Source organism: Pseudomonas sp. FYR_7 (assembly GCF_043106155.1).
Lineage (GTDB): Bacteria > Pseudomonadota > Gammaproteobacteria > Pseudomonadales > Pseudomonadaceae > Aquipseudomonas > Aquipseudomonas parafulva_B.
On record NZ_JBICMI010000053.1, the window covers coordinates 1 to 114,471 of the forward strand.

Annotated in this window: 102 protein-coding genes, 1 pseudogene and 1 riboswitch (1 of these 104 only partly in view); of the genes and pseudogenes, 59 read left to right on the forward strand and 44 right to left on the reverse strand. The window is 62.8% G+C overall.

Annotated elements, in window-relative coordinates:
- From ACF8R3_RS13360 to ACF8R3_RS13385, 6 genes are all read right to left on the reverse strand, one after another.
- A partial coding sequence (locus tag ACF8R3_RS13360; protein ID WP_392515711.1) for a hypothetical protein occupies positions 1–228 on the reverse strand: 228 nt, incomplete at its 3' end.
- Between the two features lie 685 nt (positions 229–913).
- A complete protein-coding gene (locus ACF8R3_RS13365; RefSeq protein ID WP_392515712.1) occupies positions 914–2,068 on the reverse strand; it encodes an HlyD family secretion protein in 1,155 nt (384 codons plus the stop codon).
- Positions 2,065–3,714, reverse strand: coding sequence for an MFS transporter (locus tag ACF8R3_RS13370; RefSeq protein ID WP_182140035.1), 1,650 nt, complete (start codon positions 3,712–3,714; stop codon positions 2,065–2,067). The genes ACF8R3_RS13365 and ACF8R3_RS13370 overlap by 4 nt, the downstream gene beginning before the upstream one ends.
- A gap of 75 nt (positions 3,715–3,789) precedes the next feature.
- Positions 3,790–6,303: an excinuclease ABC subunit UvrA gene (uvrA, locus tag ACF8R3_RS13375; RefSeq protein WP_392515713.1), complete on the reverse strand. Its 2,514-nt coding sequence runs from the start codon at positions 6,301–6,303 to the stop codon at positions 3,790–3,792.
- A 118-nt stretch (positions 6,304–6,421) separates the two neighbouring features.
- The gene (locus tag ACF8R3_RS13380) at positions 6,422–7,000 is read right to left on the reverse strand and encodes a hypothetical protein (protein WP_196127799.1); all 579 of its coding nucleotides are present in this window, start codon (positions 6,998–7,000) and stop codon (positions 6,422–6,424) included.
- Positions 6,984–7,670, reverse strand: coding sequence for an HAD family hydrolase (locus tag ACF8R3_RS13385; RefSeq protein WP_392515714.1), 687 nt, complete (start codon positions 7,668–7,670; stop codon positions 6,984–6,986). The genes ACF8R3_RS13380 and ACF8R3_RS13385 overlap by 17 nt, the downstream gene beginning before the upstream one ends.
- Before the next feature lie 93 nt (positions 7,671–7,763).
- Here ACF8R3_RS13385 and lexA point away from each other — a divergent pair, with 93 nt between their 5' ends.
- From lexA to ACF8R3_RS13405, 4 genes are read left to right on the forward strand one after another with little or no spacing between them, the layout of a single operon-like run.
- Positions 7,764–8,381: a transcriptional repressor LexA gene (gene lexA, locus ACF8R3_RS13390; protein WP_230379345.1), complete on the forward strand. Its 618-nt coding sequence runs from the start codon at positions 7,764–7,766 to the stop codon at positions 8,379–8,381.
- Entirely contained in the window at positions 8,381–9,001 is a 621-nt protein-coding gene (gene imuA, locus ACF8R3_RS13395; protein ID WP_058604651.1) for a translesion DNA synthesis-associated protein ImuA, read from the forward strand. Before lexA ends, imuA begins: the two co-directional genes overlap by 1 nt.
- Before the next feature lie 6 nt (positions 9,002–9,007).
- Positions 9,008–10,423 (forward strand): DNA polymerase Y family protein, encoded by a 1,416-nt coding sequence (locus ACF8R3_RS13400; protein WP_078478668.1) that lies wholly within the window; start codon positions 9,008–9,010, stop codon positions 10,421–10,423.
- Positions 10,423–13,503: an error-prone DNA polymerase gene (locus ACF8R3_RS13405; RefSeq protein ID WP_392515715.1), complete on the forward strand. Its 3,081-nt coding sequence runs from the start codon at positions 10,423–10,425 to the stop codon at positions 13,501–13,503. The genes ACF8R3_RS13400 and ACF8R3_RS13405 overlap by 1 nt, the downstream gene beginning before the upstream one ends.
- 21 nt (positions 13,504–13,524) lie before the next feature.
- Here ACF8R3_RS13405 and ACF8R3_RS13410 read toward each other — a convergent pair whose 3' ends face one another.
- On the reverse strand, positions 13,525–14,346 hold the full coding sequence (locus tag ACF8R3_RS13410) for an aldo/keto reductase (RefSeq protein WP_392515716.1): 822 nt from the start codon (positions 14,344–14,346) through the stop codon (positions 13,525–13,527).
- Positions 14,334–15,239, reverse strand: a complete 906-nt coding sequence (locus ACF8R3_RS13415; RefSeq protein WP_058604648.1) for a LysR family transcriptional regulator — start codon at positions 15,237–15,239, stop codon at positions 14,334–14,336. Before ACF8R3_RS13415 ends, ACF8R3_RS13410 begins: the two co-directional genes overlap by 13 nt.
- Positions 15,240–15,380: 141 nt before the next feature.
- On the opposite strand from ACF8R3_RS13415, the gene ACF8R3_RS13420 reads away from it, so the two are divergent.
- The 8 genes from ACF8R3_RS13420 (at position 15,381) to ACF8R3_RS13455 (ending at position 23,164) form a co-directional block, all read left to right on the forward strand.
- Complete coding sequence (locus tag ACF8R3_RS13420) at positions 15,381–16,079, forward strand: CoA transferase subunit A (protein ID WP_058604647.1); 699 nt, start codon at positions 15,381–15,383, stop codon at positions 16,077–16,079.
- 33 nt (positions 16,080–16,112) lie between these two features.
- The gene (locus tag ACF8R3_RS13425) at positions 16,113–16,769 is read left to right on the forward strand and encodes a CoA transferase subunit B (RefSeq protein ID WP_023535443.1); all 657 of its coding nucleotides are present in this window, start codon (positions 16,113–16,115) and stop codon (positions 16,767–16,769) included.
- 152 nt (positions 16,770–16,921) lie between these two features.
- Positions 16,922–18,340: a short-chain fatty acid transporter gene (locus ACF8R3_RS13430; RefSeq protein WP_058639215.1), complete on the forward strand. Its 1,419-nt coding sequence runs from the start codon at positions 16,922–16,924 to the stop codon at positions 18,338–18,340.
- 321 nt (positions 18,341–18,661) lie between these two features.
- Positions 18,662–18,838 (forward strand): EPS-associated small membrane protein EppA, encoded by a 177-nt coding sequence (gene eppA / locus ACF8R3_RS13435; protein ID WP_193755012.1) that lies wholly within the window; start codon positions 18,662–18,664, stop codon positions 18,836–18,838.
- A 228-nt stretch (positions 18,839–19,066) separates the two neighbouring features.
- The gene (locus ACF8R3_RS13440) at positions 19,067–19,624 is read left to right on the forward strand and encodes a polysaccharide biosynthesis/export family protein (RefSeq protein WP_058604644.1); all 558 of its coding nucleotides are present in this window, start codon (positions 19,067–19,069) and stop codon (positions 19,622–19,624) included.
- A gap of 25 nt (positions 19,625–19,649) precedes the next feature.
- The gene (locus ACF8R3_RS13445; protein ID WP_392515717.1) at positions 19,650–20,765 is read left to right on the forward strand and encodes a hypothetical protein; all 1,116 of its coding nucleotides are present in this window, start codon (positions 19,650–19,652) and stop codon (positions 20,763–20,765) included.
- Between the two features lie 19 nt (positions 20,766–20,784).
- Entirely contained in the window at positions 20,785–22,347 is a 1,563-nt protein-coding gene (locus ACF8R3_RS13450; RefSeq protein ID WP_058639217.1) for a Wzz/FepE/Etk N-terminal domain-containing protein, read from the forward strand.
- A 10-nt stretch (positions 22,348–22,357) separates the two neighbouring features.
- Positions 22,358–23,164, forward strand: a complete 807-nt coding sequence (locus ACF8R3_RS13455; protein ID WP_058604641.1) for a CpsD/CapB family tyrosine-protein kinase — start codon at positions 22,358–22,360, stop codon at positions 23,162–23,164.
- Between the two features lie 40 nt (positions 23,165–23,204).
- Here the strand turns inward: ACF8R3_RS13455 and galE are convergent, their stop codons facing one another.
- The 3 genes from galE to ACF8R3_RS13470 all read right to left on the reverse strand — a co-directional run bounded on the left by galE (position 23,205) and on the right by ACF8R3_RS13470 (position 28,418).
- Complete coding sequence (gene galE / locus ACF8R3_RS13460) at positions 23,205–24,182, reverse strand: UDP-glucose 4-epimerase GalE (protein WP_196127128.1); 978 nt, start codon at positions 24,180–24,182, stop codon at positions 23,205–23,207.
- A gap of 106 nt (positions 24,183–24,288) precedes the next feature.
- Positions 24,289–26,886: a cellulase family glycosylhydrolase gene (locus ACF8R3_RS13465; RefSeq protein ID WP_326383419.1), complete on the reverse strand. Its 2,598-nt coding sequence runs from the start codon at positions 26,884–26,886 to the stop codon at positions 24,289–24,291.
- Complete coding sequence (locus ACF8R3_RS13470) at positions 26,883–28,418, reverse strand: O-antigen ligase (protein WP_058639220.1); 1,536 nt, start codon at positions 28,416–28,418, stop codon at positions 26,883–26,885. The genes ACF8R3_RS13465 and ACF8R3_RS13470 overlap by 4 nt, the downstream gene beginning before the upstream one ends.
- Before the next feature lie 95 nt (positions 28,419–28,513).
- On the opposite strand from ACF8R3_RS13470, the gene ACF8R3_RS13475 reads away from it, so the two are divergent.
- The 12 genes from ACF8R3_RS13475 (at position 28,514) to ACF8R3_RS13530 (ending at position 40,592) form a co-directional block, all read left to right on the forward strand.
- Entirely contained in the window at positions 28,514–29,890 is a 1,377-nt protein-coding gene (locus ACF8R3_RS13475) for an oligosaccharide flippase family protein (RefSeq protein WP_196127108.1), read from the forward strand.
- 40 nt (positions 29,891–29,930) lie between these two features.
- On the forward strand, positions 29,931–30,143 hold the full coding sequence (locus tag ACF8R3_RS13480; RefSeq protein ID WP_145254511.1) for a twin-arginine translocation signal domain-containing protein: 213 nt from the start codon (positions 29,931–29,933) through the stop codon (positions 30,141–30,143).
- Positions 30,140–31,606 (forward strand): FAD-dependent oxidoreductase, encoded by a 1,467-nt coding sequence (locus ACF8R3_RS13485; protein ID WP_196186531.1) that lies wholly within the window; start codon positions 30,140–30,142, stop codon positions 31,604–31,606. The genes ACF8R3_RS13480 and ACF8R3_RS13485 overlap by 4 nt, the downstream gene beginning before the upstream one ends.
- Positions 31,607–31,710: 104 nt before the next feature.
- Entirely contained in the window at positions 31,711–32,328 is a 618-nt protein-coding gene (locus tag ACF8R3_RS13490; protein WP_197844762.1) for an acyltransferase, read from the forward strand.
- Positions 32,321–33,274: a glycosyltransferase family 2 protein gene (locus tag ACF8R3_RS13495; RefSeq protein ID WP_392515718.1), complete on the forward strand. Its 954-nt coding sequence runs from the start codon at positions 32,321–32,323 to the stop codon at positions 33,272–33,274. Before ACF8R3_RS13490 ends, ACF8R3_RS13495 begins: the two co-directional genes overlap by 8 nt.
- 6 nt (positions 33,275–33,280) lie before the next feature.
- Complete coding sequence (locus tag ACF8R3_RS13500; RefSeq protein WP_058639225.1) at positions 33,281–33,805, forward strand: serine O-acetyltransferase; 525 nt, start codon at positions 33,281–33,283, stop codon at positions 33,803–33,805.
- Entirely contained in the window at positions 33,802–34,788 is a 987-nt protein-coding gene (locus ACF8R3_RS13505) for a glycosyltransferase family 2 protein (RefSeq protein ID WP_392515719.1), read from the forward strand. Before ACF8R3_RS13500 ends, ACF8R3_RS13505 begins: the two co-directional genes overlap by 4 nt.
- Before the next feature lie 9 nt (positions 34,789–34,797).
- Entirely contained in the window at positions 34,798–35,802 is a 1,005-nt protein-coding gene (locus ACF8R3_RS13510) for a DUF535 family protein (RefSeq protein WP_392515720.1), read from the forward strand.
- A 49-nt stretch (positions 35,803–35,851) separates the two neighbouring features.
- Positions 35,852–37,054, forward strand: coding sequence for a glycosyltransferase (locus ACF8R3_RS13515; protein WP_058639227.1), 1,203 nt, complete (start codon positions 35,852–35,854; stop codon positions 37,052–37,054).
- Positions 37,051–38,238: a glycosyltransferase family 2 protein gene (locus tag ACF8R3_RS13520; protein WP_392515721.1), complete on the forward strand. Its 1,188-nt coding sequence runs from the start codon at positions 37,051–37,053 to the stop codon at positions 38,236–38,238. The genes ACF8R3_RS13515 and ACF8R3_RS13520 overlap by 4 nt, the downstream gene beginning before the upstream one ends.
- Positions 38,238–38,996, forward strand: a complete 759-nt coding sequence (locus ACF8R3_RS13525; protein ID WP_197844766.1) for a WecB/TagA/CpsF family glycosyltransferase — start codon at positions 38,238–38,240, stop codon at positions 38,994–38,996. Before ACF8R3_RS13520 ends, ACF8R3_RS13525 begins: the two co-directional genes overlap by 1 nt.
- A gap of 174 nt (positions 38,997–39,170) precedes the next feature.
- Positions 39,171–40,592 carry an undecaprenyl-phosphate glucose phosphotransferase gene (locus tag ACF8R3_RS13530; protein ID WP_196186525.1) on the forward strand — a complete coding sequence of 474 codons (1,422 nt, stop codon included), beginning with the start codon at positions 39,171–39,173 and terminating at the stop codon, positions 40,590–40,592.
- A gap of 32 nt (positions 40,593–40,624) precedes the next feature.
- Here the strand turns inward: ACF8R3_RS13530 and ACF8R3_RS13535 are convergent, their stop codons facing one another.
- Entirely contained in the window at positions 40,625–41,578 is a 954-nt protein-coding gene (locus ACF8R3_RS13535; protein ID WP_058639231.1) for a LysR substrate-binding domain-containing protein, read from the reverse strand.
- A 146-nt stretch (positions 41,579–41,724) separates the two neighbouring features.
- Between ACF8R3_RS13535 and ACF8R3_RS13540 the strand changes: the two genes are divergently transcribed.
- Positions 41,725–43,101, forward strand: coding sequence for an L-serine ammonia-lyase (locus ACF8R3_RS13540; RefSeq protein ID WP_196142754.1), 1,377 nt, complete (start codon positions 41,725–41,727; stop codon positions 43,099–43,101).
- Positions 43,102–43,113: 12 nt separating this feature from the next.
- On the opposite strand, the gene ACF8R3_RS13545 is transcribed toward ACF8R3_RS13540, so the two are convergent.
- The 4 genes from ACF8R3_RS13545 to ACF8R3_RS13560 all read right to left on the reverse strand — a co-directional run bounded on the left by ACF8R3_RS13545 (position 43,114) and on the right by ACF8R3_RS13560 (position 48,977).
- Positions 43,114–45,033: an acyltransferase family protein gene (locus tag ACF8R3_RS13545; protein ID WP_392515722.1), complete on the reverse strand. Its 1,920-nt coding sequence runs from the start codon at positions 45,031–45,033 to the stop codon at positions 43,114–43,116.
- Between the two features lie 120 nt (positions 45,034–45,153).
- Entirely contained in the window at positions 45,154–46,449 is a 1,296-nt protein-coding gene (locus ACF8R3_RS13550) for an NAD(P)/FAD-dependent oxidoreductase (protein WP_392515723.1), read from the reverse strand.
- A gap of 13 nt (positions 46,450–46,462) precedes the next feature.
- Positions 46,463–47,551: a polyamine ABC transporter substrate-binding protein gene (locus ACF8R3_RS13555; RefSeq protein ID WP_196121889.1), complete on the reverse strand. Its 1,089-nt coding sequence runs from the start codon at positions 47,549–47,551 to the stop codon at positions 46,463–46,465.
- A 67-nt stretch (positions 47,552–47,618) separates the two neighbouring features.
- A complete protein-coding gene (locus ACF8R3_RS13560) occupies positions 47,619–48,977 on the reverse strand; it encodes a glutamine synthetase family protein (RefSeq protein ID WP_392515724.1) in 1,359 nt (452 codons plus the stop codon).
- A gap of 161 nt (positions 48,978–49,138) precedes the next feature.
- On the opposite strand from ACF8R3_RS13560, the gene ACF8R3_RS13565 reads away from it, so the two are divergent.
- Both ACF8R3_RS13565 and ACF8R3_RS13570 read left to right on the forward strand, forming a co-directional pair.
- Entirely contained in the window at positions 49,139–50,038 is a 900-nt protein-coding gene (locus ACF8R3_RS13565) for a helix-turn-helix domain-containing protein (RefSeq protein ID WP_392515725.1), read from the forward strand.
- Between the two features lie 101 nt (positions 50,039–50,139).
- Entirely contained in the window at positions 50,140–52,050 is a 1,911-nt protein-coding gene (locus tag ACF8R3_RS13570; RefSeq protein WP_392515726.1) for a hypothetical protein, read from the forward strand.
- 313 nt (positions 52,051–52,363) lie between these two features.
- On the opposite strand, the gene ACF8R3_RS13575 is transcribed toward ACF8R3_RS13570, so the two are convergent.
- Positions 52,364–53,749, reverse strand: coding sequence for an aldehyde dehydrogenase family protein (locus ACF8R3_RS13575; RefSeq protein WP_197844450.1), 1,386 nt, complete (start codon positions 53,747–53,749; stop codon positions 52,364–52,366).
- Positions 53,750–53,855: 106 nt separating this feature from the next.
- Between ACF8R3_RS13575 and ACF8R3_RS13580 the strand changes: the two genes are divergently transcribed.
- A complete protein-coding gene (locus ACF8R3_RS13580) occupies positions 53,856–54,725 on the forward strand; it encodes a LysR family transcriptional regulator (protein WP_058639239.1) in 870 nt (289 codons plus the stop codon).
- Between the two features lie 366 nt (positions 54,726–55,091).
- The gene (locus ACF8R3_RS13585) at positions 55,092–55,613 is read left to right on the forward strand and encodes an acyloxyacyl hydrolase (RefSeq protein WP_058604547.1); all 522 of its coding nucleotides are present in this window, start codon (positions 55,092–55,094) and stop codon (positions 55,611–55,613) included.
- Positions 55,614–55,664: 51 nt separating this feature from the next.
- Here the strand turns inward: ACF8R3_RS13585 and ACF8R3_RS13590 are convergent, their stop codons facing one another.
- Positions 55,665–57,800: a TonB-dependent siderophore receptor gene (locus ACF8R3_RS13590; RefSeq protein WP_196121802.1), complete on the reverse strand. Its 2,136-nt coding sequence runs from the start codon at positions 57,798–57,800 to the stop codon at positions 55,665–55,667.
- A gap of 124 nt (positions 57,801–57,924) precedes the next feature.
- On the opposite strand from ACF8R3_RS13590, the gene ACF8R3_RS13595 reads away from it, so the two are divergent.
- Positions 57,925–58,155: an AMP-binding protein gene (locus ACF8R3_RS13595; RefSeq protein WP_230379094.1), complete on the forward strand. Its 231-nt coding sequence runs from the start codon at positions 57,925–57,927 to the stop codon at positions 58,153–58,155.
- Positions 58,156–58,195: 40 nt separating this feature from the next.
- Here the strand turns inward: ACF8R3_RS13595 and ACF8R3_RS13600 are convergent, their stop codons facing one another.
- Positions 58,196–58,369 (reverse strand): hypothetical protein, encoded by a 174-nt coding sequence (locus tag ACF8R3_RS13600; RefSeq protein WP_230375251.1) that lies wholly within the window; start codon positions 58,367–58,369, stop codon positions 58,196–58,198.
- A 214-nt stretch (positions 58,370–58,583) separates the two neighbouring features.
- Here ACF8R3_RS13600 and hisN point away from each other — a divergent pair, with 214 nt between their 5' ends.
- Positions 58,584–59,375: a histidinol-phosphatase gene (hisN, locus tag ACF8R3_RS13605; RefSeq protein ID WP_058604555.1), complete on the forward strand. Its 792-nt coding sequence runs from the start codon at positions 58,584–58,586 to the stop codon at positions 59,373–59,375.
- Between the two features lie 113 nt (positions 59,376–59,488).
- Positions 59,489–60,220, forward strand: coding sequence for a hypothetical protein (locus ACF8R3_RS13610; protein ID WP_058639248.1), 732 nt, complete (start codon positions 59,489–59,491; stop codon positions 60,218–60,220).
- Here ACF8R3_RS13610 and ACF8R3_RS13615 read toward each other — a convergent pair.
- On the reverse strand, positions 60,171–61,115 hold the full coding sequence (locus ACF8R3_RS13615; protein WP_058604556.1) for an alpha/beta hydrolase: 945 nt from the start codon (positions 61,113–61,115) through the stop codon (positions 60,171–60,173). The genes ACF8R3_RS13610 and ACF8R3_RS13615 overlap by 50 nt on opposite strands.
- Positions 61,116–61,338: 223 nt before the next feature.
- On the opposite strand from ACF8R3_RS13615, the gene ACF8R3_RS13620 reads away from it, so the two are divergent.
- The 4 genes from ACF8R3_RS13620 to aldA all read left to right on the forward strand — a co-directional run bounded on the left by ACF8R3_RS13620 (position 61,339) and on the right by aldA (position 66,928).
- Entirely contained in the window at positions 61,339–62,412 is a 1,074-nt protein-coding gene (locus ACF8R3_RS13620) for a metal-dependent hydrolase (protein ID WP_392515771.1), read from the forward strand.
- 6 nt (positions 62,413–62,418) lie between these two features.
- Positions 62,419–63,123, forward strand: a complete 705-nt coding sequence (locus tag ACF8R3_RS13625; protein ID WP_392474794.1) for a TraX family protein — start codon at positions 62,419–62,421, stop codon at positions 63,121–63,123.
- 240 nt (positions 63,124–63,363) lie between these two features.
- Entirely contained in the window at positions 63,364–65,487 is a 2,124-nt protein-coding gene (locus ACF8R3_RS13630; protein WP_230375255.1) for a PQQ-dependent dehydrogenase, methanol/ethanol family, read from the forward strand.
- A gap of 7 nt (positions 65,488–65,494) precedes the next feature.
- Complete coding sequence (aldA, locus tag ACF8R3_RS13635) at positions 65,495–66,928, forward strand: aldehyde dehydrogenase (RefSeq protein WP_058639297.1); 1,434 nt, start codon at positions 65,495–65,497, stop codon at positions 66,926–66,928.
- A gap of 46 nt (positions 66,929–66,974) precedes the next feature.
- Here the strand turns inward: aldA and ACF8R3_RS13640 are convergent, their stop codons facing one another.
- The 3 genes from ACF8R3_RS13640 to ACF8R3_RS13650 all read right to left on the reverse strand — a co-directional run bounded on the left by ACF8R3_RS13640 (position 66,975) and on the right by ACF8R3_RS13650 (position 71,989).
- Positions 66,975–68,891 carry a sigma-54-dependent Fis family transcriptional regulator gene (locus ACF8R3_RS13640; RefSeq protein WP_197844453.1) on the reverse strand — a complete coding sequence of 639 codons (1,917 nt, stop codon included), beginning with the start codon at positions 68,889–68,891 and terminating at the stop codon, positions 66,975–66,977.
- 84 nt (positions 68,892–68,975) lie between these two features.
- Entirely contained in the window at positions 68,976–70,496 is a 1,521-nt protein-coding gene (locus ACF8R3_RS13645) for an FAD-dependent oxidoreductase (RefSeq protein ID WP_392515727.1), read from the reverse strand.
- 164 nt (positions 70,497–70,660) lie between these two features.
- Complete coding sequence (locus ACF8R3_RS13650) at positions 70,661–71,989, reverse strand: MFS transporter (protein WP_326383449.1); 1,329 nt, start codon at positions 71,987–71,989, stop codon at positions 70,661–70,663.
- 161 nt (positions 71,990–72,150) lie between these two features.
- Between ACF8R3_RS13650 and ACF8R3_RS13655 the strand changes: the two genes are divergently transcribed.
- Both ACF8R3_RS13655 and ACF8R3_RS13660 read left to right on the forward strand, forming a co-directional pair.
- A complete protein-coding gene (locus ACF8R3_RS13655; RefSeq protein ID WP_078478641.1) occupies positions 72,151–73,248 on the forward strand; it encodes a sugar diacid recognition domain-containing protein in 1,098 nt (365 codons plus the stop codon).
- Positions 73,249–73,380: 132 nt separating this feature from the next.
- Positions 73,381–74,520 carry a glycerate kinase gene (locus ACF8R3_RS13660; protein WP_078478640.1) on the forward strand — a complete coding sequence of 380 codons (1,140 nt, stop codon included), beginning with the start codon at positions 73,381–73,383 and terminating at the stop codon, positions 74,518–74,520.
- An 18-nt stretch (positions 74,521–74,538) separates the two neighbouring features.
- On the opposite strand, the gene ACF8R3_RS13665 is transcribed toward ACF8R3_RS13660, so the two are convergent.
- Positions 74,539–75,525, reverse strand: a complete 987-nt coding sequence (locus tag ACF8R3_RS13665) for a site-specific integrase (RefSeq protein ID WP_153302505.1) — start codon at positions 75,523–75,525, stop codon at positions 74,539–74,541.
- A 61-nt stretch (positions 75,526–75,586) separates the two neighbouring features.
- Positions 75,587–77,674 carry a bifunctional diguanylate cyclase/phosphodiesterase gene (locus ACF8R3_RS13670; RefSeq protein WP_196185914.1) on the reverse strand — a complete coding sequence of 696 codons (2,088 nt, stop codon included), beginning with the start codon at positions 77,672–77,674 and terminating at the stop codon, positions 75,587–75,589.
- A 134-nt stretch (positions 77,675–77,808) separates the two neighbouring features.
- A riboswitch (TPP riboswitch) is annotated at positions 77,809–77,925 on the forward strand.
- A gap of 82 nt (positions 77,926–78,007) precedes the next feature.
- On the opposite strand from ACF8R3_RS13670, the gene ACF8R3_RS13675 reads away from it, so the two are divergent.
- From ACF8R3_RS13675 to codA, 3 genes are all read left to right on the forward strand, one after another.
- Entirely contained in the window at positions 78,008–78,655 is a 648-nt protein-coding gene (locus ACF8R3_RS13675; RefSeq protein ID WP_196185913.1) for a TenA family protein, read from the forward strand.
- Complete coding sequence (gene tenA, locus ACF8R3_RS13680) at positions 78,652–79,314, forward strand: thiaminase II (protein ID WP_392515728.1); 663 nt, start codon at positions 78,652–78,654, stop codon at positions 79,312–79,314. Before ACF8R3_RS13675 ends, tenA begins: the two co-directional genes overlap by 4 nt.
- Positions 79,315–79,452: 138 nt before the next feature.
- Complete coding sequence (gene codA / locus ACF8R3_RS13685) at positions 79,453–80,694, forward strand: cytosine deaminase (protein WP_100851460.1); 1,242 nt, start codon at positions 79,453–79,455, stop codon at positions 80,692–80,694.
- 11 nt (positions 80,695–80,705) lie between these two features.
- On the opposite strand, the gene ACF8R3_RS13690 is transcribed toward codA, so the two are convergent.
- The 3 genes from ACF8R3_RS13690 to ACF8R3_RS13700 form a co-directional block, all read right to left on the reverse strand.
- Positions 80,706–81,653: an ornithine cyclodeaminase family protein gene (locus ACF8R3_RS13690; protein WP_392515729.1), complete on the reverse strand. Its 948-nt coding sequence runs from the start codon at positions 81,651–81,653 to the stop codon at positions 80,706–80,708.
- Positions 81,650–82,642 carry a threonine/serine dehydratase gene (locus ACF8R3_RS13695; protein ID WP_392515730.1) on the reverse strand — a complete coding sequence of 331 codons (993 nt, stop codon included), beginning with the start codon at positions 82,640–82,642 and terminating at the stop codon, positions 81,650–81,652. The genes ACF8R3_RS13690 and ACF8R3_RS13695 overlap by 4 nt, the downstream gene beginning before the upstream one ends.
- A 103-nt stretch (positions 82,643–82,745) precedes the next feature.
- Positions 82,746–83,351: a transcriptional regulator gene (locus tag ACF8R3_RS13700; RefSeq protein ID WP_058604570.1), complete on the reverse strand. Its 606-nt coding sequence runs from the start codon at positions 83,349–83,351 to the stop codon at positions 82,746–82,748.
- A gap of 258 nt (positions 83,352–83,609) precedes the next feature.
- Between ACF8R3_RS13700 and ACF8R3_RS13705 the strand changes: the two genes are divergently transcribed.
- Positions 83,610–84,599, forward strand: a complete 990-nt coding sequence (locus ACF8R3_RS13705) for a DNA-binding protein (RefSeq protein WP_058639261.1) — start codon at positions 83,610–83,612, stop codon at positions 84,597–84,599.
- 53 nt (positions 84,600–84,652) lie between these two features.
- Complete coding sequence (locus ACF8R3_RS13710; RefSeq protein ID WP_392515731.1) at positions 84,653–84,823, forward strand: DUF6021 family protein; 171 nt, start codon at positions 84,653–84,655, stop codon at positions 84,821–84,823.
- A 100-nt stretch (positions 84,824–84,923) separates the two neighbouring features.
- Here the strand turns inward: ACF8R3_RS13710 and ACF8R3_RS13715 are convergent, their stop codons facing one another.
- Entirely contained in the window at positions 84,924–85,193 is a 270-nt protein-coding gene (locus ACF8R3_RS13715; protein WP_058604664.1) for a hypothetical protein, read from the reverse strand.
- 7 nt (positions 85,194–85,200) lie between these two features.
- A complete protein-coding gene (locus tag ACF8R3_RS13720) occupies positions 85,201–85,701 on the reverse strand; it encodes a DUF4142 domain-containing protein (protein WP_058639262.1) in 501 nt (166 codons plus the stop codon).
- 140 nt (positions 85,702–85,841) lie between these two features.
- Between ACF8R3_RS13720 and ACF8R3_RS13725 the strand changes: the two genes are divergently transcribed.
- Positions 85,842–87,389, forward strand: a complete 1,548-nt coding sequence (locus tag ACF8R3_RS13725; RefSeq protein WP_196185909.1) for a sensor domain-containing diguanylate cyclase — start codon at positions 85,842–85,844, stop codon at positions 87,387–87,389.
- A 50-nt stretch (positions 87,390–87,439) separates the two neighbouring features.
- On the opposite strand, the gene ACF8R3_RS13730 is transcribed toward ACF8R3_RS13725, so the two are convergent.
- Entirely contained in the window at positions 87,440–88,135 is a 696-nt protein-coding gene (locus tag ACF8R3_RS13730; protein ID WP_058604574.1) for an MgtC/SapB family protein, read from the reverse strand.
- A gap of 398 nt (positions 88,136–88,533) precedes the next feature.
- Between ACF8R3_RS13730 and ACF8R3_RS13735 the strand changes: the two genes are divergently transcribed.
- From ACF8R3_RS13735 to ACF8R3_RS13780, 10 genes are all read left to right on the forward strand, one after another.
- Positions 88,534–89,004: a sterol desaturase family protein gene (locus ACF8R3_RS13735; RefSeq protein WP_392474797.1), complete on the forward strand. Its 471-nt coding sequence runs from the start codon at positions 88,534–88,536 to the stop codon at positions 89,002–89,004.
- A gap of 125 nt (positions 89,005–89,129) precedes the next feature.
- Positions 89,130–90,017 (forward strand): Dyp-type peroxidase, encoded by an 888-nt coding sequence (locus tag ACF8R3_RS13740; RefSeq protein ID WP_392474798.1) that lies wholly within the window; start codon positions 89,130–89,132, stop codon positions 90,015–90,017.
- A gap of 81 nt (positions 90,018–90,098) precedes the next feature.
- Complete coding sequence (locus ACF8R3_RS13745; protein WP_392474800.1) at positions 90,099–91,007, forward strand: aldo/keto reductase; 909 nt, start codon at positions 90,099–90,101, stop codon at positions 91,005–91,007.
- Positions 91,008–91,011: 4 nt separating this feature from the next.
- A complete protein-coding gene (locus tag ACF8R3_RS13750) occupies positions 91,012–92,295 on the forward strand; it encodes an NTP/NDP exchange transporter (protein ID WP_392515732.1) in 1,284 nt (427 codons plus the stop codon).
- 147 nt (positions 92,296–92,442) lie between these two features.
- On the forward strand, positions 92,443–92,610 hold the full coding sequence (locus ACF8R3_RS13755) for a general stress protein (protein WP_058604579.1): 168 nt from the start codon (positions 92,443–92,445) through the stop codon (positions 92,608–92,610).
- A 60-nt stretch (positions 92,611–92,670) separates the two neighbouring features.
- Positions 92,671–92,868, forward strand: coding sequence for a hypothetical protein (locus ACF8R3_RS13760; RefSeq protein ID WP_058639267.1), 198 nt, complete (start codon positions 92,671–92,673; stop codon positions 92,866–92,868).
- A gap of 21 nt (positions 92,869–92,889) precedes the next feature.
- Complete coding sequence (locus ACF8R3_RS13765) at positions 92,890–94,236, forward strand: iron-containing redox enzyme family protein (protein WP_392515733.1); 1,347 nt, start codon at positions 92,890–92,892, stop codon at positions 94,234–94,236.
- Positions 94,236–95,189 (forward strand): methyltransferase, encoded by a 954-nt coding sequence (locus ACF8R3_RS13770; protein WP_392515734.1) that lies wholly within the window; start codon positions 94,236–94,238, stop codon positions 95,187–95,189. The genes ACF8R3_RS13765 and ACF8R3_RS13770 overlap by 1 nt, the downstream gene beginning before the upstream one ends.
- A 145-nt stretch (positions 95,190–95,334) precedes the next feature.
- Complete coding sequence (locus ACF8R3_RS13775) at positions 95,335–95,922, forward strand: nucleosidase (protein WP_392515735.1); 588 nt, start codon at positions 95,335–95,337, stop codon at positions 95,920–95,922.
- A gap of 103 nt (positions 95,923–96,025) precedes the next feature.
- Positions 96,026–96,886: a Ku protein gene (locus ACF8R3_RS13780; RefSeq protein ID WP_326383460.1), complete on the forward strand. Its 861-nt coding sequence runs from the start codon at positions 96,026–96,028 to the stop codon at positions 96,884–96,886.
- Between the two features lie 15 nt (positions 96,887–96,901).
- On the opposite strand, the gene ACF8R3_RS13785 is transcribed toward ACF8R3_RS13780, so the two are convergent.
- From ACF8R3_RS13785 to ligD, 5 genes are read right to left on the reverse strand one after another with little or no spacing between them, the layout of a single operon-like run.
- On the reverse strand, positions 96,902–97,567 hold the full coding sequence (locus ACF8R3_RS13785) for a glycosyltransferase (RefSeq protein ID WP_078478625.1): 666 nt from the start codon (positions 97,565–97,567) through the stop codon (positions 96,902–96,904).
- Positions 97,564–98,163, reverse strand: coding sequence for a bifunctional 2-polyprenyl-6-hydroxyphenol methylase/3-demethylubiquinol 3-O-methyltransferase UbiG (locus tag ACF8R3_RS13790; RefSeq protein ID WP_144965838.1), 600 nt, complete (start codon positions 98,161–98,163; stop codon positions 97,564–97,566). Before ACF8R3_RS13790 ends, ACF8R3_RS13785 begins: the two co-directional genes overlap by 4 nt.
- An 11-nt stretch (positions 98,164–98,174) precedes the next feature.
- Positions 98,175–98,930, reverse strand: a complete 756-nt coding sequence (locus ACF8R3_RS13795) for a PIG-L deacetylase family protein (protein WP_145254441.1) — start codon at positions 98,928–98,930, stop codon at positions 98,175–98,177.
- On the reverse strand, positions 98,927–99,970 hold the full coding sequence (locus ACF8R3_RS13800) for an acyl-CoA dehydrogenase family protein (protein ID WP_058639274.1): 1,044 nt from the start codon (positions 99,968–99,970) through the stop codon (positions 98,927–98,929). Before ACF8R3_RS13800 ends, ACF8R3_RS13795 begins: the two co-directional genes overlap by 4 nt.
- 34 nt (positions 99,971–100,004) lie before the next feature.
- A complete protein-coding gene (ligD, locus tag ACF8R3_RS13805; RefSeq protein ID WP_392515736.1) occupies positions 100,005–102,506 on the reverse strand; it encodes a DNA ligase D in 2,502 nt (833 codons plus the stop codon).
- A gap of 148 nt (positions 102,507–102,654) precedes the next feature.
- Here ligD and ACF8R3_RS13810 point away from each other — a divergent pair, with 148 nt between their 5' ends.
- Both ACF8R3_RS13810 and ACF8R3_RS13815 read left to right on the forward strand, forming a co-directional pair.
- The gene (locus tag ACF8R3_RS13810) at positions 102,655–103,113 is read left to right on the forward strand and encodes a phosphotransferase system, HPr-related protein (RefSeq protein WP_392515737.1); all 459 of its coding nucleotides are present in this window, start codon (positions 102,655–102,657) and stop codon (positions 103,111–103,113) included.
- A gap of 2 nt (positions 103,114–103,115) precedes the next feature.
- Positions 103,116–103,340, forward strand: a complete 225-nt coding sequence (locus ACF8R3_RS13815; protein ID WP_027915593.1) for a metallothionein — start codon at positions 103,116–103,118, stop codon at positions 103,338–103,340.
- A gap of 172 nt (positions 103,341–103,512) precedes the next feature.
- On the opposite strand, the gene ACF8R3_RS13820 is transcribed toward ACF8R3_RS13815, so the two are convergent.
- From ACF8R3_RS13820 to ACF8R3_RS13835, 4 genes are read right to left on the reverse strand one after another with little or no spacing between them, the layout of a single operon-like run.
- Positions 103,513–104,466 carry a lysylphosphatidylglycerol synthase domain-containing protein gene (locus ACF8R3_RS13820; protein WP_078478622.1) on the reverse strand — a complete coding sequence of 318 codons (954 nt, stop codon included), beginning with the start codon at positions 104,464–104,466 and terminating at the stop codon, positions 103,513–103,515.
- Entirely contained in the window at positions 104,466–105,668 is a 1,203-nt protein-coding gene (gene clsB / locus ACF8R3_RS13825) for a cardiolipin synthase ClsB (RefSeq protein ID WP_196121814.1), read from the reverse strand. Before clsB ends, ACF8R3_RS13820 begins: the two co-directional genes overlap by 1 nt.
- Positions 105,665–106,450, reverse strand: a complete 786-nt coding sequence (locus ACF8R3_RS13830) for an endonuclease/exonuclease/phosphatase family protein (RefSeq protein ID WP_196127759.1) — start codon at positions 106,448–106,450, stop codon at positions 105,665–105,667. Before ACF8R3_RS13830 ends, clsB begins: the two co-directional genes overlap by 4 nt.
- Positions 106,447–107,364: a DUF72 domain-containing protein gene (locus tag ACF8R3_RS13835; protein WP_392515738.1), complete on the reverse strand. Its 918-nt coding sequence runs from the start codon at positions 107,362–107,364 to the stop codon at positions 106,447–106,449. The genes ACF8R3_RS13830 and ACF8R3_RS13835 overlap by 4 nt, the downstream gene beginning before the upstream one ends.
- A 186-nt stretch (positions 107,365–107,550) precedes the next feature.
- Between ACF8R3_RS13835 and ACF8R3_RS13840 the strand changes: the two genes are divergently transcribed.
- Entirely contained in the window at positions 107,551–108,102 is a 552-nt protein-coding gene (locus ACF8R3_RS13840; protein WP_058604595.1) for an ATP-dependent Clp protease proteolytic subunit, read from the forward strand.
- A gap of 44 nt (positions 108,103–108,146) precedes the next feature.
- On the opposite strand, the gene ACF8R3_RS13845 is transcribed toward ACF8R3_RS13840, so the two are convergent.
- Both ACF8R3_RS13845 and ACF8R3_RS13850 read right to left on the reverse strand, forming a co-directional pair.
- Positions 108,147–108,545: an NUDIX hydrolase gene (locus ACF8R3_RS13845; RefSeq protein WP_078478620.1), complete on the reverse strand. Its 399-nt coding sequence runs from the start codon at positions 108,543–108,545 to the stop codon at positions 108,147–108,149.
- Between the two features lie 90 nt (positions 108,546–108,635).
- Entirely contained in the window at positions 108,636–112,775 is a 4,140-nt protein-coding gene (locus tag ACF8R3_RS13850; RefSeq protein ID WP_392515739.1) for a CheR family methyltransferase, read from the reverse strand.
- A gap of 319 nt (positions 112,776–113,094) precedes the next feature.
- On the opposite strand from ACF8R3_RS13850, the pseudogene ACF8R3_RS13855 reads away from it, so the two are divergent.
- Positions 113,095–113,268: pseudogene (locus ACF8R3_RS13855) on the forward strand (general stress protein); the annotation flags it as partial.
- A gap of 131 nt (positions 113,269–113,399) precedes the next feature.
- Positions 113,400–113,669, forward strand: a complete 270-nt coding sequence (locus ACF8R3_RS13860; RefSeq protein WP_027915584.1) for a DUF6555 family protein — start codon at positions 113,400–113,402, stop codon at positions 113,667–113,669.
- Positions 113,670–113,694: 25 nt separating this feature from the next.
- On the opposite strand, the gene ACF8R3_RS13865 is transcribed toward ACF8R3_RS13860, so the two are convergent.
- Together ACF8R3_RS13865 and ACF8R3_RS13870 are read right to left on the reverse strand one after the other, a co-directional pair.
- Positions 113,695–113,865 (reverse strand): hypothetical protein, encoded by a 171-nt coding sequence (locus tag ACF8R3_RS13865; protein WP_153302504.1) that lies wholly within the window; start codon positions 113,863–113,865, stop codon positions 113,695–113,697.
- A 155-nt stretch (positions 113,866–114,020) separates the two neighbouring features.
- Positions 114,021–114,471: the 3' portion of a response regulator transcription factor gene (locus ACF8R3_RS13870; protein ID WP_058639286.1), read on the reverse strand. It continues 164 nt past the right edge of the window; the window shows 451 of its 615 coding nt (coding positions 165–615); the start codon falls outside the window, past its right edge; the stop codon is at positions 114,021–114,023.

Consider the following 114,471-nt stretch of genomic DNA (forward strand, 5'->3'; position numbering starts at 1 on the left):
GGACCCCGGAGCGCAGCGCAGGGGCCGGGTGATAGGAGCAGGCGGTTTTTGCTCACTTTTTGACAAGACAAAAAGTGAGCCGCCGTAAGGGCGCAAAGGTGACTGTGCGCCACCCGCGCCAATGAATACCAACTTGCCGTATGCGCCCACACTCTGAAGTTTGAAGTTTGAAGTTTGAAGTTTGAAGTTTGAAGTTTGAAGTTTGAAGTTTGAAGTTTCAGGCTTCAAGTTTGATTGCGTTGGCGTGGGTATTGAAAGAGAGCACATTCCATTTGCGATGGCGACGCTTAGTCACCTTTTCGCCATTACGGCGAGTCACTTTTTGTCAAACGCGACAAAAAGTAACCAAAAAACGCTGTGCTCCACTCATACGGCCCCTACGCTACGCTTCGGGGTTCCCTCACTCCGGTCTTGCTCCCGGGAGGACCGCGCTGTAGGCCCCATCCTGGGGCCCAGCGCTTGACAGGCATCCATGCCTGTCACCTCCCTCCGCAAGACCTGCGTTCGGCCTCCTGAAGTCGCGAAGATCAAAAGCAAGATCAAAAGCCAAAGCAAGATCAAGATCAAGATCAAGATCAAGATCGAGTATGAGTTTTATTGCTGGCTGTTGTTTGCCATTTCGTTTATGTACATATCCGGTGTAGGAGCGGCCTAGTGCCGCGATGGGCCGCGCAGCGGCCCCAGTATTTAAATCACAACAAACAAACTCCAAACTCGGGCCACAGCGCGCCCCATCGCGGCCGGTCCGGCGCTCCGGCCAGGCCGCTCTTACAAGAAATGGTAGGTAGTTTAAAGTTTTTTGAACGCAGCTACACCACTATGAAAGAGACTGATCTATAAGGTGCAACGTGATACCCAATTTCCATTCTCGCCAATAGGTGACCCACTTGAAAGACGTCCCTCCATCAATCCGCTAGCACCCAGATCCAACACAGGACCGCTGCTCCCCCGTATCGATGCTGACCACCACCGACATACCCGGCCGCAGCCGCGCAGCTTCTGGCTGCCCCGCATCCACCGTGATACGCACCGGTATCCGCTGGGCGATCTTGACGAAGTTGCCGGTCGCGTTGTCCGCCTGAAGCAACGCAAACTCCGAACCCGTAGCAGGGGAGATCTGTTCGATGTGCCCGTACAGCTTCAAATGGTTCAAGGCATCCACCGTGAAACTGGCCGGCTGACCGATGCGCACGTCGGCCATCTGCGTTTCTTTCATGTTGGCGATGATCCACAACGTATCGGGCACCAGCGCCATCAGCTGGGCACCTGAGTTGACATAGGCGCCCAGGCGCGTGCCGATCTGCCCCAGCTGCCCGTCCCTGGGCGCAGTGACGCGGGTGTTGTCCAAGTCGATACGGGCCAGGGCCACGGCTGCCTTGGCATTCTCGACCGCAGCCAGCAGCGCCGCGCGGTTGACGATCACCGACTCACGATCCTGCCGAGCGATCTCAAGCGCGGCCTTGGCCTGCGCAAGGCTCGCCGCCGCTGCCGCTTCGCTGGCGCGGGTAACATCCAGTTCGCGTCGTGACACTGACCCATCGCTGACCAGCGCCTGGTTACGCGACAGATCGGCCTTGGCTTTGGTCAACTGCGCGGCGGCGTCATTGATGGCAGCCTGGCGCTGGGCGATGGTCGCTTCGGCGCTCTTGCGCTGCTGGGCATTGTTGACCAGCGCCGCTTCCTGTTGCTGCTGCTGGGCAATCGCCTGGGCCAGACGCTGGGTGTAGATGCGATCATCGAGCCTGACCAGCAACTGGCCTGCCTTGACGTACTGAAAATCCTGTACGGGCACCTCGACGATATAGCCGCTCAACTGCGGACCTATGATCGTGACCTGCCCGCGCACCATGGCGTTTTCGGTACTTTCGATGGCGCTGCTGAAAGGGGGCAGGCGCCAGGCATAAAGCACCACCAGCACGCCGACCAAGGCAACACAGCCGAATGTGATGGCAGACAGTATGCGCACCTTGCGGGTGCGTCCAGGTGAGGTCGGCTCGCTGGGTGGCGGTGTGCCTTCCGGCGCTTCGGCGATGGCGGTCGTGGTGGTGGTGCGGGATTCTTCGGTCATCGTGTCGGTGCGCCAAGGGAGGGGTCGGTCAGGCGGGCCTGACGTTTGCTGTACCAGAGCCAGGTGCCGCGTATGCAGATCCAGATCATGGTGAGAATAGCGATAGCGCCAATGAGCATGAAGACATCGTTGTAGGCCAGCACATTGGCTTCTCGGGTGGCCGCGCTGGCCAGTTGGCGCATGCCCACTTCAGTACGCAGGGCAGGGTCGGCGATCAGGCGCCCGACGCTTGCACTACCACTTTGAACCCGGGCGGTGACCAGCGGTTCCACGCTGCCCAAGTGGTCCATGAGGTGGCTTGAGTGAAATTTTTCCCGCCAGATCTGGAACGTGCCCAGCAGCGCTGCGCCGATCAGGCCACCGAGGTTGTTGCAGATGCCGAACAGCACCGAGAAGCTCACCAGGTTCTGCGGATTGGCCCGCACATGGCCGATGCCCAGGGCCATGGAGGGGCCCAGGAAGAACGTACTGCCGAACGCCAATAGAAACTGGCTCAAGTACATCTGCGCAGGGCGGGTCAGGTTGCTCGACCTGCTGTCCATGAAGGCCCCTATCGCCATGGCCAGCAGGGAGATCAGCAACGGTAGGATCAGGTGGTTGGGATTGATGGTCAGGGCGCTGGTCGCCAGCCCGGCGACCGCGCCGAGCAGCATGATCCAGTACAGCGAACGCATCTGTTCGCTGGACATGTTGAGCATCTGCAGAAAGCCGACTGCGCCGGTGGATTGTTCGGAGGTGACCATACGGATGAGGATCACGCACAGCCCCAGGCGGATGATGGCGCCGCTGCCCAGCCACCGCGTCATCAGCAAGGGGTTCTCGCGGTTGTGCTCGATCGCCAGTCCACTGAGGATCAGGACGATCGAGCCTGCCAGCGCCATGCCGATCCATGGCGCATCCAGCCACCAGTCGATGCGACCAAGCGACAAGGCAGCGCAAAGCAGCGCCGTGCCGCTGGCCATCAGGGCGAAGGTAAGAAAATCCAAGGGCTCGAAGGTCTTGAAGCGGTCACCAGGTGGCAGTTTGAGCAGAAGTACGCAGCCCAGGGCTGTCAGCGCCAGCCCCAGTTCGAACAAGTAAAGCCCCCGCCATTCGGCGATCAGTAGCAGGTCTTCTGAAAATATCCGTGCCAGCGGCAAGGCCAGCTGGGAAGCACCAAGGCCCAGGACCATGGCCTTGAGCCGCCACTGCGCAGGAAAGGCCTGGATCATGTAGTACAGGCCGAGCGAGGTCAGCGCGGCGCCCACCATGCCGTGGGCGGCCCGCACGGCAATGGCCGAGTTGAGGTCGTTGACCAGCAGGTGAGCGAAGGTCACCAGGGCATAGAGCACCAGGAACACTTCGGTGAAGGCACGCAAGCCAAATTGCTGGCGAAACTTGACCAGCAACAGGTTCATGGACACGTTGGTCATCACATAGGCCGCTGGCAGCCAGGCCATTTCCGCCGTGGTCGCGCCCAGTGCACCTTGCAGAAACACAAGGTTTGCGGTCACCAGCGCGTTGCCAAGCCCGCCGGTGATGGCGACCAGCAAACCGACCAGGCCATAGGCCAGGCGCTTGGCTGGGCTGTGCAGGGGCGTAGACGGCGAACCTGGCAGGGTCGGTTTCTCGTGGGGCAACCACTGGCGGGGTGCGTACTTGTCCATGAACCAGCCTATCTAAGGTGTTGAAAGCGGCCGTTGCTTGGCCGCATGCGCTCGCGTCGATGTCATCCAGCGCTGCTACAAGGCCCGTGCCAGGAAGGGGGCTGTACGGCTGTGCTCAGTCGTGGCTACCTGTTCGGGCGTGCCGCTGGCGACCACCTTGCCGCCGGCATCGCCCGCACCAGGGCCGATGTCGATCACCCAATCGCACTGGGCGACCACGCGCATGTCATGTTCGACCACCACCACGCTGTGGCCGTTGTCCACCAGGCGATTGAGCTGCACCAGCAAGCGGTCGACATCTTGTGGATGCAGGCCGTTGGTGGGCTCATCGAGCACATACAAGGTGGCGCCGCGCGCCTGGCGTTGCAGCTCGGTGGCCAGCTTGATCCGCTGCGCTTCGCCCCCTGACAACTCCGTTGCCGGCTGGCCCAGGCGCAGATAGCCCAAGCCTATGTCTTGCAGCACCTGAAGCGAACGCCGCGCCGAGGGTTGATCCTCAAACACGCTCAACGCCTGTTCCACGGTCAGGTGCAGCACCTCGGCGATATTCATGCCACGCCAGACAACCGCGAGGGTCTCTGGATTGTAGCGGGCCCCGTGGCAGGTCGGGCAAGGAGCGAACACGCTTGGCATGAACAGCAACTCGACACTGACAAACCCTTCGCCTTCGCACGTAGGGCATCGGCCCTTGGCCACGTTGAAGGAGAAACGCCCGGCATCGAAACCCTGGGCCTTGGCCTGTTCGGTACTGGCGAACAATTTGCGTACATGATCGAACAGACCGGTGTAGGTGGCCAAGTTGGAGCGAGGCGTGCGGCCGATTGGTTTCTGGTCTACCTGCACCAGCCGCTTGATGTGCTCAAGGCCTGCGCTGACGCGGCCCGTGCTCACCTGCTCTGGCTCATCTTCCAGGTCCGCCTCCTGAGTATCCTGTGAAGCCTCGACGTGGCCCAGGTGTGCGCCCACCAACTCCAGCAGGGCCTGGCTGACCAGGCTCGATTTGCCGGAGCCCGAGATGCCGGTCACCGCCGTGAAGCAGCCCAGCGGGAACGCTGCGCTGAGGTTGTCGAGGTTGTTACGGGTTATGCCTTCCAGGTGTAGCCATGCCTGGGGCTCGCGTAATGGGCGCGGTGTCTTGTCCTGTACCTGGAACAGATAGCGGGCCGTACACGATTGCTCGACCTGGGCCAGGTCAGCCGGCGGTCCGCTGTAGAGAACCTCACCTCCGTGCTCCCCGGCGGCCGGTCCCACGTCCACCAGCCAGTCCGCACGGCGCATGGTGTCCAGGTCGTGTTCGACCACGTACACCGAATTGCCCGCCTGCTTGAGGCGCTGCAGGGCTTCGAACAAGGCTTCACTGTCGGCGGGGTGCAGGCCGGCGGAGGGCTCGTCCAGCACATAGACCACGCCAAAGAGCTGCGAATTGAGCTGCGTGGCCAGGCGCAGGCGTTGCAGCTCGCCCGATGACAGGGTAGGGGTGCTGCGCTCGAGCGCCAGGTAACCCAGGCCGAGCTCGAGCAGCGTGTCGATGCGCACCAGCAGCTCACTGGCGATGCGTTGCGCGGCCAGGCGTTTTTCAACGGTCAGGTCATCGTCCTGGGTCAGGTACTCGGCTGCCGCCACCTTGCGCAGTACCTCGGCCAGGGCCTGCAGGGGCAGTTGCGACAGCGCTGCGATGTCCAAACCTGCAAAGGTCACACTCAATGCCTCGGGCTTGAGCCGTTTGCCCTGACACGTGGGGCAAGGACTTGGGCGCATGTAGCGGGACACGCGCTTGCGCATCTGCGCGCTTTGCGAGTGCATGAACGTATTCAGCACATAGCGCCGGGCGCCGGTAAACGTGCCTTGGTAGCTGGGCTCTGCCTTGCGCTTGAGGGCAGCGCGTGCCTGGGCGGGCGTAAGGCCCGCGTAGACCGGCACGGTGGGAGTTTCTTCGGTGTAGAGAATCCAGTCACGCTGCTTCTGGGGCAGATCGCGCCAGGGTACATCCACGTCATAGCCCAGGGTGACCAGAATGTCCCGCAGGTTCTGCCCTTGCCAGGCCATGGGCCAGGCAGCCACTGCCCGTTCCCGGATGCTCAGCGAGGGGTCGGGGACCATGGTCGCCTCGGTGACCTCATAGACCCGGCCGAGCCCATGGCACGCGGGGCAGGCGCCTTGAGGCGTGTTGGCCGAGAAATCCTCGGCATACAGCATCGGCTGGTTGGCAGGGTACTGGCCTGCGCGCGAGTACAGCATGCGGATGGAGCTCGATAGCATGGTGACACTGCCCACCGAAGACCGCGCACTCGGGCTGCCACGCTGTTGCTGCAGCGCCACCGCTGGCGGCAAGCCTTCGATGGCGTCCACGTCGGGCACACCCACTTGATCGATCAGGCGCCGAGCGTAAGGCGCCACCGATTCGAAATAGCGGCGCTGGGCCTCGGCATACAGTGTTGAGAAAGCCAAGGACGACTTGCCGGAACCCGACACGCCGGTAAACACCACCAATGCGTCGCGCGGTACATCGACATCGACGTTCTTCAGGTTGTGCTCGCGCGCACCCCGTACACGAATGAAACCGCTGAAGGCGGGTGTGTCGCTTGGCATGTGGCTGTCCTTGCTTGGCAGTTGGGTCGGGAAGACATAGCAGGCAATCGATCACGTGTGTGGCCTGCGGTCGAATGGGGATCGCACGCTGTAGGACGCTTCAAGCGGCCAGGGAGTTCTACCGGGCAGCCTGCGAGCTGAGCGGAGCGTGGCCATCGACCTGGACGCACACCTGTCGGTCGCCCACTGTTTTGCAGGGCCAATGATCATTGATGTAAGCATCCGGGGTGAAACACACCCGGTCATCGTTGACCCAGAACATGTGGCCGCTCGATCCGGAGAGACGCAATTGGGCGCACGGCCGATAGTCCTTGATCATCAGCGTTGCCGTGCTCACTGCAATCATCACCGGGGCCGCGATGCATATCGCCATGAGCGTGACCTGGAAGGAGCGGAGCTGGAAACGGTCAAGCCGGGACGCCCGCGGCGGGTCGAACTTGCGGCCGGTAAAAAGGCCGATAATGGCGGCGAGGACCACGATGGGCGTCAACGGAATCACACCGATCATGAAGAACGCCTTGAACGAAGTCTCGACTACCGGGGCGTTGCGGTACAGGCGGCCAAAGACCGGCAGCACATCCATCCAGATGGCATACATCGCCAGGCTGCACACTGCGACCATGCCCAATCCCAGCCCCAGGGCTACGCAGCGAAACAAAAGCGGGCTGCGCAGGTGAAGTTCAGCCTGCTGTTTCATTGCTTCCCGCCGGCGCCCTGTCCGTGCCCAATAACGCCCATAGGCGCGCATCTTCGAAGTTATCGATGACCAGGCGCGCACCTGCCTCGATCAAACGTTGTGGCGTCTGGGTGGTGGCAAGGCCGACTGTGAAGATCCCGGCAGCGCTGGCTGCCCGAACACCCGGCAGCGAGTCTTCGAACGCCAACGCCTGGTCGGCATGGGCCTGCAGCCGCTGCAGGCCGGTCAGGTAGGGAAGCGGGTCGGGTTTGGGCTTGGCCAGTTCATCGGCAATTACCACGTGGTCGAACCTGTCGCTCAACTTCAGGCCTGCGAGCATGTGTTCGGCATTGAGCCGTGGGGCGTTGGTTACCACGCACATGCCTACGCCGTGGGTGCTGGCGTGATCGAGCAGACGAATCAGCCCAGGCAGCGGCTCGAGCTTTGGCGACATTTCACGGAAAAGCGCTTCCTTGCGCTCAGCCAGTGCCTGGCACTGCGAGGCACTGGCGCCTTCGAACAACTCGGCGAACAGTTCGCCATTGGCCCGGCCACTGATTTGGGCATCGAACTGGTCCTGGCTCAATTCGCGGCCATCGTACTCATGCAGTAGCTGGCGAAAAGCCTGTAAATGGAGGGTATCGGTGTCTGTGAGGGTGCCATCAAGGTCGAACAGCAAAGCATTGAGCATCAGGATTTCCCAGTCAGGTACGGGGTGGCCAGACGATGATAACCAATGGCGACGACGAAGGGGGCTGGTCAGCGTGCTCCGGAAAGAGTACAAATGTGCTCCATGGACACTCTAACCCCCAAGCGCCGCGCCATTTTCGATTTCATTCGCGAGCGCATCACCGAACAAGGCCAACCGCCTAGCCTGGCCGATATCGCCACGCGCTTTGGTTTTGCCTCACGCAGCGTGGCCCGCAAGCACATCACCGCGCTGTGCCAGGCAGGCTACATCGACGTCACCCCCAATCAGGCCCGCAGTATTCGCCTGGCAAGGCCGTTACGCCGGCCTGAAATGCTGGAACTGCCGGTCCTCGGGCAGGTCGCGGCCGGTGCGCCAATCGGGCCGGACCTGGACATTCACGAGCAATTGCTGCTCGACCCCAGCCTGTTTCGCCGCACCCCCGATTACCTGCTCAAGGTGCGTGGGGACTCGATGATAGGTGACGGCATCCTCGACGGTGACCTGGTCGGCATCCGCCAGCAGGTCGATGTGCGGGAAGGGCAGATCGTGGTCGCTCGGCTGGACGGCGAGGTGACCATCAAGCGCCTCCAGCGCCTGGGCGAGGGCTATCGGCTGCTGCCGCGCAACCCGGCTTACGCGCCGATTGACGTAGGGCCGGGCCAGGATCTCTTCATCGAAGGCATCTTCTGTGGCCTGGTGCGGCGCGACTGATGGGCGCGGTCGTCGATCTGGACAGGCTGCTCGACCAGCGTCGGGTGTGGCGCGGCCGTCAAGCCCAGGCCCGTCCACTGGGCCTGCAACCGACCGGGCATGCCAGCCTGGACGAACGCCTGCCCGAAGGCGGCTGGCCGGCAGCGGCCCTCAGCGAATTGTTGCTCGCCCGCCCTGGCAGCGGCGAACTGCAACTGCTCTGGCCCACGCTGGCGCGCCTGAGCGGCGAGGGCGGACGCGTGGTGTTGGTATCACCTCCCTTCATCCCTTTTGCACCAGCCTGGCAGGCGGCGGGCATCGACTTGCGCTGGCTGTTCCAGGTCGACGCGGGCACCACCGACACCCTGTGGGCCGCCGAGCAGTGCCTGCGTTCGGGCAGTTGTGCCGCTGTGGTGTGCTGGCCGGAACGCGCCGACGACCGCGCCTTGCGCCGCTTGCAGGTCGCGGCGGAAACCGGGCAGGCCCTGGCGTTCGCCTGCCGCGGGCAAGCGGCCCTGCACAATCCGTCGCCTGCGGCATTGCGCCTGGCCATCGACGTACGCCCACCCCAGTGGCGGGTGCTCAAATGCCGTGGCGGCATGCCGCCAGCCCAACCGATCGCGTGTTCAAGGCAGGGATGATGGATCATGTTGTGGGCCTGCATTCTATTTCCGCAGTTGGCGCTGGACAGCCTGCTGCGCGAGCGCGACGACCGTGACGCACCCCTGGTGCTGCTGGGTGGTCCCAGTCAGCGCCGGGTCCTGCAGTCGGTCAACCCAGCGGCCGCCGCCCTGGGGCTTCGCGCCGGTCAAACCCTGACGGCAGCCCGTGCCCTGGCTGACGGCTTCACCTGCCTTGAAGTCGACCCCAGGCGCATCGATGCGTTGCAGCAGTTGCTGGCCGCCTGGGCCTACCGTTTCAGTGCCCAGGTCAGCTTGCACTACCCGCGAACTTTGTTGCTGGAGGTAGGGTCCAGCCTGCAGTTGTTCGGGCCGTGGCCAGTATTGCAGGCGCGCCTGCGCCAGGAACTGTCTGCGCTGGGCCTGCGTCAGCGCATCGTCCTGGCCAGCAACCCGGTGGCTGCGCGCATGCTGGCCAATGCTCACGACGGGTTGGCGTTGGAAGATGCCGCTTCGACCCGTGCAGCGTTGGCCGAAATGCCCATCGACCGGATCGGTCTGCGACCGGAGGATGCCCAGGCCTTTAGCCGCATGGGATTGCGCCAGCTCAATCATGTGCTGGCGCTGCCGCGTGATGCACTGGCCAGGCGCTTTGCTCCCCAGGTGCAGTTGCACCTGGATCAGTTGCTGGGCATGCGCAACCTGGGCCTTGCGTTCTTCGAACCGCCCGATCGTTTCGACGCGCGGTTGGAGCTGAACTTCGATGTGGAGTCGCATCAGGCGCTGTTGTTCCCATTACGTCGCCTGCTGACCGACCTGGCCGCGTTCCTGGCGGGGCGCGACTGTGGTGTCCAGCGTTTCAAGGTGTACATGGAGCACGCGCAGGGCTCTGACACCCAGCTCGACGTTGGATTGTTGGCTGCAGAACGCGACCCGGCCATGTTGCTGGAACTGGCCCGTGGCAGGCTGGAATCGGTGCGCCTGAAGGCGCCGGTGCGTAACCTGCGCCTGGTGGCCGAGGATTTGCCACCGTTCGTACCTCAACACAAAGCGTTGTTCGACCCGCGTGCCCAGCAGGCCCAACCGTGGGAACAACTGCGCGAACGCTTGCGTGCACGCCTGGGTGACCAGGCCGTGACGGGGCTCAGTGCCTTGGCGGACCATCGTCCTGAACAAGCATGGCAGGCCAATGAAATCGGCCAGTGGTCCAGCCTGTGCGTTGCACCCGGAAGCCGTCCTGGCTGGCTGCTGGCAACCCCCACGGTGCTCGAAGAGCAGGCGTACCAGGTTCAGGGGCAGGCCGAGCGCATCGAGTCCGGTTGGTGGGACGGCGGGGACGTGCGCCGTGATTACTATCGCATCGAAACCCGTGAGGGCCTGCGTGGGTGGGCCTACCGCGACCTCGGCCAAGGCGGCCCGCTGTGGCTGCAGGGCTGGTTCTGATGAGCGGCGTTGGCTACGCCGAGTTGCATTGCCTGAGCAACTTCAGTTTCCAGCGCGGGGCTTCAAGCGCCGATGAGTTGTTCCGCCGGGCTCGCGAGCAAGGCTACCAAGCCCTGGCCATTACCGACGAATGCACGTTGGCTGGCATCGTGCGCGCATGGCAAGCGGCGAAAGAGCAGGGTGTACGGCTGATCGTCGGCAGCGAAGTGCAACTGCAGGACGGGCCCAAGCTGGTGCTGCTGGTGCAAGACCTGCAGGGCTACCAGAACCTTTGCGCCTTGATCACCCGTGCGCGGCGTCGGGCGTCCAAGGGGAACTACCAGCTATTTCGCGAGGACCTGCCTGCGCACAGCTCGGGCCTGTTGGCATTATGGGTGCCTGACGATATTGCCGATCAGGCGGTGGGCGAGTGGTTGAGGGAAGTCTTCGAGCACCGCCTATGGCTGACCGTGCATCTTCACCGCGGTGTCGATGACGACCAGCGCCTGGCGCGTCTGCGCGCATTGGCGACGGCCTTGGGTGTGCAGGCGGTGGCGTGCGGGGACGTTCACATGCATGTGCGCGGTCGGCGCGCCCTGCAAGACTGCATGACGGCCATTGGCCGACGGTGTCAAGTGGCTGAGGCAGGGCGCTTTCTGTACGCCAACGGCGAACGTCATTTGCGTACCCCTGCCCAATTGGCCGAGTTGTATCCTGCCGACTTGCTGGCCCAGACCTTGGTGATAGCCGAGCATTGCCGTTTCGACCTCGCCGAGCTGCGCTACCGCTATCCCGAAGAACTGGTGCCCGCTGGGCATACCCCTGCCAGTTGGTTGCGTCAGCTGTGCGAACAAGGGTTGCCGCTGCGCTGGCCCCAGGGCCCGAGCACCCAAGTCCGCCAAGCCCTCGATCGAGAGCTGGCCTTGATCAGCGAGCTGGGCTACGAGAGTTATTTCCTCACCGTCCACGACATCGTGGCCTTTGCCCGTGAGCAGCACATCCTGTGCCAGGGGCGCGGCTCTGCAGCCAACTCGGTGGTGTGCTTCGTGCTGGGGATCACCGAGCTGGACCCCATGAAGCATCGCTTGCTGTTCGAGCGCTTTTTGTCACGCGAGCGCAACGAGCCGCCGGATATCGATGTGGACTTCGAGCACGATCGGCGCGAGGAAGTCATCCAGTATGTATTCAGGCGCTATGGTCGACACCGCGCGGCGTTGACAGCGGTGGTCAATACCTACCACGCCAGTGGGGCGGTACGCGATGTGGCTCGCGCATTGGGGCTGCCAGCCGACCAGGTGGACGCCCTGGCCAAGTGCTGCGGCCGCTGGAGCGACCGCATCCCCGATGAGCAGCGTCTGAACGAGGCGGGGTTCGATGCAGGCAGCCCGGTTCTGCGGCGCATCCTGGTGCTGGCCGGTGATCTGATCGGTTTTCCCCGGCACTTGTCGCAACACCCAGGTGGCTTCGTTATTTCGCAACAACCCCTCGATCAGCTGGTGCCCGTGGAAAACGCGGCCATGGCCGAGCGTACCGTGATCCAGTGGGACAAGGATGACCTGGACATGGTCGGCCTGCTCAAGGTCGATGTGCTGGCACTGGGCATGCTCAGTGCACTGCGTCGCTGCTTTGCGCTGGTACAGCAGCACCGTGGGCGACACTTGACCCTGGCCACCGTCCCTGCCGAAGACCCGGCCACGTACGCCATGATCAGCCGCGCCGAGACCATGGGCGTGTTCCAGATCGAATCCAGGGCGCAAATGGCCATGTTGCCGCGCCTGCAGCCCAGAACCTTCTACGACCTGGTCATCGAGGTCGCCATCGTGCGTCCCGGTCCCATCCAGGGCGACATGGTCCATCCCTACTTGCGCAGGCGCCTGAAGCAGGAACCGGTGACGTACCCATCGCCCAAGCTCAAGGCGGTGTTCGAGCGCACCCTTGGCGTGCCGCTGTTTCAGGAGCAGGTGATGGAGTTGGCCATGGTCGCGGCGGACTACAGCCCCGGTGAGGCCGACCAACTACGCCGCAGCATGGCCGCGTGGAAACGCCACGGCGGGCTGGAGCCGCACCGCGAGCGGTTGCTCGACGGCATGCAGCGCAATGGCTACGAACTGGCGTTCGCCGAACGCATCTTCGAACAGATCAAAGGCTTTGGCAGCTACGGATTCCCCGAATCCCACGCCGCCAGTTTTGCACTGCTGTGTTATGCCAGCAGTTGGTTGAAGTGCCACGAGCCGGCCATCTTCACCTGCGCGCTGGTCAACAGCTGGCCGATGGGGTTCTACAGCCCCGACCAACTGCTCCAGGAGGCTCGCCGCCAGGGCATTGAGGTAAGGCCGGTGGACGTGTGTCACAGCCAGTGGGACTGCACGCTCGAGCCAGGGCCTGGGGGTGAACTGGCAATCCGCATGGGCTTGCGCTTGGTCCGCGGCCTGGCCGAAGCCGATGTGCGCCGGCTCGAACAGGCAAGGGCCATGCAGCCTTGGCGAGACGTCGAGGACCTGTGCCTGCGCTCGGCCCTGGATGAGCGCGCCCGGGCTCGTCTGGCGGATGCAGGCGCCCTGGTCGCGCTGGCCAGGCACCGGCACCAGGCACGCTGGGAAGTGGCGGCGGTACAGGCGCAACTGCCTTTGTTCGCCGACGTGCAGGCGGCCCCCGAGCAGCCGGTCGAGCTGCCGGCGCCTACCGTCGGCGAGGATTTGGTAGCCGACTATCACGCCATGGGCACGACCTTGGGGCCGCACCCATTGACCTTGCTGCGGTCCCGTCTGCGGGCACTGGGGTGTCGCAGTTCCGGCGAGCTGCAAGGTGTCGAACACGGCGACGCCATCGCCATGGCCGGGCTGGTGGTGGGCAGGCAGCGGCCACAGACCGCCAGTGGTGTGACCTTCGTCACGCTTGAGGATGAGTTCGGCATGGTCAACGTGGTGGTGTGGCGAGACCTGGCCGAACGGCAGCGGCGTACGCTGGTCGGCGCCCGGCTGATGAAGGTCAGTGGCCGCCTGGAACAGGAAAATGGCGTGCGCCACTTGGTGGCCCGACGTCTGGAGGATGTCAGCGTGCTGCTGCAGGGGCTGGACGTACGCAGCCGGGATTTCCACTGACCCTCTGCAGCACAGCCTCGCTTACACCATCGCCAGGCGCTGCTTGCGGGTAGGGGCCTCGAATGCCTGGTCGATGGTGTTCAGGTCATCGGCGGTCAAGTTCAAACGCGTTGCCTGGGCATTGAGCCTGACATGCTCGGGCGTCACGGCTTTTGGAATGGCGATGACGCCGTTGTGGCGCGTGACCCAGGCCAGGCAGACCTGGGCCGGGGTAGCACCATGGTCGTTGGCGATTTGCTTGAGCACGGGGTGTTGCAGCAAACGCCCTGCCTGGGCCAGGGGGCAATAGGCCATGATGGGCAATCCATGCTGCACCGACCAGGGCAACAAGTCGAATTCGATCCCTCGCTGCGCAGGGTTGTAGAGCACTTGGTTGGCGGCACAATCGGCGTTGTCCAATTCGCGAAGGTCATCCACGTCGAAGTTGGACACGCCCCAACGCTTGATCTTGCCAGCCTCGCGCAGCCGCTCGAAAGCGTCCACGGTTTCGTGCAACGGGTACTGGCCGCGCCAGTGCAGCAGGTACAGATCGATGCAGTCGGTACCCAGGCGCTTGAGGCTGCGCTCGCAGGCGGCCTGCGTGCCGTGCTGGCTGGCGTTGTGCGGGTACACCTTGCTCACCAGAAATACCTCGTCCCGACGCCCGGCGATGGCCTGGCCCACCACTTGTTCCGCGCCACCCTCGGCATACATCTCGGCGGTGTCGATCAGGCGCATGCCCAGGTCGATGCCTTGTTGCAAGGCGGCGACTTCGGCCGCCCGACGGCTCGGGTCTTCGCCCATGTACCACGTACCTTGGCCGATGCTCGGCACGTTGGCGCCTGCCAATTTCACGTCACGCATGTTACCTCCGGTGGGTGGGTATTGTTCAGTAGAACATCCAGCAGCGCCTGGGCTGCCGTGGACAATGTGTGCTCGCGCAGGGCTATCACGCCAATGCGCCGTTCGACGGCAGGCTCGACCAGGGGGATACAGCGGGCCCCCAGCTCCTGCATCTGGGTAATGCACAGCGCCGGTACCGCGCTGACGCCTAGACCGCTCGCGACCATGCGGCCAACGGTTGCAAGCTGATGGCTTTCGAAAGCCACAGCCAGTTTGCCGTGCTGCACCGCCACGTTCTGCTCAAGCAACAGGCGCACGGCAGAAGGACGCTGCAGCGCCACGAAATCCTCGGCAAGAAGCTGCGCCCAACTGATTTGCGCAAGCCGGGCCAAGGGCGAGTCAGCCGGCACGACTGCAACGAACCGGTCGAGGTACAGCGGGTGAAAGTGCAAGCCCTCGACATTGTCTGGCTCAAAGCCGATGCCCAGTTCGACGCGCCGATGCCTGACCAGTTCCTGTACCTGTTCATTGATGACGTCGTGCACGGTCACGTTGACCTTGGGGTAGCACTGACGAAAAAGCTTGAGGGCCCCTGGTAACAGGTTGCCGGCAAAGGAGGGCATTGCCGCAATGGCCACCCGGCCCAGTTGCAGGGTGAAGCGCTGGCGCAGCATTTCCTCGGTGTCGTCCCAGTCAGCCAGCAGGCGACGGGCCAGCGGCAGCAGTACCTCGCCTTCTGCCGTCAGGCTGACGCTACGTGTGGTGCGGCTGAGCAGGGCACCGCCCAGGTTCTCCTCCAGCGCCTTGATGGTCAGACTCAGTGCGGGCTGTGAGATGTGCAGGTGCTCGCCGGCCTGGGCAAAGCTCTGGAACTTGGCCACGGCGACGAAGGCGCGCAGTTGCTTCACATTCATGGGAATCGCCTATGCTTTGATTTGAAGTGCTTATCAATCGATCATAAAAACAAAATTAACAAATCAGTGAACAGGGGAGAAGATACCCCCACACGCTTACCGACGCCCCGTCGGCTCAACAACTACAAAAGGCGAACCAGCATGGCCGGATTGGACAAACGCGTAGCTACGTACGAACAGGCCCTGGAAGGGCTGACCGACGGCATGACGGTATTGGCCGGGGGGTTCGGCCTGTGCGGCATACCTGAAAACCTGATCGCCGAGATCAAGCGTCGCGGCGTCAAGGGCCTGACCGTGGTCTCCAACAACTGCGGCGTCGATGGCTTCGGGCTTGGCGTGCTGCTCGAAGACCACCAGATTCGCAAGATGGTCGCTTCCTACGTGGGGGAAAACGCCGAATTCGAGCGCCAGCTGCTTAGCGGGGAGCTTGAGGTCGAGCTCACGCCCCAGGGCACCCTGGCCGAAAAAATGCGCGCTGGCGGAGCGGGCATTCCTGCATTCTTCACTGCCACCGGTTATGGCACCCCGGTCGCCGAGGGTAAGGAAGTGCGGGAATTCAATGGTCGCAAGTACATCCTAGAAGAAGCCATCACCGGGGACTTTGCCATCGTCAAAGGCTGGAAGGCTGACCATTACGGCAACGTGATCTATCGCAACACTGCCCAGAATTTCAACCCTCTGGCCGCCACAGCCGGCAAGATCACCGTGGTCGAAGTCGAGGAAATCGTCGAGCCTGGCGTGCTGCTGCCCAGTGAAATCCATACCCCAGGCATCTTCGTGGACCGCGTCATCGTCGGCACCTTCGAGAAGCGCATCGAAAAACGCACCGTCAAGGCCTGAGCGCCCCTACAGAACAACAAAGAGATCCTGACCATGGCACTGACCCGCGAACAGATGGCCCAACGCGTTGCACGTGAACTCAAGGACGGCTACTACGTCAACTTGGGTATCGGTATTCCCACCTTGGTCGCCAATTATGTGCCGGCCGACATGGACGTGATGCTCCAGTCCGAAAACGGCCTGTTGGGCATGGGGGAATTCCCCACCGAAGCGACCCTTGATGCTGACATGATCAACGCGGGCAAACAGACTGTCACCGCCCGCATTGGCGCCTCGATCTTCGACTCGGCGCAGTCGTTCGCCATGATCCGCGGCGGTCACGTCGACCTGACCGTGCTCGGTGCCTTCGAAGTGGACGTGCAGGGCAACATCGCTTCCTGGATGATCCCGGGCAAGCTGGTCAAGGGCATGGGGGGCGCCATGGACCTTGTGGCCGGTGCGGAAAACATCATCGTCACCATGACCCACGCCTCCAAGGACGGAGAGTCCAAGCTGCTGCCCCAGTGCAGCCTGCCGTTGACCGGCGCGGGTTGCATCCGCAAGGTGCTCACCGACCTGGCTTACCTTGAGATTGAGGACGGTGCATTCATCCTGCGCGAAACCGCGCCCGGTGTGAGCGTCGAAGAAATCGTCGCCAAGACGGCCGGCAAGCTCATCGTGGCCGATGATGTGAAGGAAATGACCTTCTAACCCCACATGCAATCTCACCCTGCTGCGACGAACCCGCTCGTCCAGGTTGCCGCCTTCACCACGGTACCTGGCGGGCGGGTTGGTTGGCGCAGGGTTCGCGCGTTTATGCGCGGCCTTTCATCTACCTATAAAACCAATAAAAGGACGCTTCCGTGGCCGCTGAACTACAAGACAGCCGCTCTGCACGCTTTGCCCTGCGCTGTTCCAACTGGGCCGAGCGCTGGTTCCCCGACTCCTGGGTATTCGCCGCCTTGGCAGTGCTGCTGGTGTGCCTGGGCGCGTTGGCCATGGGCGCCAAGCCCCTGGACACCGCCAAGGCCTTCGGGGATGGATTCTGGAGCCTGATTCCGTTCACCATGCAAATGGCATTCGTGGTCATCGGCGGCTATGTGGTCGCCAGTTCGCCGCCTGCCGCGCGGTTGATCGATCGTTTGGCCCGCATTCCGCGCAACGGTCGCTCGGCCGTTGCGTGGGTAGCCCTGATCTCGATGCTGGCGTCACTGCTCAACTGGGGCTTGTCCCTGGTCTTCGGTGGTCTGCTGGTGCGCGCGTTGGCGCGTCGTACCGACCTCAAGATGGACTACAGGGCTGCCGGTGCGGCGGCCTACCTGGGATTGGGTGCCGTTTGGGCGCTGGGGCTGTCCTCTTCGGCGGCTCAGTTGCAGGCCAATCCGGCCAGCCTTCCGCCCTCGATCCTGTCGATCACCGGCGTCATTCCATTCACCGAAACCATCTTCCTGTGGCAGTCAGGCGTGATGTTGGCGGCATTGGTCGTGGTATCGCTGGTCATCGCCTATGCCACGGCGCCGGGTCCCAACAGTGCGCGCAGCGCCGAGGCCTGTGGCGTGGACCCAAGCTTCAGCGCCCCGCCGGCACCGGCGCGTACACGCCCCGGCGAGTGGCTGGAGCACAGCCCAGTGCTGATTTTGTTGCTCGTTGCACTCGCCGCAGGCTGGCTGTATCAGGAGTTCGCGAGTAAACCCGCCATTACGGCCATCTCCGGCCTGAACACCTACAACCTGCTGTTCATCATGCTCGGCGCACTGCTGCACTGGCGGCCGCGCAGCTTCCTCGACGCGGTGGCCCGTGCCGTGCCCACCACCACCGGCGTGCTGATCCAGTTCCCGTTGTACGGCTCCATTGCCGCGATCCTCACCCAGGTCAAAGGGGTCGACGAACAGACGCTTGCCCATCACATCTCGCTGTTCTTCACCCAAATTGCCACCCACGATACCTATGCCCTGTTGATGGGTGTTTATTCGGCAGTACTGGGCTTCTTCATCCCGTCAGGCGGCGGCAAGTGGATCATCGAGGCGCCCTACGTGATGCTGGTGGCCAACGACCTGCAGTACCACCTCGGCTGGGCCGTGCAGATCTACAACGCAGCCGAAGCGTTGCCCAACCTGATCAACCCGTTCTACATGTTGCCGTTGTTAGGGGTGCTTGGCCTGAAGGCGCGCGACCTGATCGGGTTTTCCTTCGTGCAGCTGCTCGTGCACGTCCCCCTGGTGCTGTTCCTGCTGTGGGCCTTGGGCACCACGCTGCAATACACGCCACCGGTCATGCCGTAGCGGCTGCTGATGACCACAGCACTGCGTCTTGCTTTAGGGTGAGGTGCAGGGCTGTGGTCAAGGTGCTTTCTCTAAGCCGCCCCTTGGCGCGCGAATAGCAACAGGCTCCCACCCCCTTGAATTCACCAAGCCACATTCCCACCACCTGCACAACTCAAGCGACGTTTTTTTGACTTGTTTGGACTAAGCCCATTGAGATTTATTATGGTGTCGGTTCATTGACGTAATGTCAGAGTGCCCATAAGCTCAAGTCAATACCGCAACACACCCCGCATCATCGCGCCACTTACTCATTGATTATCCTGGTTAAAAGGACGGCGTATGCGCACGACTCTGATTGTGAAATCGTTCTTTTTGTTGGTGCTGCTAAGCGGTGCCGCCCGCGCGGCTGATTCGTATATCAACCAGAGCAGTATCATTCCTGTTGCAACCGCGGGTTGGTTCTTCGCATTTGCAGTCGTGGGTTTTGTCGCCGTGGCCAATCGAAGAAAGATTTGAAAGACCGCTGTTATAGTCACTCAGGTAAGACCGCTTGAGTTGGCTTGTGAATTCGTCAAGCGTTGCTATATTGCCATTACCCTCTCGAAGTCTGGTCAACAGGGTTCGACGTGCCGCCTAGCGGCCGGCAGAGCGTGGCGCTTGCGGTGGTAACTGCGAAGTGGAGCGAGAGTTGGTGTGTTGTTCTCTTCAGTGCTCTAGTCGGGCCATTTGGCCGGAGGGACCCTCATGGTGCGTTCATTGTTCGCCGTCGTTGGCCTTGTTGCAATGTGGTCGGGTCAGTGCGCTGCCGCGCCCTCGGAATCGGCCTATCGCCTCAATCCCGGCGATGTGGTGATGGTCTCGGTCTGGCAGGAGGACAGCCTCAAGCAGGAGGCAACCGTGCTCCCCGATGGCAGCATCACGTTCCCACTGGCGGGCCGCATAGATGTTGCAGGGCTGGATGTGGCCTCGGTTGAAAAACAAGTGGCCAGCAAACTTGAAAAGTTCCTGCCCGACCCGAACGTCAGCGTGGTGGTCAAGAGTAACGCGGGCAACTTGGTGTATGTCCAAGGCAAGGTCATAAAGCCCGGCCCTGTGCAAATGTCAGGCCCCACGGCCGTGCTGCAGGCGTTGAGCATGTCGGGTGGGTTGGACAAGTTTGCCGATGAAAGCGAAATAATGGTCGTGCGTGGCACCGGCACGTCCCAACGAATCTTGCCCGTGCGATACAAGGACCTGGTGACGGGCCGCGACATGTCTACAAATTTCCAACTTCAGGCCGGTGACACACTGGTCGTTCCTTGATCATGCCTTTTAATAAGTAGACTTGATGCCTCTTCCAAGAACAACACGCATTGCCGCGGCAATTGTGGTCTTGCCGCTTGCGCACTCAACCCAGGCCGCTACCTGGCAGTCGACGATGGTGGTACCGACTTCGGTCGAACACGACAGCAACCCGCTGTTGCTATCGTCGGGCGAGAAAGGGGTGACACGTACCCTGATCGCACCTGACTACACCCTGATCGGCAGTTTCGGCCCAGATGAACTCCGGTTGGGTCTGGGCCTGGACATTCTGCGCTCATCCGACACCAACGTCGTCGATGACCGCGAAGACCCGGACATCAGCCTGGGCTGGCAACGCACCACCGAACGAGGGCAGTTCGGGCTCCTAGCACGCTACAACGAAACCTCGACGCTGTCGGGGACCGTACTCGATACGGGCGTAGTCACCACCGATGGCACGCAGAAGCTGTACACCTTGACGGGTAACTGGCGCCAGGCGATCACCGAACGCAGTACCCTGAGCAACGAAACGACCTATAACCGCGCCCGTTACGATATCAACAGCCTCACTGGCTACGACGAGCTGGCCAATACCCTGACCTGGACTTATGCCTGGAGCGAGCGCGCCGACGTTTATACCCGCTTCGGTGCTCGGCGTTATGAACCCGATGACGACCTGACCGCCACGGCCTCCAACAGCTCCAGCCCGGCGGTGGGCATCAAGTACCAGTTCTCCGAGTCACTGAGCGCCGATGCACACCTGGGCGTCAACAAGGTGTCGGGCAGCCAAGGGGGCCGGCGCGGGGAGGGCGGCGTGGCGCTGCTGTACACCGGGGCACGCAGCGATGCCAGCCTGACGGTCGAGCGCAGCACCGTGGCCAGTGCCCAAGGCGGCTTCGCCCAGCTCGATCAGGTGCGTGGGGTCTGGAGCTATGCCCTCGACCCGTTGACCCGGGTAGGCGCCGACGCCGCCTGGCAGGACAGTAAGGGCCAGATACCCAATACCTTGCAGATCTACAGCCTCTGGGCCAGCCGCCAATTGTCCCCCTATTGGGACGTGCGCCTGGCGCTGACCTACAAGGAGCGCAAGCAGGACCTTGACGGCGATGCGACCGCCACGATCGTTGGCTTGACCCTGACATACCGCTATCCCGACATCTGAACCGCTTGCAGGTGGCCCCATGAAGTCCGATTACGAGCTCTCCCTCAGAGATTACATCGCCATTATCAAGGACCGGGCCGTGGTGTTGGGGGTCAGCGCAGCCGTCATCCTGGCCGCCACCGTCGCCGTGGCGTTGATGGTGCCACCGATCTACCAGTCCACCGGCACGATCCTGGTGGAGTCCCAGCAGATCTCACCCGAACTGGTGTCAACCAACACCACCAGCTTTGCCGACGAGCGCATCGAGGTTATTCGCCAGCGGGTGATGACGCGGGAAAACCTACTGCGCATCATCGACAAGTACGGACTGTTTGCTGACAAGCGCTTGAGCGAAAGCGACAAGATCGACCAGATGCGCAACGCCATCGCGGTCCAGACGTTGACCACGTTCGTGCGTGGACGCGGCGAGGCGACGGTGGCCTTCAACGTGTCCTTCGAACATCGTCAACCAGAGCTGACCAAAGAAGTCGCCGATGAACTGGTGACACTGTTTCTCAATGAGAACCTCAAGCAGCGCACGGAGCGGGCCAACGAGACCACCGAGTTTCTGACCCAGGAGGCGAACAAGCTGGGGGCAGAGCTGGCCAGCTTGGAGAACCAGTTGGCCGACTTCAAGCAGGCCCATGCCAACGCGTTGCCTGAGCACCAGACGCTGCGCATGAACATGCTTTCGCGGGCAGAACTCGAGTTCCGCGAGGTAGACCGCGACTACAAGGCGGCCCAGGAGGAACTGCGCTACCTGGAGCTTGAGCTGTCCGCCGCCAATGCCGGCCTTGGTACCAAAACCGGGGAGGGCGCGCGTCCAGCCGGCGCGGATCAGCCTCAGGACCTGGCCAGCCTGAAGGCCGAATACGCCCGCTTGTTGACCCGCTACAAGGAAGCGCACCCCGACGTGGCCGCGGTCAAACGCAAGATTCAAGCGCTGGAGGCCAGTGGCCAGACCGGTAGCGTGGCCTCGACGGTGAGCCTGGATGCGGCACGCGTAAGGGCCAAGATGAGCGCCGCACAGGTGCGTATTGCCTCGTTGGCCGAGCAGAAGCGCGAGTTGACCCGCAAGATGGAAGGGTACGAAGCCGAGATTCTCGAAGCGCCGCAGGTTGAGCGCGGCCTGGTGACGCTGATGCGCGACCATGACAACGCGCGCAAGAAATACGAGGAGATCCGGGCCAAGGAAATGGGCGCCAAAATCACCGAGAGCCTTGAGCAGGAAAACAAGGCCGAGCGTTTCGTACTGCTCGAACCGCCCTTGATGCCCGAAAAGCCTATCAAGCCCAACCGCAAGAAAATCGCGGCACTGGGGCTGGTGCTGGCGCCGGCAGGTGGTGGGGCGCTGGTCATGTTGCTGGAGATGCTCAACCAACGGGTGCGGGGCGTGGGCGCCCTTGAGAACCTGCTGGGCAGGCGCGTACTGGTGGCGCTGCCTTACATCGACACCCGCGCCGACGTGGCCAGGCGCAAGCGCTGGCGCAACGGCCTGATTCTGGCAGCGTTGTGTCTGGTGGCTATCCTGGTAGGGCTGGTACACCTCTTCTACATGCCGCTGGATGTGCTGTTGCTCAAGCTCACTTCCAGGTTTGCATAGGAAAGCAGTGATGGACAGGAATACACCGGCTTATGGCAATACCCTTCACCCGGTCACTCCAGGTACGCCCCAGGCCGTGACCCCGGCACCGGGCACCGCGCTTGCCGAAGTCCCGGGGCAGTTCGACTACGTCAATACCAAGGTGGTGGCGCTCAAGGCCGATCACTTGGAACGTCATCGCATCGTTGCCTACAACAAGAACTCCAGCATGAACGGGCCCATTGACCTGCTGCGTACCCAGGTGCTCAGGACCATGGAGGAAAATGGCTGGCGTACCCTGGCCATTACGTCCCCCACCCCCGAAGCGGGCAAGACAGTACTGGCTATCAACCTGGCCATGAGCATTGCCCACTACACCACCCGCACGGCCTTGCTGGTGGATTTCGACCTGCGGCGCCCCCGCGTCGGCAGAAGCCTGGGGCTACCCATGGACTGCTCGTTGAACGAGTTTCTCGATGACCAGGCGCCATTGCAGGATTGCCTGGTGAACCCGACATTGCCTCGCTTCGTCGTACTGCCGACGCGGGTGCCGGTCCCCATGTCGACCGAAGTATTGTGCTCACCCAAGGTCACCCATTTGGTTAGCGACCTGCGCAATCGCTATGCCTCGCGTATCTGCATCTTCGACTTGCCACCGCTGCTGAGCTCCGACGATGCGATCACCGTGCTGCCCACGTTCGACTGCGTGCTGTTGGTGGTGGCCAACGGCATGAACACCAAAAAAGAGATCGAGGACTGCCTGCACCATCTGGGCACGGCGAACCTGATTGGCACCGTCCTGAACAAGGCCGACGAAAAACCGCAGCCCTACTACTGAGCGTGTTCAGGAGCGTCACCACGCAGCCCCTGTCAGCCGCTCAACGCCACGACATCGCAGGCCACGGGTACTGTCGCTCCCATTGCCAGGCGTGGGCCACGATCACTTCCAGCTCCGCGTGCACAGGCCGCCAACCCAGCACCTGCATGGCCTTGCTGGCATCGGCCACCAGTCGAGGCGGGTCGCCTGCGCGGCGCGGTGCATCTAGCGCGGTGATGGGGCGGCCCGTCACGGTCCTGGCCGCATCAATGACCTCCTGCACCGAGAACCCTTGGCCATTGCCCAGGTTGAACACTGCACGCTCACCGCCTCCTAGCAGGTAGTCCACGGCCAGTGCATGGGCGCAGGCCAGATCAGTCACATGGACGTAATCGCGGATGCACGTGCCGTCGGGGGTGGGGTAGTCCCGGCCGAACACCGTGACTGCCTCGCGCCGGCCCGAGGCGGCCTGGAGGATGAGCGGGATCAGGTGTGTCTCCGGCTCATGGCGCTCGCCGAGCAACCCGGCCGGGTCGGCGCCTGCGGCATTGAAATAGCGCAGGCACACCGACTTGAGCCCATAGGCCCGATCGAAGTCCTCAAGAATCTGTTCCACCATCCACTTGCTCAGCCCATACGGGTTGATCGGCGACTTGGGATGGGCCTCGTCGATGGGCACGTACTGCGGATCCCCGTACACAGCCGCCGTGGAGGAGAAAATCAGGCACTTGATACCTGCGTTGACCATCGCCTGCAGCAGCGACAGGGTAGCGGCGACGTTGTTCTGGTAATACTTGCCCGGTGCGCTGACCGATTCGCCCACCTGGATGAATGAGGCAAAATGAAACACCGCGTCGAACGTGCACATGCCGAACAGCACGTTGAGCGCAGCTTCATCGGCGATATCCAATCGGGCCCACTGAATGCCCGGCCCTGGCGATACCAGGTCCGCTACAACCACTGAATGCCCGGCAGCCAACAGATAGCCGACCATGTGCGAGCCAATGTAGCCCGAGCCCCCTACCACCAGGTACCTCATCCACACCTCCACGAAGCCGCTGTCGACAGACACCGTGAACCGTCCCTGGAACATGCAGGCGGGATGCTCGGCTAACAGGTGACCTGAGCGTAGATGGCCATCTGCCCTATTTCAAGAACAGCCAATTGGACATGTAGGTGCCGTCCAGGATGATGTGATAACGCCCATCTCGGTAGCTGGCGGGCAGGGGTTTGAGCTGCGCCTGGGCATCGCGGGCGAACAGTTTCAACCCAGCAGGCGCCTTGATGCTCAGCTCGGCCTTGAGCGGCTCGACATGAAAGCGCGTGTTTTGCTCAGGCTGGGGCACCGCTCGCGTGCCCAGGGACACCAGCATGCTGCGCGACTGGCCTAGCACGACCCCGTCGAGGCTTTGCACGGCGACACTGGCGTAGGGCGTGCTTGCCTGCACCTGGACATCAGCCAACGTGATCGTGCGCCCGCCCAGCCAGCCCGTCACCGCTTGGGTGAGCGGCGTGTCGATGGTGTAGAGGCCCGACTGCCAGTTGCGCTTGAGCTCGCCGGTATCGCTCACCGACTCAGTCGCGTCTGCCGGCAGCAACGCCTGGGCAGGGTCGTGCAACACGGTAGCTCCGTCAGCGATGGCAGCAGGTTTGAGCCAGGGCAACTCGGGCGTGGCAGGCAAGGCGATCTGCAGCTGGCCCAGACCTACCGCCGTGCGCAGCAGCGCCGAAGTACGCGGGGTGATCTCCTGATTGAACAAGGTATCGGGGCTGGGCGCGAATACGTACTGGGTACTGGCGGGTTGAACGTCCCCGCGCCGATACATCAGCGCCGCAGCCGGCAGGGTGGCAAGCAATGCCGGATCATTGTAGGCATGCCAGTTGTCTGCCGTGCGCCAGCCGGGGTTGAACGCCTGTTGACTGTAGGCGTACTGCAGCATGGCGTCCCAACCCTGGTGGCTGGCGGTGCCGGCGATATACAGCGGCAGGGAGTGCCGGTCAGGCAACGGGAATGGCTCGGCGTTCCATTCACTGACCGTCAACGGCTTGCCCACGACCTGGGCGGCGGCCAGCCAGTCGATCAAACCATCACTGGTCAGCGGGTTCTTCTCCAGCTGGCCGCTGGCACCGTAGCTGTGGGCATCGATGACATCACCCACCGTGAGGGCGGGCAGGGCACTCAGCCCATTGCCTCCCCAGGTGCTGGTGGTGGCGATCGGCACTCTGACCCCCAAGGCGCGCAGGTGCGCGATCATGTCGGCATTGAAGCGCTGCTCAAGGTCATTGAGAAACAGCTTGGAGGGGCCAGGCTGCCAGGCCCGCCAGGTCAGCTCCGCAGGCAGGTCGTGCTGGCTGGCGAACGCCTTGGCAGCGGCCATGTAACGCTGACTGTGGCGGGGCACGTCCTTGTCCGGGAGCAGGGCGTTGCCGTAGTGCTGGGTGATGTCGTTCTCGTTGGTGAGCAGGATAGCCGCGATGGCGGGGTCATCTTTGTAAGCCAGCCCTGTCAGGGGGTTTACATGGCCCAGGTACTGAGTAGCAAAGCGTTTCATCGCCTGCTGGATGCTGGCGTTGACGTAGGCGTAGCCCTTCAGGTCGACCCGCGCTTCGCCCTTGGCCAGTTCGCCAAAGTCATCGATACCGTCCTGGGTGGTCAGGGCGCGTTGCACGTGCAGGTCCAGCCAGATGTAGATGCCCTCGTCCTTCAGCGCCTTGATCCAGAGGTCAAGCTTGCGCATGGACTCGGCGTCCACCCGTTGGGTGTTGCGTACCAGCGTACCGTCACCAAATACATTGGGGCTCACCCAGGGCGAGTCGTGATGGTGCAGCCGTACAAGGTTGAAGCCCAGCGCCGACAGGCGTTTGGCCTGCTGGACAATCTCCTCGTCAGGGCTCTTGAACAGGGCGTAGGCCGACAGGTTGGTGCCCCAGAACCGCACGGGCGTGCTGTCCTCGAACACCAACTGTTCACCAGACGCCTTGACGAAGCCGTGTTTGCCGGCGGGTTTTTGCTGCGCATTGAGAAACGACAGGTCTACCGGTGATGTGCGCCAGTCCAACTGGTCCAGTGGCCAGGTCTTTGGGTCCACCAGGCCGAAGCGCTCGGTTGGCGTGGGCGCCAGTGCGATGTCCCCCGTAACGTTCAGCGTGGCCTTGAGCTGTTGCTTGCCGGGGGCGATGTCGTCTTTGTAGAAGAAGGCGCGCAGCTCCGAGGGGTTGCCGCGCTCGAAGTAGACCTTGGCCAAGGGTGGGTCGAAACGCATCTCTACACGCCGGCCCTGCTCGGCACCGCCCCAGGACCACCCGCGGTTACCGGCCAGCAGTTGCGGGGCACCCATGGGCCCTGCGATCTGCGCCGGGTCGAACTGGAACACCATGCCGCCGCCTATCACATCGCGCTGGCGGCTATGGGCATCAAGGTCGAAGTCCCACGCCAGGGTTTGCGGTTGCACCTGGGTGATTGTCGCTTTGAGCTCGAAATCCAGATCCTTGTTCTGCCCCTGCAAGGTGTAGCGTGCCGGGCCATCGACGCTCAGGGCCGTCTGGAAACCCGTCCAGCTCCAGTCCTGCCCCCAGAAGTCGAACTTGGCGCTCATCACCGGCCCGCCGCCCTGTGTCACCACCGGCAGGCCGTTCTGCTCATCGATGCTGACCTGCCACGCCTCGGCCTGAACGTTGATGGGCAAGGCCAGGGCGCACAGGGCGGTCAGGCTCAGCAGGGCACGCATGGCAGGCAGGGTCATGAAAGGCTCCTGGGTTGCGCAGAGGGGATGTCGTAAGCGGGCGTAGCGAGCGCGTGCTGCCGGCGGACCATGTGGGTGTAGGCCACAGCCAGTCCGGCGATGGACCAGTACACCACCGGGATGAAGGTGATGCTGCTGACGGTGAAGATGATCACCAGGATGCCGATCAATGTCGCCAGCAACACCCGGCCAAGCTGGCGACGTTCGTCATCCTTGTCGTCGAAGCTGCGCATGGCCTTGTAGAGGCCGCGCAGCACCACGGCAAAAAAGGCCACGAACAATCCAAGCCCGACCAAGCCGACGTGCAGGGCCAAATTGATGTAGGAATTGACGATATCGATGATGCCTTCTCCCTGGATCATCGACTGCATTTCGGGCGTGTTGCGAAAATCGAACGAGCCGAACAACGGATTGCGCTGAATGACGATCCAGGCATTGTCCATGAGCCGCTCGCGGTAGGTGATGTTCTCTTTTTCAAGGTTGCCAATGAACGGCAGCAGGTCCAGCACTTTATCGCCACCGGGTATCACGCCCAGCAGCGGCAGTGCGAGCACCCCCGCCGTAGCCAGCAGGGCCAGGCGCCGCACGGCACCCCTGCCCAGTGCCACGAACACCACCACGATCACCGCAGCGCCGATCCAGGGCCCGCGTGAGAGCGGCGCGAACAGACCGGCAGCCAGCAACAACGCGCCCATCCAGCGGTGCAACGGACGGCGCAGGTAACCTTGCACGAACAGGAACAGACCAATGGCGACGCTCATCACATAACCCAGCACGATGGCCTGGCCCGTGGTAACGCTGGCCCGCAGGGCCCCGCCGCGGCTCAGGTAGCCTGACAGGCTCCAGGGCACACCCATGGCGTCGATCAGGGCGCTGTACAGCAACCAGTGGCGTACGTACTCGGCGACCCCGATCAACGCCAGCAGGAAACCGACCAGCACGAAGGCCAGCATGGCGTCCTTGAAGTCGCTGACCTGGCGCAACCCACGGCTGGCCACGTAGTAGGGCAGGAACACATCGACATACAGGTACAGCGTCTGGCGTAGGGTGTCGGTGGGCGTGGTTTCGCGCAAGTAGAGCACACTCATCAACACCAGGCTCGCTGCCAGCAGGCGATCTGGCCAGGTGCGGCCGAAGCGCAGCGTGTCCGGCTGCCGACGCAGGGTCAGTGCGGCCGGTAGCAGCACGCACAGCGTCAACAGGCGGATGTGGTTGAGGTCGACCAGGTAGTTGACCACGCCGAACCCCGGTACCTGCGCCGCCGCCGGTGGGATCAGGAACAGCAGCAGGTAGAACAGCGCCATGGGGTTATGCTCACGGCGCCCGGCCAGGTACAGGATAAGCCCGCCTGCCGCCAGGTACAGCCAGAAGCTGTGGGAGACGAACGCCAGTACCGTCAGCAAAAACCACAGGTTGCGCCGGCGCTTGAAATCGCGCAGCGGGATCAGGTCGGTGGCAGGACGCCGAGCCAGCACGAATACCACGCTGGCCAGGAACAGGATGACGATCAACGCGCGAAAATGTTCAGGCATCAGCTATTTACACCTTCCTTTCGGTGGGCCACGGCTAGCATCATGGCTAATTGAAACTATAGTGACTTTTAGCCATTCAGTCAGAGATTGAACCCATGCCGTCGATTGAGGTGTCAGCCACCCCGAGCCTGCGCTCGCGGGCCTTGCGGGCGGGTTCATGGAACCTGGTCTCGCAAGTGGCTTCCCAACTGATGCGCCTGGGCGGCAACCTGATCATGGCGCGTATCCTGGTCCCGGAGATGTTCGGGGTCATGGTCATCGCCACCACGGTTTCGGTACTGCTTCACTTGCTCTCCGATGTGGGCCTGCGCCAGAACATCATCCAGAGCCACCGGGGTGACGACCCCGTTTTCCTCAACACGGCTTGGACCGTGCAGATCATTCGCGGCTTCATCCTGTTCGCCTTGACCTTGCTTCTGGCCCTGGGCGCGTGGCTGGCGCAGGTGGCTGAGCTATGGCCTGCGGACGCGACGTATGCAGCACCCGTGTTGCCGGCGGTACTGGCCATCACCGGCCTGTCTGCCGTGATCTGGGGTTTTCAGTCCACCAAGATAGACGTGGCAGTGCGAACCTTCCAACAAAAGCGCGTGGTGCTGGTCGACCTGGCGTCCCAAGTCGCGGGTCTGCTGGTAATGCTTGTGGTGGGCTACCTGACCCATTCCATCTGGGCGCTGGTCAGCGCTGGCCTGGTCTCTGCCCTGGCCTGGACGGTACTGGGCCACACTGCGCTGGAAGGCCCTGGCAACCGCCTGCACTGGGACCGCGCCGCCCTGAACGAGCTGATCGTGTTCGGGCGCTGGATCCTGCTGTCTTCGATGGTCGGGGTGCTGGCCATGTATGGTGACCGTATCTGGTTCGGTGCCAGCATGACGGCGGCGCAGCTGGGGGTGTACTCCATCGCCGTGTTGATCCTCGGTGCGGTGCAGATGGCCATTATGAAGGTGGTCGGCGCCGTGGCGCTGCCAGCGTTCAGCGAGGCAGCGCGTGCTGACGATCGCGAACGTCTGGTGGCCCTGTATCACCGTTTCCGGCTGTTGGTGGACCTGCTGGTGCTGTTCACCTGCGGGGGGTTTCTGACCGCCAGCCCGCTGCTGATTGGCTGGATGTACGACGAGCGGTACCGTGAAGCAGGGCCGATGCTCGCAATTCTCTCGCTGTCCTTCCTCACATTGCGCTATACATTGGCCCATCAGGTCTGGATCGCCTTGGGGCTGACCAAGTACCAGGCCATGGACAACATCATCCGCCTGGTGTCGTTGTGGGGGTTGCTGCCGGTACTGCTGTATTTCGGTGGGGTGGACTGGGCGATTTGGGGCGTTGCCCTGCACACGCTGCCCACACTGGTGTTGATCGTTTACGTGAACAGCAAACTGGGTATATTCAGCCTCAAGCGCGAGCTTGCAGTGTTGCCGGCCCTTGTGGCCGGGGCGCTGTGCGGGGCTGGGCTGACCGCGTTGTTCGAGTGGATCTGAGCGCTACCTGTCGGAATTTTGTGAGGATGGCCAGGTGATCATGGGCAAGCAGAGCGTGTGTGCGTCACAGGTAGGTCGCAGGAGGTTTCTCAAGGGGTGCGCGGTGGTAGGGGCGACAGGCGCCGTGCTGGGTCCGATGACGGCGGTCGCCGGCCAAACGCTGCCACGGCACACCGCTGACACCAGCGAGGCGTTCGTGGTCATCAATGGCTGGGTATTGCCGTCCCAGTATTTCAAGAGCCCGTCGGCATGATCACCGATTTTCAGGAACACAAGACGCTGCGCGACAGCTACGACGTGTGCATCATCGGCGCCGGCCCGGCCGGCATCACGCTTGGGTTGCGCCTGGCGGCGGCTGGCTGGAGCGTGTTGCTGGCAGAGGGGGGTGGGCATGACTATGCACCTCGCTCTCAGGAGCTGTACGCCTGCACCTCCAGTGGGCTGCAACTGTATGCCGAACAGACCCGGCTGCGTTACCTGGGCGGTACTTCAAACCATTGGGCAGGCCGCTGCCGACCCTTTACCCCGTCCGATTTTTCCATCGCTCCGCCAGGCGACCTGCCAGGCTGGCCCATTGCCTACGCCGAAATCGCGCGCTACCTGCCCGCCGCCATGGACATCGTCGATTTGCCCGCCGGTGCGGACTTTCACGCCATCAACACGGGCCTGGACGGCGACGAGTTCGAACCGGACCGCTTCCTGCTCAGTACCCCAACCCGATTTGCCCAAAAGTACGCCACCGCCCTGGAACAAACCCCAGGGCTGGACGTGTTCATCAATTGCAACTGCGTAGACCTGGAATTCGACCCCGCCTCTGGTCGGCTGGCAGCGGTGCTGCTGTCAGACTACGCCGGCAACCGCCAGCGTCAGGTCGCGCGGCATTTCATCCTCGCCGCAGGCGCCATCGAGAACGCGCGGCAACTGCTCAACAGCACCTCCCTGGCAGCGGCCGGGGTGATCAGCAAGGACGGCTTGGTAGGCCGGTGTTTCATGGAGCACCTGAACATCGACATGGGCACGTTCATCCTCAAGTCGGGGCTTGATCCCGATCCGCGCGAGTACTACACCACCGACGCCTTCATCGAGCATTTCAAGATCGGCAAGGGCAATGTGCGCGCGGCCCTGCTGGCCGATGTGCAAACCTACGGCCGTACCGCCGAGGTCAAGTACTTTTTGGAAACCTTGGCCTGTGACATGGGCGTGGCCAGCAAGGTGGCCTTCGTCGCCAGCTTCAGCTGCCCAGGCGATGGCATCATCAGCACCATGATCGAACAGTTCCCAAGCCTGCACAGCCGGATCTCCTTGCTCGACGAGAAGGATGCGCTGGGCGTGGCCAAGGTCAACGTCAACTGGGTACTCGACGAGCAGGACCGGCACACGATCAAGTGCATCGGCACCGAGCTTGCGACCCAGTGGGCCAAGCAGAACCTGGGGTTCGTCAAACTCAACGACTTCGTCTACGACACCTCGGTACCGCTCAGGCTGTCGCCGCACGCCCACCACATGGGCACCACGCGCATGGCCGCCGACGCCCGTCATGGCGTGGTGGACCGCGACTGCAAGGTGTTCGGCACCGACAACCTGTATGCAGCCGGCAGCAGCATCTTCGCCACCGGCGGTGCCTCCAACCCGACCATGCCACTGTTGCAATTCGCCGTGCGCCTGGCCGAACACCTCGATGCCCGCATGAGCGCCCAGAGGAGCGCCGCGGCGTGATCCACCCGCTTTAGGAAAAGGGGTGCGGCGGTCAGCACACACAAGAATGAGACCGGCGGCGCCCAGGGATAACTCAGGTTGCATCGATTGCGAGGCCAGGCAGCATGATGGGATGGATACGCAGAGCCGTAATGCAGTATGCCCACCGCACGGGACGGGCGCGCGGTTTGTACAAGAAGATGTGCAACCCTGCGGGGCTGGAATGGGGCACCTACCTGGCCCGCTGGGGCGGTTTTCACTCCGTGGGCACCAACGTCTACATCAACCAGGGTTGCAACGTGACCGATCCATCGCTGGTGCGCATCGGCAACAGCGTGGGCTTGTCCGATTGCACCCTCATCGGCCATGACGGCGTCGTGCTACTGATCGAGCACCGCTTCGGCAAGCACCTGGACTCGGTCGGCTTCATCGACATCAAGGACAACTGTTTCATCGGTCACGGCGCAATCATCATGCCGCGCGTGACCATCGGCCCGGACTCCGTCGTGGCCGCCGGGGCCGTGGTGACCAAGGACGTGCCGCCTGGCACTGTCTACGGGGGTAACCCCGCGGCCTTCATCTGCACCACCGACGCGCTGATCAAACGGGTGGAAGCCCGCTGCGAAGCCTATCCCTGGATCGACATCGTCAAGCAGCGCAAGGGCGCCTTCGACCCACAGGTGGAGCCCATGCTGATGGCCCAGCGGCGCCAGTACTTCTTCGGGGACAGCGACAATGGCTAAGCCGGTGGATGTGATGGTGGTCAATTTCAACACGGCCGGTTTGCTGCAGCCCATGTTCGATGCCTTGCGCAGCGCCGACAGCGAGCATCTGGCGCGCTACCTGGTGGTGGACAACGCCTCGGCCGATGACTCACTTGCACGCCTGACCCAGGTCTGCCCTCAGGCAGTGGTGCTTAGCAACCCGAAGAACGTAGGGTTTGGTCGTGCCAACAACCAGTTGCTGGCGCACCTGCAAGGCCAGTACGCCCTGCTGCTCAACACTGATGCTTTCATCGCCCAGGACGCGCTGCACAAAACGCTGGACTACATGCAGGCGCATCCGGAATGTGGCGTGCTCGGTGTTCGGCTCGAAGGTCGCGATGGCAGCCTGCAACCGAGCTGCCGGTATTTTCCGACGCCGCTCAACGTGTTTCTCGCCCGCACCGGGCTCGAACGCTTCGTCCCCGGCGTACAGCGCGTCGACGACATGAGCTGGGACCATGGCTCGGTGCGCGAATGCGATTGGCTGCCTGGATGTTTCTACTTGGTGCGCCGCGAAGTCCTTGACCAGGTGGGGCTGTTCGACCCCCGTTTCTTTCTGTATTACGAAGAGGTCGACCACTGCAAGCGCGTCAAGGCCGCGGGCTGGAAGGTGGTGTTCTACCCGTACACCACGGTGGTGCATATCGGCGGCGAGAGCTCCAAGTCGGTGGCCCAGCTCGAAGCCGCGAGCCGGCAGATATCCGCTTATCAGATCGAAAGCGAGCTGCTGTACTTTCGCAAGCACCACGGCCGCGCGGGCCTTGCCCTGCATATGGGGCTGGTGAGCCTGGGTGACGTGATACTGGCGCTCAAGGCGATGATCAAGCGGCGCGGGCGGGAGGCCTTGAAGGCCTGCTGGCTGCATAGCCGCACCACGTGGGCATTGCTGTTCAAAACCCGCTACGCCACCCAGCCGACAAGGTAGCGCGCCATGTTCGAGAATATTCGTGCCGATCTGCGGGCCCACGGTGGCGACTGGGGAGCCCAGGGGTTCTGGGTGATGTTGGTCTACCGGTTCGGCCGCTGGCGCTATGGCGTAAAGCCTGCGCCACTGCGCAAGCTCTGTTCGCTGGTCTACAAGGTGTTGTTCAAACTGGTACAGATCCTGACCGGGGTCGAACTGCCTTGCGAGGCGTTGGTGGGTCGCAATTTCGTCATCGATCACTTCGGCGGCATCATCGTCAGCGGCTACGCCCGGTTCGGTGACGACTGTCGCATTCGCAACGGCGTGGTGGTGGGGCTCAAGCAGGTCGATCGGCCTGTGGCGCCCGTGTTCGGTAACAATGTGGACATTGGTACCGGCGCCAAGATTCTGGGCGACATACGCATTGGCAACAATGTGGTGATTGGCGCCAATGCCGTCGTGCTGGTCGATGTGCCGGACAACAGCATTGCCGTGGGCGTGCCGGCGGTGGTCAAGCCCAGGCGCAGCCCTGCGACGCAGGTGATGCCGTGAGCGCACACCTGGAGAGCATTGGCGCCGTGGTGATTGGCCGCAACGAAGGCCAGCGCCTGGCGCGCTGCCTGCGCGCGCTGGTGACCCGTGTCGATACGGTGGTGTACGTGGATTCCGGCTCCACCGATGGCTCGGTTCAGCTCGCGCATCAGTTGGGTGTACACGTCCTGGCCCTGGACTTGAGTATCCCATTCACCGCCGCCCGCGCGCGCAACGAAGGCTTCGCCAGGCTGCACCAGTTGCAGCCCGGTCTGGACATGGTGCAGTTCGTTGATGGCGACTGCGAGATCGACGCCCAGTGGCTGCCCACTGCCCACGCCTTCTTGCAACAGCACGCCGAGGTAGCGGTGGTTTGCGGGCGGCGGCGTGAGCGCTTTGCCCAGCACAGCGTCTACAACCAGTTGTGCGACCTGGAGTGGGACACCCCGGTTGGCCAAGCCGAGGCCTGTGGCGGTGATGCATTGATGCGTGCCCAGGCATTCGCCAGCGTAGGCGGCTTCCGGGCGGGGCTGATTGCCGGCGAGGAGCCGGAGCTGTGTGTACGTTTGCGAGCCGCGGGCTGGAAAATATGGCGCCTGGACGCCGAAATGACCCTGCACGATGCAGCCATGACGCGCTTCGGCCAATGGTGGCGACGCAGCATGCGCGCCGGCTACGCCTATGCCGAAGGCGCCTGGTTGCATGGTGCTGCACCCGAGCGGCACTGGGTGCGTGAGTCCCGCCGTGCCTGGGTCTGGGGGCTGGGGATCCCGCTGCTGACACTGGCGGCATGCCTGCTGTTCGGGGCAGGGGGGCTGGCGCTCTTGCTGCTGTACCCACTGCAAGTCCTGCGGTTGGCCAGGCGCGGCGGCCTGGCGCCCCGGCAACGCAGGTTGCAGGCCTTGTTTCTGGTACTGGGCAAGTTCCCAGAGGCAGTGGGGCAACTGAAATTCTGGCGCCAGCGGCTGTTGCCCGGCAAATCAGCGCTGATCGAATACAAGTGAGATGACCCCATGATGCTTGTCCGCCTCGTGAGCAGCCTATCGACGTTGCAACCCGGTTTCACCCCGCGAGCCCTGAAGAGCAAGTGCGCGCTGGCCGTGCTCATGGTGAGCCATCGCCACGCGCTCGAGCGCTTCATGGGGCGCATGAGGACTGCACTGGGCCCCCAGTGGCGGCAGCGCGTAGGGGACGACGCGCTGGGCATGGTGCAATGGCCCTACATCAGCAGCGGCTGGAACGTGGCCCAACGGCTCGACACCGTGGCCTCGCATTTCGAAGTGGTGACTGCTAAAGCGCCGGTGCTGCTGATCACGAGCCGCGATGAGCGCCGCGTGTTGTGCGATTTGGGGGACCATTCACCGGCCTGCAGCCTAGTGCTGGACCGGCCGATCTGGTTCAAGCGCGAAGGCGAGTTGGTCCTGAACCTGTTTCAGGGCGACCTGCGGGTCGCGTCACTGGCCTTCACCCTGTGTAACGACGGGAACAGGTTGACGCTTTTCATCGGCGCCGTGCAAGGCATCCACAAAGGTATCGACAGTGAAACGTCCTTGGGCATCTACCGCGACCTGACCAAGCATTTCGAAGGCCTGCGCCCGCGCAGCCTGGTGCTCGAAGCGCTCAAGTGCCTGGCGCGCTCGCTCTCGGTCGATCGCATACTGGCCGTCAGCGACGGCTTCAGGCACCACCGTCATCCCTATTTTGGCGCCGATACCGGCCGTGAACTGGCGGCCGACTACGATGCTATCTGGCAGGAGCACGGCGGCCAGCCGGCACCCTGCAACGGTTTTTTCGAGCTACCCCTGGTGGCTGCACAGCGCGCCGAATCGGACATTCCCGCCAAGAAACGGGCCATGTACCGCCGCCGGCAGGCTTTGCTCGACGGTGTTTTCTCGCACATGCACAAGGCCTTGGCAGGCGCTGCCGGCAACCATGAACTACAAGAACTACAAGGGGATGCATGCGCTGGGCATGCATCGGCAGTGGACGCTCCGCCCCTGACAGAAGGCCGTACATAAGGCTTGTCGGGCGTGGTGTGTCATCAAGCGGGTTTGGATCTGGATTCGTATGCGTATTGCTTACTTCGTCAATCAGTACCCGAAGGTGAGTCACAGTTTCATACGGCGCGAAATCCTGGCGATTGAACGCCTGGGCATTACGGTTCAGCGCATTGCCCTGCGCGGATGGGACGCCCAGTTGCAGGACCCTGAGGATGTCTGCGAGAAAGCCAAAACGGTGTATGTGCTGCAGCATGGGCTGGCGGGTTTGCTCAAACCGCTCTGGCGCGTGCTGCGGGCACAACCACGGCGTTTCTGCCAAACCCTGAGCCTGGCCTTGCGCATGGGATACAGGGCGGACCGCGCCTGGCCGTATCACCTGGTATACCTGGCTGAAGCCTGCCAGGTACTGCTCTGGCTGCAGCAAAGCGGGGCCTCCCACGTTCATGCCCACTTTGGCACCAACTCCGCTGAAGTCGTCATGCTTGTCCACGCACTGGGTGGGCCGCCGTTCAGTTTCACCGTCCACGGACCGGAGGAGTTCGACAAGCCGCAGTTCCTGCACCTGGGCGACAAGGTCGACCGTGCAGCGTTCGTAGCGGCTGTCAGTGCCTACGGACGCAGCCAGCTATATCGCTGGGTGGCCCACGCCAACTGGCCGAAGGTCAAGGTGGTGCATTGCGGTCTGGAACGCGCGTTTCATGAGGTGCCCAGCGTGGCGATACCCCAGGCCCCGAGACTGGTTTGCGTGGGCCGCCTGTGCGAGCAGAAAGGCCAGTTACTGCTGCTGGAGGCCGCGTCCCGGCTGGCGGCGCGTTCCATCGCCTTCGAACTGGTGCTGGCCGGTGATGGCGAGATGCGCGGCGAGATAGAGCGGTTGATCGCCCATCATGGCTTGCAGCAACAGGTGTGCATCACCGGCTGGATCGGCAGTGAGCAGGTGCGCGAGCACATGCTTGCGGCGCGTGCCTTGGTGCTGCCCAGCTTCGCCGAAGGGTTGCCCGTGGTCTTGATGGAGGCCATGGCGCTGCGTCGTCCTGTGCTGAGCACCTATGTGGCAGGTATCCCCGAGCTGGTGCGCCCTGGCGAGAACGGCTGGCTGGTGCCAGCGGGGGATGTCGAACAATTGACCGAAGCCATGGCTGACTGCCTCCGGCAGCCGGTCGAGACGCTGCAGCGGATGGGCGCAGCCGGCCATGCGCGGGTGTTGGAGCGGCATGATGTGGACACTGAGGCGGCCCGGCTGGCCGAGTATTTCAAGGCAACGGCATGATCACTGTATTGACGTTCTTACTGGGGGGGCTGGCGCTCCTAGTCTCGGTTCCGGTGCTGGTGCTGCTGGGGCAGGTGTTGCTGGCCTACCTTCCCGCTCGTGCGCAACCCGTCGCTGCCCGGGCGCGCCCGCAGGTTGCCGTGCTGGTCCCGGCCCATGACGAGGCCAGCATCATCGCCGCCACGCTCGCGAGCCTGGTGCCGCAACTGCAAGCCGGTGACCGCCTGCTGGTCGTGGCCGACAACTGCAGCGACGACACAGCGCGACGGGCCGAGGAGGGCGGTGCTGAAGTGGTTGTGCGTCAGGATGCCTTGCGCCGGGGTAAAGGCTATGCGCTGGACTTCGGTATGCGTCACCTGGCCGCCGACCCGCCCCAGGTGGTGATCATCGTCGATGCCGATTGCCATGCTGAGCAAGGGGCGCTCGAACAACTGGCCCTTCGCTGCGCGCAGAGCGGCCGGCCGGTGCAGGCGCTGTACCTCATGAAGGCGCCGGCAGGTGCCGGTCTCAAGGTGCAGGTGGCCGAGTTCGCCTGGCGGGTCAAGAACCTGGTCCGGCCCCGTGGCTGGGCACGGGTGGGCTTGCCCTGCCAGCTCATGGGCTCGGGCATGGCGTTCCCGTGGCAGGACTTGGCCGCCGTGGACCTGGCCAACGGGCATCTGGTCGAAGACGTGAAATTGGGCCTTGACCTCTGCCAGCGGGGCACGCCGCCGTTGTTCTGCCCGCAGGCGCTGGTCACCAGTCAGTTCCCGACCAGTGAGCAAGGCCTTAACAGCCAGCGCACGCGTTGGGAGCACGGGCACCTGGGGCTGATGCTGGCCGATGCGCCCCGTCGCGCCTGGGCTGCCTTCAGCCAGCGCAACGTGGCCTTGGCCGGTTTGACGCTGGACGTGCTGGTGCCTCCGCTGGCCCTGCTGGTCCTGATGTTGCTGGGGCTCAACGCCCTTACCTGGGTGGCCTACGCCGTAGCAGACGTGGCGACACCTGCCTGGATGGCGCTGAGTGCGTTGCTGCTACTGGCGCTTGCCGTGCTGCTGGCCTGGGCACGATTCTGCCGCGACGTGATCCCGTTCTCGGTGCTGCTGTATGCGCCGTTCTACGCCTTGCGCAAGGTGCCGGTTTACGTGGGCTTTCTGATCAAGCGCCAGGTGGAGTGGGTGCGCTCCCGCCGGGAGGACGATTGATGGCCGCAAAGCAGTGGCCAGCACGGTGGCACGCGGTGATCGACCAGCTGCAGGTGGTCGAGGATAGCGGGGCTGCTGAGCGCCTGCTGCACGCCTTGGCTGCCCCTGTAGCCCCGACCGTGCTGGGCTTCGTCAATGCCCATGCCATGAACCTGGTCGTTCGCGATGACGCCTATGGCGAAGCGCTGCTGGGCGCCGATGTGCTGCTGCGCGATGGCTCGGGCATGGCGATGCTGTACCGTCAGCTCGGGTTGGCGCCAGGGTTGAACATGAACGGGACGGATTTCATTCCTCGGCTGGTGCACGCCTACGCAGGCCGCCGCGTGGCCTTCTGGGGCACCCGCCAGCCTTATCTGGGGCAGGCTGTTCAGTGCTGCGTTGCCACCTATGGCGTCACGCCGGTTTCGGTGCATGACGGCTTCGCCGACGTGTCGACGTACCTGCACCTGGCGACCGAGCATCGGCCGGATCTGATCCTGCTAGGCATGGGCATGCCCAAGCAGGAGGCCGTGGCGGCTGCGCTCAAAGGCACGGGCCTTGTGTGCACGATCGTTTGCGGCGGCGCCGTGTTGGACTTCATGGGCGGCAAGGTCCATCGCGCACCGGCCTGGGTCAGGCGGCTGGGTGCAGAGTGGCTGTACCGCTTGCTGTGCGAGCCCCGGCGGCTGTTCATGCGCTACGTGGTGGGCAACCCGCTGTTCCTGTTACGCGCCCGGCGGTTCGCCCGGGCAGGGCGAGCGCTGCATCCTGGCGGCTGATGACATGGCGCGGTCGCGCGAAGTTACCGCGCAGCCAAGGACGGGCTGCTACAGTGATATCACCGCTACAGACACCCGCGCGCGCCTGCTGCTGTACCGGTTTCGCCAACGCTGTCCTTCAGTATCAAAGGGCGATTACAGGCCCTGGCCATGTACCCATCGATGAGGTCTGAAATGGTGTTCGAACCCCGAAGCAGCCGGTCTTTGCTTCAGCGCAGAAGCAGCGTCAGCAACGCCGTGCAAGCCGGTCTGGATGGCGTGGCGGTGACCGGCATTGCCTGGTACCTGATCTACGACCAGTTCGGCTACATCACGTCCGACTACGTCATCATGTTGCTGTTGCTGATCGGGGCACTGGCGGTCATCTACGATCACTACGCCATCTATCGCACCAACGTCGGGCTGTCGATCAAGGCGTTCCGGCTGTTCAAGGCATGGTCGGCAACGTTCTGCTTTCTGGTGGTCATGGCCTTTCTGACCAAGCAGAGCGAAACCTATTCACGGCTGTTGGTGGTGGAATTGTTCGTCATCGGCTACATCGCCCAGCTGTTTCTGCATGTTGCCGTGCGTGAACTGCAAAAACGCTTTACCGCCCACGCTCGCCTTGAGAACGCCCTGATCATCGGCGACGGTGACCTGGCTAATTTCCTCTATCAGAAAATCAGCAGCAACCCCTGGTTCGGGGAACGGGTGGTAGGCTGCGTGTTGACCGCAAAAGCCGCGCCGCACGGCGACGACGTCGAGCACGGCAAGCAGCGCCTGCCGGTGCTGGGGCATATCAGCGATTTGGACGGCATCGTCGCCCAGCATGGCATCCGCACGGTCTACCTGGTGACGCCACTGGGCGGCTCGCAAGTCATCAGCGACGTCTATTTCAAACTGCTCGACAAGTGCATCGCAGTGAACTGGGTGCCCGACATTTTCTCCCTGCGCCTGATCAACCATAGCGTGCGCGAAATCGCCGGTATTCCTGTCCTGACCCTGTCTGAAACCCCGTTGACCGGCATGAGCCTGTTCCTGAAGAACCTCGAGGATCGTGTCCTGGCGGCACTGATTCTGCTGTGTGCATCGCCGGTGTTGCTGGCTGTGGCCCTGGCGATCAAGCTCGACAGCCCAGGCCCGGTGTTCTTTCGCCAGGAACGCACGGGCTGGACCGGGGAATCGTTTCGGATCTGGAAATTTCGCAGCATGCATGTTCACCAGCCCGAAGCCGGGCAGATCAAGCAGGCACAGAAAAACGACCCGCGCCTGACCCGGGTCGGCGCCTTCATCCGGCGCACCAGCCTCGATGAGCTGCCGCAGTTGTTCAATGTACTGACGGGCGAGATGTCATTGGTTGGCCCCAGGCCCCATGCATTGCAGCATGACACCTTGTACTCCCAGGACATCGTCGACTATTTCGCGCGCCACAACATCAAGCCAGGCATGACCGGCCTTGCCCAGGTGCGGGGCTTCAGGGGTGAAACTAAGGACATCGAGCAGATGATCCAGCGTGTCGATTCGGACATCGAGTACATCAACAACTGGTCCCTGTGGCTGGATTTCGTGATCCTGGTGCGCACCCTAAACGCCTTCACCGGCAAGCAGGCGTACTAGCGACCCAAGCCAGACAGGCTGGGTGTTTTGCGCTACAGATCTTGCGGTGCGCCAGTCAGGGGATGCAATTCTCGAAACGCCTGCGCTTCTGCCACCAGCCAGTCGTGTACCGCACGTGCGCCGGGCTGGTTCAACCCGCCAGGCGGGTAGTGCACCACGTAGCGCTTGTGGTTGGGGATGGCGACCCCGAATGGCACGATCAGCGCGCCACGCTCCAGTTCGTCGTTGAGCAGGGTACGCCGGGCAATGGCCACGCCAAGGCCCGCAATGGCCGCCTCGATGGTCAGGTGGTTGCGGTTGAAGGTGTGGCCACGCCGTACGGCTTGCGCAGGCGCACCGATGCCTTCCAGGTAGAACTCCCATTCGGCATATTCCGAGCTGCCTCGCCAGGCCGTGATGTCGTGCAGCAACGGGTAGTGCACCAAGTCCGCTGGCCCGTGCAGCGGGGGACGCCCACGCAGCAGGGCTGGGGAGCAGACCGGGAAGATCTGCTCGGCCAGAAGCGGCGTCGACAGCATACCGGGGTAGCTGCCGTCGTTGAGGTCGATCGCCAGGTCAAAATCCCCAGGCGTCAGGGCCTGTGCGCTGTCCTCGGCCACCAGCCGCAGCTCGATGTCGGGGTAGCGTTGCTGGAAACGTGACAGCCGCGGGGTCAGCCACTTGGCCAGGAACGAGGGGATCGAGCGCACCCGTACGGTGCCGCGTATTTCACCTGCATCCAGGCGCACCAGTTCTGCCTCGATGCTGCCATAGGCGTCCGCCACCGTCTGAGCCAGGCGCTGGCCTTCGGCGCTCAGTTCCACGCCACGGGCGCGGCGCAGGAACAGCCGATAACCCAGGCGCTCCTCCAGTTGGCGCATCTGCTGGCTTACGGCCCCGGGGGTGATATGCAGCTCCTCGGCGCAGCGGGTGAACGACAGGTGACGGGCGGCACAGGCGAACACGTGCAGCCAGACGAAGGATTGCCCTGTCAGTTGGCGTCTCATGGTTTAGTCCTGCTAAAGGCTGGCTTAGGAAGTTTCGTTGGTCATTTGTAGCACAGGGGCGCAGTATCTCGCGAAACGGGCCTGTGCGCCTGAGGTTTTCAAGTATTGGGCGTTTTGGCAGCAGCAACCGCCCGTCAGGTATTAGCATGGCTATCAGTGTTTTCGACCTTTTCAAAATCGGTATTGGCCCATCCAGTTCGCATACGGTCGGCCCCATGCGCGCCGCCGCCACGTTTGCCCAAGCGCTGCGCGAGCAAGGCTTGCTCAACAGCACCCAGCGTGTCGAAGTACGCCTGTATGGTTCGCTGTCGGCCACTGGCGTGGGCCATGCCACTGATCGAGCCTGCCTGCTGGGCCTGATGGGACAATGGCCAGACCGCATCGACCCTGCCAGCATCGATGCGCGCATCGGCCAAGTGTTGCAAGAGCATTGCCTGATGCTCGACGGCAGTCATCCTGTGGCGTTCGACTACGCCCGCGACCTGCTGTTGCTCGATGAAAACCTGCCCTATCACCCCAACGCCATGCGCCTGGAGGCGTTCGACCAGCAGGCAAGCCTGCTGCACCAGACCTACTACTCGGTAGGCGGCGGGTTCATTGTCGAGGAGGCCGAGCTGACAGCGCCGGTGGGCCTGTCGCCAACCGTCACGCTGCCTTACGAGTTCGACAGCGCAGCCGAGCTGCTGGCGCTGTGTAGCCAGCATGGCCTGAGCGTTGCGCAGTTGATGATGGCTAACGAATGCGCGTGGCGGCCCCAGGCGCAGGTGCGCGACGGGCTGCTGCGCATCTGGGCGGCCATGCGCGAGTGCGTCGACAATGGGCTGCGCAACGAGGGCGTATTGCCGGGCGGCTTGCAGGTCAAGCGCCGGGCGGCCAAGCTGCACCGCAGCTTGCAGGAGCTGGGCAAGCCCAACGTCATCGGCTCTACCTTGAGCGCCATGGAGTGGGTCAACCTGTTCGCCTTGGCGGTCAATGAAGAGAATGCCGCCGGTGGGCGCATGGTCACCGCACCCACCAATGGCGCGGCCGGCATCATCCCGGCCGTGTTGCACTACTTCATGAAATTCAACCCCGGCGCCTGCGATGACGACGTGGTGGATTTCCTCCTGGCGGCTGCGGCCGTGGGCATCCTGTGCAAGAAGAATGCGTCAATTTCCGGTGCCGAGGTAGGCTGCCAGGGCGAGGTGGGCTCAGCGTGCTCGATGGCAGCCGCAGGCCTGGCGCAGCTGCTGGGCGCTACGCCCCCGCAGCTGGAAAATGCCGCTGAAATTGCGCTGGAGCACAACCTGGGCCTGACCTGTGACCCGGTCGGCGGCCTCGTTCAGGTGCCCTGCATCGAGCGCAATGCCATCGCCGCGGTCAAGGCGATCAACGCTGTGCAGATGGCGCTGCGCGGTGACGGGGAACACTTCATTTCCCTGGACCGCGTCATCCGCACCATGCGCGACACCGGTGCGGACATGCACGCCAACTACAAGGAAACTTCTCGCGGCGGCCTGGCCGTTGCGTTCGTGGAGTGTTGAGCACCCTGCGCTTCAGCGCAGGGCAGTCGAACCCGGGCTGCTGTGCATGGCCTGTTTGAACAGGCCCTTGAGTTGTTCGTTGCCCGCGTCAATCAAGTGGTTGTCATCGAAATACAGCGGCCTGCCGTCCTTTGAACCCATGCACTTGCCGTCCGGGCAGAGGTAGGGCACCGGGTCAACGATACCTGCGTGGCAGCGTTCGGCCGCCGTCTCGATGGCTTCCAGGGCCAGGCGGTTGCGGGCCTGGTAATCGCTCACAGGCGTGACGATGTCGCTGTTCATGCCTAGAAGCCGGTGCTGCAGGGTCAGGCCCTTGTAGACACTGAACGGCATTTCCGGCACCGGCTTGACGATGTACACCGGGCGATTTTGTGCCAGCATGCACACCGTTTGGGTGTAGGTCTGGATGAACTGCTGCTCGAATTGCGGGCCGCTTTGGTGCTTGTCGCCGTTGAAGTAGACGCTATAGCCACTGTGCCGGCGCTGGTCGGTATACAGCGCTGCGCGGCTGAACAGGAACAAGGGTACGCCAGGGTAGTCCGTGGCCAGTTGGGCGAACTTGTCGGCGTTGAAGGCTTTGCAGTGCTGCTCGACGTCCTTGTCGCCCATTTCGAAGTCGATCAGGGTAGGGCAGCCGGCCCGTGCCCAGCCCATCGCCGCGCCGGGGTTTTCCAGCATCAAGGCCGCGGCGGTGGATTGGGCATGGCTGTCGCCCAGCAGAAGGGCCGAGATATCGCCGGTGCCCAATACGCACTGTGCGGCCCCGTACGGGTTGGTGTCGCAATGCTGTGCGTACAGCTTGCTGTCGTACTCCGGCTTGCCGTCATCGTGGGCCCAGCGCAGTTGCGGGTTGTGCTTGATTGCCGAGGCCACGGCCCCTGCCGCCGCCACCCACACCAGGCCCATGCCTGCGTAACGGGCAAGGCCCAGTACTGGGCGCTTGAGGGCGCGTGTCCTGCTTTCGATCAACCCATAGGACGCCGCGCCCAGCGCAACCGACAACAGCACCGCACAGGTCACCGCGCGCCAGTCTTGCAGCAGCCCGCAGGTATAGAGCAACACCACCAATGGCCAATGCCAGAGGTAGATCGAATAAGACGTCTTGCCCAGAAATGCCAGTGCCCGGTTGCGTGCGAACAGGCTGTTGGCATTGGCGTGGATCACCAGCAGGGTGCCGATCACCGGTATCAGGGCCAGGTAACCCGGCCAGGTAGCGTCGTGGGGCAGCAGTGCCAGGGCGCCTGCAATCAGTGCAAGGCCCAGGGCTTCGCACAGTGCCGCCGCCCTGGGCGAAAGCGCGAGCGGATACAGGAACACCAGAGCACCGGCGAGCATTTCCCAGGCTCGGGTAGGCAGCAGGAAGAACGATGCGACCGGATGGCCTGGGCTGTAGAGCGCCGAGAACACCAGCGAACCGGCACCCAGCGCTAACACAAGCCGCTTGAACGTAGGCGGTGCGCACACCTTGTGCAGGCCCATCACGATCACTGGGTAGATCAGGTAGAACTGCCACTCCACCGACAGCGACCAGGTGTGCAGCAGCCAGTTTTCCTGAAGCGGTGCATCGAAATAACTGCCGTCACGGGCGAAATAATGGTTGGACGTGAATAGCAGGCTTTCCTTGCTGGTGCGCAGCAACTCCCGGTAGTCGTCCGTCGCCAGGAAGAAATACCCGAACACGGCCAGGGCGATGCACAACCCCAGCAGCGCCGGAATGATTCGCCTGGCCCTGGCCGCGTAGAAACCGATCAGCGAGAACTGCTGCTTGTGCAGGCCGCTCACGATGATCCGGGTCATCAGGTAGCCCGAAATCACGAAGAACACATCCACGCCGAGAAACCCGGCCGAGAACCCCGGGATCTTGAAGTGGTACAGCACGACCGATATGACGGCCAACGCCCGCAGGGCGTTGATGTTCTTGTGAAACAGCATGGGAGGGGTCCTGATCTGGCCTGGGCCGGGTGGCCCGCTTCCTTTTGGCATGGTCGGCGCGACCATGCATTTCGAGGGGCGCAGACTACCACATGGCCCATGGCCTGTACCTGAACGTCTTCACCCCAGGGCCTCGCGCAGCCGGTACCACAACATGCCAAGGGCCAGCAGGGGCGAGCGCAGCGCTCTGCCGCCGGGGAACGTGAGGTGGGGCACGGCGCTGAACACATCCAGCCCCTTGCTTTGCCCCAGCGCGATGCTCTGGGCAAGCAGCCTGGCCGTCCAGTGTGTGACGTTCAGCCCATGGCCCGAATAACCCTGGGCATAGTAGACGTTGGGATGATCACGCAGTCGCCCGACCTGTGGGAAGCGGTTGGCCGTGATGCCGATCATGCCGCCCCATTGATAGTCGATGCGCACTTCGCCCAACTGTCGGAACACCCGGTGCACCTTGGGCCGCATGTACGCGGCGATATCGCGGGGATCGCGCCCGGAGTATTGGCAGGCACCGCCGAACAGCAAGCGCCGGTCGGCGGTCAGGCGATAGTAGTCCAGCCCCACCTTCTGATCACACAAGGCCATGTCCTGGGGAATGAGCGACATTGCGACCGTTTCCTCCAGTGGCTCGGTCACGACCACGTAGCTACCCGCTGGCAGCACCTTGCCGCTGAGCCTGGGCTCCAGGCCCTCAAGGTGGGCATTGCAACCCAGTACCAGGCTGGCAGCGCGTACCTTGCCGTGCGCGGTGTGCACCGTTACGGTGGAGCCATGGTCGATGCGCATGACCGGGCTTTGTTCAAAGATCTGCACCCCCAGGGACTGCGCCGCTCGGGCTTCGCCCTGCACCAGATCCAATGGGTGCAGATGCCCTGAACCCATGTCCACCATGCCGCCTGCATAACGGTCGCTGCCAACCACTTCGCGCAGGCGCTCTGCCGGCACCCGGTAGGTGTGAGGCTGGTAGCCCAAGGCCGCCAGCTCCTGCTGCTCGGCGACAAAGGCAGCGAACTGGGCGGGGGTATTGGCCAGCTCGCAGAAGCCCCAGCGCAGGTCGCATGCTATGCCGTGGCGGGCGATGCGCTCAGCCACCAGGGTGACCGAGTCGATGCCTGCCTGCTTCAGATACCTCACGCCGTCCTCGCCCACGTACCGAGCGAAGCCGTTGACATCATGGCCGATGCCACGGATCAGCTGGCCGCCATTGCGCCCGCTGGCACCCCAACCCACGCGCCGGCCTTCGAGCAGCACCACCGACAGGCCGCGCTCGGCGAGTTCCAGTGCGGTGTTGACCCCTGTCAGGCCGCCGCCGACGACGCACACATCGGCATCGACTTCGCCGTCGAGGTACGGATAGCGGGTTGTATCACGGGCAGTGGCCGCATAGTAGGACGCGGCATGTTCGGCAGATAAAGGCATGGGTAAGGCTCACTCAGCGATTGGACTTGATCTTGGTCCAGGCGCGCGTCATCAGGCGCATGATCTTCGGGCTTTGTGTCGTAGAGATGTACAACTTGTCCAGCACCTGCTGGGGTGGGTAGACCTCGGGGTTGTTCACCAACGCCGGGTCCATGAATGCTTTGGCATCGGGGTTGGCATTGGCATAACCGACCGTCGCGCTGACCTTGGCGATCACCTGTGGGTCGAGCAGGTAGTTGATGAAGGCCAGGGCCTGCTCGGGGTTGTTGGCATCCTTGGGGATGGCCAGCAGGTCGAACCACAGGTTGCTGCCCTCCTTGGGGATGCTGTAGGCGATCTTCACACCATTGTTGGCCTCTGCCGCGCGGTTGGCGGCCTGGAACACGTCGCCCGAATAGCCAAAGGCGATGCAAATATTGCCGTTGGCCAGGTCCGAGACGTACTTGGAGGAATGGAAGTAGGTGATATAGGGCCGCAGGGCTAGCAGGCGCGCCTCGGCCTTGGGATAGTCCGCTGTGTTCTCGCTGCGCGGGTCCATGCCCAGGTAGTTGAGCATGGCCGGGAACAGCTCATCGGGCGAGTCCATGAAGGCCACGCCGCACTGCTTGAGTTTCTTGAGGTTTTCGGGCTCGAACAGCACCGCCCAGGAGTCCACCCGATCGATGCCCAAGGCTGCCTTGACCTTGTCCACGTTGTAGCCGATGCCGTTGGTCCCCCATAGGTAGGGCACTGCATAGCGGTTACCGGGATCGTTCTGCTCCAGCAGCTTGAGCAGCTTGGGGTCCAGGTGCTGCCAGTTGGTCAGCTTGCTGCGATCGAGCGGCAGGAAGGCGCCCGCCTGAGCCTGGCGTGCCAGGAAGTGGTTGGACGGCACCACCACGTCATAGCCGGTGCGACCTGCCAGCAGCTTGCCTTCGAGGGTCTCATTGGAGTCGAACACGTCGTACACCACCTTGATACCGGTGCTGGCCTGAAAGTCCGCCAGCGTCGTGTCACCGATATAGTCGGTCCAGTTGTACACGCTGACCGTCGGCGCTGCCTGGCTGGTGGCCGCGAACAACAGGGTGAATGCAGAAGGGATCAGGGCTTTCAGGTAATGCATGACGACACCTCGTTGGCATTGTTGTGGGTGTACGGTGCTGAGGGGCCGCGTTGCGGCCCTTGCAGGATCAGACGCTCAGCATCAGGAACTCGCGCTCCCATGAGCTGATGACGCGCTTGTAGTTCTCATGCTCGGCCCGCTTGACCGCCACGTAGCCCTGCACGAATGACTTGCCCAGGTAGCGTTGAACGGTCTGGCAGTCTTCCATGTGCTGCAGCGCATCCTCGATGGTGATCGGCAAGCGCAGGTTGCGCCGTTCGTAAGCCCGGCCCTGGACCGGCGCGCTGGGGTCGATCTGCTCGACCATGCCCAGATAGCCGCACAGCAGACTGGCGGCGATGGCCAGGTAAGGGTTGGCGTCTGCGCCCGGCAAGCGGTTTTCCACCCGCATGGACTCGGGCGTGGACGTGGGAACGCGCAGGCCTGCGGTGCGGTTCTCTTCGCCCCACTCGACGTTGACCGGGGCGGAGGTGTCCGGCAGGAACCGGCGGAACGAGTTGACGTTGGGAGCGAACATCGGCAACAACTTGGGTATGTACCGTTGCAGACCGCCGATGTGGTGCAGGAACAACTGGCTCATGGTCCCGTCATCGTTGGCGAACACCGGCTTGCCGGTGGCCACGTCGAGCACGCTTTGGTGCAGGTGCATGGCACTGCCGGGTTCATCGGTGATGGGCTTGGCCATGAACGTGGCCGCCACGTTGTGCTTGAGGGCCGCTTCGCGCATGGTGCGCTTGAACACTGTGATCTGGTCGGCCAGGTCAAGCGCGTCACCGTGGCGGAAATTGATCTCCATCTGCGCAGGGCCGTCTTCATGGATCAGGGTGTCCAGGTCCAGCCCCTGCAATTCGCACCAGTCGTAGACGTCCTCGAACAAGGGGTCGAACTCGTTGGCCGCGTCAATGGAGAACGACTGGCGCCCACTCTCGGCACGCCCGGAGCGGCCCAGCGGCACCTGCAATGGCAGGTCCGGGTCTTCGCAGCGCTGGGTGAGGTAGAACTCCATCTCAGGGGCCACGATGGGTTGCCAGCCTTTATCGGCATACAGTTGCAGCACTTTCTTGAGAACGTTTCTAGGTGACAGCTCGATCGGGTTGCCCTGTTTGTCGAAAGTGTCATGGATCACGATGGCGGTCGGCTCGATGGCCCAGGGAATTTGGTACACCGCACTGGGGTCAGGCCGGCAGATCATGTCGATGTCGGCCGCATCGAGCAGGCTGTAATAGATGTCATCGTCGACATAGTCGCCGGTGACGGTCTGCAACAGTACGCTCTCGGGCAGGCGCATGCCCCGTTCGTGCAGGAACTTGGCGGTAGGGGCGATCTTGCCGCGGGCGATGCCGGTCAAGTCGCTGATGACGCATTCGACCTCGGTGATGCGGTGCTCTTTCAGCCAGGCGGACAGCTGATCGAAGGGGGCGTTCATACGGACCTCTTGAGGTTATCGGTGAGTGCGCGGCATCACAGGTGAACAGGCATTGGCTTCCCAGTCGACGCGCTGGCGACTATCTTGGTCGCAGTCCCGGCTACGATCTATCCACTTTCTACGCTGTCGAATGCACCATAAGAGTGCACAAAGGATGTCGCGTGAATACCGCAGATGCCTTGCAGGTCCAGGCTTACCACACTCACGATGTCACCGAGCAGATCCGCGTCACACCTGGGTGGCAGCAGCACTACCGGCAAATGTCGCCGGGTCATTTCAGCGGCGAGCTTCGCTGTCTGGGACTGGACGGGCTGCAGGTGTACGAGGAACGGCTCAACACCCGGGTGGAACAATTCTTTCGACCGCCTTCGGGCTCGCTGACCTTCTGCTTCGACCGAAGCGAGAACAACCTGTACCTGCTCAATGAGCATACTCGCAACATCTGGATCACCCCTGAGCACTACCAGGAAGTGGCCGTGGTGTTCGAGCAGGCCTTCCTGCTCAGCCATGGGCTGGACCTCGAACGCCTTGATGGCCTGTTCATGGTGCCGCTGGGCAGCGGGCAAACGGCGCTGTTTGGCAGTTGGCTCAGCGCCACGCTGACCCACTTGGGGCAATCACAGGGTTGTGTGCAGGGGCAAGCCCTGGCCGAGCAACTGCTGCAGGATTGCCTGTTCATTCTGGACAACGCCTGCCAGCGCCTGCAGGGCGTGGCGCTGGGGCAGCGGGGGGAGGCAAGGGCCATCATGCGCCGTGTCAGTGACTGGGCCGCCGATTGCCCCGAGCAGACCTTGAACCTGGTCGAGCTGGCCAGCGTTGCAGGCGTTTCGCTGCGCCAATTGCAACAGGCATTCAAGGCCTTCACAGGGATGACCCCTGCGCACTGGTTGCGGCTAAGACGCCTGAACGGCGCCCGGCGGGATCTGCTCGATGGGGCCAGCGGTACCGTGGCCGAAGTAGCAATGCGGTGGTCATTCTGGCATTTAGGAAGGTTTTCAAACAGTTACAGGCATTTGTTCAAGGAACTTCCCAGCGACACGCTGCGGCGCGCCAAGGGTTGAGCAGCCCCCGCATTGCGGCATGACGATCCAAGGGTTCTTGGTGCCTGCATCAGGGCGATAAAATTGCTATCTTGCCGCCCTGATAAACATCTGAGGTGCCGATGTTCTACCTGCCTTTGCCCAGTGACCAGGCCGACAACCTCGCCGCCGGCACCTGTGCCGATCCACTTGCCTCGGCCAGTGTGCTGCAAGCGGCTGCCATGCTGTTCGTCCAGCGCCTGGCCAGTCAACGGGCGCCGCTCACGGCCGACGCCCAGGAGCGGCGCTTCGCTGAGGTGCTGCGCATTGCCCAGCAGGTCGAGCAGGCAGCGCCCGGGCGTTTTCAGGCGCAGGTGCAGCAGCAATTCGACCGCGAAGTGTTCGCCATGGGCCTGGGCATGCTGGGCGAAAATGGCGTGGCGCTGTTGTCGCCTGAGGTTGTTCATTCGCCGGACGAGTTGCTGGACGATCAGGGGCAGTGGAACTACCAGTTCGCCGACCTGTACCGGCAGCGCGTCACGCCCCTGCATGCCGTACACCTGCCGTCGCTGGCCAGCGATCTTAGGCTCAGTGATCAGCAAAACCGTCTGTTGCGTGAGTTTCTCAGCGGGGTGGACGAATCGGTGGCTGTGCAGGGTTTTGCAGGCACCGGCAAGACCTTTCTGATTCATCAGTTCGCCAGGTTGCTCGATCCGCAGCGCACCTTGCTGCTGGCCCTGACCGAGGGGCAGCTGCGGGCGCTGCAGGCGCGGGTAAAGGATGCAAAGGCCTACACGGCCATGACATTCGGGCAACTGGCCGATGAGCTTTTAAACCGCGACCTGACCCGCACCGGCTGGCGATTGCGTGACCCGTACCGCACCCGGCAGTCCTGGCGACCGCAGGAGGCGCAGATCGTGCGCTGGCTCGGCTTGCCCGACGTCGGGCCGCTGGCCGCCGTCGACGTGGTGGGCGTGTGCGTACGCGCGGTGCGCGCCTTTTGCCACAGTGGCGACGCGCAGATTGGCTTGCACCATTTGCCGTCGTCCGTACCGGGTATCACGCCGCTGGACCAGCACGTGCTGCTCGAAAAGGCGCGCCTTTACTGGCAGGCGCTGATCCGCCCCCCGGCCAGGGACGTTCAGTTGCCGCTGCGCGATTATCACCGGGTCAAATTGCTTGCCCTATCCGGCTACCTGATCGATGCGCGATATACCCATGTCATCGTGGACGAAGCCCACGAATTGTCAGCGCCCATGCTCGAAGTGCTCGACCGCAGCCCGCAATCGGTGATTGCGCTGGGTGACGAGCTGCAGAACCTCAATGGCCTGAGCGCCCATCATGGTGGGTTCATTCGTCAACGCTACATCGACCATTCGTTGCGGGTCGGGCCGGCCATGGACAATGTGCTCAACCCGTTGATTCAGGCGCATCCGGCTGCCATCCAGGCTGCGTTCAGCGGCAGTGCCGAGCATTACACACGCGTCAGTTTCTTCGACAGCGTGACCGTGCCCGAGCAGCCAACGGCCTTGATCGTCGAGGATGAGTGGGGCCTGTTCGGTTGGTTCCAGCGCCTGACGCACCTTGGCGTTGCGTTTGTGATGCTGCACGGGGCACGCAAGGACTTCGAGCTGTTTGTCGAAGACTGCATCGAGCTGTACCGCCACGGCACCCGGCCGCGGCACCCGATGCTGTTCCGGTACGCCAGCTGGCAGGCGCTGGCCGAGCACAAAGGGGACGACAAGGCGTTCATCGCCGTGGCTTCGATGCTGGGCAAGGGGTATACCTCGCAGCATTTTGCCAAGGCCAAGAGCCGCTACCGCTGGGACAAGGCGCCCAAGCTGTTCCTGGGACGGGTCCGGGATGTGAGGAACATGGAGTTCGCGCGGGTGATGGTGTCGCCAGAGCTGATGGTGCCGCAACAGGTGACAGGCAACCGCAACGAGCGCGCCCGGCTACTGGCGGGGCTGTACACGGCGTGTTCCAGGGCTCGGCACGAGCTGATCGTGCCGGGTGGGATGCTCGATTGGGTGAAGGATCAGGGGCGCGACTGATGGCAGATGGAGCGTGGGATCAGTGCTGCACGCGTGATCTGCGGTGATGGGTGTATGGGGCCTTGTAGGGCAGGGGGCCAGTCTAGGCGTTATAAAGCCGGGGCCGCTGCGCGGCCCATCGCGGTGCAAGACCTCTCCTACAGGGACCGCGTAACCCTGAGCCGGCCGCTGCGTCTAGGGTGACTGTCTTGCCCCTTACATGAAACCCACCGGCTCGCGTGTAGGAGCGGTCTTGCACCGCGATGGGGACGCGCAGCGGCCCCCGACGGTGTAAAACTAACCCCGCAACACGGCACCCAAGCCTGCCAGCGCCTCAGTTGCGATCCAACCACACCGTCTGCACATTGGTGAACTCACGCACGCCAAAATGCGACAGTTCACGCCCAAACCCGCTTTTCTTCACCCCGCCGAAGGCGACACGGGGGTCGGAGGCGCAGTAGCCATTGATGAACACCGCACCGGTCTCCAGCGCCGACGTCATGCGCTCGGCCAAGGCATAGTCGGCGGTGTAGATGGTCGAGGCCAGGCCAAACTCGCTGTCGTTGGCCAACGCCACGGCATGGTCGGCATCCCGCGCGGTGGTGATCGCCGCAACCGGGCCGAACAGTTCCTGCCTGAAGGCTGTCATCTGCGGCGTTACATCCCCCAGCACGGTCGGTGCGTAAACGTTGGCCACACCTTCGACCTTGTGCCCGCCGAGCAACAACGTAGCGCCCTCGGCAAGGCTGGCCTGCACCTGGCCATCAAGCTCGTCGCGCAAATCGTAGCGGGCCATGGGTCCGATATAGGTCGCCTCTTCAAGCGGGTTGCCCACCTTCAAGGCCTGCGTTGCTTCAACGAACTTGCGTGTGAAGGCCTCGGCGATGCTCTGCTCGACGATAAAGCGCTTGGCGGCCGCGCACACTTGCCCGGTATTCTGGTACCGCCCGATCACTGCTGCCTGCACGGCTGCATCCAGATCGGCATCGGCCAGCACGATGAAAGGGTCCGAGCCGCCCAGTTCCAGTACGCACTTCTTCAGCGCAGCACCGACTTGAGCACCGATCGCCATGCCGGCGCGCACGCTGCCGGTCAAGGTCACCGCCGCAATGCGCGGGTCGTTGATGGCGCGAGTCACACCGTCCGGTGTCACGTTGAGCACCTCGAACACACCCTCTGGAACGCCCGCATCCTTGAACAGCTTATCCAGCAGGTAGGCGCTGCCCATCACATTGGGGGCATGCTTGAGCACGTAGGTGTTACCCGCCAGAATCGCCGGTACCGCGCCGCGCAGCACCTGCCAGACGGGGAAGTTCCAAGGCATCACGGCCAGGATCGGGCCCAACGGGCGGTATTCGATGCGGGCTTTTTCGACCTGGGTCGCTTCAGGCGCGAGCATCGCGGGGCCGTGCTCGGCGTACCAGCGGCATAGCCCCACGCACTTGCTGACTTCACCACGGGCCTGGGTGATGGGTTTGCCGATTTCGCGGCTGATCATCTGGGCAAACGTCTCTGCCTGAGTCTCCAGGGCAGTGGCCAGCGCCAGGAGGTGCTCGCTGCGCTGATCGGCCGACAGCCGGCTCCACTGGCCGTAGCCATGCTTGGCCCGCGTTAGCGCAGCTTCGAGCGCGGCATCGGTGTCGAACGGGTAGGCGCCGATCTGTTCGCCGGTGTACGGGTCAAGGGAGATGGCGTGGGTCTGGCTGCTGATCGCATTCATGGCGGGACACTCTCGCTGTAGGTATGCAGTGGGCTCAGCCTAGTGGGCTAGGGATTTAATGAAAACTGAATAATAATGAGCCACTCATTCACGTTCGGAGAAAGCCGTGGACCTGATACAACTTGAGATGTTCAAGGCAGTCGCCGAGCAAGGCAGCATCAGTGCAGCGGCGCAGCATATCCACCGGGTGCCCTCCAACCTGACCACGCGCATCAAGCAACTGGAAGAGGACTTGGGCGTAGACCTGTTCATTCGCGAAAAAAGCCGCCTGCGCTTATCCCCGGCCGGCTGGAATTTTCTGGAGTACACCCGGCGCATCCTCGACTTGGTCCAGGAGGCGCGCAGCACGGTGGCAGGGGAGGATCCGCAGGGCACGTTCGCACTGGGCTCGCTCGAAAGCACCGCGGCGGTGCGCATCCCGGCCGTGCTGGCAGCCTACAACCAGCGCTATCCCAAGGTGGACCTGGATCTGTCCACGGGACCATCCGGCACCATGCTAGAGGGTGTTCTGTCGGGTCGGCTGGTGGCCGCGTTCATCGACGGGCCGGTCTTGCACCCGACCTTGGAGGGCATGCCGGTCTTCGAAGAAGAGATGGTGATCATCGCGCCCCTCAACCACGCGCCCGTGACCCGGGCGCAAGACGTGAACGGCGAAAACATCTACGCCTTTCGCGCCAACTGCTCGTACCGGCACCATTTCGAGAACTGGTTCGTCAACGATCAGGCCGTCCCACGCAAGATCCACGAAATGGAGTCCTACCATGGCATGTTGGCGTGCGTCAGTGCCGGTGCAGGCTTGGCCATGATGCCGCGCACGATGCTGGAGAACATGCCAGGGTGCAGCACGGTCAGTGCCTGGCCGATGTCTGAAGACTTCCGTTACCTCAAGACCTGGCTGGTCTGGCGCCGTGGAACGGTCTCGCGCAGCTTGTCAACGTTCGTGAATCTACTTGAAGAAAGTATCTCATCTACCTGATTCAAAATGATTTTGAACGATTCTTACAGTGACCAGTCTAGGCATCCGTTGCCGGCTCGATGCGTTGGACCACTATGCCAGGGCCTTGGATATGGAAAGCGGTCTAGCGCGCCTATCCAGCCCAATCCAAGTAGTAAACGGCTAAGGAACACGAGAAGTGATAGCAATCTACTTCCAAGTTCCTATACAACTGACCATAATCCGGCAATTATTACATCGTGTGACCGAAACATGAGATTCGGTTACCAAAAATTTCGAGAGGTCAAAGCCCCAGGCCGTCCAGTCGATGCTCAGCAGGCTGATGCAACCGACTGACCCAGGGTCCAGACTTCCAGCTGTCGCACTTACCATCAGGAGATGTCATAGATGAAATCCCGTATCGCTGCTTCGTTGGCTGCCGCCGTGCTGGCCTTCGCCGGGGCGAACCTGGCCCAGGCTGCTCAGGTTTCCGGCGCTGTCGGTGTTACCAGCCAAGGCGACATGACCTACCGTGCAGGCTTGTCCTTCGACTGGGACAAGCAGTGGTTCGAAACCAGTGTTGGTCACCTGACCGGCTACTGGGACGCGGGCTACACCTATTGGGAAGGCGGTGACGCCAGCGGTGCCCACTCGCTGTCCTTCAGCCCGGTGTTCACCTATGAGTTCAGCGGCTTCACCTACACCCCCTACATCGAAGCGGGTATCGGTATCGCGGCATTTTCCAAGACCCGTGTCGGCGACCAGCGCCTGGGCTCGTCCTTCAACTTCGAAGACCGTATTGGCCTGGGCTTGAAGTTGCCGTCGGAGCAGAAGGTCGGCATCCGCGCCATCCATTACTCCAACGCCGGCATCCGCCAGCCTAACGATGGCATCGAGTCGTACTCGCTGTTCTACAGCAAAGGCTTCTGATGAACAGCCCGGCTCGGCGGCTGCGTTGCCGCCGAGCCGGTCGAGTGCCTGTCAGAAGGTGTAGGCCACCCCGGCCTGCACCGTACGCGGCGCGCCGGGATAGGCGTAGGTGTTGAACGAGCCTTCGTCATAGCCCTTGTTGAACAGGTTCTTCACGTCCAGGTTCAGGCGTACGTGCTCGTTCACCTTGTAGAAGCTCAGCAGGTCCACCACGCTGTAGCGCTCCATGGTGTAGGTGGTGGTTGCGGTCTGGCCGGCGCGGTCATCCACATACTTCACCCCAACGCCCAACCCGAGCCCCTTGGCCAAACCGTCCTGAAACTCGTAGGTGTTCAGCAGGCTGAAGGTATTGCGCGGGATATTGGCAAGGCGCGTACCGCTGGGCAGGCTGGTGTCCTTGGTGACTTCGGCGTCGACATAGGAATAGCCACCGATGACGCGCCATTCGGGGGTCAGGTTGCCTGCCACATTGATATCCAGCCCGCGGCTGCGCACTTGGCCTGCGGCCACCTTGAAGGTGTTGGTAGGGTCGCTTGGATCGTTGGCCAGGACATTTTCCTTGATGATGTGATAGACCGCGGCATCCGCGCTCAGCTGGCCATCGAGCGACGCCCACTTCAACCCCAGCTCATAAGACTTGCCCTTTTCCGGATCGAAGCCGCCACCGCTGGCGGGCGTGCCGGTGTTGGGCTTGAACGAGCGCGCGGTATTGGCGTACACCGCCAGGGTATCGGTCAGGTCGTAGATCAGCCCAACGCGCGGCGTGACGCCATTTTCCCCTTTGCTGAAGTCGCGGTTGGTGGGCATCTTGTCGTCGTAGTCATGCTCGAAGCGCTCCAGGCGTACCCCGGCCAGCGCCTTGAGACGTTCGGTCAGGGCCACTTGGTCCTGAATGAAGAACGCCCAGGTTTGCAGGTTCTCCTTGTCCCAGGTGGTGGTGCGCGTCAGGGCAGGGCGAGGCTGGCCCAGTACCGGGTGATAGATATCGATGGGGTAGGTACCATCGCGCGCCGAGGAGCGCTGGATGATGGAGTTGTAATCGTAGTTCTCGTATTCGACGCCGGTCAGCAAGGTGTGGCTGAACGCGCCTGTGTCGAAGTGCCCCGTCAGGTTCAGTTGCCAGTCCCGGTCGGTCCACTGCAGCTTGCGCCAGTTGAAGTTACGCTCCAGGGTGCGGCCATCCACCGGGGCCTTGTTGGCCTCCACGGCGTTGCCGTGCAGGCTGCCATCGAGGAACTGGAAACCGCCAGCCAGCGTCCAGTCCTGGTTGAGCAGATGCTCGAAGCGTACCTGGGCCATGTTGTTGTCGTTGTGCAGCAGGTTGTCACTGCCCTTTTCCCAGATGTAGGTGTCCCGCGAGGCACTGCGCGGTTGGCTAGCGTAGCGGGTCAGGCCACGGTCGAGGGGGTGGTTGTTGCGCATGAAGTCGCCTTCGAACACCACCTTGGTGCTGTCGTTGACCTGCCAGCTGAGTACTGGCGCTACGTCATAGCGCTCGCCCTGCACATCGTCACGGAAGCTGTCGCCGCCTTCGCCCAGCACATTGAGCCGGTAGGCCACGGAGCCATCCTCGTTCAGCGGCCCGGTGGCATCGAGGGTAGCGCGGTGCATGCCTTGGTCGTCGAACTGACTGCCCAGGGTCACTTTAGGGTCTGGTAGGGGTTGCTTGCTGACCACGTTGAAGGTGCCCCCCGGATCGCCACGGCCATACAGGCTGCTGGCCGGGCCGCGGATGACTTCCAGGCGCTCGACCGTGTTGGCGTCGGGCGCGTTGGGGTAGCCCCGGTTGATCGGGAACCCGTTGCGGTAGAACTCGCCAGTGGTAAAGCCGCGCACCGTGAAGGTGGTAAGGCCCTGGCCGCCGAAGTTGTTGGCACGGCCTACGCCGCCGGCATAATCGAGCCCGTCCTGCAGGCGCGTGGCGCCAGTATCCTGCAGGACATCCTTGGGCACCACGCTGACCGACTGAGGCGTCTCGTGCAGTGCGGTGTCAGTGCGCGTGGCGCTGGCCGAGCGACTGGCCTTGTACCCCTCGACCGGGCCATCGGCCCGCTCGGCGTCGGCACTGCCGGTAATGCTCAAGGCTTGAAGTTCGATTTGCGCGGTGTCGGGCGGGGAGGCCGGGTCGGCAAACGCCAGGGGAGAAACGGCGTGAAGTACACAAAGCGAGACGAACGTGCGACGCATCGACAGTACGATCCTAAGTAGGGCGCTGAGGTTGGAGGTTTAACCGCGCCGCGAAAAATACTACGAATCATTATCAAATGCATCTGTTTCGGTTTACACCTGTGCTCTGTATGCGCAGGCGGTAATGAGCAGGTCGCTAGCCAGCTGCCATCCATTTGGTCAGGCTGCGGTGCTCAAGGCAGGCGGCGCTTACGTGCCGATCGATCCGGCTCACCCGGCAGAGCGTATCGCTTACCTGTTGCAGGACAGCGCCCCGCACGTGGTCCTGACCCTTTCGCGGTTCGCACCGCGCTGCCCAAGCACGGCAGGCCACAGATCGAACTGGACAACCCGTCGTGGCCTACCGGGCCCGTAGCCAGCTTCTCATTCGCACCACAAACGAGTACGGATTTGGACTACGTCATCTCTACCTCTGGCTCCAACGGCCAACCCAAGGGGTGATGGTCGAGCAACGCATGTTGGCCAACCTGGTGGACTGGCACTGCGCCCAATTTGCGCTTGGCCCAGGTCGCCATCAGGATGCTGGCAATGATCTTGCCGATCTGCGGATAAATGGAATTGATGCTCATCGAATCGTCCTTGAGGCCAGGGCAGAAGCCCGGCTGTGGTGCAAGCCCTCATCCTGGGTCGGCATCGGTGCGTGACAGGTATGCTAGTACAACGAGCGAGTCCTGGCTAAATCAAGGCTCGATGATGCCATATTGATATTGTTTTGTGGGCGCCATGCCGATCAGCGGGTTTGCTATCATGCCGCCTCCCTGACTAGCACAAGGCCCCATTTCCATGCCCCTGAGCGCCGAACAGATTGCCGAGTTTCGTGAGTTTGCCGAGCAGTTGGCCGATGCTGCGAGCGCGGCCATCACGCCTTACTTTCGTGCAAGCCTGGAGGTCGAGGACAAAGGCGGTCGCTTGTACGACCCGGTCACCGTCGCCGACAAGGCGGCCGAGGACGCGATGCGCGAGCGGATCCAGGCGCGCTATCCAGACCATGGCATTCTCGGGGAAGAGGCGGGCGTGGCCGTGGGCAGCAGCCCGTTGACCTGGGTGCTCGACCCGATCGACGGCACCCGTGCCTTCATCACCGGCCTGCCGTTGTGGGGCACGCTGATCGCGCTCAACGACGGTACCCGGCCAGTCGTGGGGGTGATGAACCAGCCCTTTACCGGCGAACGGTTCATCGGCACGCCCGAAGGTGCCTGGTCGGGCACGCGAGCGCTCAAGACCCGCGCCTGCAAGGAACTGGCAGCGGCCACGCTGATGTGCACCACCCCTGACATGTTCGATACGCCTGCGCGCAAGGCTGCGTTCGAGCACGTGGCCAGCCAGGCGCGGCTGATGCGCTACGGTGGCGATTGCTACGCCTATTGCATGCTGGCGTCGGGCTTTGTGGATGTCATCGTCGAAGCCAGCTTGCAGCCCTATGACGTGCAGGCGCTCATGCCCATCATCGAGGGCGCAGGTGGGGTGATCACCGCCTGGGATGGCAGCAGCGCGCAGCAGGGCGGTTGCGTGGTGGCCTGTGGTGACCCGGCCTTGCATGCCCAGGTCGTGGAGCTGCTGCGCGGCGCGATGTAATTCAGGTCACTGCACGGACTGGCGCTTGCCGCACTTTTTTGGCTTTCGGGGCTCTATGCTAGGCCCAGGCCGCCGCGATCCCCGCGGTGGCCGCCGAAAACGAAGCGGTGCCGATGGTAGTGTGCAGTTGCTCCACGATAGTTCGCCTGCTGTTGGCAGGCTCCCTGGCCAGCCTGTGCGCCTGCACCCAGCAGCAGGGGCGCGACATCGTCAACCAGCTGGGCGAAGGCAAACCCAGCGAGCTGTTCCAGACCAGTGTGGACCGCCTGGCCACCTTGTCGATGCGCGACAACCTGCAAAGCCTCTACCTGCTGATGAACAAGCTGTACCTGCGCAATCCCAACCAGTTGCAACGTTCAGGCTACCTGGACGCGGCCACGGCCGAGCGCCAGATCCGCCTGGCCATCGAGCAGCGCCAACCCCTGGCGCAACTGGGCAATCGACGCGACCTGGCTGCCTTGAGTTATGCCTTGAGCCCGGAGTTTCGCGGTGATCGAGTGGGTGCGTTCATCTACGCCATCGGCAGTATGCTGATCACCGCCCACGGTGGGCGCACCGCGTTCTACATGACCGACACCCTCGACCCGTTGTTCATCAACAACGCCGCGCGCAACATCGAAAAAGCCACCTGGATGCTGAGCCAGCGGCAGGACGCCAACGGTGTGTTGTTGCTGTTCTCCAATGAAATTTCGGAGGAGGGCAGCAACCTGAGTTTTGCCGTGGAGTTCGGCAAGGTGGTTGCCCGCCTCGACCTGCTGGCCGAGCTGCTCGACGAGCGTTACCGCCGTATCGGCCTCAATTATGCGCAAAGCCTGCTGCTGATGAATTTCCTGCCGGTACAGTGACCTGCTGCGCCTGGAGCAGGGCCTGGATGGCCTTGCGGTAACGCTGCCCGGCCAGGCTCATGCTGTTGTTGTGCGTTGCACCCGGCACCAGCAACAGCGTCTTGGGCTCGCGCGCGGCCTCGAACAGCTGCTGGCTGAAACGCGAGGGCACGTAGCGGTCGTCCAGGCCATGGACCAGCAGCACCGGCAGGTCGATGTCGCCGATCTTGCCCAGCGAGTCGAATTTCTGCGACAGCAGCCAGCGCACCGGCAGCGATGTATTGGCGACCACCCCTGCCACATCGCCCAACGAGGTGAACGTGGACTCCAGGATCAGCCCTCGCGCCGGGGCGCTGGTGCGCGTGTCTCGGGCTTCACGGGTAAGCGTGCGCGCCAGGTCGACCGCCACGGCCCCACCCAGGGAGTGCCCATAGATCAGGCGTTTGCTGGCATCAGGTTGCAGTTGGGCGAAACGCTCCCAAGCCACGCGAGCGTCCTCGTACACGGTGGCTTCCGAGGGCAAGTCCCCTCGGCTACGACCAAAGCCGCGATAGTCCACCGCCAGCACCGAATAACCCATGGCGTGCAGCTGCTCGATGCGAAACAGCTGGCCCGTAAGGTTCCAGCGCACACCGTGCAGGTAAAGAATGGCCGGGGCATCGGCGCGTTTTGCGGGCCACCACCAGGCATGCAGGCTCTGGTTCTCGGCGAAGGTACGCGGGCGCAGGTCCAGCTCCTGAACACCGCCGGGCAGGCCATGGAACCAGCTGGCCTGGCCGGGCTCGATGCGAAACACCAGCTCGCGTTCCTTGTGCTGCAAGACCGAGCACCCGGCGGGCAGGGCGAGCACCAAGGTGGCAGCGCACAGCCAGCTGAACCAACGGCGGCGTAGGGCGGAGAACAACCGGGTAGACATACGGAGTTTGGGGGTCTCGAAAGTGGTCAAGGCGCGGGAGCGTACAAGAAGCGTGGCGTAGTTCTATCAAATGCTGCAGGTCATATGTAAGAAATATTACCTGGCGGCGGGTCAGCTTCTTTGCAAGCTGTTTCCAGCGCGAGCGTGCGCACGGTGCGCCGATTGCGCAAGCGCCCCGCAAGCAGGTAGCGTGGCCCGACACCCTCCTGACGAAGGCTTTGTTTTGGACTCGATAACCCAAGCCGTTCTCGGCGCTGCGTTGCAAGGCACATTGTTGGGGCGCATTCAGGGCCGTCGGGCCCTGGTCTACGGCGCTGCGCTGGCCACACTGCCGGACCTGGACGTGATCATCCGCTACGCCGACCCGGTCTCGCAGATGACCTACCACCGCGGCTTTTCCCATTCAGTGTTCGTCCTGACCGCGCTGGCAGCGCTTCTGGCATGGCTGGTGAACAGGGCCTGGCCGGACAAAGGCTATACGCTGTCCCGCTTATTCCTGACGTTCTGGCTGGTCTTGGTGACCCACCCTGTGCTCGACGCGTTCACCGTGTACGGCACCCAGCTGCTCTGGCCCTTGCACGTGACCCCGCAAAGCTGGGCGGCCGTGTTCATCATCGATCCTGTGTATACCGTACCGTTGCTGGTGGCGGTGGCCTACGCCACCGTGCGTGGCACCCATGCCCGCGCACTACGGTTCATGGCCGTGGCGCTGGTTTTGAGCACCACGTACCTGGGCTTGGGCCTTGCCAGCCGTACCCTGGCAGAACACCGTTTCCAGGCCGCGCTCGATGCCAAGGGCGTGACTGTGAGCGAGGTTCGGGCAGTGCCCATGGCGTTTAACAGCCTGGTCTGGCGGGTCTTGGCCAAAGCGCCGGACGGCGTCTATTACGAAGGGGTCAGTAGCCTGTTGGACCGCCAGTCGCCAGAGATGCTGCGCCTGAACCGCAACCTGTCATTGGCCCAGGTGTTGGCAAACGATCCGCTGCACCAGCGGCTGCGCTGGTTCACCGACGACTGGCTGCGCTACGACCAGGTCGGCGACCGGCTGGTGGTGACCGACCTGCGCATGGGTACGCCGGGCAACTACACATTCCGCTTCGACATGGCACGGAAGGGCGAGCAGGGCCGCTGGCAGACGCAGCAGCCGACCGTGCACACTGCCAGCGGCCCGCGCGATCTGTTCGACGGGCAGGCACTGGGGTTGATCTGGCGCCGCATCGTCTTCCAGCAACCCCCGCTGCCCTTGGCCGCCTGGACCGCACGCATTGCAACGCCAGGGCAAGGCCAGGTGGAGTAGCCACCCATGCGCTCAGGCGGGCTGGACCTGGTGAAGTGGGTCGCGATGCTGGCGATGGTCGCTGACCACCTGCGCTTTCTCTGGCCGCAGGCCCACGGCCTGTTCGTGGTTGGCCGACTGGCGTTTCCGCTCTTTTGCCTGGCCATGGCCATGAACGTGGTGCGGCGCGGGCCTGACACGTTGCTTGATCGCCACCACGGGCGGTACCTGGGGCTGATGCTGCTGTTCACGGTGCTGTCCGAGCCCGCTTACCGCTGGCTGGACAGCGGCTCGACCACGTTCAGCATCATGCCGACGCTGTTGTTGGGCCTGCTGCTGGCCTGGGGCGTGCAGCATACCCAGTTGGCAACGCGGCTGCTGGGGCTGGTCGCGCTGGGCGCAGGTTGGGCTGGCAGCCCGTACCTGATGTACGGCCTGCCAGGGGTGCTGCTACCCGCCGCCTGCGTGCTTGCCCACCGCTACGGGGGCCGAATGTGGCTTGTGCCGTGCCTGTCGGCAGTTGCCGGCAACTTGACCAACAGCTGGTTGATGACGCACCTGAGCGCCCCCTTTACCTGGGTCACGCTGACGGTTGCCGCCGTGGCCATCCCGGTCGGCAACGGCCTGTTGCACAGCCGATGGCGTCGCGTGCCGGCAGTGGGTCGCTGGGGCTATGGGTTCTACCCGCTGCACCTTTTGCTGATCAAAGCTGCGGGCATTGTTCAGCTGTGACACACCTGTTCCACCTCTGACCCAAGGTTGACGCAACTGTGTCGAGCATTCGCCCGTATCCGGCCCCTGCTCACTGACGGCCAAAGGCTCTACCGCGGTATCTCCGACCGTCAGCCGGCGGTTTGGCACAGCCGTTGCTCTAGCCTGGAATGACGCTCGTCGCAGCGTCGCCATAACAAGAACGGAGAACAGCGCATGAATCGATCAGGCCCCCAACGCCTTGCACTCGGCTGCCTGGCCATGGCCCTCAGTTGGACACCCCTGGCCTTTGCCGCCGGTGTCGATGGGCAACGCATCATTGATGCGGACAAAGAGCCCGGCAACTGGATGAGCCATGGCCGCACGTACGACGAGCAACGCTTCAGCCCCCTCAAGACTATCGACCAGAGCAACGTCAGCCAGCTAGGGCTGGCGTGGAGCTACAAGCTCGACCTGGACCGCGGTGTGGAGGCGACTCCCATCGTGGTCGATGGGGTGATGTACACCACGGGGCCGTTCTCGGTGGTGTACGCGCTGGATGCGCGCAACGGCCAGCTGCTGTGGAAGTACGACCCGCAGTCCGACCGCAACCGTGCGGGCGAGGCCTGCTGCGATGCGGTCAACCGGGGCGTGGCCGTGTGGCAGGGCAAGGTCTACGTCGGTGTGCTCGACGGTCGCCTGGAGGCCATCGACGCCAAGACCGGCAAGCGGGTGTGGTCGGTCGACACCCGCGCCGATACCACGCGCAGCTACACCATCACCGGTGCGCCGCGGGTGGTCAACGGCAAAGTGGTGATTGGCAATGGCGGCGCCGAATTCGGCGTGCGTGGCTATGTGACCGCCTACGACGCCGAGACCGGCCGCCAGGCATGGCGGTTCTACACCGTACCGGGCGACCCGAAGCTACCGCCTGAGGATAAGGCCATGCAGATCGCCAGCAAGACCTGGCACGGGGATGCCTACGTCGAGTGGGGGGGCGGCGGGACAGCCTGGGATTCCTTCGCCTATGACCCGCAGTTGAACCTGCTGTACATCGGCGTGGGCAACGGCGCGATGTGGGACCCCAAATGGCGCAGCCAGGCCAAGGGCGACAACCTGTTCCTGTCCTCGATCGTGGCGGTGAATGCCGATACCGGCGAGTACGCCTGGCACTACCAGACCACGCCCGGCGACGCCTGGGACTTCACGGCCACCCAACACATGATCCTGGCCGAGCTGCCCATCGACGGCAAGCCGCGCAAGGTGCTGATGCAGGCGCCCAAGAATGGCTTCTTCTACGTGCTGGACCGGGAAACCGGCGAGTTGCTGTCGGCCAAGAACATCGTGCCGGTGAACTGGGCCAAGGGCATCGACATGAAGACTGGCCGGCCCATCGTCGATGACGAGGCGGCGGCCTACTGGAAGGACGGCAAGCGCAAACTGGTGACCCCGGCGTTCTGGGGGGCGCACGACTGGCACCCGATGTCGTACAACCCGCAGACGGGGCTGGTGTACATCCCGGCCCACATCATGTCCGCCTACTACGAGCACGTGCCCGAAGCGCCCAAGCGCAACCCGTTCAAAAGCGTCTATCAGCTGGGGCTGCGTACCGGCATGATGCCCGAAGGCGCCGAAGGGCTACTGGACATGGCCAAGACCTGGTCAGGAAAACTGATCGCCTGGGACCCGGTCAAGCAGGCGCCTGCCTGGGAAGTGCCGTACATCACCATCTTCAATGGCGGCACCTTGAGCACGGCCGGCAACCTGGTGTTCGAAGGCAGCGCCGACGGCCGGGTCATTGCCTATGCCGCCGAAACCGGCAAGAAGCTGTGGGAAGCGCCTGCAGCCAGCGGCGTGATGGCCGCACCGATCACCTATGCCGTCGACGGTGAACAATACGTCACCTTCATGGCGGGCTGGGGCGGCGCGTTTTCCACATTCGCTGGGGCACTCTCGTTGCGTGCAGGCGTGCAGCCCTACGCACAGGTGCTGACCTACAAGCTGGGCGGCACGGCCAAGCTGCGCGAGCCGGCCCCGCCTGCCGATGCGCCCAAGCCGCCGCCATTGACGGCCAACGCCGAGACGGTCGCCGCAGGCGCTGCGCTGTACGACGGCAACTGCTCCCAGTGCCACGGCATTCATGCGGTCAGCGGCGGGGTACTGCCGGACCTGCGCAAGCTGAGCGCCGACAAGCACCAGATGTTCCTCGGGATTCTCTACGGCGGCAGGGTGCCCGATGGCATGCCCTCGTTCGCCGACAACCTCAACCCCGAGCAGGTCGAGCAGGTCCATCAGTACCTGATCAAGCGTGCCCACGACTTGCAGGAGGAGGGCGAGGTCTGGAAGCGGTTCAGCGCCCGCCCGGCAAGCCCTTCATCGCTGGCTGACAATGCACCACAGGAGTGAAATGCCCATGAACGATTCGGTCTACCAGAACTTCATCGACAACCGGTTCGAACCCGGTGAAGCCTTGCTTGAGGTCCATAACCCGGCCAACGGCCAGTTGCTCGGTCGCGTGCCTGAGTCCTCGCAGGCTCAGGTCGACCAGGCCGTGAGCGCGGCACGCCGGGCTCAGAAGGCCTGGGCAGCCCGGCCTGCGCAGGAACGCGCGGGCTACCTGCGTGCTATCGCGAGCCGGATACGGGCCAATGCCGACCAGCTGGCCCGGACCATTACCCTGGAAGGCGGCAAGGTCCCGGCTCTGGCCCAGGTGGAAGTCGGCTTCACGGCCGATTATCTGGACTACATGGCCGAGTGGGCGCGGCGCCTGGAAGGTGAGGTGTTGACCAGCGACCGTCAGGCCGAGCATGTGTTTCTCATGCGCAAACCGGTGGGCGTGGTGGCAGGCATTCTGCCGTGGAACTTCCCGTTCTTCCTGATCGCCCGCAAGATGGCGCCGGCGCTCATCACCGGCAACACCATCGTGGTCAAGCCCAGTGAGGAAACCCCGATCAACTGCTACGCGTTCGCCCGGCTGGTGGCCGAAACCGGCCTGCCACCCGGGGTGTTCAACGTGGTCGGCGGCACAGGCGCCGCCGTGGGCCACGGCCTGTCCAGTCACCCCGGCGTGGATATGGTGAGTTTCACCGGCAGTGTGGCGACCGGTGCACGGATCATGGCAGCGGCGGCGCCGAACATCACCAAGCTGAACTTGGAACTGGGCGGCAAGGCGCCTGCCATCGTGTTGGCCGATGCCGACCTGAACCTGGCAGTGAACGCGATCGTCGCCTCGCGGGTGATCAACACCGGACAGGTGTGCAACTGCGCAGAGCGCGTGTACGTGGCGCGCCAGGTGGCCGATCGGTTCATCGATCAGGTGGCCCAGGCGATGGCCGCCACGCGCTATGGGGACCCATCGACGCAGGAGGACCTGCACATGGGGCCGCTGATCAACCAGGCCGGCCTGGACAAGGTGGCGCAGATGGTGCGCACCGCCCAGGCCCAGGGCGCGCAGGTGGTCACGGGCGGGCAGGTGGCCGACCTTGGCAGCGGTTTTCATTATCAGCCCACCGTGCTGGCAGGCTGCGCGGGCGACATGGAGATCATGCGCAAGGAAATCTTCGGGCCGGTATTACCGATCCAGGTGGTGGAGGACCTGGACGAAGCCATTGCCCTGGCCAACGACAGCGAGTACGGGCTGACCTCGTCGCTCTATACCCGCGATCTGAACGCCGCGCTCAAGGCATGCCGGGAAATCGACTTTGGCGAAACCTACATCAACCGCGAAAACTTCGAGGCCATGCAAGGCTTCCACGCCGGGGCCCGCAAGTCGGGCATAGGCGGGGCGGACGGTAAGCATGGGCTTTATGAGTACACGCGCACGCAGGTGGTCTACATCCAGGGTTGAAGCTCGGCAGTTGCCAGTGCCCCGCCGTCACGGCAGGGCACTGGGCTCAGTGGCCCTGGCGATTGGGTTGCACGATGCCGTGGCGCCTGATCTTGCGGTACAACGTGGAGCGCGAGATGCCAGCGGCCTGGGCGGCGGCGCTCATGTTCCACTGGGTACGGCGCAGCAGCGTTAGCAGATGGTCAGCTTCAGCCTCCTCGACCTGCTGCCCAAGCTGCGGCGTTGCGCAGATTGTCCTGCTCGGTTCGACCTGCCCAAGCTGCAACTCGGCGGGCAGGTCGGCCAGTTCGATGCACCCGCCTTCTGCCAGGGCCGCGCCCTGGCGCAGGGCATTGAGCAGTTGGCGAATGTTACCCGGCCAGGAGTAGGCCAGCAGGGCGGCGTGTGCAGGTGCTGACAGGTTCAGCCCTGGTGCCAGACGTGCCAGCAGACCCTCGATCACGTGCGCCCGGTCACTGCGCTCGCGCAGCGCCGGCAGCGTGATGCGCATGCCACAGAGCCGGTAGTAGAGGTCCTCGCGGAATTGGTGGGTGGCGATCCTGGCAGTCAGGTCCTGGTGCGTCGCCGATATCACCTGAATATCCAGCCTCACCGGCGTGGCCGCCCCCAGCGCCACCAGCTCCCGTTCCGCCAGCACCCTTAGCAGACGGGTTTGCAGATCGGCCGGCATGTCGCCTATTTCATCGAGAAACAGCGTGCCGCCGTTGGCCTGTTCCAGCTTGCCCTTCATGCCCTTGCGGTCCGCCCCGGTGAAGCTGCCGGGCCGGTAGCCGAACAACTCGCTTTCGATCAGTGCTTCGGGAATGGCAGCGCAATTGAGCGCCACGAAAGGCCGGGCGCTTCGGGCGCTTGCCTGGTGCAGGGCGCGAGCGAACGCTTCCTTGCCGGTGCCGGTTTCACCGCTGAGCAGCAGCGCGATGTCCTTGTCCAGCACCTTGCGCAGGCGCGCGACGGCGTGCTGCAGCTGCGGGTCGCCGCCGGCCAGCTGGTCGAGTGTCGGATGTGCGTTGGCAGAGGCCGCCGGTGCAGTCGAGGCACAAGGGCGATAAGCGCGCGGCACGCGCAGGCCAACCTCAAGGCCCGTGACCTGGCACGCATCGTACAGCTGCGTGCCCCGAGCGCCGCCCTGGGTCAGGGCCAGCAACTGGTCGATGTCGGCACTCAACACCTGCTCGATACGCAGGCCGAGCAGGGCATGGGGGTTGCTGTTGAACGCGGCCCGGTTGGCCCCGACGATACGGCCACCCTCGTCGAGGGCCAGCAGTTGCTCGGCTGCCAGGTCCGCATCGCCGTCGCAGGGCTTGACCGCGAGGGTCAGGCAGTCGCGGTAACGCTGGCGAAAATGCGCGTTTTCGATCAGCCGCGCGTACAGCGTCACCAATTGCAAGGTCAGGTGCTGGGCCTGCTTGGGCCCATCGTTGTACAAGCAGGTCGCGTTCAGGCAACCCAGCAGGTGGTTATGGCTGTCGAAAATCGGCGAGACCGAGCAACTGAGCCGGGCATTGCTGGCCAGGAAATGTTCCTGACGGTGAATGGTCAGCGCCTGTTGTGAGGCCAGCGCGGTGCCGATGCCGTTGGTGCCGGCGATGGACTCGTCCCAGCGCGCCCCCACCACCAGCCCGGACCCGGTGAAGTGCCCGGCGTCGGCAGGCAGGCGGGCATCGAGCGTGACCCCCGCCGCATCGCTGAGCAAAACGGCAAAACCTGCATCGGCCACCCGCCGGGCCAAGCCACTCACGCCCTGGCTGGCGAGGGTCAGGTAGGCCTGGTGCTGGGCTTGCAACTGGCGGATTTCGGCGGCACTGAGCATGTTGTCCGTCGGGTGCACACTCGGGTCCAGGCGGTGCTGGGTGACACTGCGGTACCAGGATTCGGCGATCACCGCTTCCGGGACCAGGCCGCGGTGGCCGAAGTGACTGTCGACGAAGGCCGCCAGTTCCGAGGCAGGGTTATGAGCGGGCATGGGCGCTCCACAGTTATTGTTATCAGGGGTGAAGATAACCCTAGCTGATGGCGCGCTGCCAGCCCAGACGCGCGGCCAGGGCGCTCAGTGGATCAGTTCGAGTGCCTCGGCGGTGGTCAGCGGCCGCTTCATGCGTTGCGACAGCTGCATCATGGCTGAGGCATAACCCTTGGCCACCACGGCCTGCACCTGATCCGCCAGGCATTGCAGCGCAATGAAATCCCCGCTTTCCGGGGCGCCGACGAAGGTGATGGCGTCCCACTGCCGAGCGTGGCCCAGTACTTCAAATCGCTGCCCATGGTGATAGGTCCAGAAAAACGGCACGTCGGCGTAGCGGCGCTGCTGGCCCAGCATGTTTGCCGCGGCGATGACGCCGTGTTGCTGCGCCAGCCGCCAGTGTTCGATGCGCACCGATTGGCCGGCGAGTGGGAAGCTGGCCATGTCACCCGCCGCCCACAGGCCTTCGGCCACCTGCATTTCACCGTTGACCGGCACGCCATGGTCGTCGGCCAGCGACACCCCATTGAGAAAAGCCGTGGCCGGGGCTACCCCCGTTCCCAGCAGCACCGCCTGGCAGTCCACGCGCTCGCCGCTGCCAAGCACGACCGCTTCGACCTGATCTACGCCTTCGATCGCCTTCACCTCGGCCGGGCCATGGAAAGTGACGCCCTTGCGCTCGTGCAAGGCACGAATCGCCCGGCCGATGCGCTCGCCCAGCTGCTTGACCAGCGGGACATCGTGCCGTCCGATTACATGGACCTGGGCACCGTATTCGCTCAACGCCGAGGCCGCTTCCAGGCCGATGAAACTGTCGCCCACGATCACAACCGGCTTACCCGGTTCCACGGCATCGAGCAGTTGCGCCGCGTCCCCGCGCGCGCGCAGCGTGAAGACGCCAGGCAGGTCACGCCCCGGGATATCCGGGCGCTGGGCCTTGGCGCCCGTGGCGAGCAGACAGGCGTCATAGTCAATGCGTTGGCCGTCGGCCAGCAGGAGCTGGCGTTTCTGGGCATTGAGCGAGCGGACCTTGGCGTGCCGACGCTCCAATTGCCCCATCCGCAGGTCATCAGGCTCCAGCAGCATCGGCACCTCATCCGGGGCCATCTGACCTGCGAGCACGAATTTGCTCAGGGCCGTGCGGTCGTAGGCCGGCTGGCGCTCCTGGTCGATCCACACCAGGCGGCCGTTGAAGCCATGGCGGAGCAACGTGGCCACGGCGGCACTGCCTGCCGCACCGGCCCCCAGCACCACGAAACACCGCGCATCGCTGTGCCGGGGCGGGCGCGCCTTGGGCAGAGGGCGGTCGTCCACCCACACCTGGTCATCCTTGACCCAGGCCTTGTAGCGGCGCAGGTCGGTCAGGGCAGGGGGCTCGCACACGGCCCCCTCGTCCACGGCGAACGCGGCCTTGTGCCATGGGCAAATCAGCAAGCCGCCGCAGACGCGGCCCTCATCCAGCGGCGCGCCTGCATGAGGACAGTTGCCCTGAAAAGCACGCACCTGATCGCCCTGACGGACGATGATCAGCTCTTCGCTACCGGCTTCCACGCGCAGGGGGGTGTGTTCATCGAGGTCGGCCAGGCGGGCCACGGCGTGTTCGGTCATGGTGAATTCTCCAAAGGGGGGCCTCTGGAAGGGTTCGACGCCGATTTGCCCGGTCGGGCTGCGTCGAGCTGACGACTGGAGCGCAGTACGGGGCACAAGGGATGGTCAATCTTGCTCGCACGGGACCGTATGACCCGTACGAGCAAGCGCCGTTGGCGCGACCGTCAGTCGGCTGTGGCAGGTGCGGGCGTAAGGATACGGGTGGCGCGCAGGGCCACCAGGCTACCCACCACGATCAGCGCCGCCAGGGCGTAAAGGGCAGCGTCGGTCGAGCCGGTCTGGTCCTTGATGAACCCGACCAGATAAGGGCTGAGAAAGCCCGCCATTTGGCCGACCGAGTTGATCAGGGCCAGGCCCGCCACGGCCGCACCCGCGCTGAGCAAGGCCGTGGGCATCGGCCAGAACATCGGCAGGCCGGTGAGGGCGCCCATGGTGGCGATGGACAGGCCCAGGATGGCGATCGCCGGAGTAGCCGCGAAATTCACCGCCATCAGCAGGCCCACAGCGCCCATCAGCATCGGCACTACCAAGTGCCAGCGGCGCTCGTTGCGAAGGTCCGCCGAGCGCCCGCACAGGATCATGAAAACCCCGGCCAGCAAGTAGGGAATGGCGCTCAACCAGCCAATGAGCAGGGGGTTGTCGAAGCCCATGTTCTTGATGATCGAAGGCAGCCAGAAGTTGATCGCGTACACGCCGCTCTGGATGCAGAAGTAGATGAAGCCGAAGGTCCAGATCAGCGGGTTGGCCAGCACGGCCAGAACGCTGTCGCCCGTGGTGGGCGGCTTGCTGTCGGCATCGGCCTGCAGGTCGGCGGCGATCAGCCGGCGTTCATCATCGCTCAGCCAGGCCGCTTTCTGGTAGCCATCGCTGAGCAGGAACACCGCCAGCACGCCGAGCGCAACGGTCGGCAGCCCTTGAATCAGGAACATCCATTGCCAGCCGGCAAGGCCATGTTGCCCGGCTGCAAAATGCTCGAGGATCCAGCCGGAGAACGGGCTGCCCAACAGGCCCGAGACCGGGATCGCGGACATGAACAAGGCCATGATGCGGCCACGGCGCGCACCGGGGAACCAGCGCGAGAGGTACAGCACCACGCCTGGGAAGAAGCCTGCCTCGGCGGCACCTGTGAGCAGGCGCAGGGCATAGAACTCGGTGGGGGTCGTCACGAACAGCAGACAGGTGGACAAGCTGCCCCAGGCAATCATCATCAAGGCGATCCAGCGCCGTGGGCCGAAGCGGTTGAGCGCCAGATTGCTCGGAAGGCCGCACAGGACGTAGCCGATGAAGAAGATACCGGCACCGAGGCCGTAGACGGTTTCGCTGAACTTGAGCGCGTCGAGCATCTGCAGCTTGGCGAAGCCGACGTTGACGCGGTCGAGGTAGTTGAACAGGTAGCAGATGAAAATGAACGGAATCAGCCGCAAGGTGATGCGCCGGTACAGCGCATTGCGGGTGGTGTCCGTGCCTTGGTCAGGGGCGGGGCTGTGTGCCATGATCGGGTTCTCTGTTGTTATGGTTGTCACCGCGTCGCCTGTTCCGGCGCTCGCCTGAACGAGTCTCGGGGACGGCGGCGTGGCTGTCTTTGTGCTTTTGCACAGGCCATGGGCCTTGCTGCTGTGCCCGAGCCCAACCGCACGCCCCCAAGGACCGTTGAATGTTCGAACTCGACCACGACCTGGCACAGGATATCGTAGACCGCGCCATGGCCATTCTGCCCTGCAACGTCAACGTCATGGACAGCCAGGGCCTGATCCTGGGCAGCGGCGAGCCGGAGCGTATCAACACACGGCACGAAGGCGCCCAGCTGGTGCTCGCCAATGGCCGCAACGTGGAGCTCGACCAGGAGGCGGCACGCTGCCTGAAGGGGGTGCAGCCGGGGGTGAACCTGCCGCTGATGCTCGACGACCGCCTGATGGGCGTCTTGGGGCTGACGGGTGATCCGCAGCAGGTTCGGGTGTATGCCGAGCTGGTGCGCATGACCGCCGAAATGCTGCTGGCCCAGCGTCACCTGCAGGCCGACCAGCAGTGGCGCAAGCAGCGCTGCGACGATTTGCTGGCCTTGCTGCTGGGCGGGACCGGCGACGCCTCACGGCTGCTGGACGAGGCACGCCAACTGGGCCTGAAACCGCAGCTACCACGCATTCCCTGCCTGTTCGAGTTGGCCAGCGGGCCCGATGCCGAAGCACTGGCAGGCTGGCTGATGAGCCGCTACCCCGACAGTTGGTGCGTGAGCCCAGCGCGCCACTCGCTGCTGTGGTGTCGCCCGGCAGGCGTGGCGCTGGAGGTATCACGGCTGGTCGAGCGCATCGAGCGGCACGGTTGGGCGGTGGAGCGCTCGGCCATGGGTACCGCCGCGCAGGGTCTTGAGCAGCTGCGCCGCGGCTACCGGCGTGTGCGCGACCTGCTGGCCTATGGGCGTGAGGTGGTGCCCCAGGAACGGCTGCTGAGCTTGCAGCGCTATCGCCTGCCAGCCTTGCTCTGGCGCCATCGCAACGATGAGGCGCTGGACGAACTGCTCGAGCCGTTGCTGCGCATTCAGGCCCGCGACAGCAGTGGGCAATTGCTGGCTACGCTGCGCGCCTGGTGTGCCCATGATGGTCAGAGCCAGGCGTGTGCCGAGGCGCTGGGTATTCACCGCAACAGCCTACGTTACAGGCTTGAACGCATCGCCGAGCTGGGCGAGGTGGACCCCATGCGCCTGGAGGGCATGCTCAGTTTGTACCTGGGGCTGCAGTTGCTGCCCATCCGATAGCCATAGCCGGCTGGGCACTGTCGCCTGGCGCTGGCATCTGCCCAAACAATCCGTCGGGCGGTTTGTGCATTTGACCGACGCCGCTTCGCGGGCCAGCTGTCAGCATGCCGCTACCCGGACAGGAGAATCATCATGAAGATCGTCATCGCGCCTGACTCGTTCAAGGACAGCCTCGAGGCGGCAGACGTGGCGCGCGCCATCGCTGCTGGCCTGGCCGAAGCACTGCCCGACGCCCAGTTGATCGAGTGCCCCATGGCCGACGGTGGCGAAGGCACGATGCAGGCCATTCTTGCCGCCAGCGACGGCGAGCTGCGCCGGCTTACCGTGCGCGGCCCCTTGGGCACAGCTGTGGCGGCGGGCTGGGGCTGGCTGCCCCAGAGCCGCACCGCAATCATCGAAATGGCGCAGGCCAGCGGCCTGCAACAGGTGCCCACCGGTCAGCGCGACGCCTGCCGCAGTTGCACCTGGGGCACCGGTGAGCTGGTCGCCGCGGCGCTCGACGCCGGCGCGCAGCGCGTCGTGCTGGCGATCGGCGGCAGTGCCACCAATGATGCGGGCAGTGGCATGCTGCGCGCCTTGGGCCTGCGACTGCTGGATGCAGACAATCAGCCACTGGCCGAGGGTGGCCTTGCCCTGGCCGGCCTGGCGCGGATCGATGCCAGCGGGCTGGACCCGCGCCTGGCGCACGTAAATTTCGAAGTGGCGGCTGATGTGGACAACCCGCTGTGCGGCCCCCAGGGCGCATCGGCCATCTTCGGGCCGCAGAAGGGGGCCAGCCCGCAACAGGTTCAGGCCCTCGACCAGGCGCTCGGTCACTTCGCCGACCACTGCGCCCGCTTGCTGGGCCAGGATGTGCGTGATTACCCAGGCTGCGGCGCCGCCGGGGGCATGGGCTTTGCGGCCAGGGCCTTCATGGGTGCCCAGTTCCGGGCCGGCGTGGAAGTGGTGGCCGAACTGGCCGGCCTGCAAGCCCATGTCAGGGACGCGGACCTGGTGGTGACCGGGGAGGGCCGTTTTGATGCCCAGACCCTGCGCGGCAAGACGCCGATGGGCGTGGCCCGGGTCGCCAAGCGTCATGGCGTGCCGGTGGTCGTGCTGGCGGGCATGCTCGGCGAGGGCTATCAGCAGCTGTACGCCCATGGGGTAGATGCCGCCTTTGCGCTGGTGGACGGTCCCATGACGTTGGAACAGGCCTGCCGCGACACCTCCCGCCTGCTGCAAGCCCGCGCCTGTGACATCGGTCGGCTCTGGGCCTGGGTCAAGCGCGTCTGAGCAGATGAAGCGCGCAGCTCAGGGTGCCAGCACCGGCAGGGGTGTGCTGGGCAACACGGCCAGGTCGCCGAAACGCTGCGTCGAATCGATGTAGCGCAGCGCCGACTTGGCGTCCTTCCAGCCTACGTAGCTCATGAGCGACTTGAGCTCCCAGCCATTGGCGCTGGCCCAGGTGGCGAAGCCGCGACGCAGGGAGTGACCGGTATACAGCGCAGCTGGCACCTGGGCGCGGGCCAACATGCGCCGCAGCAGGCCCACCAGGCTGTTGCTGTTGAGCGGCTGGTCACCGAGATTGCCCCAGCGGTCGAGCTTGCGGAACACCGGACCGTGGGCGATGCCGGCCACCTGCAGCCATTGCAGGTAGGCCGTTACCGGGCATAGGGCCTTCAGGGCCGGGGTGCGGTGCTGCACGCCAAGTGCCTCGCGGTCGCCTTTGCTGCGCGGCACAAACAGCGTGATGCCCACGCCCGCTTCGGCCTGTATGTGCTCGACCCGCAAGCGCGCCAGTTCATCGCCGCGAAAGCCACGCCAGAACCCCAACAGCAGCAGCGCCGTGTCGCGCCGGGCGCGGCGCAGCCCGGCCATGTCGTGGTTCGCCTGGGCTTGGCGGGCTTCCTCCTCGAAGCAGGTCACGGCCGTTTGCACATGTTGCAGCAGCAATGGCGCTGCCTGCCTGGGCGGGGTGGGATGCAGCGTGCGGATGCCGCGCAGGACCTGGCGCACCACTGGTGCTTTGGTGGGGTCGGGGAAGCCTTGGCTGATGTGCCACTGGCTGAGGGCCGCCAGGCGCTGGCGCAGGGTACTGACCGCATGCTGCTGGGCGTGGTCGGCCAGGTACCGGGCGATGCTTTCGGCAGTGGCCGGCAGAAAACCGCCCCATTGCGTCTCGAAATGATCCACCGCCGCCTGGTAGCTGCGGCGGGTGTTGTCACGCGTGGCGGCGCGCAGGTAGCGCTCGATATCGGTCATGGTGCGGGCGTCGGCGGATGGATGCAGTGGTGCCACCTTAAACCTTGAGGCCTGCCGGTACCAAGGGTTTGCCAGGGTTTGCACGCTCTTCTTCGCTTCAGTGCAACGCGGCCAGGGGCTGCGCCTGATGCTTGAACGGCACGTAGTCACGCAGCTGCGCGGCGGACAGGGGCCGGCTGAAATGATAGCCCTGAGCAACGTCGCACCCCGCCAGGCGCAGGCACACGACCTGCTCGCGGGTTTCCACGCCTTCGGCCACCACCACCAGGCCCAGGCGTTTGGCCAGGATGATGGTGGAGGCCACGATGGGGCTGTCGTCCGGACTGTTGGACAGCGAGGCGATCAAGGATCGATCAATCTTCAGTTTGCTCAAAGGCAGTGCATGCAGATGGGCGAAGCCTGCGTAGCCTCGGCCAAAGTCGTCCAGGCTGATCCCGATGCCTGCCTGGCGCAGCCGGTGTAGATGCGCAATCGCCGGGCCCTCAGGGTCGAGGATGGTGGTTTCGGTGATCTCAAGCTCCAGATGCTCGGGGGCAATGCCGTGCTCGCTCAGTTGGTCGAGCAGGCGCACAGTGAAGTCAGGCTGACGCAACTGCAAGGCAGACACGTTGACGGCCAGGCGGACCTGGCGGCTTTCCCTGTGCCAGGCCGACAAAGCCTCGCAGGCCAGGCGAAGGACTTCCCAGCCCAACTCGACAATGAAGCCGCTGCGTTCGGCCAGGGCGATGAAACGGTCGGGGTAGAGCAGGCCGAACTCGGGATGCTGCCAACGTACAAGCGCTTCAAAGCCTGCGACCTTGTGGTCATCGAGGCCGATCTGCGGCTGGTAGTGCAAGACGAATTGCCTGCCTGCCAGTGCAGCGCCAAACGCCTGCTCCAGGGAAAATGCCTGGATGTCGGCCACATTCAGGGATGGGTCGAAATAGCGGTACTGCGCGCGGCCGGCCTGCTTGGCCGAATACATGGCCGCATCGGCGCTGCGCACCAGGCTGTCGATGTCCTGGCCATCGCGCGGGCAGATGCTGACCCCGATACTGGGACTGGTGTTGACCTCTTGTCCTTCCAGGGCATACGTGGAAGAGAGCCTGCGGGCCAGTTCGCGTACCCAGGCATCGATCTGCTCCTCGCTGCGCTCGCCTGCGAGCAGTACGACGAACTCATCGCCGCCAAAGCGCGAGGCTTCATCGCCCGGTTCGAGCAAGCGCTGGATACGGCCGGCCACAGCCTGCAGCAACAGGTCACCGACTTTATGGCCCAGCGAATCATTGATGGACTTGAAACGGTCCATGTCGATGAAGAGGATGGCCACCAGTTGCCGCCTGCCACGCTGATGGACGAGCGCGGCACCTGCCACTTCGACGAATTGACGGCGGTTGTGCAGGCCGCTGAGATGATCGGTAGCGGCGGCATGACTGCTGCGCCGGTGTGCATCTTCCAGGCGCCCGATCAGTTGCTGGTTGATCTGCTGGGCGTGCTCCAGCGCCGTGAAGGCTTCCTGGCGCTTGCGCAGCAGGCGCAGGGTCCAGGCCAGGCTGGCCAGGATCATCAGTGTCATGCCCAGTGTCAGCCAGAACTGCCGGGCACAGGCCGCGTCGATGGGCCCGGTGATCTCGTTCTCGCGCTGGCTGATGACAAGGGTAAAACCGTGCTCGGGCCGATGCCTGAAGACGCTCTGGTAAGGATCACCTTCCAAGTACTGTGTCAGCACGCCCGCAGGGGTGCCATCGGTTGGCAGTGCCGGCTGCAAGGCAGGTGTGATCGGCAACAAGCCGCGATTACCGAGGCGCAGGCGTTCCGTCCCGTCGGCCTGCAACACACTCACGCGGGTAGAATCGCCCAGATCCACCTGTTGCAGCAATTGCGCCAAGGGGTGGGCGGCAAGCTGCACTGCAACCAACGTATCGCATGCCTCGGGCTGCTCAGGCACGGGCATGAGGACCGGGGAGGAGGTCGCACACGCTGTGCCCTCGGCAGCGGCGTGCGCACGGTCGAGCCATTGGCTGACGTTTTCGGCGAGCACGTTGGCCAGCCGCTGATGTTCGTTGCCACGGTTGGTCAGAGCATCCTGGCGAGCGGTGGCTTTCTGAGCAACATGCACCCCCCACAGAAAGGTCAGCGTAGCAGCGCACAGCAGCAGGATCAGCAGCCTGAGCAGGGTCGCCGAGGAAAGTGAACGTCGTATCAATTGCAGTGTTTCCCGGCCTTGTGTGAGGCCCGGACATTACGGCAGCAACATGACAGCGCCATGACTGGTGGCAAATAGCCTGTAGTGATGGCTGAACCAAAGATGACAGCGGCGGGTCAAGTCGGGTATATCTTGCCGCTACCAAGGGGAGCCCGATAACGGGCTGAGAAACCGCTGAGCCAGGTGCAGCGCGGTGACCCTTCGAACCTGATCCGGATAATGCCGGCGAAGGGATGGGGTGCTATACCGCCTGCCTTCCCGCCGGTCTCAAGGCGAGACCCGATTCATGACCATTGCCCAGGTCTCGCTGTCACCCTCACCAAGGACAGCGCCATGACCGAAGGTTTCACCCAGACCCTGCGCCGCCAGAGCGAGACGACATGGGCCGCCGCCACCGGCCATCGTTTCGTGACCCAACTGTGTGACGGCAGCCTGCCTGATCCCATCATGGTCGACTACCTGGTCCAGGATCATCGCTTCCTGGACAGCTTCCTGATGTTGCTGGGCGCCGCCATCGCCACGGCCGACACCTTCGAGGCGCGCCTGCGCCTGGGGCGATTCGCGGGCATGATCAGCAGCGAGGAGAACACTTACTTCCTGCGGGCGTTCCAGGCGCTGGGTGTCAGCCCGGCGCAGCGTGATGAGCCGATGGACACGGTGCCCACGGCGGCGTTCAAAGCCATCATGCGCGAAGCGGCTGCCACCCGCTCGTACGCCGCCGCGCTGGCAGTGCTGAGCGTCGCCGAAGGCCTTTACCTGGACTGGGCGCTGCGCGCGCCCAAACCCCTGCCGTCGCGTTTCATCCACGCTGAATGGATCACCTTGCACGACAATCCGGATTTCCAGGCGTTCGTGGCGTTCCTGCACGCCGAACTGGACCGCGTCGGCCCTCTGCATGCCGCGGTGGCGCAGGACTTTCACCAGCGCACCGTCGCGTTGGAGTTGGCCTTCTTCGACGCCATCTACCCGGAGGCGGAATGAACATGGACATCTTTGATCGGCTCAAGCAGGCCGCTGCACCGCAGTGGCGCGGTTACGTCGACCATGCCTTCGTGCAGCAGATGGGCGATGGCACGTTGAGCGAAGCCGCTTTTCGGTCCTATCTGGTGCAGGACTATCTCTTCCTCATTCAGTTTGCCCGCGCCTGGGCGTTGGCGGCGTACAAGAGCAGGCGACCGGCCGATATCCGTGCCGCACAGGCGGGGCTGGCGGCAATCCTCGACGAAACCGACCTGCACGTGCGTCTATGCGCACGCTGGGGGCTGAGCCAGGCTGACATCGAGGCGGCCCCCGAGCACCCGGCCACCGTGGCGTACACCCGGTATGTACTGGACTGCGGTGCCGCTGGCGACTTGCTGGAGTTGCACGTGGCGCTGGCGCCCTGCGTGATCGGCTACGCCGAGATTGGGCAGTCCCTGGCCGCACGCATCGGCAATCTGAACGCGCATCCCTATCGCGAGTGGATCGGCGAATACGCCGGTGCCGGCTACCAGGCCGTTGCAGCAGCTGCACGCACGCACCTGGATTCGTTGGCGGCGCGCAGCCTGACGGATCAGCGGTTTGCCGAACTGGCCGCGATCTTTGCCCAGGCCTCGGGGCTGGAGGCCGATTTCTGGCAGATGGGGCTGGACATGGCGTGACTGGGCAGCCGCATGCCTGGATCGCCACTATCCCCGTGTGCCGTTGGCTGGCAAGCTGTAGTGGAAAAGGGGGCACGCGGATGACCGCCGCAACTGGCCCGCAGCGCTCGAAGACGATCCAGGACGAGGAAGGACAGCATGAACATCATCAACGCTCGGCTGCGTGGCAAGCCTGGCCTGTACCGCATCGAACTGGCCGGTCAGCGCATTGGCGCGATCACTGCGCAGAACGAGGGTGTGCTGCCCGTGGCCGGTGCCGACCTGGATGCCGCCCAGAACCTGGTGGTCCCCCCGTTCGTCGAGCCGCACATCCACCTCGACGCGACCCTGACGGCCGGGCAGCCTGAGTGGAACATGAGCGGCACGCTGTTCGAGGGGATCGAGCGCTGGGCCCAGCGCAAGCAGAGCACCACCCATGAGGACATCAAGACCCGGGCCAAGACCACCCTCCAGATGCTGGTCGATCATGGCATCCAGCATGTGCGCACCCATGTGGATGTAACCGAGCCGGGCCTGGTGGCACTCAAGGCCATGGTCGAGGTGCGCGATGAAGTGCGTGATCTGGTCGACTTGCAGATCGTTGCCTTTCCCCAGGAGGGTATCGAATCGTACCCCGATGGCCGCACATTGATGACCGAGGCGGTGGCCATCGGCGCCGATGTGGTGGGCGGCATTCCCCATTTCGAGAACACCCGTGAACAGGGTGTGGCGTCGATCCAGTTCCTGATGGATTTGGCAGAACGCACCGGCTGCCTGGTGGACGTTCACTGCGACGAGACGGACGATCCGCAGTCACGGTTCCTGGAAGTACTGGCCGAACACGCTCGGGTCCGGCAGATGGGGGCGAGGGTGACCGCCAGCCACACGGTGGCCATGGGTTCGTACGACAATGCCTACTGCTCGAAGCTGTTTCGGCTGTTGAAGCTGTCCGGCATCAACTTCGTGTCATGCCCTACCGAGAGCATTCATCTGCAAGGGCGCTTTGATACCTATCCGAAGCGCCGTGGGGTCACCCGTGTCGCCGAACTCGACCGTGCTGGCATGAACGTGTGCTTCGGCCAGGACTCGATCGTCGATCCGTGGTACCCCCTGGGCAACGGCAATATCCTGCGCGTGCTCGAGGCGGGCCTGCACATTTGCCACATGCTGGGCTATCAGGACCTGCAGCGCTGCCTGGACCTGATCACCGACAACAGTGCCCGCGCCTTGAACCTGGGTGAGCGCTATGGCATCGAGACCGGTCGTCCTGCGAACCTGCTGCTGCTCTCGGCCCCGGACGACTACGAGATGGTGCGCAGCCAGGGCCACGCGCTGGTGTCGGTGCGCAACGGAAAGGTACTGATGCGGCGCCGGCCTGCGCAGGTACAACGCGAGTTCTGAATCCGGCGCTTTCAGGCGGCGATGGCCGCCAGCACACAATCGGCGATCTGCGCATCCTGAACGGCGACGCCGGTCAGGTCAGCCAACGTGATCTGGTCGTCGGACTCCCGGCCATGGGCTCGGCTTGCCAGCAGCGCGCCAAGTTCGACCAGTTGGCTTGGGGTCACCAGGCCTTTGCCGAGCGCATGGGACACTTCGCCATATTGGGCGCACTGGGTGATCGAGTCGACGACCAAGCGATCGGCCCTGATGACCAGCCCAGGGTCCAGCTCTTGCTTGCCAGGGCCGTCCGCACCGACAGCAGTGATGTGAGTGCCCGGTTGTATCCAGTGCGCCTGCAACAGCGGCTCGCGCGAAGGTGTGGCGCTGACGATGAGGTTGGCAAGGCCCGCCAGTTCCGCGGCGTCGTGTGTACTGCGCACGGTAAAACCAAGATCCCGCGCCATCGTCACGTAAGCGCCTAGTCCTTCGGCGTGACGCCCCCAGACGATCACCTGGCGGCAGTCGGTGACGCTGCGCAACTGCTCCAATTGCATGCTGGCCTGCATGCCTGTGCCCAGGATGCCGATGGCCTTGACCTGTGAGGGCGCGAGCAGCCGGGCCGCGATCCGTCCCGCCAGTGCCGTGCGCATCGCCGTGAGCCAGCCTTGGTCCTGGAGCAGGGCCAGCGGCTGGCCGGTGTGGGCCGAGAACACCATCATCAGCCCGTCGTTGCTGGGCAAACCGTTGGACGGGTTGTCATAGAAGCCGGTGGACACCTTGACGGTAAAGGTGGGGCTGCCCACTTTGTAGGCAGACTTGATGCAGCAATCCCCGTTGGTCTCGGCGAAGGTAAACGCCTGCACAGGCGGTACCTGAACGTTGCCCGCGGAATAGGCGATAAAGCCCTCTTCGATGGCGCTGAGCGCCCGCTCGGTGTCCAGGCTCGCGAGGATCTGAGGCTTGGTGATCAGCTTCATTTGACGGCCTCGAGGAAGGTATCCAGGCCGATGTTCCGCCCACACAGCACCACAGCTACGCGTTTGCCTTGGTACCGGTCCGCGCATTTTTTCATGGCGGCCACTGCGACAGCTGCCGCGCCTTCGATGATCCACCGCTCGCTGCTGGCGATGTCGCGCATGGCGGCGCGTATTTGCGCTTCGCTGACCAATACAGTATCGGTGAGCAAGGCCTGGCACAGGGGCAGGGTGATGGCGCCTGGCTCGACGCCGCCTGCCGTGCCGTCGGACAGCGTGGGACTGGCAGGTACGTCGATGATCCTGCCGGCCTTGAGCGACTGCTCAAGGGCCGGGTCGTTCTCGGGCCAGCAGCCGATGATGTCGACACCCGGTGCCAGGGTACGCAGGGCAGCGCCAATGCCGGCGATCATGCCGCCACCACCCACCGCGACGAATACGGCGTCCAGGTCTGGCGCCTGCTCGAACAGTTCCATGCCGATGGTGCCCTGGCCGGCGATCACCTGCAGATCGTTGTAGGGCGATACGAAGGGCACACCCTTGGCCTGGGCTTGCCTGGCCGCTTCCAGCTCCGCGCTCAAGGGATCGGTCGGCAGGCAGATCACTTCAGCGCCGAGGTTACGCATGGCTGCGACCTTATAGGTTGACGCCGTAGTGGTGTAAAGGGTCACCGGAACCCCGGCGGTTTTGCCGGCCAGGGCCAGTGCCTGGCCATGGTTGCCAGACGAGGCGGCGATGACGCCATGCTCACGTGCACTCACAGGCAAAAGCCTGACTTTATTGCTGGCCCCGCGAAACTTGAATGAACCGGTAGGTTGCAGGTGTTCGCACTTGAGCCATACGTCCACGCCGGTGGTTGCTGACAGGTGCTGGCTGCGCGTCAGCGGGGTTGTGCTTACGGCTGGCCGCAAGGCGGGATGAGCGTGCTTGATCGCCTCGAACAGAGCGTCGAGGTCGGGTTGGCAGACGGTTGACGGTGCAAGGTCGGACATGGCGCATAAGGCTCCGTATGGAATTAGTGTCTACGGTAGACGTATTGTCCATGTTCGTGCAAACACTTCTTTCAGCCTGGGTCAGTCCTGGCGCTCAAAATCGTCATCCCTTGAGCGCCTTGAGGTATTTGTAAACCGTCGCACGCCCCATGTTCAGCACATTGGCCACATAGTCCACGCCGCTTCGGCCTTCGAACGCACCCTCGGCGTGCAACGCCTGTACCAGGCTGCGCTTGTCTCCCATCTGCATTGTCTGGAGGGACAAATGGCGCGCCTTGAGCCATGCATGCATGAAGGTATTGATGCGCTCCTGCCAGTCATCGCGAAACAGCGCCTGAGGCTGCTCGACCAGGCGACCCATTTGAAAGAACGCCTCCAGCGCATGACGGGCGTTTTCGAGCACCGACAGGTCCAGGTTGATGCACATCAGGTGCCGAGCATCACCCTGCTCATCGCGCAAGACCGTACTGATGGAGCGGACCTTCTGACCGTTCCAGTGCAACTTCTCATAAGGGCCCAACTTGGCGCCGCCGAGCAGATCGTCCAGGTCCTCGGCAATGGCCGAGTCATCTCCCAGGCTGCGCTTGGAGATGTTGTTGGCGATATGCACCACCGTCTGGGTGCGCAGGTCATGGACGACGACTTCGGCATGGGGATACAGCAACAGGGCAATGCTTTCGGCGATTGCCTGGTAGTTCTCGAGCGACATGCGGGGCCACTGTGCATTTTAAGGAAGCGCTTATGTTGGCTCCGAGTGCCTGCTCGCACAAGGCGCCGTATGCCGATCAAGCACCCTGTACACGCCGAGACGGGCTGGTGGCGACCAGAACCGGCCCAAAATCGGCCTAACATTCGATAAGCCGTGATTATTCCATGTGAGATTGCACTTGTTTTAGCAGTTCGGAACCAGCAGAATTGGTACGTAATTACATAGTACGTACAACATTACGAAATCGTAGGAGCATGCATGGCACGTGGCGGCATCAACAAGGTGGTTGTGCAACAGGCCAGGCAGGCCCTGATTGCAAGAGGGGAGAACCCCAGCATCGATGCCATCCGCATCGAGCTGGGCAATACAGGCTCGAAAACCACCATTCACCGCTACCTCAAGGAGCTCAACGGACAGCAGCCAATGCCCTCCGAAGGCGGCGCGCCGATCAGTGAGGTATTGAGTCGCCTGGTAGGTCAGTTGGCGACGCAACTGCAAGACGAAGCGGATTTGGTGATCGAGCGGGCAGAAAGCGTCTTCACCGAGCAGCGCGAGGCGCTCGAAGCGGCCTTGGCGGCAGCTGAGCAGGCGCTTGCAGCGGCTGACCAACAGCACGAAATCGATGCAGCGGCCTTGCGTGAGGAGTCAGAGAAACTCAACAGCACGCTAAGCACGCTACAGGCTGAGCAGCTGCGCAGCGCCAGCCTCAACCAGTCCCTGGGGGAACTGCAAGTACGCCTGGCGGATAAGGATGAGCAGGTCAAATCCCTGGAAGACAAGCACCGACACGCCCGCGATGCGCTTGAGCACTACCGCACGGCCAGTCGCGAGCAGCGCGAACACGAGCAGCGTCGTCACGAAGCTCAGTTGCAGCAGATGCAGGTCGAAGTACGGCAGTTACAGCAGGCCATGATCGTCAAGCAGGACGAGCTCACTCGCCTGCACCGTGATAACGAGCGTCTGCTTGGGGAGAATCGCCAGGCGAGCAGCGAACGGCGGGCTCAGGAACAGCTGCTAGAGCAGCGCGACGCCCAGATCCAGGGCTTGCGCACGATGCTGGCACAGGCCCAGGGGAGCAGCGACGAGCTGCGCCGCCAATTGGCTATGCAGGCCAAAGCGCTGGAGGACAGCAAGGTCTTGTGCCGGGATCAGGCGCTAAAGCTTGAGACGCTGGAGCGGGAGCTGACAGAGAACCAGGCGTCGTTGCGCCTGTGTCAGGATCAGCTAAGGGATGGAGAAGATAAATAAAACTTTCTGGCGCAACGGCTTTCTTCCCTAGACAGCCATTTGGAGAAGACCGCATGAGCGAACGAGGCACAACCCACGGCACGCAGCACGGACCTCACTCGACCGACGAAGCCGATAAAACGGATGATCTTGGCTTTGACCCTGATTCTCCCGACCTCGATGATCCTCAGGTAGACCCCCAAGGCCCCGCCATACCACCAAGGGATGTAGAGAAAGACACCTGAAGGGCACGCACCAAGCAAAAGGCCCTGATCGATACGATCAGGGCCTTTTTTATCCAGCATCAAGGTCAGGGTGGACTTTGCCCGTGCTGACCAGCGGACGTCAGGCTTGTGCCTGTTTTTCCACTTCAGCCTGCTTGGCCGCCTCGACACCCTTGGCAGAGAGCTTGATCGGGTAGTTGAGTGTCATCTCATGTTCAGCATCCACACTTACGCTACCGTCGTGGATCAGGCCATCGTCCTGCAGCGATTTAAGCATGCCGGCCACAGCTTTTTCACCGCGGTAGTTGTCCAGCAGTTCCTTGCCCAGACCATGGGGGTGAGCATGGTTGAGTCGGGTCAGGATTTCGCTTTTCAGTGCGTCGTTACTCATGCGCGCCTCACTTGCCATGCTGGGTTTGCAGTGCCTTGGCTTCTTGCAGGTGTTTCTCAAGGGTTGGCAGGGTCTTGGCAGCGAATGCCTTGAGCTCAGCCTTGTCAGAAGAAGCGGCTTCTTTCTTGAACAGTTCGACGGTCTTCTCGTGAGCATCGACCTGATTGTTCACGTAAGACTTGTCGAAGGACTCGTCACGCCATTCCAGAATCACTTTTTTCACCTTGTCGGTGATGGCCGCATCATCGGGCACCGAGATGTCCAGCTTCTTGGCAATTTCTGCCAGCTCCTGGTTGGCCTTGGTGTGGTCGGTCACCATGTGCTGGGCAAAGGTCTTGATCTCGGCGTTCTGGCTTTTTTCCAAAGCAAGGTTGCCGGTCACGATCTCTGCGATGCCGGCTTCGGTAGCCGCGTCTACGAAGTCGTCCGAGCTGGCAGCAAAGGCGTGAACCGAGGCCATGCCCAGCACCATGGAAAGGCCGACGCGCTTGACGAAGAGATTGCTCATGTTTCACTCCTTAAACGATGGCGCGACATCAGTGTCGCGTACTGTTGAGGGCGCGCGCAGGCCAAAGGTTTCATCTTTTTTGCATCAACAGGGTGTGGCAGTGGTCAACAGCGTTGACCAAGCACGTGCAGGGGATGTGCATGCGAAGCGCCAGGCAGACCGATGAAGAAAGAGCCCTTGCGCTGGCGGGCCAGGGACGAGCGGTAGCCCTGTTTCGCCTGGTGCTGGCGTTCATGCTGGTGGTCATGACCACGTTCGCAGCCGTTGAGGGCTGGCGAATCTGGCGTGATTACCGGGACGCGTTCCACAATGCCGCGAACATGGTGACCAATCTGGCCCAGGCCACCGCCCAGCATGCCGAGGATGCCATTCGCCAGGTCGATTCCATCAGTGCGGCGCTGGTGGAGCGCGTGCAAGGCGATGGGTTCGAGCACTTGGATCGCAAACGCATGCATGGGTTGCTCAGCCAACAGGTGCGCATCATCCCTCAGCTCCACGGCCTGTTCATCTACGACAGCCATGGTCGCTGGCTCGTCACGGACCGCTCGGCAACGCCGCCGGCCGCTAACAATGGCGACCGTGATTACTTCATCTACCACCGCGACCATCCCGATAGCGCCATTCGCATCGGTGCAGTGGTACGCAGCCGCTCGACGGGCGATCTGATCGTACCTATTTCTCGGCGCCTGAATTATCCGGATGGGCGTTTTGCGGGCGTACTGCTTGGGACCATCAAGGTCGACTGGTTCGTGCGTTACTACGGCGAATTCAAGATCGACGAACGTGGTGCGCTGGTGCTGGCCAAGCGCGACGGTACGATCCTGGTGCGGCGCCCATTCGTGGAACCGCTGCTTGAGCGTAACCTGGCCAACAGCGATATTTTCAAGCACCACCTGCCCTATGCAGCCCAAGGGTTGGTCGAAGCGGTGGCCGTCGTCGATGGTACACCGCGCCTGTACGCTTACCGAGCCTTGGCCAGCTACCCGCTGGTGGTCGAAGCGGGCCTGTCACGCGAGTCAATCATCGCCCCCTGGCGCCAGGATGCAATCAAATCGCTGGTGGTGTTACTGGTGCTGGTCATGGTCCTTGCGTTGTTCGGTTGGGTGGTCCTTCGCCAGGTGCGCGAACGCATCGTGATCGAGCGCGCCTTGCACCAGGCCCACCAGACCCTCAAGACCCTTGCCTTGACCGACAGCCTGACCGGGTTGGGTAATCGTCGCAGGCTGGACGCGGTGTTCGAGCCCGAGCTGCGCAGGGCTCGGCGCCAGGCGTATCCGGTGTGCGTGGTGATGCTCGACCTGGATCATTTCAAGGCCTACAACGACCGTTACGGACATGCGGCAGGCGATCAGTGCTTGCAACGCTTCGGCGAACTGCTGCGCCAAGCCGCCCAGCGTCCGGCAGATCTGGCCGTACGCTACGGGGGCGAGGAGTTTACCTTGCTGTTACCCGACACGGATTTACGCGGAGCCAAGGCGTTTGTCGAGACGCTGCAGCAAGCTCTGCGCAAGGAGATGCTGGTGCATGCGGGCAGTCCACTGGGGATCGTCTCTTTCAGTGCGGGTATTGCGGTGGCAGAACCCACGCGCAGTGAACAGAGTCCACAGCAACTGCTCGAAGCCGCAGATGCGGCACTGTATGAAGCCAAGCGCCAGGGCCGGGACCGCTACGCGGTCGCTGACCCTTGAGAACCGCATCGGGATGCAGGCAGCCCGCCTGGCCCTGGCGGGCATCGACTTCATGCCTGAAGTTGCCAACGTACCGAACTGACGCCCTTCTCCAGGCTGACCCGGCTGACCAGCCGCTCCAACTGGGCGGGCGCCTGTGAGGTACCCAGCAACTGGGCACGCACTTCCAGGCGGGCCGGGTCTGGCAAGTCCTCGCTGTGCAAGGACTGCAGGCGCAGTTCAGGCTCGCCGAGGCTATGCAGCATCAAGCTGCGTACCTGAATCTCATCCTGGGCTCGACAGACAATACGCACCTCGAACTGCTGTTCTACCTCCGTGGCGGGCACCACCTCCTGGCGGTCCAGGCGTTGGGCGATATCCCTTAGCAAGATGTTGGCGCACAGCACGACCACCGCGCCCAGGGCTGCTTCGAGCAGCAGCCCCAGGCTGCACAGCACGCCGATGGCAGCGGTGCACCACAGCGTTGCCGCGGTGTTCAGCCCCCGCACATTGAAGCCGTCACGCATGATGACGCCGCCGCCCAGGAAACCGATACCCGACACCACATACGCCGCCACCCGGGAGGCGTCGGTAGGCGCCATGCCTGGAACCGCCTGGGTCATCAGTACAAACAGACAGGCACCCGTACTGACCAGGCCGTTGGTGCGCAGGCCAGTCAAGCGCTGACGCAATTGGCGTTCGGCGCCGATCAAAGCCCCCAGCAGCAGGGCGGTGCTGACACGCAGCAGAAATACTTTCCAATCCATTATGAACCTCTTCCACGGGCACAGGCCCGCTCTAACGCCATCACTCAAGAAAGCGCGGTGGTAAAAACCAGAGATGCGAAAGGACCACGGGGGGGGAAGGAGGGGGCGATGCTGTGCATCGGCTGCCTCGGCAACTCGGCCAGGCAGCGTGGGAGACTGCCGGGCTAGCGCGCCGCGTGGGCCTGTCGCAAGCGACTGGGGCTAGTGTCCAATGCAGGGCTCCTATTGGTGAATGCAAAAGTGCGGCGCGGACGATAAGCCCGACCCTCGATCAGGTCAAGGGTAAAAACATGACAATGGCTTCATCCGCAAATGCCTGACAAGCCTGCCGGTACGATGGAAAAATTCACGGCCAATGGTTAACCTTTTGCCTTTTCTGAACCGTTGCGGGCTGATCCATGCTGTTCAATATCCTCGTCCTGCTTGGCACCTTGGTGGCCATGGAGGGTGTCGGCACCTTGGCGCACAAGTACATCATGCATGGCTGGGGCTGGTGGCTGCATCGCTCGCACCACGAACCCCAGCTGGGCGTGCTCGAAACCAACGACGTGTACCTGCTGGCACTGGCGGTGATTTCGCTGGCACTGGTGGCGGTCGGCAAAGCCGGGCATGCGCCATTGCAGTGGGTCGGAGGCGGGGTGGCGGCTTACGGCGCGCTGTACGTAATCGCGCATGACGGCTTTTTTCACCGTCACTGGCCCCGCACGGTGCGCCCGGTGGGGCGGTACCTGACGCGCCTGCACCGCGCGCATCGGCTGCACCACGCCGTCAAAGGGCGCAAGGGTAGCGTGTCGTTCGGTTTTTTCTACGCGCCCCCGTTAAAGCGGCTGGTGCGCGAGCTGCGGCGCAACAGGGGCTCTGCTCTCTGAGGTCTCAAGCGCACAGGCGCCTTTGCTGACCGGGTTGCCTCCACCATCCTGCCTGCCCGGCATACATTGCACTGTCTGGACCTGCGCAGTAGCATGCGCGCTTTTCACCCCAGGACTCGCCCTTCATGCCGTATCAGCAAGGTCTGCTTGCCACGCCCGTGCCGGTGCACGCGCGTCACCTGTTCTTCTCCATCGAGTCAACCGAGGCCGTGCCTGCGGCCCTCGATGCCTTGCTGGGCCATGTCGACGGCCTGCGTGTGACACTGGGTGTGGGCGCCCCTTTGGCAAAAGCCCTGAACGCCCAGATCCAAGGCCTGACCCCGTTCCCGCTGCTGGACGCCGCGGTCGAGAACCCCAGTACCCAGCATGCGCTGTGGCTGTGGTTGCGGGGAGACGAACGCGGGGACCTGTATCTGCAGGCCCAGGCGCTGGAGCGTCTATTGAGCCCAGCCTTTGCGCTGGTTGATCATGTTGATGGCTTCCTCCACCGAGGCGGCCGGGATCTGACGGGCTACGAAGACGGCACGGAAAACCCCAGCGGCGACGACGCCATCGAAGCCGCCATCCTGAGTGAGGGCGCGCCTGGCTTGCAGGGGTCGAGCTTCGCCGCGTTCCAGCTGTGGAAGCACGACATGCACTACTTCAAATCGCTGCCACAGCAGGTGCAGGACAACATCATCGGCCGGCGCCTGAGCGATAACGAGGAACTGGAGGATGCGCCTGAGTCCGCCCATGTGAAGCGTACTGCCCAGGAAAGCTATGCACCGGAGGCTTTCATGGTGCGTCGCTCGGTTTCCTGGGCTGATACCCGCGGTGCAGGGCTGGCGTTCGTGGCGCTGGGTACGTCTTTCACCTCGTTCGAGGTTCAGCTGCGCCGCATGAGCGGGCTGGAGGACGGTGTGATCGATGCCCTGTATCAGTTCACACGCCCGCTGACCGGGGGCTACTACTGGTGCCCGCCGATGGCGCAGGGTTCGCTGGACTTGCGCCTGTTGTTGCAGCCCGAGGCTTAAACATCCAGATACACAAGATGATCGCAAGACAGCTTCCACGAACTAGCATTGGATATTTCCGCTCTGTTACGGAGATTTCCTATGTATGGACGTCGGGATGTCCTACGTGCGGGCGCTGCGATCGGTCTGCTGGCCACCAGCCCCTGGCTGAGCGCAGCTGCAATGGCGAGCCTGCTCTCGCGGCCGATTCCGTCAACGGGTGAGCTACTGCCGGTGATCGGCGCCGGCACGTCAGGCAGCTTCGAAGTCGAGGCCGGCTCAGCGGACTACCGGCAGCTGTATCAGGTGCTTGAAGCCTTCTTCAAAGGTGGCGGTCGGGTCATCGACACCTCTCCCAACTACGGCGGCGCCGACAGCATCCTGGGTCAACTGCTCGCCGAAGGCGGGTGGCACCGCCAGTGCTTCATTGCCACCAAGATCGCCGCCAACAGCCGCGCAGATGCGCAGGCCCAATGGGACGGCACGCTGCGCAGCCTGCGCACGGACAAGGTGGACCTGCTACAAGTGCACAATTTGCGTGACTGGCAACAGCAGTTGCCCTATGCACGTGAACTCAAGCAACAGGGCAAGACACGCTATGTGGGCATCACCCACTATCTGGACTCGGGACACGACCAGGTGGCCGCGATCGTGCGCAGCCAGGCTCTGGACTTCATCCAGATCAATTACGCAGTCAATGCCCCTGGCGCTGCGCGTGAGCTTCTTCCCTTGTGCCGTGACAAGGGCGTGGCGGTGCTGATCAACCGCGCCTTCGATGACGGTCGTCTGTTCGCGGCGGTCAAGGATCGCGCCCTTCCAGAATGGGCACAGGAACAGGGCGTCGGTAGCTGGGCCCAGTTGTTCCTGAAGTTCGCACTCAGCCACCCGGCAGTCACCGCCGTGATACCGGCCACTGGCCGACTGGATCGTCAGTTGGACCAACTCAAGGCAGGGCAGGGTCCGATGCTTACCCAGGCGCAGCAGCAAGCGCTGATCAAACAGTTCGCCTGACACCATGGTGACGCGGCGACAGCGCCTACAGCAGATGCTGGACATGCGGCCCGGGGAAGCGCCAGCGGTTCTGGCAGGCAGCCTACTGTTCTTCATGCTGTTCACGGGGTATTTCATGCTCCGGCCCGTGCGAGAAACCATGGGCGTTGCCGGTGGCGTCGAAAACCTGCAATGGCTGTTCACCGGTACCTTCATCGCCACGTTGGTTTGCCTGCCTGTGTTTGGTTGGATGGCCTCCCGTGTACGGCGCCGGCACATATTGCCTTGGACCTATGGCTTCTTCATCTGCAACCTGCTCGCCTTTGCCGCGCTATTGGCACGCCATCCCGACGGGCCTTGGGTGGCGCGGGCGTTCTATATCTGGTTGTCGGTATTCAATCTGCTGAGTATCTCGTTGGCCTGGAGCGTACTTGCCGACCTGTTCAGCACCGAGCAAGGCAAGCGCCTGTTCGGCGTACTGGCAGCAGGGGCGAGTGTGGGCGGATTGTGCGGGCCGCTGCTCGGCACGCTGCTGGTTGCGCCCCTCGGACACCCCGGTTTGTTGACGCTCGCGGCCGTGTTGCTGCTGGTCAGCGTACTGGCCGCCTGGGTGTTGCAGCGTTGGCGCACGAATAATCCACTCCCGACCCGCGATCCCACTTGCGAGGGCCGCGCACTGGGCGGCAATCCGTTTTCCGGTGCAACGGCGGTAATACGCACGCCGTACCTGCTCGGTATTGCTCTGTTCGTCGTGCTGCTGGCCAGTGTCAGCACATTCCTCTATTTCGAACAGGCTCGCATTGTCAGTGAAACCTTCACCGACCGTACTCGGCAGACGCAGGTGTTCGGCGCAATAGATGCAGTCGTTCAGGCACTGGCCATTCTCACGCAGCTGTTTTTCACCGGTCGGCTCGCTCGACGCCTGGGGGTGCGGGTGTTGCTGGTGGCAGTGCCGCTGGCCATGGCTGCCGGGTTCATGTGCCTGGCCTTGTCGCCTGTCTTCGCCCTGTTCGTCATCGTGATGGTCGTACGGCGGGCCGGCGAGTATGCCCTGGTTCGGCCTGGCCGCGAGATGCTGTTCACCGTGGTCAGCGCCGAAGACAAGTACAAGGCCAAGAACTTCATCGACACCGTGGTCTACCGAGGCGGGGATGCGGTCAGCGGCTGGATAAAGCGGGCCCTGGACCTGATGGGGGATCATCCACAGGTGGCCATGCTAATCGGAGCGCTACTTGCCGTCTGCTGGGCCGCAACCGGTCATTGGCTCGGTGGCCAGCAAGGTCGACGCGACGAAAGCCATCGCCGCTGACAGGTACGCCAACTATTGGGCTGACCCTTCTTTAACGCCGTTTGTCAGAAGCCTTCTCGATAATACGAATCCTCGCGCACGGGTGTACTCCCAAGTCATGTACGGCATTGGCGCCGTGCATTCCGAAGTCATAAGAGGTTTCAGATCATGGCCACTAAAGACAACAGCCGTAGCGGTAACCAGCAGGGCAGCCAGGGCGGTAGCAAAAATTCGGGCAACTTCGCCAATGACCGTGAAAAGGCTTCCGAAGCCGGCAAAAAAGGGGGGCAAGCAAGCCACTCCAGCGAGTCGGGCCGCAAAGGCGGCAAGTCGTAAGTGAAGCCTTGCAGTGCCAGGCTAGCCTGGCACTGCGATTCTTCGAATAAGGAGCCAGCCATGCGCACATTCCCACTGATCACTCTCATGGGCGCCTTGACTCTCGTCGGCGGTTGTTTTGACCGCGACAACAATCACCCCGGCAAGGACTCCGATGCCAGCAAGCCGTCCTTGCAGATGCAAAAACCTGACGAACAAACCGCACCCCGTTCTGCGCCAGCCCCTGAGCCAATGCCAGGGCAGAAAGCCAACCAATAATACGCGCACGAGGAATACGCCATGACGGTCATGACCCGCCAGACCGCCGCGATGGTCCAAGCCCCATCTATCGCTCCCAGCCTGAAAGATCGCTATCACGCCCTGCTCGAGGGCCAGGACACCAGTAGCCGGGCCTGGCTCGATAGCCAGTTGGCTCAGGCCCGGAGCATGCCTGACGACCTGCCGGATGACCCAGCGCAACTCGACGCCTGGAGCTTGCAGCACGCTGCCGGTGTGGCCGAGGGATACAAGGCGTACCTGGAGCAGCGCAAGCAGGGCGGCCCGCGGCGCTATTTCGCCAACCGCGCCCAGGCGTTGTGGTTCCTGCAGCAAGTCGAACCCACCAAGGTTGTGGACGGCGCGTGGTTGTTCAGTGCCCTGCGTCAATGGCGAGATCCACGCTACCACGGCCTGATCCGTACCTACCTCGAGGAGCTGGGCAGCGGTGACCCTCGCTGCAACCACGTGCTGATCTACCAGCGCCTGATGAGCCGGCTCGGCTGCCTGGAGCGTCCGGACCTGGACGATTCCCGCTACCTGCAGGCGTCCTTGCAATTGGCCCTTGGCGAGTATGGCCAGGACTATTTACCTGAAGTGATCGGCTACAACCTTGGCTACGAACAACCGCCTTTGCACCTGTTGATCACAACTTACGAATTGGCTGAGCTGGGCATCGACGGATTTTACTTCCAGCTGCACGTCACTATCGACAATGCAGCCAGCGGTCATGCCCATCTGTCGCTCCAGGCCCTGCGTCAGTTGTGCCCGGCTGATGACGTGGCAGGCTTTTATGAGCGGGTCCGTCGGGGCTACCGTCTCAATGATCTAGGGATCAGCACCCCTGCGCTCATCGCAAGTTTCGACTTGGAAGCTGAGCTGCTCCAGGCCCTGGAGCACAAGCGCAATTTTGGGCAGTTCATGCACTCGGACCACTGCCGTCTGCAAAAACGCACCATCAACCAATGGCTGGCCGAGCCAGGCGCCATGCCGGCCTTTCTTGACGCCATGCAAGCCCAAGGTTGGATTCGCCGCGGCGAAGCTCCTGAGCAAACCCGCTGGTGGACGCTGATCGAGGGGCCAACCGCGCCCATGTATGGTGTATTTACCGCCTACGAGAAGCAGCTGTGGCACGATTGGATCGCCGCAGGTTCACAATCTCGCATTCGCCGTGTGTTACCCGGCAGCTGGGAGGCCGCCCTGCAGTTGCAGGACCAGGCGCCGGTTACCCAGCGGCAGCGCCCTGCGCACCACGATATGGATACGTTGATCTGTGCCATGTCCGGCAATAAACATGCGACGCCCGAAGGACTGGCCGCGACTCAGGCTTACATACAGGCCACTGGCCTGCTCCAAGAAGGATCTCACTGATGCCCCTCGATTCACCTCAGACAGCCGCTGACCAGGCTCTGCTACAGCTGGGAAAGCGCCTTCGCGCTGATGGTTACCACTTTACCTGCGTGACACCGGCGACCCATGCATTGGTTAATGCGCGACCAGGCGCTGAGAAGGCTTGCACCGTCCGGGATGTATTCGGTTGGAGCCGGCCATTCGCCGGCTCGATGCTTTCGGCCGATGAGCTGGACTTGATGAAAACCGCTGGCGTGGTGAAGTCTCATCGAGACTTATTGGCCAGTACCATTCGTTGGTCGAGCCTAGACGGGCTGCTACTGGTGCACTCGGCCTACCCTACGCAGGCCAGCGATGCGGTGTTCTTCGGCCCCGACAGCTACCGGTTCGCTCATGTCATCCAGGATCACCTGCGATCGACGCCCAAGCGCATTGAGCGTGCAGTGGACATTGGCTGTGGCACAGGGGTGGGCGCATTGGTGATCGCTCGTGCTGCGCAGCACGCGCAGGTGACCGCCGTGGATATCAACCCCAAGGCGCTGCGTTTTACTGCGGTCAATACGGCACTTGCCGACATCGGTAATGTGTCTGTGCAGCAAAGCGATATCCTGCAGGACGTGACAGGTCAGTTCGACTTGATCGTGGCCAATCCGCCTTACATGCTTGACGATGGTGAACGCACGTATCGCCATGGCGGAGGATCGCTCGGAGCGGATCTTTCGCGACGCATCATCGAGCAGAGCCTTGAGCGACTGAGCGTAGGCGGATCACTGTTGCTGTATACCGGCGTTGCTATCGTCGAAGGGGCAGACGCTTTGCTCGAAGGCGTTCGCGAGCAGCTGGCAGGCCCTGAATTTTCCTGGGTCTATCGAGAGATCGACCCTGACGTGTTCGGCGAGCAGTTGTTGGAGCCGGGGTATGAGCGGGTGGAACGTATCGCCGCGGTAGCGCTGACGGTTACGCGCAATCGTTGAGACCGGAGTGTTATCGACACGCCTGGCCCATCGTGGCGTTAAGCGGCTGCTGTAGCAGACCTGCCTGTGCAGACACATTCTTGACCTAACCACCGGTTCAAAGAGAATAGCGAGATCGACAACCGTTTCTCCAAGGACCGTAGCCATGATGCTGACCCCGCTGTTCCCCCGTGTAGCCCTGGAAGACACGCTGTTCGTCTTTGCCCTGGAGGCAGAGGCGGGCGGTCTGTTCGGGCATCTGAATACGGTCTTCACCGGTATTGGCAAGGTGAACGCGGCCATCGCGCTCACCCGCGCTGTGACTACGCACAGGCCCAGGCTCATTGTCAATCTCGGCTCGGCAGGCAGTCGGCTGCATGGCAAGGGCAGCCTGGTGTGCTGCACACGGTTCGTCCAGCGCGACATGGACGTCACGCCTCTGGGGTTTGCGCGTTACGAAACGCCGCTTTCCGACATCCCTGTCGTACTTGAACATGGGCTGGCCATTGCGGGGCTGCCTATCGAAACCTGTGGCACAGGCGATAATTTCGAGATCAGGCACGGTGATGCGCCCTATGACGTGGTCGACATGGAGGCCTATGCGCTGGCGCTTGTCGCACGGTCCGAGGACATCCCGTTCGTATGCCTGAAATACATCTCCGACGATGCCGGGAGCGATGCGGCCACCGACTGGTCCGTGCAGGTGCACTTGGCGGCAGAAGCCTTCAAGCGGGTGCTCTTCAATCCTGCCTGAATATCTGCCTATGGCTGTGGGAGCCACCGGGCACTGCGGTTAAACCTTTCCTGATGTGGCGCAGTCACTTGAGGTATCAGCAGATCACTCAGGGAGCATGTCAATGGCCAGGGCAATCTGGAAAGGCGCCATCAGTTTCGGTTTGGTACACATCCCCGTGGCGCTCAACTCCGCCGTCAGCAGTGAACGCGTTGATTTTGACTGGCTGGACAAGCGCAGCATGGACCCAGTGGGCTACAAGCGCATCAACAAAGTCACCGGCAAGGACATCGACAAGGAGAACATCGTCAAGGGCGTAGAGTACGAGAAGGGCCGCTATGTGGTGATCAGTGAACAGGAGATCCGCAAGGCCCGCCCGGAGGCCACTCAGACGATCGACATCTTTTCATTCGTGGACGCAGGGGAAATTCCCCTTCAACACTTCGACACCCCTTATTACCTGAGCCCTGACCGGCGCGGCGGCAAGGTCTATGCGCTGTTGCGCGAAACGCTGGCCACCACCGGCAAAGTGGCTTTGGCGACAGTCGTGCTGCACACACGCCAGCACCTTGCGCTTATCCGACCCCTGGATGAAGCCCTGGTAATGATCACGTTGCGCTGGCCCGATGAGGTACGTGGGCTCGATACCCTTGAACTGGACCCGACTGTGACCAAGGCCAAAGTGGACAAACGGGAACTGGACATGGCCAAGCGTCTGGTTCAAGACATGACCGGCACCTGGTCACCGGACGAGTATCACGACGCGTTTCGGGACACAATCATGGAGTTGGTCGCGGAAAAAGCCAGCAAAGGCAAGATCGAGACGGTGGAGAAGGGCGAGGACAGCAGCGGCGAGAAGAGCGCAGACATCATCGATCTCACCGAGCTGCTCAAACGCAGCCTCGGCGGCAAAAGCACCGCGTCTCCCAAGAAGAAACCGGCTGCGGCGAAGAAGCCCGCCAAACGTACGCGCAAGGCTTCCTGAGTACACTCACACCTGCTAGGCCTGCAGGTGCTCCTGCAGGCCGGCCAGGTAATCGCCAAACCCTTCGCGTGCTCGACACTCGCGCCGGCTGCTGGTGGCCACACTGTGCGCAGCCGACCAACTGATCGGCACCCCCAGCGCTTCCAGGTCCCGCACCAGTTGAACATCCTCGTGGGCAGCCAGTGGCTGGAAGCCGTCGACGCGCTGATACGCCTGGGCGCTTACGCCTAGATTGGCCCCATGGATATGACGGTGCCCGTCACGTGCCTCGTAGCGGCTCAAGTAGAGCTTGCGTAAGGCGGCTGTTTGCCAGGGCTGCCAGTGGCTCACATGGACCGTACCGCAGACGACTTCAGCGCCGCAGTCGAGCTGTGACGTCAGCCAGTGGGCAGGAACCTGGCTGTCGGCGTCTGTGCAGGCGAGCCATGTGGCACCGCGCGCGAGCATCCATTCTGCGCCCGCGCGCCGAGCCATGCCGACATTACCGGCATCGATGGCGAAGGTGTGTGCACCGTGGCGCCGGGCGACGGCGGCGGTGCCGTCGGTACAGCGATCGAGCACCACCAGAATATCGACCTCATGACCGGCTACCGCAGCGTGTTGGGCGGCAGCCGAGGCAGCCTTCAGGCATCGACCCAGACGCCGGGCTTCGTTGTGGGCCGGAATGACGATGCCGATCATATGCACGTCTCGTCCAGGTCTACCACGCTGGGCTGATTCGACCAGTAAGCCATGATGAAGTCGGCTTCGTCGTGGCAGAACACCGGGTACAGCGGCAGGTGTTTGGACAGCATTCGGTGCACCTCGCGCCCGTCCTGGGGGCACCCGGCAATCGGGTGCTTCCAGTGACACGCCAGCAGGCCGCCGTCGTAGGACAAGCTGGCGACAGACTGTTCGATTACCTGCAACCAGTCGGTGGGATCAAGGTAGTAGCCCACTTCGCTGAGCACGATCAGATCGAAACGCCCGCCTGGCCAGTCGGCAGGCAGGCGCGCACGTTCGACCTGTGCGTGGCGGACATCGGCCAGGCGATCGGTGGCCAAGCCCACAGCCTTCGGGTCGAGGTCCTGGCACACCAACTCGGCACAGCGCTCGGCCAGCAGCACACTGAGTTCGCCATTGGCGCAGGCGGGCTCGAACACCCGTTCGTAACACTGCCGGGGCAGGCTTGCCATGACCAGGTCGCGTTTTCGTTTTTCATACCAGCGGGTACGAAAGGCCCAGGGGTCTTCGTTGGCGGCATACAGGTCGGCGAAATATTGGGCATCGATACTCATGGCGAATCCTTTTACAAGAAGACCAGTTCGAAGGGCTGTAGCACGCAGTCCAGCAGGTTAGGGCGTAGCACCGGCGGTGTACAACCGTCAGGCTCGAACTGGCTGGCGTGTGCAGCAATGGCTTTGCGCTTGCGTGCCACCTGGCCCTCATTGAGTTGCAAGCGGTGCGCGCGCTCCCAGGGCAGACGTGGATCGTCAGGTTGTCCCCAGTGCCATGCCCATACTGGGACTTCCACCAGCTGGGCTTTACGCGCTAGCGCTGCCTGTGCCCCGGCCCGGCCTACGGCCTCGTGATCGCAGTGGCCGTCACCTCGCCAGGTCGTCATCAGCACATCCTCAGGGCGCAGTAGCTGAGTCAGATGGCTGACCAGAAAGGCTTCCTCCCTGGCCAGTTGACTGTCCTTCAGGTGCAGGCGGCGCCAATCGATACGCTTGGGGTCCAGCCCGAGTTGCTCGATGGCCTTGCGGCTTTCTTGCGGCCGGTCGCGACGCAAACGATGCTCTGTCCAGCGGGTCGAGCTGGGATGGCTGCCTTCGCCGTCGGTCGCCGAGATCAGCACCAGGTCCTCTTCACGCCCGGCAAAATCGGTCAGCAGACCGCCTGCCATGAGAATCTCGTCATCCGGATGGGGTGCGATCAGCACCAGGCGTCGACCAGGCGGGCAGAGCTGGTGTGCATTGAGCCAGGTGGCCCGGGCCAGATGGGCCGAGTGCTGCCACGCTGACCAGGGCGTACCATCATTGGACTGGATCAGGTCTTCACTCATAGCTGCCATGCTCCGGAAGAAAGCTGTGCGGTCTGTTCGCCGAGGGCTGCAAGGTCTCGCTCGGCGTGACTTTGGCGAATGAACACCGGCAGGTCTGCGCTCAAGCGCGCAAAGTGGGCATTACGGCAAAACGGGGTTGCACCCAATGCTCGGCCTACGTGACGCATGACGTGTTCCACGGCATGTTCAACCTGAGCGCGCACGCGTTGCACGATCAGGCTGGCATCGGCGCCTGGGTTAAGATCGATCCAGGCAGCACATTCACGCAATGCCGCCCGAGCGCCGCACAGGGCGGCATCTACAGCGCCCAAGTGCGCGTCTGCGTGGGGGTCTGGTTTGGGTTTGCGGCAGTGCTCGCGCAGGTATTCGGCCAGCGCCTCGGCCGCCCCATACCAGCAGGCGGCGATGCCCGCGCCGCCGTGCCAGAAGCCCGGCCTGGACAAATATTGGCCCGCTGCACCGACGAGCACACCAGGTGTGTCGTTGAATTCGACCTCGACACTGGCAGTGCTGGCCATGCCCACAGCCTGCCAGTGCTCGATATTGAGGCCCAAGGTTGGGTCGGCCAAGCGGATGGCAACCAGCTGTGGCTTACCGGACTCGTCCCAGGCGGTGATCAATGCCTGATCGATTTGCAAGGCGCCCGAACACCACGCTTTCTTTCCGCCGAGGCGGACACGGCCCCCGTCTTGGGAGGTGATGACGGCACGAGCATCCGGGGGCTCTGCGGCCCACACGCCCCAGATCCCCTCAGACGAAAGATGGCCAGCACCACACTCGGCCAGGATCGCCAAAGCGTCCGTATGCCCTTCATAGAGCTTGGCCAACACCAGGTCACAGCCGGCGACCCGCGACAAGGTCTGCCAACGCTCAAGCGTATTGCCGTGGCCCGGCCTGGGCAGAATATCCAGGCAATGGGCCTGCAAAGCTTTCATCAGTTCAAGTAACTGGGTGTCGACATTGAGCGGCTGCAGCCGCTCGTCATAAGTGCGCAACAAGCGGTCCAGCTGGGTGAGGTCATAGTTCTGAGGCATGCTCATGCGCGTAACTCCCTGTCGCGTTGGGCGTCGCCCATCACGTGAGCCCAAGTTGTTTGCGCATCCGCGCCGTGATGGATTGACGGGTCTTGCTCATGTCGGCCCAAGGGTCTTGGGTATCGGCCAGTCGCTCACCTATTGTGGCAAAGGTCCACTGATTGGCGCCCTTGAGCTGTGCCAGTTCTTCACGCCAGACCGGCACCGACACCGGCAAGCCCTCGCGAGCGCGCAGCGAGTAAGCACACACCGTGGTAGCACCTTTGCCATTGCGCAAGTAGTCGATGAAGATGCGGCCTACACGGTTCTTGGGGCCGGACACTGCGGTGAGCCGATCAGGGAACAGTTTTGCCAGGTAGGTGACGATGGCGTGGCTGAAATCCTTGACGTCGTCCCAGCTCGCTTTTCTCGTTAGCGGGACAACCAGATGGATACCTTTGCCCCCGCTGGTCTTGATGAACACCTTCAGACCCAGTTCGTCCAGCAGGGTCAGGGTCAGCTGGGTGGCCTCCAGCATTGCCTTCCACGGCAGGGCCGGGTCAGGGTCCAGGTCGAGTACGAAACGGTCTGGCCGGTCGAACTGCCTGTCAGTGGCATTCCAGGTGTGCAGTTCAAGCATGTTCATCTGTACGGCGCCCAGCAAGGTGTCAGGGCGGTTGATGACCATGGCGGCTTGGCCGGCTTCCTCTTTGCCGTACGTACGCACGTTTGGGATGTGCAGCTGGCCCGCGTTTTTCTGGAAAAACAGTTCCCCAGCGAGGCCGTCTGGCGCACGCACAAGCGCAACCGGCCGATTCTTGAGGTGGGGCAAGATCCATTCGCTGACCTGGGCGTAGTATTCGACGACGTCACGCTTGGTCATGCCAGAGGTAGGGTCGATCACGCGATCAGGGTGGGTCAGGCGCAGATCACCCAGCGTCTCGGTGCTCTTGGCCGCCTTGCGCTGATGGACGGTCTTGCTCGGCATGGCACGCTCCAGGTCGATATCGGTTGCCGGTTTGTCGTCGCGCAAACCGTGGAATACCGCGTGGCGTACTACGCCGTCACGGGTCATCTGGGCAAAGGCGATCTCGGCCAGCAACTTGGGCTCTAGCCAATGTATCCCTCGGGCTTCGGCGCCAGTGGGGGGGTTGGCTACAGTAGGCTGGGCGGTTTGTAGGGGTTCGAGTTGTGCGTGCAATGTGTCAAGAGTGGTGGCACTGAACCCGGTGCCCACCTTGCCGGCGTAACGCAGCATGCCTGCGTCGTCGTGCAGGGCCAATAGCAAGGCGCCGAACCCACTGCGGCTGCCCTTGGGGTCGGTATAGCCCACCACTACAAACTCCTGCCGCCGCTTGCACTTGAGCTTGATCCAGTCGGCGCTGCGCGTGCCTGAATAGCTGCTGTCGGCACGCTTGCCGATCAAGCCTTCAAGGCCCAGCTTACAGGCGCTCTCGAGCAACGCTTCAACCGGCTCGTCGAAGTCCGCAGAGTACTTGAGGTTGTCCGCAGTGCTGTGCTCAAGCAAGCGCTCCAACGCGTCGCGTCGCTGCTGCAAGGGTAGGGCGCGCAGATCTTGACCGCCCAGAAACGGCAGGTCGAAGACGTAATAGGTGATTTGTTCGTCATGCGCGGTATCGAATGCGTTCTGTAGGGCCTGGAAGTCTGCAACCCCCTGGTCGTCATTGACGACCATCTCGCCATCGAGCCACGCAGAGTCCACGCCCAACGCGCGTAGCGCAGCGATTTGGCCCGGCATCTTGGCGCTCCAGTCATGGCCATTGCGGGTATAGAGCCGCACATCATCGCCCTCGATGCGCGCGAGGATGCGGTAACCGTCGTACTTCACCTCATACCGCCAGTCCCCCGAAGGGGGTAAGTCGACCAACGTGGCCAACTGCGGCTGCACATGGTCTGGTAACCCAGCGGGCTTGGACCTGGCGGCTTGCTTGGTCAGGGCAGGCTTGCCTTTGCCGGGTTTGGCCGTTTTGGCGGATTGCTTGGCAACCAAAGTGCGGTCGCTGATCACGCTGTCGGGCTGGTCCTCGACAATGCTGTACTGGGCCTCGCTGCGGGCCTGGCTGTCATTCGACTTGACCAGCATCCACTGCTCTTTCTTGCCAGCCAGCCGTGTGCGGAACAGGTTCCACATACCAGCGAGCTTCTCGCCTTGCAGGCGAAAGCGCAGTTTGCCTTTTTTGTAACCCTCATGCGGGTCCCCGTCGGGTTCCCAGATCCCACGGTCCCAGACGATGACATCGCCCCCACCGTAGTGACCTTCCGGAATATGACCCTCGAATGTGGCGTAATCGAGCGGATGGTCTTCGACATGCACCGCCAGGCGTTTGACTTTCGGATCCAGGGAAGGCCCCTTTGGAATCGCCCAACTTTTGAGCGTGCCGTCCAGCTCCAGCCGGAAGTCATAGTGCAGATGGCTGGCATCATGTTTCTGGATGCAGAACTGTAACGCATGAGCCGCTTTGCTGCGGCCGGATTTGCCGCTTGGCTCGGGCGTGGCGTTGAAATTGCGCTTGCGCGCGTATTCCTCGAGTGGCTTGGCCATGGGGGGTTCCGGAACCTGCGCTGTCTTGATCTTGGGAGGCGGGGAACGGCACCGGAGTTCAAAAAACCGCCACTGGCCGCGTAAAACTCTGAATCTTCCTGGCTACAAAGCAGTCGACTTTGGGTAAGCCAACTGATGGAGAGGCGTAATGTCCAGACCCGATGAACCCAAAGCCTATACCCCGACCGAGATCGATGACATCGAGGATCGTATGGGCAGTGTGCATGAGCTGAACTTCAGTGATCGCCTTGATGACCGTCAGGGGCGGGTAGGTGATGAACGACCAGAGCGTGAAGTGGAGCAGGAATTCCCGGAAGAGCGGGTGCGCCAGAGCGGCTTGACCGGCGGCGAGGCGCTGACCGACAGCCTGCATGAGGACGGTGTCACCGATGATGATCTGAGCCCTGACACGCTGCTGGACGAAACCGGCGCTCGAGATCCCCATGAGCCTGGGGACGGCGGCCCTGCCGATCAGGCGCTGACCGAAAAAGACGCGATCGAGATCGGCGGCGGTCGAGGCCTTGACGAAGCAGAACTGGCCCGCACCAACCCGCTTGACGGGAAACCGTGGACTGACGATGCAATCGAAGAAGACGAAAGGAGTTGATCATGAGCGAATTACGCTGCGCTTGCACCGAGTGTTCCTGCACGGTGAGCACCTTGCCGCAGAACGGCAAGGCCTACTGCTGCGAAGCGTGTGCGACCGGGCACCGTAACGGCGAGCCATGTCGCATGCCTGACTGCACCTGTGGCAAGGTTGAGCAGAAAAAGGAAACCAGTGTGGACAATGCGCTGGATGAGACTTTCCCAGCGAGCGATCCTATTTCGCCGTGAGGGGTATTGAGCCGGGTCTGCCTGGGCAGACCCGGCCTGTTCAACCTCTCTTAAACCGTCTCAGAGAGTGAGCGAATTCCATAGAAGCGGCCTTGACGAGGCGCTCCTGCAAGGGGACTGTGCTGAGCTTGGAGCAGCCTAGTTTTGTGAGTTACCCACCAACCGCCCCCCTTTATGTTGGTGCTGGCGTATCTTGCCGGCGCATGGTCTTAGCGCGCTTTTCCAGCACCAAGTAGGTGATGACCGCCAACACCAGCGGTATCAGGTAGTACAAGGTTCGATAGGCCAGTAAGGCTGCAACCAGGCTGCCTTGTGGAATCTGCCCCTGAAGCAGGCCCAGGAATACGGTTTCCAGCACCCCAAGCCCAGCCGGAATGTGAGCCACCACCCCAGCCACGCAACTGATCAGCAGAACCCCCAGGATGGAGGGATAGAACGCCTGCTCTGGCAACAGCCAGAAGATCAGCAGCGCCATCATTGCCCAGTTGCTGGCGCCCAAGGCAACCTGGCACAGTGCAAGTCGCAGTGAAGGCAGCGTCAGTTCATGCTCGCGCCAGCGCCAGGTGCGTTTTTTGGCAAAACCGCAGGCCAGCAGATAGCCGATCGAAATGGCCAGCAGCGCGAAGCCAATGAGCTGCAGCCCAGTGGTGCCGACCGCCCAGTTTGCGGGCAATTCGACCAGGCGCATGGCAAACACGCTGCCTGCCAGCAGCATGTAGCCCATCCAGTTGGTCAGTAGCCCCAAGGTGAGAATGCGTGTGATGGTGGGCGTGTCCAACCCAAGCCTGCCGTATAACCGATAGCGCAACGCAACCCCGCCCACCCAGGTGGTGAAGTTGAGGTTGAAGGCGTAGCACACGAAGGCGATCGGCAGCACTTGCCGGACCGGCAACTTGTGACCGGTATAGGTTCGGGCCAATAAGTCGTAACTGGCAAAGATCAAGAAGCTCATCAGTGCCATGACCAACCCGACGGCCAATGTGCCGGGTTTGTAGGCCAACAGCGATTCACGCACCTCGTTCCAATCCAGGTTGCGCGCCAACGTGAACAGTAACGCCGGGATCAGGATAAGGAACAGGACGGTGAACAGACGCTTGGCCCACACTTGCCAACGCTTTCGTTCCATCAGGTGTTGCCCTCGTGCAGGTTGCCTTGGGTCTCTACGGCTTGCCCAGGCGTTTTCAGGCGCTTGCGGTGCGCAGGTAGCCAACCGGCAATGCGCGGGAAGTGACGTATGACGTGGAAGCTCAAGAAGATCAGTGGCGCCCGCCACCAGTAGCCGCGAATCATTCGCTCCAGGGTGACCGTCTTGCACTGTTCGCTGGCCAGCGACTGCAGGTGGTCATGTAGCTGCTGATTGAAGGCACGGCTGCGGATGAACAGGTTGGCTTCAAGGTTGAACGACAGGCTCAGCGGGTCGAGGTTGCTCGAACCGACCGTGGACCATTCGTCATCCACCAGTGCGACCTTTCCGTGCAGGGGGCGCCGGCAATACTCATGGATCCGCACACCGTCGCGAAGCAGGTAGTTGTAGAGCAGGCGAGCCAGGGTACGCACCCACCACATGTCCGGCTCACCCTGCATGATGAGGGTCACCTCAACCCCGCGACGCGCGGCGTTACGCAACTCGCGCAACAGGCGATAACCCGGGAAAAAATAGGCGTTGGCTACCACGATGCGCTTGCGCGCGCCACGCAGCGCTTCGAGGTAATAGGTTTCGATAGCCGTGCTGCGCTGGCCGTTGTCCCGCTCTACCATCACGGCAGTGATGTCGCCAGTGGGGTCGGTGACAGGGCGCACCTCGCTTGGGGGCTCTAGCACCGGCGACATCAATCGACGGCTGACGGCATGCACCTGCGCGACCACTGGCCCGGTTACCTCCACGGCGTAGTCCTGCTTGGCCATGGGGCCATAGTCGCCGAGATGATCGGCGCTGTAGTTGATGCCGCCAATGAATGCACGCTCCCCGTCGATCACGACGATCTTGCGATGCAGCCGGCGGAACAGGTTGGTGCGCAGGCCCGCCAGACGAGGCTGGGGGTCGAACAGGTGAAACCTTACTCCCGCCTCGGTCATCGCCGCGATGAACTCGGCTGACAGGTCAGCGGTGCCGTACCCGTCGGCAACCACTTCGACACGGACCCCGCGTTGCGCTGCCTCGATCAGGGCACGCTGCAGCTGATGGCCTACCTTGTCTTCGTAGATGATGAATGTCTCGAGCAGGATTTCATTGCGCGCCTGGCCCATGGCCTCGAAGACCCGCGGGTAGAACGCCTCACCATTGATCAGCAGCTCGACGCTGTTGCCATCGACCCAAGGTCTTTTCACACGTTGATCTCCGCAGCCAGGGGGGCGTGGTCGGACAGGTGCGACCACGGATAGTTGGATAAAACCTTTGCAGCGTGGGGCATGGCATTGCGCACGTAGATCCGGTCAAGCCGAAGCAGCGGCAGGCGTGCCGGAAAACTGCGCGCTGGCGAGCCGAAACGCTCCCCGAATGCCTCTATCAAGCGCTGCGACAGCACGGCATCTGCTTTCAGACGCCAGTCGTTAAAGTCGCCGGCGATAATCACCGGCGCCTTGGCAGGCAGGCGGTCGAGCAACTCGAACAGCAGACTCACCTGCTTCTGCCGGTGTGCCTCCCGTAGGCCCAAGTGCACGCAGATTGCATGCACTTCGTCGTGGCCGGGTACTTCCAGTTGACAGTGCAGCAGGCCTCGCTGTTCATTTCCCGCCACTGAGACGTCGAGGTTTTCCGAACGCACGATCGGAAATTTGGAGAGCAAGGCGTTGCCGTGATCGCCATGGGGATAAACGGCGTTGCGACCATAGGCAAATTGCGGCCACATGCTGTCTGCCAGGAATTCGTACTGGGGCGCCTGCGGCCAGGCAGGGTGGCTGATCGCATGCTGTTGGTGGCTGCCATGCACTTCTTGGAGAAACACCAGGTCGGCGCCCGTGGCACGTACCGCATCGCGCAGCTCCGGCAGGATGAAGCGGCGGTTGAAGAAGGTGAAGCCTTTGTGCACGTTGAGCGTCAGCACGTTCAGGCGGTGCACGGCGGTGACTTTGTCGATGATGCAGCTTGGCGCGGGGAGTGTAGGGTTCACAGTTCAACCTCCGGCTCGGCGCCCGGCTCTGTCATCAGCTCGTGGTCCAGGTGCATCTTTTCCAGCAATCGGCGCGCGTCGTAAGGGGCGTGGACTTTCTGGTCGTTATCGAAATAGCAGTACACGTCCCGGGTTGAGCGCCGGGGGGGAGGGCCCTGTACGATCAGGCGTGCATCGTCGGCCTGGCTCCCCTCACGCCACTGTTGGATCCGTTTCTTCCAGCGGCGCAGTGCGCTGACGGTATAACCGCTGCTGTAAAGTTCGACGTCGCCATGCAGGCGCATGTACATGAAATCTGCGGTGACGTCCTCTACGTAAGGCCACTTGCCCGCGCTGTCGGCAACCACCAGGGCAACGTTGTGCTGGCGCAGCAGTTCCACGAAGCGCTCGCACAGGAAACTTTCGTGACGAATTTCCACCGCATGGCGTAGCGGCGCATTGCCGCCTATCTGCGTACCGCCGTTACCTTGCAGGCGGTGCTCGCAGCCACTGGCGCTGCGTCTGGCAGCGGCGCGGTCACGCGGCAGCGATTGCAGAAATTCACCGAATCGCTCAGCGTCGAAACGCATGTTGGCAGGGAACTGCCATAAGAATGGGCCGAGCTTGTTACCGAGAAGGAGCGGCCCGGAGGCGAAGAAATTGGCCAATGGCGTATCGATGTCCTTGAGTCTGCGGATGTGGGTGATGTATCGCGGTGCCTTGACCGCGAACACGAAGTCATCGGGTGTGGCGTCATGCCAGGCTTGATAGCGTTCGGGCGTTTGCAGGCTGTAAAACGAGCCGTTGATCTCGATGGTATTGACTGCCCTCGACGCGAAGGCCACCTCGTCGTCCTGGCGCAGCCCCTTGGGGTAGAAGTCCTTGCGCCAGGGACCGTATCGCCATCCTGAAATGCCAATGCGTACCTCGCTCACGCTGCCTCCTATCGCATCTCCATTCCATTCATCATTGCGACCAGTGCAGCGGCAGGAGGGTTCAGGCGCAGTTGATCAGTGGTGGCGAGCAGGGCTGGAATTGAACTTTGCGGGCAGGCTTGATGCCACTTTTAGACAGGCAGGGTGGTGACCAACGCTCTGTATCGACACTTCTTGGAGGTGCACATGGCCCGACACATCATCCATTTCACCGGCCCTATCAACTCGTCTACCTGCGGCAATCTGATCAACACCTGCACCAAGGCCGTGAACCAGGGGGCCGAAGTGGTGCAGTTGAATGTCGCCACCATGGGCGGCGAGTGCAGCTACGGGTTTACCCTGTACAACTACCTGCGGACCTTGCCGGTCAGTGTGCATACCCACAACCTGGGCACGGTCGAGTCAATGGGCAACATCCTGTTCCTGGCCGGCGAGCACCGCACCGCGTGCACTCACAGCAAGTTCCTCTTCCACCCCTTTCACTGGACGCTGCACGGCTCCATCGACCACTCACGCATGGCCGAATATGCCATGAGCCTGGATTATGACTTGCGCCTTTACGCGCAGATTGTGGCGCAGCGCACCGAGGGCGCAGCACAGGCACTTGACGTGCCGCGCTACTTGATGGCGGCCCCGCGAATCCTTGGCCCACAAGAAGCCCTGGACAGCGGGATGATTCATGCAATCGACGACTTGCCGATAGAGGCGGGCGACTGCCAATGGAGCGTGCACGCTTAGAGCGGCACGCCCGTTTTTGAATTAGCCGCCAGTAAAAGTGGGCGTTAGCGCACAGACGCTGCGGTAGCTGCGTCGCACTCGAGCAAAGAGCGAATCAATTTTTTGATGTCTTGCTTGAGCGTGCCGACGTGCTCGAAATGGGCGAACTGGTAGTCAGCGATCTCATGCAAGGCGCAGGGCTGCGGTGCTTCGTCGAATTCGGCCTCGAAGACATAATGCATGCGTTGTGGCGTTTCGTGGCGCATCAGCAGCGTGAAATTGTGGGCCTGCAGGCCTGTCTCTTCCAGCAGTTCGCGCTGGGCTGCCTCAAGCGGCGTCTCACCAGGTTCTACCTTGCCTCCTGGCAGCGTCCAAGGGGCATTTGGCTTGCGAACCCACAGCCATTTATGAGCGTGTTTGCCATGCCGACAGATGATGGTTGCGCGGGGCTTGGCGGATTTCATGGGTACTCCGGCGAATCACATTCCTATGAGGAGTTAGTCGCCGAGCACCGTGCAAAAGTCATAAAACTGTAACAATTGACCGACGAACGGTCAGTAGGGTACCGAACCGTGGAGGCTCTCGATGGCCTCTACCAACTCGTCGTAGCCGACAGGCTTGTTCAGATGACGATCAAAGCCAGACTGCTTCGACCGATGCTGATCAGCGCTTGCCCCATAGCCGGTAAGGGCAATGGCCGGGGTATGCTGCAGGTGCTTGATGTCTCGCAAAGCCTTTATCAGGGCATGGCCATCCATGACTGGCATGCCGATGTCCGACAGAATGACGTCATAGTCCGTTTGCCGTGCTGCTTCGAGCGCCTGGCGGGGGTCAGCGAACGCGCTCACCTGCGCACACTCCATTTCCAGGAGCTGTTGCATGACGTCGAGCACCTCGGGTGAGTCATCCACCAGCAGTACATGCAAGCCATCGAGCCGGCCCATGCGTTCAGTTTGCTGGCAGGCCAGTCGCTCGCCTTTACCGCTTTTGGACAAGGGCAGGGTGACGGTGAACGTACAGCCCTGACCAAGACCGGCGGAGTACGCGCATACGCTTCCGCCGTGGGCCTCCACCAACTGACGGACCAGCGATAGCCCAATGCCCAGGCCCTCTCGCGCCGCATGCCCGAGTGGCGAAGCCGCCTGGCTGAACAGGTCGAAAATGTGTTCCAGGCTATCTGCCTCAAGGCCAATGCCTTGGTCGATCACGCTGAGCGAAACCTGCGTGTCGTCATGGCTCAGGGACAACCGGATAGTGCCGCCGGGTGGGCTGAACTTCAGGGCGTTGTTGAGCAGGTTCCAGATCACTTGCTCCAGGCGTGTGCTATCCCCGTCGATGAACAGTGGCAAGCCGTCTGCAGGCAGTTCCAGCACAACCGCCGAGTCAGGCTGCTCGCTGATGACCACCGCGTGGATACCCTCGATGATGGCAACCACGTCTACCGCTTCGGTCTTGAGCTTGAGCTTGCCGGTACGGATACGGGCAACGTCCAGCAGGTCATCGATGATGCGCGCCTGGCTGGCCACGGCCTCGCGAATGGTGCCCACCGCCTTGCTCGCAGCGGCGACGTGGGCGATCGAAGGCAGACGACGCAGGATCTCGGCGTTGAGCTGTATCAGGTTAAGGGGGTGTTTGAGTTCGTGGGACATGATGGCGAAGAACTCATCCTTCATGTGGCTGCTGCTTTGCGACTCGGCCAGTTGCTTGCTCTGCTCATCGTGCAGGCGCTTGTGCCCGGTCAGGTCCCGAGCAATCTTGACGAAGCCACGCAATGAGTTGCCCTTCAAGCGCGAGATTTCACCACTGGCATAGAAGCGGCTCCCGTCCTTGCGCAGGTGCCAGCGCTCATCCTGGCTACGGCCGTTGGCGCGCGCTGTCTGTAATTCCTGCTCGGGGATGCCGTGCTGGCGGTCGTCCTGGGTGAAGATGAGCTGGTAATGCCGGCCCACGACATCGGCCTTTTCATGACCGAAGATCAATGCAGCACCTGTATTCCAGTCAGTGATCAGGCCCTGCTCATCCAACAGGATGATGGCGAAGTCGTGGGTACTTTCAGCGACCACTCGCATGCGCTCTTCGCCAAGTCGCACCCGCTCCTCGGCCGCGCGACTCTTGCTGATGTCAATGAAGGTGAGCACGGCCCCGTCGATCTTCTGTTCGCTTGAACGGTAGGGCAGCAACCGGGCCAGGTACCAGTGGTAGGCCTGGCCCCCGATTTCCCGCTCGATGATGTGCTCGCCATTGACCACGGCGCGCGCATCATCGGCCAAGGCGGGGTAGTCCAGGCGATGAGTGATGTCCAGCAGGGAACGCCCTGTATCCACCGGCAGCATGTTGAACAGGTCGGTCGCACGTGGGGTGAACCAGCGAATGTGCAGGTTGCGGTCGACGAACACGGCGGCGATGTCGGTGCTGGCGATCAAGTTGCGCAGGTAGTCATTGACCTTGTCGGTCTCCTCAACCTTGCTCTTGAGCTCGTAATTGACGGTCAACAGTTCTTCGTTGATCGACTGCAGCTCTTCCTTGCTGGTTTCCAGTTCTTCGCTGGCCGAGCGAAGCTCTTCGTTGATTGTCTGCATCTCTTCGTTGGAGGCCGTGAGTTCTTCGCTGGATAGCTCCGACTGCTCAATGGTCTCCTGCAATTGCACGCGCATGCGCTGCAACTCTCGCTCCAGGTTGTTCAGCACCATGCTGTCGGTCTGGCGAATAGCATCGACTAACGGCAATGACAGATCGGGCGCACGCTCTTCGAACACCACCAGCAGGTATTCGCCGGCCGTTTGCTCATCCTTATGCGGTTGCACGGTAATTTCGATCTGGCAGCGCTGACCCTCCTCGCCCATGTCCACAGGGCGAGAGGTGACCGCATGGGTGCCCTGGCGCGCCTGGAACAAGGTGCTGCGAAGCGCCAGTCGCAAGCTGGGCAATACCAGGTTGAGCACGTTGCGGCTCAATTCACCGCTGCCCAATTGCATGTAGCGCCCGACACCTTCGCTCAGATGAAGGAGGGTACCCTCACCGTCGATGATCAGACTCGGCGGGGTTCGGCGGGCCAGTGCACGATGGTGCACCTCAGCGTAAGAGGGCTTGCGCTGGGCTCTGCTTTTGGCGGTGGCCGGTTGCTTCAGAGCGCCCAGATCAGTCCCTTGCAACTGACGCCCCGGACGCGTGTCGGCATGGGCGACCTCGCGTGCCCGGTAGATGCGATTACGCTTGTCCACCACCGCGAACAGATCGCCAGCCAGTTCAGCCGATTCGGAAGAGCCCAGAAACAGGTAGCCACCCGGGCGCAGGGCGAAATGGAACATGCGCAGGATATCCCGCTGGATTTCACGGTCCAGGTAGATCAGCAGATTGCGACAGACGATCAAGCCCAATTGCGAGAAAGGCGGATCGGACAGCAGGTTATGCCGTGCGAACAGCACTTTCTCTCGTATTTCCTTACGCACGCGATAGTGCTGGTCTTCTTTGGCGAAAAACTGGCGCAGACGCGAGGGTGGCACATCGGTGATGATGGACTCTGGATAAAGGCCGGTGCGGGCATGGCCAATGGCACGCTCGTCGAGGTCTGTGGCAAACACCTGCACCTTGTTGGCGCGCTGGTCCAAGGCCAACTGCTCGCACGTCAGCATGGCTAGGCTGTAAGACTCCTCTCCCGTCGAACAGCCCGCGGACCAGATGCGAATTTCGGCTGGGTTATCGCCTTGGTCCGGCTCATTTGCCAGCTGGGGCATGACGATACGCTCAAGCGCCTCGAACGCCTCGCGGTCGCGGAAAAAATTAGTAACCCCGATCAGCATGTCCGCCAGCAACGCTGCCGACTCTTCCTCATGGGTCTCAAGGTAGTGCAGGTAGGCTCGAAGATCGGCCTGTCCCGTGACATGCAGACGTCGCTCGATACGCCGCAGCACAGTGGCGCGCTTGTAATGGTGGAAATCATGACCAGTGGCGCTGCGCAATTGCAGCAAGATGTCTTCCAGCACAGGTTTGCACGCCTGAGGGTCGCCGGCTCGGGTACCCAGCGCCGGCGGTAGGCTATCGTCTTCGATACGTGGCAGATTGACCTGTCGCGCGTTGTGCCACAGCTCCATCAGCTTTTGGGCAAGCTCTGCCGCCGGGAGCACCACGTCGACCAGACCCGTCTCGATGGCCGCCCGAGGCATGCTGTCAAACTGAGCATCATCCGGGCTCTGTACCAGGGTGAGGCCGCCTTGTTCCTTGACACGTGCCAGGCCTACGGCGCCGTCCGCGCCCGTACCGGAAAGGACCACGCAAAAGGCATGATCCTTATGCACGTCGGCCAGGTCGCGGAAGAACAGGTCGATGGCCACATGGTCACCGCGCCGCCTGTTGGCCGGCGCTACCCGCAGGTAACCATCATTGGTCGATAGCCGATTGGCAGGAGAGATGACGTACACATGGTTGCGTTCGATCGGCACCGGTTCCGTTACCTGGCTCACCGGCATGCTGGTTGTCTCCTGAATGATCCGATCAGCGACACTCTGATGGTCTGGAGACAGGTGCAGCACGATGACGAACGCCATGCCTGAGTCGGCGGGCATCTGCCTGAAAAGGGTACAGATGGCTTCGATGCCCCCCGCTGAGGCACCAATACCCACCACAGGGAAATTGAGATGGCTAGGGTTCAGGTTAGAGGGATGCGGCGCGGCGGGCTGGTTAACGGTCGACTTCATGGCGATGCCCTGTACAGACCTGACAGACAGCCCATCGACACGTCGCGGGGCATGAGGAGCGCCATTATAGGCAACGCGCTCGAATATTCGCGAGTGCCTTGATGCGACGCTAATGACTGGCCCGCAAGTGTTCGGCCAGAGAATCTTTTCGCGCCACCGGTCTGCAACCCATGCCATGGGACTGAGTAGCCTGTTATCGCGCGGGTTCCGATGAAGGGCACGGCTTGATGTCTTGCACATTTCCAGAACCGCAAGGAGAAACGAAATGGCTCGTGATCAGAGATCGACCGGTCAACGTGGCGGCACCAAGGAAACCAATCCAGGCAACTTCGCCAACGACCGCGAAAAGGCTTCCCGCGCTGGGCAGAAAGGGGGCCAAGTTTCAGGTGGGAACTTCGCCAATGACCGTGAGCGCGCCTCGCAGGCTGGACGCAAGGGCGGTCAGAACAGCCACGGCGGCGGGCGCCATGTAACGAGCGAAGCACGCGGCTGACCTTGTCGTAGGTGCCCGCCGAGGCCGTGCTGGGCACCCGTCGGGGGGCAACGACGCATATCCGATTGAATCTTTAGCGCCGCGCTGCACTCCATCGCAGGGTCATCCACGCAAAAGAGGAGGGTGCAGCGATGCCTAGTCCCCAGTTGTACATCATCGATTACCGGCTCCATGGCGAGCCACGCACCTTCATCATTCGTCTGGAACGTCTGGATAATGCCGAGGCCTGGCACTGGGCGAGCTGTGATGCCGGCATCGGCATCATCCCAAAATTCGGGCGCGAGAAGATCCGCAAGGTCAGCCGGCCTATGGCTGAGCGCTACGGCGTCACGGATGTGACTTGGCGCCTATCAGGCAGTAAGCCCGGACAGTCTCTAGAAGACCCTGCCACCACCGCCTGATTGCGCAACCTCTTCCATTACCTGATTACACACCCGCCTCAGGGTCGCTGGCAGGTACGCCTGGACGATTTTGATCGTCATCGGTCAGGCCCGGGTCAGTGTCGGGGTCGTCGACTCTGTCATTGCGCTGCTCTTGTTCAAGCTCGGGCCAGTCGTCCTGGACATTGCCGCCACCCATCATAAGTTTCTGGATCACTGCATGCGCCTCCGTTGGTTTGGAAAAAAGGCCCGCCCCGAAGGCGGGCCAACACAGGAGTGAGAGGAACAGCCATTGCCAGACCCCTCACTTTTTCAGAGCGCCACTGCAGGGGTAGAAGTCCCTCTGCGCAGGCGCGGGTCTGACCAACGGTGCTATCCGGCCGAGTACTTGACGGCAGCCGCGGTCCGCGAGCTGACGTTGAGTGCCTTGAGCAGTGACGAGACGTGGATGCGCACCGTGAAGGGCGAGATGTCCAGGGCTTTGGCTATCTCCTTGTTGGTCTTGCCCTGTGCGATCAAACGCAACACATCCTGTTGGCGTTGAGTCAGGTGCTCGGTACCCGCGTCGGCATTGGCGATCGGCAGCAGGCCGGAAGGCAGGTAACGCACCAACACTTCCCCTGCTCGAACGGCAAGGATAGCGGCGCCCATTTGCTCGGCGCTCAGGCTTTTGCCGATGAAACCATCCACGCCGCAGGCCATGACCTGGTCGATGATGACCGGATCGTCCACCATCGAAACGACGATCAAGGTCGTACGCGACAGTTGGCGTTTCAGCTGGGCAAGGCGGCTGACGGAATCCAGGCCCGGAAAACGCAGGTCT

Coding starts and splice junctions, on each gene's coding strand:
- ACF8R3_RS13365 (WP_392515712.1), bottom strand. CDS start 2,068: ATGACCGAAGAATCCCGCACCACCACCACGACCGCCATCGCCGAAGCG.
- ACF8R3_RS13370 (WP_182140035.1), bottom strand. CDS start 3,714: ATGGACAAGTACGCACCCCGCCAGTGGTTGCCCCACGAGAAACCGACC.
- uvrA (WP_392515713.1), bottom strand. CDS start 6,303: ATGCCAAGCGACACACCCGCCTTCAGCGGTTTCATTCGTGTACGGGGT.
- ACF8R3_RS13380 (WP_196127799.1), bottom strand. CDS start 7,000: ATGAAACAGCAGGCTGAACTTCACCTGCGCAGCCCGCTTTTGTTTCGC.
- ACF8R3_RS13385 (WP_392515714.1), bottom strand. CDS start 7,670: ATGCTCAATGCTTTGCTGTTCGACCTTGATGGCACCCTCACAGACACC.
- lexA (WP_230379345.1), top strand. CDS start 7,764: ATGTGCTCCATGGACACTCTAACCCCCAAGCGCCGCGCCATTTTCGAT.
- imuA (WP_058604651.1), top strand. CDS start 8,381: ATGGGCGCGGTCGTCGATCTGGACAGGCTGCTCGACCAGCGTCGGGTG.
- ACF8R3_RS13400 (WP_078478668.1), top strand. CDS start 9,008: ATGTTGTGGGCCTGCATTCTATTTCCGCAGTTGGCGCTGGACAGCCTG.
- ACF8R3_RS13405 (WP_392515715.1), top strand. CDS start 10,423: ATGAGCGGCGTTGGCTACGCCGAGTTGCATTGCCTGAGCAACTTCAGT.
- ACF8R3_RS13410 (WP_392515716.1), bottom strand. CDS start 14,346: ATGCGTGACGTGAAATTGGCAGGCGCCAACGTGCCGAGCATCGGCCAA.
- ACF8R3_RS13415 (WP_058604648.1), bottom strand. CDS start 15,239: ATGAATGTGAAGCAACTGCGCGCCTTCGTCGCCGTGGCCAAGTTCCAG.
- ACF8R3_RS13420 (WP_058604647.1), top strand. CDS start 15,381: ATGGCCGGATTGGACAAACGCGTAGCTACGTACGAACAGGCCCTGGAA.
- ACF8R3_RS13425 (WP_023535443.1), top strand. CDS start 16,113: ATGGCACTGACCCGCGAACAGATGGCCCAACGCGTTGCACGTGAACTC.
- eppA (WP_193755012.1), top strand. CDS start 18,662: ATGCGCACGACTCTGATTGTGAAATCGTTCTTTTTGTTGGTGCTGCTA.
- ACF8R3_RS13440 (WP_058604644.1), top strand. CDS start 19,067: ATGGTGCGTTCATTGTTCGCCGTCGTTGGCCTTGTTGCAATGTGGTCG.
- ACF8R3_RS13445 (WP_392515717.1), top strand. CDS start 19,650: ATGCCTCTTCCAAGAACAACACGCATTGCCGCGGCAATTGTGGTCTTG.
- ACF8R3_RS13450 (WP_058639217.1), top strand. CDS start 20,785: ATGAAGTCCGATTACGAGCTCTCCCTCAGAGATTACATCGCCATTATC.
- ACF8R3_RS13455 (WP_058604641.1), top strand. CDS start 22,358: ATGGACAGGAATACACCGGCTTATGGCAATACCCTTCACCCGGTCACT.
- galE (WP_196127128.1), bottom strand. CDS start 24,182: ATGAGGTACCTGGTGGTAGGGGGCTCGGGCTACATTGGCTCGCACATG.
- ACF8R3_RS13465 (WP_326383419.1), bottom strand. CDS start 26,886: ATGACCCTGCCTGCCATGCGTGCCCTGCTGAGCCTGACCGCCCTGTGC.
- ACF8R3_RS13470 (WP_058639220.1), bottom strand. CDS start 28,418: ATGCCTGAACATTTTCGCGCGTTGATCGTCATCCTGTTCCTGGCCAGC.
- ACF8R3_RS13475 (WP_196127108.1), top strand. CDS start 28,514: ATGCCGTCGATTGAGGTGTCAGCCACCCCGAGCCTGCGCTCGCGGGCC.
- ACF8R3_RS13480 (WP_145254511.1), top strand. CDS start 29,931: ATGGGCAAGCAGAGCGTGTGTGCGTCACAGGTAGGTCGCAGGAGGTTT.
- ACF8R3_RS13485 (WP_196186531.1), top strand. CDS start 30,140: ATGATCACCGATTTTCAGGAACACAAGACGCTGCGCGACAGCTACGAC.
- ACF8R3_RS13490 (WP_197844762.1), top strand. CDS start 31,711: ATGATGGGATGGATACGCAGAGCCGTAATGCAGTATGCCCACCGCACG.
- ACF8R3_RS13495 (WP_392515718.1), top strand. CDS start 32,321: ATGGCTAAGCCGGTGGATGTGATGGTGGTCAATTTCAACACGGCCGGT.
- ACF8R3_RS13500 (WP_058639225.1), top strand. CDS start 33,281: ATGTTCGAGAATATTCGTGCCGATCTGCGGGCCCACGGTGGCGACTGG.
- ACF8R3_RS13510 (WP_392515720.1), top strand. CDS start 34,798: ATGATGCTTGTCCGCCTCGTGAGCAGCCTATCGACGTTGCAACCCGGT.
- ACF8R3_RS13515 (WP_058639227.1), top strand. CDS start 35,852: ATGCGTATTGCTTACTTCGTCAATCAGTACCCGAAGGTGAGTCACAGT.
- ACF8R3_RS13520 (WP_392515721.1), top strand. CDS start 37,051: ATGATCACTGTATTGACGTTCTTACTGGGGGGGCTGGCGCTCCTAGTC.
- ACF8R3_RS13525 (WP_197844766.1), top strand. CDS start 38,238: ATGGCCGCAAAGCAGTGGCCAGCACGGTGGCACGCGGTGATCGACCAG.
- ACF8R3_RS13530 (WP_196186525.1), top strand. CDS start 39,171: ATGGTGTTCGAACCCCGAAGCAGCCGGTCTTTGCTTCAGCGCAGAAGC.
- ACF8R3_RS13535 (WP_058639231.1), bottom strand. CDS start 41,578: ATGAGACGCCAACTGACAGGGCAATCCTTCGTCTGGCTGCACGTGTTC.
- ACF8R3_RS13540 (WP_196142754.1), top strand. CDS start 41,725: ATGGCTATCAGTGTTTTCGACCTTTTCAAAATCGGTATTGGCCCATCC.
- ACF8R3_RS13545 (WP_392515722.1), bottom strand. CDS start 45,033: ATGCTGTTTCACAAGAACATCAACGCCCTGCGGGCGTTGGCCGTCATA.
- ACF8R3_RS13550 (WP_392515723.1), bottom strand. CDS start 46,449: ATGCCTTTATCTGCCGAACATGCCGCGTCCTACTATGCGGCCACTGCC.
- ACF8R3_RS13555 (WP_196121889.1), bottom strand. CDS start 47,551: ATGCATTACCTGAAAGCCCTGATCCCTTCTGCATTCACCCTGTTGTTC.
- ACF8R3_RS13560 (WP_392515724.1), bottom strand. CDS start 48,977: ATGAACGCCCCCTTCGATCAGCTGTCCGCCTGGCTGAAAGAGCACCGC.
- ACF8R3_RS13570 (WP_392515726.1), top strand. CDS start 50,140: ATGTTCTACCTGCCTTTGCCCAGTGACCAGGCCGACAACCTCGCCGCC.
- ACF8R3_RS13575 (WP_197844450.1), bottom strand. CDS start 53,749: ATGAATGCGATCAGCAGCCAGACCCACGCCATCTCCCTTGACCCGTAC.
- ACF8R3_RS13585 (WP_058604547.1), top strand. CDS start 55,092: ATGAAATCCCGTATCGCTGCTTCGTTGGCTGCCGCCGTGCTGGCCTTC.
- ACF8R3_RS13590 (WP_196121802.1), bottom strand. CDS start 57,800: ATGCGTCGCACGTTCGTCTCGCTTTGTGTACTTCACGCCGTTTCTCCC.
- ACF8R3_RS13595 (WP_230379094.1), top strand. CDS start 57,925: ATGAGCAGGTCGCTAGCCAGCTGCCATCCATTTGGTCAGGCTGCGGTG.
- ACF8R3_RS13600 (WP_230375251.1), bottom strand. CDS start 58,369: ATGAGCATCAATTCCATTTATCCGCAGATCGGCAAGATCATTGCCAGC.
- hisN (WP_058604555.1), top strand. CDS start 58,584: ATGCCCCTGAGCGCCGAACAGATTGCCGAGTTTCGTGAGTTTGCCGAG.
- ACF8R3_RS13610 (WP_058639248.1), top strand. CDS start 59,489: ATGGTAGTGTGCAGTTGCTCCACGATAGTTCGCCTGCTGTTGGCAGGC.
- ACF8R3_RS13615 (WP_058604556.1), bottom strand. CDS start 61,115: ATGTCTACCCGGTTGTTCTCCGCCCTACGCCGCCGTTGGTTCAGCTGG.
- ACF8R3_RS13625 (WP_392474794.1), top strand. CDS start 62,419: ATGCGCTCAGGCGGGCTGGACCTGGTGAAGTGGGTCGCGATGCTGGCG.
- ACF8R3_RS13630 (WP_230375255.1), top strand. CDS start 63,364: ATGGCCCTCAGTTGGACACCCCTGGCCTTTGCCGCCGGTGTCGATGGG.
- aldA (WP_058639297.1), top strand. CDS start 65,495: ATGAACGATTCGGTCTACCAGAACTTCATCGACAACCGGTTCGAACCC.
- ACF8R3_RS13640 (WP_197844453.1), bottom strand. CDS start 68,891: ATGCCCGCTCATAACCCTGCCTCGGAACTGGCGGCCTTCGTCGACAGT.
- ACF8R3_RS13645 (WP_392515727.1), bottom strand. CDS start 70,496: ATGACCGAACACGCCGTGGCCCGCCTGGCCGACCTCGATGAACACACC.
- ACF8R3_RS13650 (WP_326383449.1), bottom strand. CDS start 71,989: ATGGCACACAGCCCCGCCCCTGACCAAGGCACGGACACCACCCGCAAT.
- ACF8R3_RS13655 (WP_078478641.1), top strand. CDS start 72,151: ATGTTCGAACTCGACCACGACCTGGCACAGGATATCGTAGACCGCGCC.
- ACF8R3_RS13660 (WP_078478640.1), top strand. CDS start 73,381: ATGAAGATCGTCATCGCGCCTGACTCGTTCAAGGACAGCCTCGAGGCG.
- ACF8R3_RS13675 (WP_196185913.1), top strand. CDS start 78,008: ATGACCGAAGGTTTCACCCAGACCCTGCGCCGCCAGAGCGAGACGACA.
- tenA (WP_392515728.1), top strand. CDS start 78,652: ATGAACATGGACATCTTTGATCGGCTCAAGCAGGCCGCTGCACCGCAG.
- codA (WP_100851460.1), top strand. CDS start 79,453: ATGAACATCATCAACGCTCGGCTGCGTGGCAAGCCTGGCCTGTACCGC.
- ACF8R3_RS13690 (WP_392515729.1), bottom strand. CDS start 81,653: ATGAAGCTGATCACCAAGCCTCAGATCCTCGCGAGCCTGGACACCGAG.
- ACF8R3_RS13695 (WP_392515730.1), bottom strand. CDS start 82,642: ATGTCCGACCTTGCACCGTCAACCGTCTGCCAACCCGACCTCGACGCT.
- ACF8R3_RS13700 (WP_058604570.1), bottom strand. CDS start 83,351: ATGTCGCTCGAGAACTACCAGGCAATCGCCGAAAGCATTGCCCTGTTG.
- ACF8R3_RS13705 (WP_058639261.1), top strand. CDS start 83,610: ATGGCACGTGGCGGCATCAACAAGGTGGTTGTGCAACAGGCCAGGCAG.
- ACF8R3_RS13710 (WP_392515731.1), top strand. CDS start 84,653: ATGAGCGAACGAGGCACAACCCACGGCACGCAGCACGGACCTCACTCG.
- ACF8R3_RS13715 (WP_058604664.1), bottom strand. CDS start 85,193: ATGAGTAACGACGCACTGAAAAGCGAAATCCTGACCCGACTCAACCAT.
- ACF8R3_RS13720 (WP_058639262.1), bottom strand. CDS start 85,701: ATGAGCAATCTCTTCGTCAAGCGCGTCGGCCTTTCCATGGTGCTGGGC.
- ACF8R3_RS13725 (WP_196185909.1), top strand. CDS start 85,842: ATGCGAAGCGCCAGGCAGACCGATGAAGAAAGAGCCCTTGCGCTGGCG.
- ACF8R3_RS13730 (WP_058604574.1), bottom strand. CDS start 88,135: ATGGATTGGAAAGTATTTCTGCTGCGTGTCAGCACCGCCCTGCTGCTG.
- ACF8R3_RS13735 (WP_392474797.1), top strand. CDS start 88,534: ATGCTGTTCAATATCCTCGTCCTGCTTGGCACCTTGGTGGCCATGGAG.
- ACF8R3_RS13740 (WP_392474798.1), top strand. CDS start 89,130: ATGCCGTATCAGCAAGGTCTGCTTGCCACGCCCGTGCCGGTGCACGCG.
- ACF8R3_RS13745 (WP_392474800.1), top strand. CDS start 90,099: ATGTATGGACGTCGGGATGTCCTACGTGCGGGCGCTGCGATCGGTCTG.
- ACF8R3_RS13750 (WP_392515732.1), top strand. CDS start 91,012: ATGGTGACGCGGCGACAGCGCCTACAGCAGATGCTGGACATGCGGCCC.
- ACF8R3_RS13755 (WP_058604579.1), top strand. CDS start 92,443: ATGGCCACTAAAGACAACAGCCGTAGCGGTAACCAGCAGGGCAGCCAG.
- ACF8R3_RS13760 (WP_058639267.1), top strand. CDS start 92,671: ATGCGCACATTCCCACTGATCACTCTCATGGGCGCCTTGACTCTCGTC.
- ACF8R3_RS13765 (WP_392515733.1), top strand. CDS start 92,890: ATGACGGTCATGACCCGCCAGACCGCCGCGATGGTCCAAGCCCCATCT.
- ACF8R3_RS13770 (WP_392515734.1), top strand. CDS start 94,236: ATGCCCCTCGATTCACCTCAGACAGCCGCTGACCAGGCTCTGCTACAG.
- ACF8R3_RS13775 (WP_392515735.1), top strand. CDS start 95,335: ATGATGCTGACCCCGCTGTTCCCCCGTGTAGCCCTGGAAGACACGCTG.
- ACF8R3_RS13780 (WP_326383460.1), top strand. CDS start 96,026: ATGGCCAGGGCAATCTGGAAAGGCGCCATCAGTTTCGGTTTGGTACAC.
- ACF8R3_RS13785 (WP_078478625.1), bottom strand. CDS start 97,567: ATGATCGGCATCGTCATTCCGGCCCACAACGAAGCCCGGCGTCTGGGT.
- ACF8R3_RS13790 (WP_144965838.1), bottom strand. CDS start 98,163: ATGAGTATCGATGCCCAATATTTCGCCGACCTGTATGCCGCCAACGAA.
- ACF8R3_RS13795 (WP_145254441.1), bottom strand. CDS start 98,930: ATGAGTGAAGACCTGATCCAGTCCAATGATGGTACGCCCTGGTCAGCG.
- ACF8R3_RS13800 (WP_058639274.1), bottom strand. CDS start 99,970: ATGAGCATGCCTCAGAACTATGACCTCACCCAGCTGGACCGCTTGTTG.
- ligD (WP_392515736.1), bottom strand. CDS start 102,506: ATGGCCAAGCCACTCGAGGAATACGCGCGCAAGCGCAATTTCAACGCC.
- ACF8R3_RS13810 (WP_392515737.1), top strand. CDS start 102,655: ATGTCCAGACCCGATGAACCCAAAGCCTATACCCCGACCGAGATCGAT.
- ACF8R3_RS13815 (WP_027915593.1), top strand. CDS start 103,116: ATGAGCGAATTACGCTGCGCTTGCACCGAGTGTTCCTGCACGGTGAGC.
- ACF8R3_RS13820 (WP_078478622.1), bottom strand. CDS start 104,466: ATGGAACGAAAGCGTTGGCAAGTGTGGGCCAAGCGTCTGTTCACCGTC.
- ACF8R3_RS13840 (WP_058604595.1), top strand. CDS start 107,551: ATGGCCCGACACATCATCCATTTCACCGGCCCTATCAACTCGTCTACC.
- ACF8R3_RS13845 (WP_078478620.1), bottom strand. CDS start 108,545: ATGAAATCCGCCAAGCCCCGCGCAACCATCATCTGTCGGCATGGCAAA.
- ACF8R3_RS13850 (WP_392515739.1), bottom strand. CDS start 112,775: ATGAAGTCGACCGTTAACCAGCCCGCCGCGCCGCATCCCTCTAACCTG.
- ACF8R3_RS13860 (WP_027915584.1), top strand. CDS start 113,400: ATGCCTAGTCCCCAGTTGTACATCATCGATTACCGGCTCCATGGCGAG.